Origin of the sequence: Burkholderia sp. 22PA0106, from assembly GCF_047497155.1 — a bacterium.
GTDB lineage: Bacteria > Pseudomonadota > Gammaproteobacteria > Burkholderiales > Burkholderiaceae > Burkholderia.
On record NZ_CP163163.1, the window covers coordinates 227,736 to 343,078 of the forward strand.

Consider the following 115,343-nt stretch of genomic DNA (forward strand, 5'->3'; position numbering starts at 1 on the left):
TCACCGTTGGTGGTGGTCGCGCCCAGGCGCGAGTGCAGGCTTTGGTCGATCAGGGAATGGCGAGCGCGGAACAGGACGGTTTCGAGCTGGATGGGGTTGCCGGTGTAGGCGAGCCAGCGGCACATGGGGGGAGCCTCCTGCAGCGATTGGGCGGGCGCGCGGGAACGTCACGCCGAAGCCGGACGGGATGCTGGCGAGGATAGCGGAAAACGTGGCGGTGGGGCGGGAAGGGGGCCGTGCTGCCCGGGGTGTGCAGCACGGACGCGCGCCGCAAATGCGGCGCGCGCAGGGTGCGATGCTTACTTCGGTGCGCGGCCGTAGGTGTCCTCGAAGCGGACGATGTCGTCCTCGCCGAGGTAAGAACCCGATTGCACTTCGATCAGTTCGAGCGGGATCTTGCCCGGGTTGCTGAGACGGTGCGTGGCGCCGAGCGGAATGTAGGTCGACTGGTTTTCCGTCAACATGATTTCCTTGTCGCCGTTGGTGACCAGCGCGGTGCCCTTCACGACGATCCAGTGTTCGGCGCGGTGGTGGTGCATCTGAAGGCTCAGTTGCGCGCCGGGTTTCACGACGATCCGCTTCACCTGGAATCGCTCGCCCTGGTCGATGCCTTCGTAGTCGCCCCACGGGCGAATCACGCGGCGATGCGTGATCGATTCGTGGCGGCCGGAGGCGTTGAGCCATTCGACGATTTTTTTGACGTCCTGGGTCTTGTCGCGGTGGGCGACGAGCACGGCATCGGCGGTTTCGACGATCACGAGGTTGTCGACGCCGATGGCGGCGACCATGCGGTGTTCGGCGCGGACGTAGGTGTTCGTCGTGTCGTGAGAAAACACGTCGCCGATTTGCGTATTGAGCGCGGCGTCGCGTTCGGCGATATCGGCCAGTGCGCTCCAGGAGCCGATGTCGTTCCAACCCAGGTCCGCTGCTTCCACGACGGCCGCACGGTCGGTTTTTTCCATGACGGCATAGTCGATGGAGATGTTCGGGCAGGCACCGAACACTTCGCTATCGAGGCGGACGAAATCCGCGTCCTTCTGAGCGGTTTCCAGCGAGCGCTGTGCATTCTGTGCGATTTCCGGCGCGTGACGTTCGAGCTCCTCGATATACGTCGAGGCTTTCAGCATGAACATCCCGCTGTTCCAGTAGTAGCGGCCATCCGCGAGGAAGCGAGCGGCGGTTTCCGAATCGGGTTTCTCGACGAACGCGTCGACGTGATAAACAGCCTTTCCATCAACCACCGGCGTGCCGCGGCGAATGTAGCCGTAACCGGTGTGGGCCTCGGTCGGGGCGATCCCGAAGGTCACGAGATGGTTGTCGGCCGCGACGGAGGCCGCTTCGAGCGTCGCTTGAATGAAGGCCTCCTCGTTCTGGATGATCTGATCCGAGGGCAGTACCAGCAGCATGGCGTCCGGCGACTCGCGCAATGCAAGCAGCGCGGCGATCGCGATTGCGGGCGCGGTGTTGCGGCCGACCGGTTCGAGCACGACGGTCGAGGGTGTCACGCCGACCTGGCGGAATTGCTCCGCAACAAGAAAGCGTTGTTCGTTGTTCGTGACCACGATGGGATTGGCGACATCGGGAATATGAACGGCGCGCAATGCGGTTTGCTGCACCAGTGTCTCGTCGCCCGTGAGTTTCAGATACTGTTTGGGGTACCCGCCGCGCGACATGGGCCAAAGACGAGTACCGCTGCCGCCACACAGAATTACTGGAAAAATCATTGGCTGCTCCACAATAGGAATGTACAGGCCGCTCGATTTTCAATCGAAACGGCTATTTTTAATGATTCGACGAAATCGGATTTTTTTAAATCGTCACGCGGCGCGCATTCTCCAGACAACATGCAGCAACGCATTACGTGCCCATCGCATCGCCTTGATCAGAAAGCGAAGCTGGCGGGATGCAATGGTCCGGAGCGGTCGTGCAGCCGGTGCCGCCAGCTTGTGCACGATGGCTTCGACCGACGTGTACCGACGCAGGCTCCAATCCCAATAGACCGGATATCGTATCAGCACTCCGGCCACCAACATGTCGATTGTCAATTCGCGCTTGCGCCACCGCTGCGGCAGCGCGTCGTGCGTCAATCCCCAGCCGGCATAAAACGGCAGGCCGTAGGTATGGACGGCCTTGCCGCGCAGCAACGCCTCGAACCCCGAAAGTGACGAGAGCGTGTGAACTTCGTCGGCGATCTCGATCAAGGAGATCAGATCCGATGTTCGATCGACGATGTCGGCCACAGATGCGGTGCCGATGTGGCCGAGGCGATTGCCAGATAAGACGTCCGGATGTGGCTTGTAGACAATGAACGCATTCGGATTCTGCGTGCGGACGGTGTCAATCAACGCCTCGGATGTCGCTATTCCTTGTGTGCCGAGACGAATGGAAGCGTCGTCCGCGACTTGCCCGGACACGAGAATCACGCGCTTGCCGCTTGGTGGCGCCCATTCTGGGCGGCGGCGTCCGAGGTTGTATTTGGTCAGGCCGTACTGCACGATCATCTTGCGCAATGCGGCAGCGCGTTGCAGTTCAGCCGCCTCGAAATTTGCATTGTTTAGGATTTCTGTCAATTCATTCGGACGGCTCGAATCGAAGTAGATGCCGAGTCGATCGATGACCTGACTGAATGGGGCAATCATGTCCGACCCGAGCCCGGTTGAATGAAGGAAGCCGTCCTCTATCCGGAAATGAGCCACGCCCGGTTGCAAGCCGGCTGCCGATCGCCCTCCCCAGATCGCGGCGCACTCGCGCGTCTGGACGTCGGGCGCACCACGAACCCATCGGAGCCTGCCACCGCCCGACAACAGGTAGGGCGTGGCAAATGGGCGTTTCCACCACTGAAAAGCCACGCCGGCGACCGACTGCAAATCCGCGTAACGACGCGCGACCGCATGTTGGATATCAACGAAGTCGAGCGCGGCAATCAGGCTGCCTGGCGTATTCGTGACGGGATCGCGGTAGATCGCGGTTTTGAGGAAGACTGCCTCGAACAGTGTTTCAAGAGACTGAATGCGCGAGGTGGACAGGTTCGAGTCGTGATCCTGCGTCAGTCCCCAGCCTGAATAGTAAGGGCTGCCGAAGATGTGAACCGGTACGCCCGCCAGCAAGGCGCCCATGCCTTCCGAAGCCGCGACGACAAATACGATAACGTTCGGCGTGCGTAGTATTTCGTGCAGAGAGTGTTCGGCCTGCAATCGGCGTACGTCGGTAGACAGGGGCGCCGAAGCGGAAAGCCATTTGCCGCGACCATCGTCGGCCGTTGGATATAGCCAGAAGTCGGCGTTCGCATACAGCGAGAACGCGGTGCGCAGCATTGCATCGAAGGCGGTGCTGCGCTGGCGTCGCGTGGCATGCGCGTCCTGATCCGAGGCGGTGCGCTCGTCGATAAGAACCACGCGGGCCCGGTCAGACGGCGCTTGCCAAGCATCCGGTAACGGAAGAATGGTACGTCGGACATGTAAAGCGTCCGACTCGAGGACCCGGCGCATCAGCGCCGGGATTCCGTTTGATCCTCCGGACCGTTCAAGGTCCTGCAGAGCGGATTGGATCACTGCTCGCAGGCTTGATCCACGCGGCCCACGACCCCGGGTCGCGAACCAGGACATCGCTGATTCCTGCGGACCGTGAGTTGCCAGGATCGGTCCGGCATGAAGTTGCTGCTGATCGACCGGCGCCAGATCGCGCAACACCGCTCTTCGGCGGCTTCGAATCGGTGTCATTGCGCCAGCGTCTCGATGAAGCGATCCACGCGGCCGAAATGTCCGGCCCATGTCGGCGCACGAAAGCGAGCGATTCTTTCGATCTGGTCGCTGCGATGCGTGTTGTCGGGATCGGCATAGGCCTGGATCAGCCGCATCCAGGCCGGACCGTCGAGCGAATCCAGATAGTCGGGAATGTCGGACGCGATCTCTCGGAACACCGCGAGATCGCTGGCAATGACGGGAATCTTCATGCCCAGTGCTTCGACCAGCGGCATTCCGTAGCCTTCGACAAATGAAGGAAACAAGAGCGCCCGACAGTGCTGAAGCCAGGCGTGGAGTTGCGCGTCGTCACAGTCGGGCACTTCAATCACGGCATCCTGGATTGCCGCGCAGCGCTCCAGCATATCGATGACGTTTTCGCACTCCCAACCTCGCCGTCCTATGATGACGAGCTTGGGGGCGGCGCTGCCGAGTTGTTCGACCAGGCGCCGCCAAACATGCAGCATGAACCAATGATTCTTCCGCGGTTCGATCGTGCCGAGCATCACGAAGTAGGGTCGATCCGTCGGGGGGCGCGTCACTTCCGAGGAGCGGTAGCCCGCGGCGAGCGGCGCTACGACACAAGGCGGGACCGGCAAGCCAGCTTGCCGGGCTTCTCGCTCGATCATCGCATGCGTATCTTCCGAGTTCGCGATGAGGCCGTCCGCATGCCGTAGCGCGGTATGGATACGCTTGCGATGGCTTTCGTCGACACCCGGACGACAGTACTCCGAATGAGTCAGCGGGATCAGGTCGTGAACCATGAAAACGCTGCGTATGTTGCGACGACGCATTGCCTCGTAGTAGCGGACATGCTCCATGCCATTGTGGCTGGTATGGAGCAGGACGGCTCGTCCGAAATTCGGATTGTGAGGAGTCAGATACGCCTGGAAAATCGAGCGTCGGATGGCGAGGCGGCTGGCATCGTTGCTGGCAATCAGATCAAAGGCCCGAGACGACGCCTGTTTGGTCAGAACGATCGAGTAGCCCCCGTGGCTGATCACTGCGCGCGCGTTTTCCCGGTAATGGTCGAGATAGGCGAGGCCGACCCGATCCACGCCGGTGGGCAGCAGTCCTGCCGAGCGGCGGGACAACAGTCGAGATACATCCAGACATATATTTAACACGTGTGCAATGTTCATCCGGCACGCAATCTGTTATCGATTGGCGCGGAAAGAAATGGTCGAGGGAATTTGCAACAACTATACGCAAATTTATTCTGCGTCGTGCGACAATCGCTGCCGGTTCCACCCCTGAATGACCGGATTGTATAAATGGCAAGTGTAAAACGCGGTATGCGGAGAATGGCAGCAGTCGTGGCGATGATCGGGGTGGGGGCTTGTTCGGCCATTCCTACGTCCGGGCCGAGCCGGTCGCAAGTCGATTCAGCCGGTGCGAGAGGCAATCCGCAGGGGATTCAGATTGTCGACGTGACGGACGCCGTCGCACGTCAGCTGTATTCCGAACGAACACGTTCCGATTTCGCGACGCAATTGGGGGACGATCCATCATTTCGCCAGCAATTGGGCGTCGGCGATTCTGTTGAAGTCTCCATTTGGGAGGCGCCTCCCGCGACGCTGTTTGGCAGCGGCGTGTCCGACAGCAGCGGGAGCAGCGCTCCGAGCGGTTCCCGCGTGACGACCTTGCCGGTGCAGGTTGTCGATGGCGACGGGAACATCAATGTCCCGTTCGTCGGTGCGGTCAAGGCGTCCGGTCAGACGCCCTCGCAACTCCAGCGCTACATCGCATCGCGTCTGAAGAATCTGGCGCACGATCCGCAGGTTCTGGTCCGTCTCGCGCGCAACGAAACGTCCTACATTACGGTTGTCGGGGACGTCGGGAGCAGCACCCGGATGCCCTTGAGCGCGCGTGGAGAGCGACTGCTCGATGCGCTGGCCACGGCCGGCGGAGTGCGCCAGTCCGTTGACAAGATCACCATCCAGATAACGCGCGGCAATGCTGTTGCGTCGTTGCCGCTGCAGTCCATCATTCGAGATCCGCGTCAAAACGTTCCGCTGCGTGCGGGCGACGTCGTGACGGCCTTGTATCAACCGTATAGTTTCCTGGCGCTGGGTGCGACCGGAAAGAACGAGGAAGTGAATTTCGAAGCGCAAGGCATCACGCTCGCGCAGGCGCTCGCCCGCTCGGGTGGTTTGCAGGATGCGCGATCGGACGCGCAAGGCGTGTTCATCTTCCGCCTCGAAGATGCCAAGGCGCTCAACTGGCCCGAGCAGCCGGTGCGAACGACGGCTGAAGGAAAGGTGCCCGTTATTTACCGCGTCAACCTTCATGATCCGAATGCCTTCTTCGCCGTCCAGAGCTTCATGATGGACAACAAGGATGTGCTGTACGTTTCCAATGCGCCGATTACCGAAATTCAGAAGGTGCTTAACCTTGTGTTTACCATTGCTTATCCAGTGGTGACCGGGGTTCAGTCGTTCAAGTAACAAAGTGTGTAAGGTGCGCCAAGACATTAAGCGGATGGATTTGAAAGTATCTTTTTGAGATACTTTCGATCTGTCCGTCTGGGTGTTCCTGAATGATTTTGGAGCGGGTAGGGATGGTGCCTAGACGTGCTCGTTCGTAACGTGAACACAAGTTGGCGAATTAACTACGTGATTTAAAGGAATATATGAAGACGGCTCTTATTACCGGCATCACTGGGCAAGATGGTGCATACCTGGCGGAATTTTTGCTGGAAAAAGGCTATCGCGTCTATGGTTCGTATCGTCGGAACAGTTCGGTCAATTTCTGGCGTATTGAAGAGCTTGGTATTCTGAATCATCCGAATCTCAGTTTGGTCGAATATGATCTGACTGATTTGGGATCCAGCATTCGTCTCCTGCAAACTACCGAAGCGACCGAAGTTTATAACCTCGCGGCGCTGAGTTTTGTTGGCGTTTCCTTCGATCAACCGTTCACGACCGCCAACATCACCGGGCTCGGCGCATTGAATCTGCTCGAAGCCATTCGGATCGTCAACCCGAAGATTCGCTTTTATCAAGCCAGCACTTCGGAGATGTTCGGCAAAGTGCAGTCGGTTCCGCAAACGGAAGCGACGCCATTTTATCCGCGTAGCCCGTACGGTGTCGCAAAGCTTTATGCGCACTGGATGACGATCAACTATCGCGAAAGCTACGATATTTTCGGTGCAAGCGGCATTCTCTTCAACCACGAATCGCCGCTGCGCGGACAGGAATTCGTAACTCGAAAGATCACCGATACGCTGGCCAAAATCAGCCTCGGGAAGGCGGAAGTGCTCGAGCTCGGTAATATGGATGCCCTTCGCGACTGGGGGTTCGCAAAAGAGTACGTCGACGGGATGTGGCGCATGCTCCAGGTCGACAAGGCAGACAGCTATGTGCTCGCGACCAACCGGACGACGGCGGTTCGTGATTTCGTCACGCTGGCTGCCAAGGCATGCGAATTCGATCTCGAATGGAGCGGCAAGAACGAGAACGAAGTGGCAGTGGATCGTAAGTCGGGCAAAACCATCGTTCGAGTCAATCCGAAGTTCTACCGCGCGGCCGAAGTCGACCTGTTGATCGGCGATCCGAAGAAAGCCAAGGATGAACTTGGCTGGGAGCCGAAGACCGCGCTCGAGGAGCTGTGCCAGATGATGGTGGAAGCCGATTTGCGTCGTAACAAGATCGGTTTTTCGTTTTGAATCGGTGGAATGCGCTCGCCCGTCAACAGGGCGAGCTCGCCACCGGTTGAAGCAGGATGCAGGGTTGCTTGGCGGCTGGGCACGAAGCACTCTGGCGGGCATGATTGAGCGGTTGACGCCGTTGTATTGCAAGCGGCGTTTTTATTATTCGGCTGGTGCGGCTAATGTGGGTAATGTGAAAAATGTCTCTCGTTGAAGAAAAAAAAATCGTTGCGGTCGTAGATTATTGGCCCACCATCGAAAATGCGGAAACCGAATGTATTCTACGAATCAAATCGGCTCTGCAGGAACTCGGCTACGAGACGCTCTCAATCAATCGGCATGGTTATCTGGTCGATGATGCTCTTACCCACGTTGACGAGCTGAAGGTCGAATTTGTTTTGGCGCTGCATTTCGATTCGGCAAAGGCGTGGAGCGCGTACACGTATTACGCATTATGGAATCCTCTGGATTTTTATTTTCAGTGGAGCTATCGCGAAAAATCGGAAAATGTGCTGTCCAACGACGCGTTCCTTTCTTGCGGTTCCGCAGTTGCCGACGATCATGCGCGGCGCTTGCTGAAGGGCGCGGGTCGGGCTGCGACAACGCCTTTCCTGACGCTCTATCACGCGATCCATGAGCCGGTAATTGCTCCGGCGCTCGGTCGCGGCAAGATGTTCTATTGCGGGATCAACTGGGAAGCGCTGAGCGGGAGCGGCGGCCGCCATCACGAGTTGATGAAACTGCTGGATCAGAAGAAGATGCTCGACATCTATGGTCCGGAAATTTTTCAGAATGTCCGCGTTTGGGAAGGCTACGACTCGTATCAGGGATCGATCCCGTTTGACGGCAAGACGCTGATCTCGCGTGTTTCTCAGTCGGGCATTGGCCTGGTACTGTCGTCCGAGGCGCATATCAAATCGGGGCTGATGTCGAGTCGACTGTTCGAGTGCCTGTCTGCCGGCGTGCCGATCATTTGCGATCAGAATCGATTCGCTCGCGACAACTTCGGCGATCTGCTCTTTTATATCGATACGACCGAGCCGGTAACGGCAGTGGCGAAAAAGGTCGAGGAGCACGTTAACTGGATCCGTGAAAATCCGGAACTGGCGCTCGAAAGGGCGGCTCGCGCCCAGGAGATCTACAAACAGCGCTTCAGCCTGGTCGAAAACTTCAAACGCATTCTCGCCGACGGTCCGCACAAGGGACAGGTCGCCGAAAGCTCGGTAGAGAATTCGCTCTGCACGTTGTTCCTTGCCGACGAATGCAATCCGTCCTTCACTTCGAAGGTCCGCGCATTTTCGCTGCGGATGAACGGCAAGGCGAACATCAAGGCTTATGCGCTGATTCCCGAAGCCAGCTCGGCTGCGCGCGAGGACGATATCCGGCAAGCTTGCCCTGGTATCGAAGTCGTGCGTTTCAAGCGCAGTGCTGCGGATTACATCGGCACTACGAACGAAATCGTGCAGAAAGCACTCGCCGTGATTCAGAGCCTGCCGATCAACGCCATCTTTCAGATTGTCCCGGCATGGGAGCGTCCGGTCTGGTCGACGGTCGAGGCAATGTGGGCCGAACTCGATGCTGCACCCGAAAAAGGATACATCGCGGGTGGTTTCACCGTCCTGGAGAACACGAGCAAACCTCATGAAGGTCGCGCCACGTTCAAGCGGTTCACCCTGCTGACCTCCATGATGGATGCAAACGCTTATTTCTCGTGCGCGTCAACGCTGTATCGCCGCACCGAGTCGATGAGCGAAGTATTCTCGACGTTCGCCTACACGCCGTATTTTTGGCAGCGTCTGTTTTCGATCGCCTACCAGCGATTCGAGAAAGGACTGTCTGCGGTACAGGTCGCTGCAGTCGTGGACCACGAATACTATGTTGTGCACCATCGCATCTCGGATCATGCTCAGCTGATGCGGGAGTACGAACTGATGACCGACGTGTTGGGTGTTGACTACGTGGACGATAAGCTTCGCGCAGCGCCTATCTTGCATGGCCAGTTCGTGGAGCCGATGGCGTTCGTGAAACAGGTGGACACGGCAGCTGCTCGCGCGCTGCTCGTGAAGCTCTACGACTCGGTGAAAATCCCTAAATTTATCTCCAAACCGATTCAGTGGTTGTGGAAGAAAAAGGCTATTTAGGAACATCTATGAGCAAGTATTTCGTAACGGGAGGCTACGGCCTCGTCGGTTCAGCGATTCGTCAGCAGCTCGAAGCATCGGGTGCAACCTACGTTGCGCCGCGTCGTGCCGAGTTGGATTTGCTCGATCGTGATGCCGTCGCAGAATTTATCGCGACTGAAACCCCCACTCATCTGATCCACCTGGCCTCGCAAGTCTTTGGCCTGCAGGGAAATTTGCGAAATCAACTTTCGTCGCTTTCCCTCAATACGCGCATCAATGAAAACCTTTTGGGCGGTCTGGCGGGAAGTTCTGTCACGAAGGTGTTTCTGGCCGGCACGGTGGCGTCGTACCCTTTCCCTTACATCAATATTCCGCTTCGTGAAGAAGATATGTTCAAGGGATTGCCGCATTTCGGTGAATACGGGTATGCAAATTCCAAAATTCACGCGTTCCATTATTTGGAACTGCTGAAGAAGTACAACGATATCGACTACGTCTACGGCGTTTTCACCAACATGTACGGTCCGAACGACAAGTTCGACGTCGAGAACGGGCACGTCATCCCGTCGCTGATTCGCAAGGCCGAATTGGCAGCCTCCAGCGGTTCCGCGCTGGAAGTGTGGGGACGCCCCGACACCACGCGCGATTTCATGTACGTCGATGATGCCGCTCGTGCAGCGATCCATCTGCTTGAACATGGATCCGGCGTGGTCAATATCGCCTCTGGCGTGGAAGTGCGGATGGAGGATCTGGCGCAGGCCGTGTGCCAGGCCGCGGGCATCTCGATGCCGATCAACTGGCTTTCGGACAAACCGGTGGGTATTCCCCGACGTTCGGTCGATGTCGAGAGATTGAAAGCGACCGGGTTCGAGCCCGGCGTCAACCTGCGCGATGGCATCCGCGAAACCTACGAATGGTTCCGGCAAAACATTTCATCGGCGCGCATGGGCTGAGGACGCGGCGATGAGCCCGCAATCGCCTCCTCGAGCGCATCGCGCCGTGCTCTCGGCGTGCGCGATGCGTTTTTTAATGCGCTGACTTCAGTCGGAAATGCTTCGTTTCATACACCAACAGGCTCTGCGTTGGCTGGACATCTGGTGGATACCGGGTGGGATCCGCCGGATGCGCGCGGCGACGCATCGTCCGGGCTCTGCGGAGGCGGTCCGGCAGTCGTCGCGCGAGCGGCATCTTCTGCTCGACGTATCAATCATCGCCGTCAGCGATGCAGGCACCGGGATTCAGCGAGTCGTCCGATCCATCACGCTTAATCTCCTGAAAACCCCCCCGGCAGGCATGACCGTCAAGCTGGTCCATGCCACGCGCAAGCGGCCCTATCGCTATGCCAATCATTACACGGCGAAGTTGATGGGGCGGGAGCCGACAGCAGACGATACGATCGTGGACGTCGAGCCCGGCGATATCTTCCTCGGTCTCGACCTGACCAACAGGCCGTTGCCGTTGCGACAACCTCAGTTGCGTCAATGGCGCCAGCGCGGTGTGCGATGCGCGTTCGTCGTGTACGACTTGCTGCCGATCATGTATCCGGCCTGGTTCACCCCGATTGCCGGCAAGGCATTTCACCGCTGGCTGGAGACGCTTGCGATCCACGCCGATGCGTTGTTCTGTATTTCGCAGTCCGTGGCGAACGACGTTGAACACTGGTTTGGCACGCACTATCAACTGTCCCCATCCGACGTGTCGATCGACTGGTTTCATCTCGGCGCCGATATTCCGTTGGCTGCCGATGTCGTCAGTGCCAGGAATCGTTCGATCGACGTCGTGATCGGCAGCCGCTCCGGGCCCGTGATCCTGATGGTGGGAACCGTCGAGCCGCGCAAGGGCCATGCCCGGATTCTCGATGCTTTCGAAAAAATCTGGTCCGACGGCGACGATGCGACGCTCGTCATTGCGGGGCGAGCCGGATGGCGTGTGGAGGCATTGCTGGCGCGCCTCGCGGCGCTCCACGACAAACAGGCCAATCTTGTCTGGCTGAACTCGGCAAGCGACGATGACCTATGCACGCTTTATGCTGGTGCCGACGGCGTAATCATGGCGTCGGAAGCGGAAGGTTTCGGGCTGCCGCTGGTCGAGGCGGCTCAATGGGGAATTCCAATCTTCGCCAACGATCTCGCGGTGTTTCGCGAGGTAGCGGGCGATCATGCCACTTACTTTCGAGCAGATTCCGGCGATGAACTGGCGACCCAACTGCAATCGTGGTTGGACCGATTGCGTGCCGGCGAAGCGACAAAAAGCGGTGCGATGCCGAGGCTGACATGGGAGCAAAGTGCCGCGAAGCTGAGCGTGATGCTTGAACGGCTGGCTCGGCATTCGGGCATTTGAGTTTTCAAACCGATTGGGAGAACTCACGAAGCCGGCGCGTAGCGTACAGCCAAAACGAGCTGCTGTAATATCGTTGCGGCACGCTTGCGCCATTGCCTGATTGTTGGCCGGTCTGTTGCAGATTCGTTTCAAGTAGGAAATGGCAGAAAGTAATTTTTTCCTGATATACAAGAAGATTGCCGAGCGGATACCGAAAAAATGGTGCTCGCGGCAAGTTTTTGAGTTTTCATTGTCGAGACTCCGCACGTTGCCGGATTCTCGATTTCGATGTGAGATTTGAGGAAAGTACATGTCAGATGCTAATTCCGCGCACGACGATGCGCTGTTGACGACATTGGCGCAGATCCTGGGTGTTCCGGAGGGGACGATTTCCGAGGAGACGACCTACCAGGATGTCGAGCGCTGGGACAGTCTGCGGCAGATCATCATCGCCAACTCGCTCGAACAGGTCTACCAGATTCAACTGACCAATCAGGAGATGGCACGAATCGTTTCGGTCAAATCGATTCGAGAGTTGCTCGCCGATAAATCTGCGTCTGCGGCGGCGTCCGGCGCGGTAGTCAAGGCTTCGGTGTCGCAAAACGCCCAGATCGCCGCCGACACCACGCTCGCTCACCTGCGTGTCCGGCTGAACCGTTCTCTGGCGTTGAACGACATCTACGAAGCGGCGGATGTGATTCGTCATTCGCCGGATCGAGACAATTGGACTGGGGCGACCGCAAAAATTGCAGTCGTTGGTTCATTGACGATCGATTTCGTCGTGTCTGCCATTGCGTGCGCGGTGTTCCAGGAAGGCGTCCTGCCGACGTTTTACGAGGCGCCGTTTGGTTCGATGGTGCAGGAAGCGCTGAATCCCGCATCGGGGCTCTATTCGGCCAAGCCCGACGTGGTGGTGCTGGCGCCCGATTGGCGCGACTGGGTCAGCGCGGTTCCCGCAAACGAGTCCAGCGAGGCGGTTGAGAAAAAGCTGCAGGATTGCGTTCGCCAATTCCGTGGTCTGTGGGATCAACTGGCCGCCAACCTGCGCTGCAAGCTCGTCCAGCACGTGATGGTGCCCCCGCTGGCAAATTTGCGTGGACAGGCAGAGCGTAACCTCGCGACGTCGGCCACGGCGCAAGTCAAGCGATTGAACGAATTGTTGTTTGAAGCCGCCGGCGCGAAGGTTAGCTGGGTCGAACTCGATCAGTTGGCCGATGCGAAAGGCCGCGTCGAATTCTCGGGCGCGCGCTACTATTTCACGTCGCGCATGCCGTTTGCGCCTCAATTCCTGCCCGATTATCTGGCCTATTTCCGAGCCGCTTGGCGTACCGCCAACGCCAAGGCAAAGAAGGTGTTGGCACTCGATCTCGACAATACCGTCTGGGGCGGCATCATCGGGGACGACGGTCAGGAAGGCATCAAGCTTGGCACGGGAAGCCCCGATGGTGAAGCGTTCGCCGATTGGGGCCACCATGTGAGAGAGTTGGCTGCGCGCGGCGTCATTCTCGCGATCTGCTCGAAGAATAATCCGGATCTGGCCGCCGACGGGCTCAATCACCCGCAGGCCGTTCTCAAGCGTGACGATTTTGCCGCTGCACAGATTTCATGGGACGACAAGGCAACCGGGCTGCGTCGTCTGGCGGCGGAACTCAATGTCGGCATCGATTCGTTCGTATTTGCCGATGACAATCCGTTCGAATGCGAGCTGATTCGCGAGCAGCTTCCGGAAGTGGGCGTCGTCGAGCTCGGGACCGATCCGAGCCAGTTCATTGCGCTGTTGGAGGCAGGGCGTTGGTTCGACCTGCCGGCATACAGCAAGGAAGATTTTTCGCGGGCCGAAGCCTATCAGGCCAGAGCGGCTGCCGAGGCGGACCGCCAAAGCGCCGGCGACATCGACAGCTACTTGCGTGGTCTCAACATGGTCGGGCGGTTGTACGCCGCTACCGATTCGGACCTGGTTCGTCTGGCGCAGATGGAGCAAAAGACGAATCAGTTCAACATGACGACGCGCCGCTACAGCGAAGACGATCTGCGCAGCTTCATGTCTCGCGGCGACATGCTTACGATGGCGTTTGAATTGCGCGATCGTCACGCCGATCACGGTCTCGTGTCCTCGCTGGTCGGGACGATCGAAGGCAACACCCTCCAGATCGATAGCTGGCTGATGAGCTGCCGGGTTTTCTCGCGCACGTCGGAAGAATTCATCTTCGGGCAGTTGCTCGAACAGATCGAGGGGCGCGGCGTCAAGAAGATTGTCGGGTTCTATACGCCGACGAAGAAAAACGGAGTTGTGGCCGAACTGTATGGGCGGCTGGGCTTCGAGAAAGTTGCATCTGATGGCAGCACTTGGGAATTCGATGTAGCTGCGGTTTCGGCCGAAACGCGTCCCAAGACCTTCATCGATACGTCGGGCAGCGAGCCGGCTGCAGCACCTGCGCCTGCCGTCAGGAAGGCTGCCGAAGCGGTAAGCGCTCGGCCTGCTGCGACCGCTCCAGTGCAAGTCGCTCCGTCTCCCGCGGCTGAAAAGGTCGAGCCGCCCAAGGCTCCAAGTTTCGACGGGCAGTCCACCAAGGATTTGTTGGCGCGTGCCGAAGCGGAATCACATGGACAAACACTCGCGCAGGCCGCCTTGCTGTGGCAAGAGGTGGTCCGGCGAGAGCCCGAAAACAACTACGCGCATGTCAGGCTGATCCAGGTCCTCCGGGATTTGGGACGGGTCGACGACGCGGATGCGCATGCACGCGAACTGCTCGGCGTGCACGATGCGGGTCTGCATTTTCAGTTCGCGACCAACTCCGTTGCGCGCCAGGACTGGCAGGAAGCGTATCGACGCTGGGCGGATGCCCTGGAACGGTTCCCCACCTTCGCCGAGCCTCGATACGGCATGGCCGAGGCGGCATGGAAGCAGGGCAGATTGGTGCATGCAGAGGATTTGCTTGCAGCCAATGACCGTCAGTTCCCGACGTACATTCCTTCGGGGCTGTTGCTTGCCGATATCAAGGGCCAGCGCGGCAATTGGCGTGATTCGGCCGAATTCTTGCGTGTTCTCGACGAGCGGATCGACGATCGTCCCGAGTTGGGCATTCGTCGCGCCATCGCGTTGGCCAACGCCGGCGACGTCGGTGCGGCCCGGAAGGTGATCAACAACAGCGCGAAGCGGTTCCCGAGCGCCGCGATCGTCAGCGAATATCAGAACTGGGTGGCAACGCTCAATAACGATTGGAAAGCCGCGTACGACGGCGCTGTCAAGTTGCTCAATACCGCGCGGGGCACGCCGCAGACGATTGCCATTGCACGACAAGCCGCATTCCATCTTGGCAAGAGCGCTCGGCAGTCCCTGGTGATATACGGCAACTGCCAGGCTGCGGTGCTCGATGGGTTGTTGACGCGCCTCGAAGTGCTTTATCCGGAATTCGATATCGTTACGATTCTTGGTCACGTTGCCGAAGATGCGGAGAAGCTGACGGATCCTCGAATTCGCAACGCTGCCGTGTATTGGGAGCAATACGACGAACGTGCCGATGTGCCCATGCGCGACCGCCTGCGTGCGCTCATCCCATCGACTGCGCTGAAGCTGGTGTTTCCGTCGATCAGCATGTTTTCGCTCTGGCCGTTCAATTGGCCCGATACGCGAAGCCATGCGGAGCCGCGCTTCCCGCATGGGCGATATCCATACGACGGGGATGTCGTCGGTCAGGACGTGGCGAAGGAAGGACTACGTGGCGAACGCGCCTATCAACGCTACATGGATCTCGCACGTGGGCGCCTCGGCAACCTGCAAGCCCAATTCGATCGCGATATGGGTACGCTCCGGAAGCGCGACGATGCATCCGATGTGAAAATGGCCGATTACGTTCTCGCCAATTACCGGAAACACCCGATGTTTTATACATGGGGGCACGTATCCGGCCAATCGATCATGGAAATCGGTTCTCAGTTGCTGCGTTTGAGCCACGATCGTCTTGGCTCGCCGCCGGCGGAGGGCGTTAATCAGCTGTTCTCTCTTCCGACCTCGATGTCCGATTTCTGGATGCCGATTCATCCGGACGTCGCGAAATGGCACAAGCTTGAATATTGCCAAGGCGACAAGGCGGTATTCAATATCTACGGCAACTGGTGGACCTTCAAGGAATTCATGGTCCGTTATATCGAGTACGACACCAGCTGGTGATCGTCGGTCCGGGGAGTTCGTGCGAAACGCGAGCTCTCTGGCAGAGGCATTGGCAGTAAAAAGCCGTTGTCAGCGAATGCTGGCAACGGCTTTTTATTGGTTACTGCATTTGCGTGTAATTGTAGTAGTCGTACGCTTCGTTAATGTCGTCGAAATGGTAAAGATGCGTGTTCTCGAGGACGCAAGCTCTGGTGCAGTAATCCTTGATCCGTCCGGCATCGTGCGACACGATGATCATCGCGCGATCGCGCCGCTTTTCGAAGAGCTCGACATTGCATTTTTCGTGGAATCGAGTATCGCCGACAGCAATCACTTCGTCGATCAGAAAACAGTCGAATTCGATCGCCATGGAAATGGCGAACGCGAGTCGAGCGCGCATGCCGCTCGAATATTTCTTGACCGGTTCGCGCAAGTAGGCGCCGAGCTCGGAGAATTCTTCGACGAATGGCAACGCATTGTCGTATGAAGTCTTGTAGATCCGGCAAACGAACCTCAGGTTGTCCAGGCCAGTCAGGCTACCCTGGAAGCCTCCGCTGAACGCGAGCGGCCAGGACACGCTCATCGTGCGCGAAACGCTCCCGGTAGTGGGCAATTCGGAGCCGCTGATCAGGCGGATCATGGTCGACTTGCCCGCGCCATTACGGCCGAGAATGCCGATTCGTTCGCCCGGCTCGATCGTCAGGTTGACCTCATCGAGTATGAGGCGCTTTCCCTGCCGCGTCTCATATTGCTTGCTAATGTTGCTTAACTTAATCATTCGGGCTCCACTCGACGTGCCGCAGCGGAAACAACCAGCAGCCCAAGCCATGACAGGACCAGATTGACAAGGACAACGTACGAAATGCTGTAGTACGTCTTCACCTCATTGCCAAAGTAGCCGTAACGAAACAGTTCGACGCAGTTGGCAACCGGGAAGAGCAGAACCAGCTTTCGCACGTATTCGGGCAACCACGCCGCCATCACCAGTGCGCCTGAAACCGGCAACTGGAAATACGCGATCGGATGCCACAGGCGTTCCGTCAGTTCGTTGAATTCGGTCAGCCCGCCGATCAGCAGGCCCATCGCAGCCGCATACCAGCACAGCAGTGCCCACGCGATCACCATGCTCATGATGTCGACCGGTACCGGGATGACGTTCACCGCCACAAACAGGCCGATAAGCACGATCATCGAGAGCGTTGTACCGATCAACTCCAATGCGATACGTGCCCAGAAGAAATCGATCACCCTGACATTGCGGTGATAAAGGAGCGACGCATTGGGTTCGACGGCCAATGTGCATCTGCCGATCGTGTTTCGCCAAACCAGGATCGTCGAGTATCCGGTCAAGGAATAGGCGATGGCACTGATATGGTGGGCCGAGCCGACGTCATGGAACAAATTCCAGAGCACGATGACGCCGAGCGAGAACAACATGGGCTCGGCAAACAACCACGCAAAACCAATGTTGTGGCGTCCGTAGCGGGTAATGATTTCCCGCATCAGCAGCGCATGGACGACACGCCCTTGAATCTCCATCGATCGGGAGAAACTGGACTGCCGTCCGGATTCAGACGGAGATTTAATCATGGTGTTCCTTGACGCTTGCGACCAGCAACTTCAACGTACCCCACACCACCAGCCCGATGATGAACGTTGCAATGATGTTGCGGAGCCGATGCGGCAGCAGTGCCTTGTCCGGCTCGTTCGGTTGGGAAATCCGCTCGAGATAGAGTTGCTGGCGCTGAGCGTCGTTTCGTGCTGTTTCCAGCGAGGCAAGTGATGCAGTCAGCTGACGGTCTGCAAACTGACGATCGAGTTCGAGCCGTTCATAAGCGGAGCTCTTGAACGCGAGCGAGCCCTGGCCGCCGGTGACCTCACTGCTGGCCTTGTCGACCGTGGCTTGCAGCGTTGCAATTTTTACATTCAAGGCCGGAATCTGCGGATTCGCCGGCGACACTGATTTAAGTTGCGCCAGTTGAATCTTGGCCGCGACCAATTCATTTTGAATTTTGATGACATTTTGCAATGCGAGCGCGGACTGGCGCTCCGGATCAAAAATCGCCTGCTTGTCGCGATAGCTCGACAGCGCTGCGGCAGACTTCTTCAGATTCGCCTCGGCGGATTCAACTTCATTCCGTGCGTAGACGATCAGATCCTGCTTTGCGCGATTGTTCATTTCATTCACGCGCTGCTCGCCCAGTTCAAGCAATTTCTCGTTGAACCTGCGCGCGTCCGCCGCCGAAAACGCATTGACTTCGAGGGTCGTGATGCCGGTGTCGGTATCGTATTGCGCGTCGACGTGGTGCTGGAAGTAGCGGAACATGTCTTCGAACGTTCGGAGGTAACCGAAGGAACCAAAACGACTGAACAGATCACCCTGGCCCTGGCCGTAAGCGTCGGAGTAAGCGTTATTCTTGTTCAGCGCCATCAACGCGTCGCGGGAAATCAGATAGTCATTGACCGCATAGGTGTCGTCCGATGCGCGCGAGATGCCGGTACTCTGCAGCAACGCTCCCACGAAACTGCCTGACTGATTGTTCTTGTTCGGGCTGCGCACGAGGAACGTCGACTGAGAAACATAAACGTCGGACGCGAAAATCGTGAAATAGATTGCGGACAGCAACGTGGGAATCGCGACGCAAATCAGGAGCAGCGGTTCCATGCGCCGGATTCGCGCAGGGATGTTTGAAAAGAACGAAGCAAAGCTGGACATTTTCGAGGCGCTCGATGAATTCGCATTGATGGAGGATTTCGGCGCGCTTCTCGTGCGCGACAGGCTTGCGCGCAGTTCCGCTTGGGCGTCGCCATGAACGTCCACATCGTCGTCGGTATATCCGGACCGATCCTGCAGGAATTCATAGAATTTCGCGTATTCAAACGCCCAGCGCTGGTAATCGGTTTTTTTCCCGAAAATGCTATAGAGCGTGTTCTTTTTCAGCCAGCCCAAGTTGAGGTGGTTGGTGATGCTGGGGTGAATCGGCGTGTCCGGCTGCAACAGATCGGTTTCATTGAGCAGGTCATTCGACACGCGAATCTGCTCTTCGTCGAAGTCGAGAAACTTGCGAATCCGATCGATCACGATCTTGATCGCGGGATTCGATGGAAGCTTATGCGAGTTGAAGAATTTTTGCGAAGTGAACTTGTTAACGAGATAATCCGAGAAAACGACGTCGCTTTCTTTTTCAAGCGCCTTCCATTGGCTGACGTCGTCCTGGAAAATCGCCTTCAGATCGACGAGCGTGCCGATATCGGTATTGCTATATTCGGTGGCGGCAATTTTCGCGCTGTTTTTCTGCTTGACGAGCTTCCGCAGCGTGTCGTCGCCCTGCGTTCCGGATGCGAACGAATTGAACTCGTGGATCTCGTGATCGTAACGATCGAAAGGCCACAGGCTCCGGCATTGCAGCATTGGAACCTTGAGCGCCTGAGTGGCGCCAATTTCCTGCATGGTCTCCAAAATGCGCCGATGCGGAACCGAACGATCGGGGTTGATTTGCAGGACTACCCGGCCAGGGCGTTTCAGAAGGTCGCTGACGATCTGCGGAGCGTAGTCGTCGTTGCTGTCGACGAATTCGAGCGCATAACGGTCCGATTGAGTTTCTTGAAAGACATCGAGCAGATGGCGGTAGATCGCCAAAATCTGCACTTCGCCGAACAATATGACGTTCTCTCGCTCTTCCTTGTTATCCCAGAGCCGCGCCACCGATTCGCCAAGCAGTTTTGCCAGATTGGCATATTCATCCCGTGCCGACGATCCGCCATCGCTTTTCGCACCGCCGGTACTTTGTTCGTGTTTGCTATCGGGAGAGATAATTCCGTCGACACCGGCCGTGTTTCCGACGAGAAGCGCATTGTATTTGGCGATTTCGCTCCGAATTGCATCCGAGTAAATCGATGCTGCCTGCAGCTCCAAGGCAACAACTTTCCATCCCTGCGTGTGGGCTTTGGTTACGTATTGGGTGAATTCTTCGTAAGTATCGGCGGCACTCTTTCCGTGGAGGAGTTCGTCGCTGCCGGCATTGATTACGACGACGCTCAAAGGGGCGTTGTAGTTTCTGAGAGGGGCAACGGACTTGTCGTAATCGCCGAGGCAATCGGCGAGGGTTCGCTCGAACCCTGCAACGGTGGCGAATTCAACCTGGAAAGACAAATCCTGAGCAAGATGCCCTGCAAATTTGCCGTCCTGAAAGGGGCCGGAATCGGTACCGACGTTGTTGCCGTCGAAGACTACAACGGCTGTTTTTCTCAACATGTTGAAAAATCCTTATCTAGTGCAGGATGGCAGCGAGAGCATTTCAAGTATCACGCTGGTCCGTATCGAAGCGATATCTGGTTCCGAAGCGAAGTGGTCGGCAGTTCGTGTGCAAGCAGCGCGACGATCGCGATCTCCGCGTCCAAGGCTCGCACCGGACTGCGAGAGGCGGCGCAGCGACGATGGGTCGAAACCATAGGCCTGTTGCATGACGGGCGATCGTTATCGCAACGAATGTCCGGTCGCCTACCACGCGAATTTTTGAGGGTCGTTGCTGCAATGCGGATGGCACGTTGCACGAAGTCGATTCGCGATCCGAGCGCGTCTTTTTGCGCTGCGGCGTCGAGCAACTGATGCGAACCTTCGACCTTCGGGCATGGGATTTTTCCTTGGCGGGCGGGGCTTGCCCCGATCATGAACCGACGGCGGGCAGAGCCTCGATCGCGCTGCGAGGCCCAGGATGCACGCAAATCGTCAGTATGCACGCTCGACGCCTCGCCGAACCGCCGCCGCGGCGCGGTCGCAGGTCGCGATGGCGCCATGCATGATGCCCATCCAGCATGGGCAGGCGACAATATGCCTTGTCTTGGGCTTTATCACAATCTCGTCGATTTCAATGGATCACATGAATGGGCCAGCCCGGCTCGGGTGGATTAACGGGCTATCGATGGCGATGCGCGGCTGAATGCCTGACATGCCCATTCGTTCTTTGACCGCAGCCCGGCGCGCTTCGAGCGCGCGATTTTATGCGTTGTGAGTAAGATTTGCCAACGGCATGTCAGAAATATTTTTATGGTTACATTTGTCACAATTTGATGCTAAATAGTCGGTCTGGTTGTATCTGATTTAAAGGTGATGCTATATTCCTCGGTCCGTCGTGCCGGGGTGCGGTGCGCGGAATTACCTGTCTGCAGTTGCTTCGGTCCCACCGAATTGCTGCGGTGCTTGTTCCGCGCCTGCCGGTGCATGCGGTCGATTTCACTCATTCGATGCCTCGCTCATTTCTAGTGCTGCAAGGCACGGCTTCACTGTTCTTCAGCCGTCTCGCTGACGCAATCGCGTCGCGCGGCCACGCGGTTTACCGAGTAAATTTTTGCGGTGGAGACTGGTTCTATGGCCGTACAAATCGGCCGTTGAACTACAACGGCAAATCCTCCGATCTTTCGGCGTGGTACGCCGACTTGATTGAACGCGAACGCATTACCGACATTCTCATGTTCGGCGACTGCCGCGAAATCCATCGCCCGATTCACGCAATCGCGCAGGCGCGCAGCCTGCGCGTCCACGTGTTCGAAGAAGGCTATATCCGTCCGCACTGGATCACGCTCGAGCACCATGGCGTCAACGGCCGCTCGCTGATGCCGTTGGACCCGCAAGCCTTTATCGCGGCACGCGAGGCGACGCCGCCCGCCAAGCCCGGCCAGCCCACCGGCTACAACCTCTACGAACGCGTTTTCCACGACATCAGCTACCGCGTCGCCAACGCGGTGTTCGCCTGGCGCTTCCCACGCTACCGCAGCCATCGCCCGCGCAACGGCATGGTGGAATACGGCGGCCTCGCGTTCCGCGCCTTGCTGCAAGGACGGCACCGCCGGCAAGCGGAGGCCGTCACGCGCGAGCTGATCGACGGCAATCGTCAGTACTACCTGTTTCCGCTGCAACTGAATTCGGATGCCCAGATCGTCGTGCATTCGCCGTTCGAGGGCGTGCGCGACGCCATCGATTACGTGATCCACTCGTTCGCGCGGCATGCGCCGTCCGACGCGGTGCTGCTGATCAAGAATCACCCGCTCGACACGGGCGCCATCGAGTATCGCCGCTTCGCGGAGTCGATCGCGCGTGCGGCCGGTATGGAAGGCCGGCTGCGCTTCATCAATTCGGGCCATCTGCCGACGCTGCTCGAACATGCGCGTGCCGTGGTGGTGGTGAACAGCACGGTAGGCCTGTCGGCGCTTCATCACGAGCGCCCCCTGATGGCGCTCGGGGCGGCAATTTATAATATGCGCGGCCTGACTTGGCAGGGCTCTCTCGACGACTTCTGGCTCAACGGTGACGTGCCCAACATGACCCTCTACCACGCGTTTCTCGACTACGTGATGCACCACACGCAGATCAACGGCGATTTCTACACCCGCACCGGCATCGCGATGGCGGTGGCGGGCGCGGTCGACCGTCTGGACCGCGCGGATGCCTGAGCCGTTGGTTCGTCACGTCGCGATCACCGGCGCGAGCGCGGGCCTGGGCCGCGCGCTCGCGCTCGATTACGCCGCGCCGGGCATGATGCTCGGCATCGTGGGCCGCAATCCCGCCGAACTCGAATCCACGGCCGCTGCCTGCCGCGCACGCGGCGCCACGGTCGAAACCGGCATCCTCGACGTGCGCGACGCAGCCGCCACCGCCGCCTGGCTGACCGCCTTCGACGAACAACACCCGATCGACCTGCTGATCGCCAACGCAGGCGTGGCCAGCACGATCGCGCACGCGAACGACTGGGAAGATCTGGCGCGCACCGCCCGCGTGATCGACACCAACCTCTACGGCGCCCTGCACACGGTGCTGCCCGTGATCGACCGCATGCGCGTGCGCAAGCGCGGCCGCATCGCAATGGTCAGCTCGATCGCGGCGCTGCGCGGCATGGCGATCTCGCCGGCCTACTGCGCGAGCAAGGCGGCGGTCAAGGCCTACGCCGATTCGGTGCGCCCGTTGCTCAAGCGCGACGGCGTGCGCGTCACGGTGATCCTGCCCGGCTTCGTGAAAACGGCGATGAGCGACGTGTTCCCCGGCGAGAAGCCGTTTCTCTGGAGCGCGGAGCGCGCGGCGGCCTACATCCGCCGCCGGCTCGACGCGGGCCGCAGCGAGATCGCGTTCCCGGCGCTGCTGACGCTCGGCATGCGCCTGCTGCCGCTGCTGCCGGTCGCGCTGGCCGATGCGATCCTCGATCGCCTGTCGTACCTGCCCGCCGAGGACGCTCCACGGTGAGCGGCCACCTGATCCCGACGCTGGCGGCGGCCGTGGCGCTGTCGTTTGCGCTCGACGCGATCGCCGTGCCGCGCGCGCCGCTGCGCCGGCCGCCGCTGTCTTTGGCGCTTCACATTCTTTCCGTACTCTTTCTCGCCGACCTGGCGCTCGCGCTGACCTCGCGGCCGATTTTCTCGGCGTTCGTGGCGCTGGCACTCGTCGGCCTGGTGGCGGCCGTCAGCAATGCGAAGCATGAATCGCTGCGCGAGCCGTTCGTCTTCACGGATCTCAGCCTGTTCAGCCAGTTGTTCTCGCACCCACGGCTGTATTTGCCGTTTCTCAGCGTCGGCAAGGTCATCGCGATCGGGGTGGGCATCGTGCTCGTGATCGCGGGCTTCATCGCCGAACCGCCGGCGGCGCACGGCTCGGCGGCGCTCGCCTGGCTCGCGGTGGCGCTGCCGTTCGCGCTGGCGCTGGGGATCGCCGCGCGCCTGCCGCTCACGCTCGACCCGAACGCCGACCAGCGTCGCCACGGCTTCTTCGCGGTGTTCGTCGCTTATTTGCTGAACGGCCTGCGGCCAGCCACGTTCCGGCGCTTCCGCGAGGTCATGGCGCGCGCGCCGTTCGCGGCCGGCGAGCCGGCGCGGCGCCCCGACGTGATCGTGATCCAGAGCGAATCGTTCTTCGACGCACGCCGCCTGGGCGACGAGATCGAACCGGGCCTGCTGCCGCATTTCGATGCGGCGCGCCGCGAAGCGGTCTGGCACGGCGAGATGGCGGTGCCGGCATGGGGCGCGAACACGATGCGCACGGAATTTGCGGTGCTCACCGGCACCGAATCGGCCTCGCTCGATTACGCGCGCTTCTATCCTTACGCTTTCGTCAGGCACAAGCTCGCCTCGCTGGCGGCCTGGTTCGGCCGTGGCGGCTACGACACGGTCGCGATCCATCCCTATTACGCGGATTTCTTCGGCCGCAACCGCGTGTTCCCGCTGCTGGGTTTCGAGCGGTTCCTCGACATCGGCCACTTCACCGCGGCGCGGCGCGCCGGCCCGTACGTGTCGGACGCCGCCGTGGCCGACGCGATCCTGGACGAACTGGCGCTGCCGCACGAGCGGGCGCGTTTCGTGTTCGCGATGACGATGGAGAATCACGGCCCGCTGCACCTGGAAACTGTTCTGCCTGGCGAAGCCGCTTCACGGCATACTCTCGGCGACGGTTCCGCATGGCGGGATTTGACCGCCTATTTGCGACATATTGAAAATGCAGATGCAATGATCGGCCGCCTGCTGGATCATCTGCGTTCGAGCGACAGAGAGACGGTCGTCTGTTTCTACGGCGATCACGTTCCGGCCCTTTCCAGGGTTTTCGACCGTCTGGGCGCGAGCCCGGAACACAGTGACTATTTCATCTGGCGAAATTTCGGGCCAGATATTCCCGAACGTCGGGACGTGCGGGCCGCCGAACTGGGCGGCTTGTTGCTGCAAGCGACACAGCTGGGGCGGAGTCGCGTGGACGAGTCGCGAGCATCAGAGAAAACGACATAACGATGAACGGAAAGATTGCAATTGTTGGGATCGCCTGCCGCTTCCCCGGTGGCGCCAATAATCCCGATGAACTCTGGAGCCTGCTGCGCGACGAGCGAGATGCCGTCACGCAGATTCCGGCCGAGCGCTTCGGGACGGAGTTCTATCAGCATCCGTCCAAGCGCGAGGCGGGCAAGAGCTACACGTTCTCGGCCGGTGTGCTCGAGAACATTGCCGGCTTCGATGCGGCATTTTTTGGCGTGTCGCCGCGCGAAGCGGCGCAGATGGATCCGCAGCAGCGCCTGCTGCTCGAACTCGCCTGGGAGGCCTTCGAGCACGCGGGCGTGCGCCCGCAGGACATGCGCGGCCGCAATTGCGGCGTGTTCGTCGGCGTGGCCAGCCCCGATTACGGCAACCGCAGCGTCGACGATCTGAACTCGGTCGATCCGTATTCGGCCACCGGCAACACGTTGAGCATCGCCTCGAACCGCGTGTCCTACCTGTTCGACCTGCGCGGGCCGAGCATGTCGATCGACACCGCGTGCTCGTCGTCGCTGGTGGCGCTGCACCAGGCGGTGCAGGCGCTGCGCTCGGGCGAAACCGAGCTGGCGCTGGCCGGCGGCGTGAACCTGCTGATGCACCCGTTCGGCTTCGTCACGTTCTCGAAAGCCTCGATGCTGTCGCCACGCGGCCGCTGCCGCGCGTTCGACGCAACCGGCGACGGCTACGTGCGCTCCGAAGGCGGCGCGTTCGTGCTGCTCAAGCCGCTCGAGCGCGCGCTCGCGGACGGCGACACGATCCACGCCGTGATCGCCGGCTCGGGCGTCAATTCCGATGGTTTCACGCAGGGCGGCATCAGCGTGCCGGGCTCGGCCACGCAGGCCGCGCTGCTGCGCAGCGTCTACGCGCGCGCCGGCGTCGATCCGCAATCGCTGTCGTATCTCGAAGCGCACGGCACCGGCACGGCGGTCGGCGATCCGATCGAGGCGCGCGCGCTGATCGACGTGCTGTCGTCGGGCCGTCCGGCCGACAAGCCGCTGCTGATCGGTTCGATCAAGACCAACATCGGCCACCTCGAAACGGCGTCCGGCATGGCCGGGCTGCTGAAGGCCGTGATGTGCCTGAAGCACCGCGCGGTGCCGCGCTCGCTGCACTTCGAAACCCCGAATCCGTCGATCGATTTCGCGGGCGGCCGCCTGCGCGTGGCCGACCGCTTCACGCCGCTCGGCGCCGAACACTGTGCAAGCGACGATCAACCGTTGACGGTCGGCGTCAACTCGTTCGGCTTCGGCGGCACCAATGCGCACGTCGTGCTGATGGAAGCGCCGGCCGTGGCGCAAGCGGTTGTCGCAGCCGTTGAAGCGCCGGCCGAACGCCTGTCGCCGCTGGTGCTGACGGCGCGCTCGTCGCAGGCGTTCGCCGCGCTGGCGGCGCGTTATCTGGCCGTGCTCGAACGCGGCGCGCACTGGCAGGCCGTCGCGGCCTCGGCCGCGCGTCGCCGCCAGTGGTTCACGCACCGGCTCGTGATCGCGCCGGCCACGGCCGACGAGGGCCGCGCGGCGCTCGCGGCGCTGGCCGAGGACGCAGCGGCGTCGCCGGCTTGCGTGACGCGTGGCGAAGCGCCGCCCGACACGGGCCGCGTGGCGTTCGTCTACTCGGGCAACGGCTGCCAGTGGGCCAACATGGGCCAGCAGCTCTATGACGAAGACGCGGTGTTCCGTGCGGCGCTCGACGAAGTCGATGCGCTCTGGTGCGCCGACGGCAGCGCCTCGCTGGTCGAGGTGATGCGCGCGGGTGCGGGCGAAAGCTGGCTTGCCGCCACCGAAAACGCGCAACCGCTGCTGTTCGCGATCCAGGTGGGCCTCACGCGCGTGCTGGAAGCGCGCGGCGTCGGTCACGAAGCCACGATCGGTCACAGCGTCGGCGAAGTGGCCGCCGCGTGGGCCGCCAAGATTCTCACGCTGACCGACGCGGTGCGCGTGATCAAGATCCGCAGCCGTGCCCAGGGCACGACGCGCGGCACCGGCCGGATGGCGGCGGTGGGCCTCAGCGAGGCCGCCGCGCACGAGGCGATCGCGCGTCTGGGCCTGACCGGCCTGGTCGAAGTGGCCGGCGTGAACAGCGCCGAAGCGGTCACGCTGGCCGGTTCGCTGCAGGGCCTGCAATCGATCGAGGCGGCACAGCGCGAAAGCGGCCGCTTCTTCCAGTTGCTCGATCTCGATTACGCGTTCCACAGCCGGCAGATGAACAGCATCGAGCCGATCGTGCTGGATCAGCTCGACGGGCTCGCGCCGCAGGCCGGCGACGGCAGCTTCGTGTCGACCGTGACGGGCACGCTGCTCGACGGCAAGACGCTCGACGCGCGCTACTGGTGGCGCAACATCCGCGAGCCGGTGCGCTTCGGCGACGGCATCGCGAGCCTGATCGCGGAAGGCGTGCGGATCTTCATCGAAGTGGCGCCGCACTCGATCCTGCGCAGCTACATGAAGCATTCGCTGGCGGCGGCGCAGGCGCAAGGCGCCGTGCTGCCGACGCTCAAGCGCGGGCAGGGCAGCGCCGCGACGCTCGACGCGTCGATCCTGTCGGCGATCGCGCATGGCGCGACGGTCGATCTCGATCGCTTCGCGCCGGCCGTGCCGGGCGCGGCCACGGTCGCGCTGCCGACCTATCCGTGGCAGCACGAGTCCTACTGGCTGGAGCCGACCGTCGAGGCCTACAACCTCGTCAATCGTCACCGCGATCACCCGCTGCTCGGCTACCGCCTGCACGAACACGCCTATGGCTGGGAAAACCAGCTCGACCCGGCCAAGCTGCCGCTGCTGGCCGACCACGTGGTGGACGGCGGCGTGGCGTTCCCTGGCGCGGGCTATGTGGAAATGGCGCTGGCCGCCGCGCGGGTCTACTTCGAAACCGGCACGGCCGCGCTCGAAAACCTCGAAATTCGCGCGCCGGTGGTGTTCCAGCCGCAGCAGGCCAAGCTGTTCCGCCTGCATATCGAGCCCGAAACGGCGATCTTCACGATCGAGACGCGCGACCGCATGAGCGACGCGCCGTGGACGCTGAACGTCACCGGCCGCCTGCTTGCGAGCGGCAACACGCTTGGCGCGAATTCGCTGGCCGATGCCGCCGCGCTCGACGCGCTGCGCGGCGCCGGCACGCTCGACGGTGCCGTGCTGTACGAGAACACCGCCGTGATCGGCCTCGATTACGGCCCGGCGTTCCGCTGGGTGCGCAACGTGCGCGTGGCCGGCGACACGGCGTTGGCCGAGCTCGCCGCGCCCGCCGCGTGCGGCGACGCCGCCGCGCTGGCCGCCTATCACCTGCATCCGGCGCTGATGGACAGCGGCTTCCATCCGCTGTTCGCGCTGCTCGGCGGCCTCGGCAAGCCAGGCGCCCAGGCCGACCGCGCGGCCTACGTGCCGGTGCAGATCGGCCGCGTCGATTACCTGCACGGCGACGCGATCGACCGCGTGCTGGTGCGCATCGAACGCCGCAGCCCGCATTCGGTGGTGGCCTCGTTCGATTTCATCGATGCGAACGGCATCGTCGCGGCCCGCCTCGGCAGTTGCCGGTTCCGCCGCGTCGATCTGCTCGGCCGCCGCCATCATGCGCCGTCGCGTTTCGTCTACACGCTCGAACATCGCCCGCTGCCGGCCGACGCCCGCGCCGACAGCCTGCCCGCGCCGGCCGATCTGCTGCGCGATGCGACGCAGCGGGTCGCGGCGAGCGAGGACACCGCGCGCCGCAGCCAGCATCTGACCGAGATGCTGCCGCTGCTCGACGTGCTCGCGAGCCTCTATGCGCTGCGCGCGCTCGACGCGATCGATGCGTTCGCCTCGCCGATCCTGCCTACCCATCCGCAAGCCGCGCTGGTCGCGCGCCTGGCCGAGATCCTCGTGGAAGACGGCCTGGTCACGCGCGAGGGCGGCCATCTGGTACGCGACGAGCAAGCCTGCGCGGCGCTGCCGCCGCTCGGCGAACTCTGGCGCGGCCTGCTGGCCGAATCGCCGCATCACAGCGCCGAACTGACGCTGCTCGCGCATTGCGGCAAGGCCTTGCCGCGCGTGCTGAAGGGCGAACTCGATGCGGCGCGCGTGCTGTCGTCGACGGGCAAGGCGCTGGTCGAGCAGTTCTTCGACGCGTCGCCGACCTGGGAACACCTGCACGCGATGATGGCCGCCTGCGCGGCGTCCGCCGTCGAAGGCTGGCAAGCGCCGCGCCGCCTGCGTCTGCTCGAAATCGAATCGACTCGCGGCGACATGCTGCGCCCGCTGGTGGTGCGCCTGCCTGCCGACCGTTGCGAACGCACCATTTGCGGCACGGCCGAGCAACTGGCCGCGTTCGACGCCGATGCGATGCCGGCGCTCTCGACGGTCGCGCAACTGCCGGGCGAGCGCTTCGCGCTGAAGGCCGATCCGGACGAACTGTACGACCTGGTGCTGGTCGATCGCGCGCTGGCCGGCCGGACCGATCCGGCCGACGTGCTCGCGTCGATCCGCGCGTGGCTCGCGCCGGGCGGCCTGGTGGTGCTGGCCGAATCGCGCCGCAACCGCTTCGCCGACATCGTGTTCGGCCTGCAGGCCGCCGACGGCCGTACCGCGTCGCTGACGCCGGCCGAGCTCGAACAGCTCTGCGAGCGCGTCGGGCTGGTGGAGGCCGCGCGTCACGCCGAGCAGGATCTCGAACTCGAAGGCACGCCGAGCCTCGTTGTCGCGCGCCGTCCGCTGGCCGACGACAGCGCGGCCGAGGAAGAGGACGACAGCCTCGACGCGCTGGAGCGCGCCGAGCAATGGGTGGTGGTCACGGCCGATGACGACGCCGAGCCGATCGGCACGGTGCTGGCCGATGCGCTGACGCGTGCCGGCCATGTGGTCGAAGCGGTCGAGATGCGGCAGGCGGCCGGTTTCCTCGCCACCATGCCGGCGGCCGACGCCACCCATCTGGTGTTCTGCGCGCCGTCGCCGCGCCTGAGCGACCGCTCCGACGCCGACGCGCTGATGCAGGCGCAGCAGTCGGGTGCGATCGCGCTGGCCGGCCTGGTGCGCGCGCTCAACGACGAGCACCGCGCGGCGGGCGTGCGCCTGTCGGTGGTGACGCGCGGCTGCGCGCCGTTCGAGGGCGCCGCGCCGAACACGCCGGCCCAGGCCGCGTTGTGGGGCCTCGGCCGTGTGCTCGCCAACGAACATCCCGAACTGGGCTGCCGCCTGATCGATGTCGATCCGGCCGACGGTTTCGACATCGCGCAACTGGCGCGCGAGCTGCTGGTGGACGTGGCCGAGGAAGAGGTGCTGCTGAGCGCCGCCGGCCGTCGCGTGCCGCGCATGCTGAGCGTCGAGCGCGCGGCCGCGCGCCAGCCGGCCGTGGCCGCCAACGTGCCGGCCGTGCTCGCGTTCGACGCGCCCGGCTCGCTGCGCAACCTCGAATGGTTCGCGCAGGTCGAGCGCCCGCTGGCCGCGCTCGACGTCGAAATCGAACCGGTGGCCACCGGCCTGAACTTCCGCGACGTGATGTACGCGATGGGCCTGCTGTCCGACGAAGCGGTCGAGAACGGCTTCGCCGGCGCGACCATCGGCATGGAGCTGGCCGGGCGCATCGTGCGCGTCGGCCGCGACGTGAGCGGCTTCGCGCCGGGCGATGCGGTGCTCGGCTTCGCGCCGGCCTGCTTCGCGACGCGCGTGGTGACGCGCGCCGACGCCATCGCGCTGAAGCCGGAACGCCTGAGCTTCGAGGAAGCCGCGACGATCCCCACCACCTTCTTCACGGCCTGGTACGCGCTGGTCGAGCTGGCGCGCCTGCGCCGCGGCGAGCGCGTGCTGGTGCACGGCGGCGCCGGCGGCGTGGGCATCGCGGCGATCCAGATCGCGCGCCACTTCGGCGCCGAGGTGTTCGCCACCGCCGGCAGCGACGAGAAACGCGAGTTCGTGCGCCTGCTCGGCGCCGATCACGTGCTCGATTCGCGCAGCCTCGCGTTTGCCGATCAGGTGCGCGTGCTGACGGGCGGGCAGGGCGTGGATATCGTGCTCAATTCGCTGGCGGGCGAGGCGATGGTGCGCAGCATCGACACGCTGCGTCCGTTCGGCCGCTTCCTCGAACTGGGCAAGCGCGATTTCTACGAGAACAGCCATATCGGGCTGCGTCCGTTCCGCAACAACATCAGCTATTTCGGCATCGACGCCGACCAGTTGATGGGCGTGCTGCCCGAGCTGACCGCGCGCCTGTTCGGCGAGGTCATGGCGCTGTTCGCCAACGGCGTGCTGCATCCGCTGCCGTATCGCGCGTTCCCGGCCGAGCGGGCCGAGGATGCGTTCCGCTACATGCAGCAGGCGCGTCAGATCGGCAAGGTGCTGGTCACCTATCCGTCGGGCACGCCCGCGCCGACGCGCGGCTTGGCGGCTGCACCGGTTTTGGCGCTCGATGCTCGCGCTGCTTATCTCGTTATCGGCGGCACGGGCGGGCTCGGCTTCGCCACGGCGCGCCGGCTGGTCGAGCGCGGTGCGCGTCATCTGACGCTGGCGAGCCGCGGCGGCCAGCTTGCCGAGGCGGCGCAGGCCGAAGCCGATCGCTGGCGCGACACGCTCGGCGTGAGCGTCGAGGCGGTGGCCTGCGACGTGACCGATGCGGCCGCGGTGCAGGCGATGGTGGCGCGGATCGCCGCGCGCGGCACGCCGCTCAAGGGCGTGCTGCACTCGGCGATGCAGATCGACGACGGCCTGGTGCGCAACCTCGACGACGCCCGCTTCGAAGCGGTGCTCGCGCCGAAGGTGGCGGGGGCCTGGAACCTGCATCGCGCGACGCTCGATGCGCCGCTCGACTGGTTCGTGCTCTATTCGTCGGCCACCACCTTCCTCGGCAATCCGGGGCAGGGCAGCTACGTGGCCGCCAACAGCTTCCTCGAAGCGCTGGTCGCGCATCGCCGCGCGGCGGGCCGCCCGGCGACCTTCATGGCCTGGGGGCCGCTGGAGGATGTGGGCTTCCTGGCGCGCAACGACACCACCCGCGAGGCGCTGCAATCGCGTATCGGCGGGGCGTCGATCACCTCCGACGAAGCGCTCGACGCGCTCGAACAGGCGCTGGCCGACGGCATTGCCGGCGAGGCCGTGGTGCGGATCGACTGGCAGGCGCTGTCGCGCGGCATGCCGGCCGCCAATGCGCGCCGGTATGCGCAGATGCAGACGCGCGGCGGCAGCGATGCTTCGCGCGACGGCGGCGACAAGCTGCGCGAGCAGGTTGCCGCGCTGCCGCACGACGAGGCGGTGGCGTTCGTGTCCGAAACGCTGCGCGCCCAGATCGCGCGAATCCTGCACATGACGGCCGACCGCATCGCGCTCGACCGCTCGGTGCTCGAAATGGGCATGGATTCGCTGATGGGCATGGAGCTCGGCCTCGCGGTCGAGGAAGTGTTCGAGGTGAAGCTGTCGGTGATGGCGATCGCCGACGGCGCGAGCGTGCTGTCGCTGGCCGCCCGCATCGTCGATTCGATCGCGGCGGCCGAAGCCAATGCGGGCGGCGATGCCGGCGCAGTCGATGCGGTGGCCGCGATGGCAGCCAAGCACGCGCTCGACGCCGAGGCGAAGGCGGTGCTGAAGGTGGCCGCCAACGATCCGGCTGTGGCCGCCGAGCAGGATCGCGCGGTGCGGCTCGGGGTGGTCAAGTGATGTCGACGGCGGCTGCAACGGCGTTGCCGGCCGGCTGGCAGGCCAGCCAGGGCACGCTCGCGCGCGAGCTGCGGCTCGACGGGCACGGCCTGCATACCGGCCGCCGCGTGTCGGTGCGGATTCTGCCGGCCGCGGGCGACACGCCGGCCACGCGCGGCATCCGCTTTCGCCGTCTCGACGGCGGGCGCGAGCTGGCCGTGCTGGCGGTCGATCCGGCGCTGCGCCGCGCGCAGCCGCTGTGCACCATGCTTCGGAATCCGGAAGGTGTCGGGGTACGCACCATCGAGCATCTGCTCGCCGCGCTGCTTACCTGCGAGATCGATCACGCGGTGGTCGAACTCGATGCCGAGGAGGTGCCGATTCTCGACGGCAGCGCCGCGCCGTGGATCGATGCGATCCGCGCCTGCGGCCGCACCGCGCTGAACGCGCCGAAGCGCTTCATCCGCGTGACGCGGCCGGTGACGGTGGCCGACGGCGAGGGCGGTTCGCGCCGCGAGATGCGGCTCGATCCTGCATCGCACTACGAAATGAGCGTGCGCAACGATCTGAAGGGCTTCGGCGAGATGCACTGGAGCGGCGCGCTGACGCCTGCGACGTTCGCCGCCGACATCGCGCCGTCGCGCTCCTATGGCCGTGTCAAATGGGCGGTGCCCGCGATCGTGGCCGGCTACCTGCGCGGCGTGCCGATCCTGCGCGGCGCGCGGCCGTCATGCACCGCGTCGATCGTCGGCAGCCGCGTGCTGGGCGGCATGCGCCTGCCCGACGAATTCGTGCGGCATCGCGTGCTCGATCTGGTCGGCGACCTGGCGATGGCCGGTGCGCCGCTGCTCGCGCGCGTGACGGCGTTGCGGCCGAGTCACGAAATGAACTTCCGCCTCGTCGATGCGTTGCTCTCGGCCCCCGATGCATGGGAATGGGCCGAGTTCGACGCATGACACGGCGGTCTTGATCCAGGTTTTACAGGCGAACGAATCGATGGGATTGGGAGATCATCTCCGGCAGCAACTCGCTGCGAAGGCGCTGAAGCGTCAACTGGACCGCGTGACCGAAGGCGGCTCGGCCGCGGCGCCCGCGCCCGCGTCGACCGCGCATGAAACGCCGCGCAGCCGCTTCGAGGCGATGACGCAGTACCAGCAACTGCGCATCATGCGCGAGATGGGCGAGAAGCTCGGCGTCGAATCGCCGTTCTTTCGCGTGCACGACGGGCTGGCCGGCGCGACCACGACGATCGACGGCCGCGAATACGTCAATTACGCGAACTACAACTACCTGGGTCTGGCGGGCGATGCCGACGTGTCGGCGCGCGCCAAGGCCGCGATCGACCGGTACGGCACCTCGGCGTCGGCCAGCCGCATGGTGGCCGGCGAACGGCCCGTGCAGCGCGAGCTGGAACACGCGCTCGCTTCGTTCTACGAAACGGACGATTGCGTGGTGTTCGTCAGCGGCCACGCCACCAACGTCACCGTGATCGGCTCGCTGTTCGGGCCGGGCGACCTGATCGTGCACGATTCGCTGGCGCACAACAGCATCGTGCAGGGAGCGCAATTGAGCGGCGCGAAGCGCCTGAGCTTTCCGCACAACGACTGGCAGGCGCTCGACGCGCTGCTCGCGCGTGCGCGCCACGAATATCGCAACGTGCTGATCGCGATCGAGGGGCTGTACAGCATGGACGGCGATCTGCCGGACCTGCCGAGGTTCGTCGAGATCCGCAATCGCCACGGCGCGTTCCTGCTGGTCGACGAGGCGCATTCGCTCGGCGTACTCGGCGCGACCGGGCGCGGCATCCGCGAGCATGCGGGCGTGAACCCCGACGACGTCGACTTGTGGATGGGTACGCTGTCCAAGACGCTGGCCGGTTGCGGCGGCTTCATCGCCGGCTGCCAGCCGCTGGTCGACATGCTGCGCCACCTGGCGCCCGGGTTCCTTTATAGCGTGGGCCTTGCGCCGGTGCTGGCCGCCGCGTCGCTGGCCGCGCTGGAGGCGCTTCAACGCGAGCCGCAACGCGTCGCGCAACTGCGCGAGCGCGGCAAGCAGTTCCTCGACGAAGCACGCGCGGCCGGGCTGAACACCGGCACCAGCGAGGGCTACGCGGTGGTGCCGGTGATCACCGGCAGCTCGCTGAAGGCGGCGCGCTGGGCCAATGCGCTGTTCGACGAGGGCATCAACGTGCAACCGATCTTCTATCCGGCCGTGGAAGAGAAGGCGGCGCGGCTGCGCTTTTTCATCTGCTCGACGCATCAGCCCGAGCAGATCACCCAGACCGTGGCCGCGCTGGCGCGGCTCGCGCGTTAAGCGCGTCAAACCCGCACCGGGCCGCCACCGCCATGACCACGCTTCCACCCGGCTGGACCTTCCGCGCCGCGCGGCCCGACGATGCGGCGGCCTGCGCGCCGCTGATTTTCGCGTCGGGCGTGCGTGAATTCGGGTTCTTTCTCGGTGCGTCCGACGAGGCGATCGTCGCATTTTTGCGTACGACGTTTCGGTCTGCGTACGGTCGCTTCTCGTGGCGTCGTCACCGCGTGGCCGTCGCGCCCGACGGCAGCGTGGCCGGTGTGCTGGCCGCGCATGACGGCCGCACGGTCGGCTTCGACGATCCGCATGTCGCCTGGATGCTGCTGCGCAGCTTCGGGCTGGGCCATACCGTCGGCAGCCTGCTGCGCGGGCTGGTGCTCGAAGGCGAGCTGCCGGCGCCGAAGCGCACGCAGACCCACATCGCCCACTGCGCGATCGACGCGCGCTGGCGCGGCACCGGCGTGTTCACCGCGCTGTTCGAGGATGCGCGCCAGGCCGGCGCGTTCGCCGAGGGCGCCGGCCGCGAGGTGGTGCTCGACGTGCTGCTCGACAATACGCGTGCGGCCGCGCTGTATCGCCGGCTCGGCTTCATCGACGTGCCGCGGCGCAAGCCGGTGTCGCCGAAGCTGCCGGCGAATATCGAATCGGTGCGGATGCGGCTGGACGGCTGACATCGATTCCCGGCGCGCCCATTCCGGCGCGCCGTTCTTCCTCAATACTTCGAAAACATCGCCTGCAGCCCGGCGCGATCGCGGCTGACCGTCAGCCCGAGCATCAGCAGGATGCGCGCCTTCTGCGGAATCTGGTCGTCCACGCTGAGCCAGCCATAGGCGTCGTCGGGTTGCGCGCCGTTGCGCGTGACCACGCCGTTGCCGGTGCGCGAGGCGCGCACGATCCATACGCCGCGCCGCGCGGCCGCGCGCAGTGTGTCGACCAGGTGGGCCGCCACGTTGCCGTTGCCGGTGCCCGCGAAGATCAGCCCATGCGACTGCGCGGTGGCGGTGTCGAGCCAGGCGGCGTCGAGTTCGCCGTAGGCCTGCACGATATCCACGCGCGGCAGCTCGGGCAGCGCGGCGGCGAACCACGGCGTGTTGATGGTGTGCGCGCGCGCCGGGCGGCGGTAATAGCGCGGCGTGCCATCCACCACGAGCCCGAGCGGACCGTACGGAGAACGAAACGCATCGAGCTTGAAGCTGTGCTGCTTGACCACGTCGCGCGCCGAATGGATCTCGTCATTGGTCACCACCAGCGTGCCGAGCCCGTGCGAGCGCGGATCGGCGGCCACCGCGATCGCCGCGTACAGGTTCAGCGCCACGTCCGAACTGAGCGCCGACGGCGGCCGCATCGCGCCCACCACCACCACAGGCTTGGTCTGCTTCAGCGTCAGGTGCAGGAAGTAGGCGGTCTCCTCGATCGTGTCGGTGCCCTGTGCGAGCACCACGCCATCGATATGCGGCTCTGCCAGCCAGTGCGCGACGCGCTCGGCGATCTCGCGCAGCGCGGCGTTGCCGAAATTCTCGGAGCCGGTCTGCATCAGTTGCTCGGTGTGCAGCTCGGCGAATTGCCCGGCTTGCGGCACGCCGTCGAGCACCGCGTCGATGCCGAGCACCGAGCAGGTGTAGGACGCGGTATCGGTGGCCGCGGCGCCCTGGCCCGCGATCGTGCCGCCGGTGCCGATCACGGCGAGATGGGGACGAGTTTGCATCGTTATCCGAAATGATAGGGAGCGGGAAGACGGCGGAAGGCGCCGCGCCGGAACGGCTCAGTGCGCGAAGCGCGCGCGCAGCGGGTGTTGGCCGTCGCCGGCGAGCCAGTCGGCCAGCAGCAGCGCCGAGCCGGTGGCGAGCGTGAAGCCGAGCGCGCCCTGGCCGACGTTGAGCCACAGGTTGCGGTAGCGGGTGGGGCCGATGATCGGCACGCCGGTGGGCGTGGCGGGGCGCAGGCCGGTCCAGCGTTGCGGCTCGACGGCACGCGCGATGTCGGGAAACAGCGCGGCCACTTCGGCTTCGAGCGTGGCGAGGCGCGCAGGATCGGGCGCGGCTGTCGCGTCGATGTCGGCGATGCCGGCCGCGCGCAGCCGGTTGCCGAGCCGCGCATAAACAAGCTTGCGCGCGAAATCGGTCAGGCTCGCGCGCGGCGCGTCGGCGCCGGGCGGCAGCGCGTAGGTGAGGCTGTAGCCCTTCAGCGGCCAGATCGGCACGCGCAGCCCGAGCGGCTTCAGCAGCGCGGCCGAGGCGGCGCCGGCCGCGATCACGATCTGGTCGGCCGGCATCGCCTCGCCGCCGCGCAGGGCGGTGACGCGCCCGTCGCGGCCGGCGTGCAGGCTGTCGATCGGCGTGCCGGTTTCGATCGTCACGCCGCGCTCGCGCAGCAGCGCCGCGAGCCCGAGGCAGAAGCGCCGGCAATCGGCGGTGTCTTCGCTCGGCGTGTGGATGCCGCCGGCGAACGTGTCGCGAAAGCGCGCGAGCGACGGTTCGAGCGCGATGCACCCCGCGATGTCGAGCGCAGCCTGCTCGCAGCCGAGCGCGCGCTGCAGTTCGAGCTGCCCCACCGCCTGCCGCATGGCAGCCGGATCGCGATGCAGCACGAGCTTGCCCGAGCGCACGAAATCGAAATCGAGCGATGGCTCGGCCGCGATCATCTCGTGCATCAGCGTGCGGCTCAGGAACGACAGCGACAGCAAGTGCCGCGTCGTCAGCGCGCTGCGCGAGCGCGTGCAGGCCGCCAGGAACGCGAAGCACCAGCGCCACTGGTCGGGGTTCAGCGACGGCTGGAAGCGCACCGGTGCATCGCGGCGCGTGAGCCAGCCCGGCAGCTTCGAGATCACACCGGGGCCGGCCAGCGGCGCGACGTAGCTGTAGGACAACTGAGCGCCGTTGGCGGCACTCGTTTCGCTGGCGACGTCGTCGCGACGGTCGATCACCGTGACGCTATGCCCGGCCCGTTGCAGGTAGTACGCGCTCGACAGGCCGATGACACCCGCGCCGACGATCAGGATATGCATGCCGTTCTCCAGGCTTCCCGCTTGATTCGCAATCGATGCGGAACACTGTAGGGCGCGCGGCGCGGCGCGCATTGCATGACGCTGCCGGAAAATAGAAGAATTGCGTCAGGCTGGTTCGGGCACGTCGGCCGGGGCGCGTTCACCGCCGCTGCCGGCCTTGCGCGCGCCGCGCAGCTTGCCCGGCGTCACGCCATAGGCCTCGCGAAACACGCGGATGAAATGCGCCGAATCGGAGAAGCCGCATTCATAGGCGATATCGGTGATGCGCCGCGTGGTGTTGACCAGCATCCAGCGTGCGTAGCGCAGCCGCATGCGCCGGTAGAACTCGTTCGGCGAGCAGCGCATCTCGGCCGCGAACGCGCGTTCGAGATGGCGCACGCTGCTGCCCGTCATGCGCGCGATCACGGCGATCGTCAGGGGGGCTTCGAGATTTTCTTCCATCAGCAGCACGGCATGGCGCACCGTCGCATCGTCCACCGACAGGTAACCGAGCGCCGCGCGCCGCTCCACGAACGATGCGCCGCTCTGGCGGCTGACCGTCATCTGATGGATCACCTTGGAGGCGCGATCCGGCCCGCAGTGCAGGCTGATCAGCCGCGTGGCCAGCTCGACGATCGAGATGCCACCCGCGCAGGTCACGCGGTCGCCGTCGATCAGATAATCGGCATGCGTGACCAGGCGCAGCGACGGGAACAGGCGGCGGTAGTCGTCCACATGGAAGCTGTGGATGCAGGCCACGCGATCGTCCATGAGGCCCGCGCGCGCCAGCACGAAGCTGCCCGTGCAGAGGCCGATCAGCGGCGTGCCGGCCTCGGCCGCGCGCAGCAGATAGTCGCGGTAGCGCGGGTCCGCCTGATCGAGATGCGGCAGCAGGCCGCCGATCACCACCACATAGTCGAAGCGCGACGGATCGGGGAACGGCGTCTGCACCGGCACCGGAATGCCGCAGCTCGATTCGATCGTCTCGCCCTCGACGCCGACGATGGTCCACAGGCAGCGCAACTGGCGGCTCTGGTCGCCGCGGTCGGCCGCGTGGCGCAGCGCGTCGCACAGCCCGGCGAGCGACAGCAGCGGGAATTTCGGCCACAGCACGATCGCCACGCTCAGTTCCGCGCCGGCCGAGCGGCTCGGCAGCGTGTCGTGGGTCGAGGCGCGCGCGTCGAGCGCATCGACGAGCAGGGCACTCGATGGGCTCGGCGCGGTTGGCACATCCGGTGAGGACGGAGGCGGTGAGGCGGGCGTTGAGACGGCGTCGGCGTGGGTCATGCGCGAACTCGGCGGCGTGGGGCGGGGCGGCCAGGGCCGCATGCGCCGATTGTAGCCGTGCGCGGGCCGGCGCCCCGCGCCTGGCGCATTTGTTCTATTTCCGGGCAGAACGATTCAATGCCGCCGCTTTGTGGCTGCCTACAGTCGATCCCGTCGACGCAGCACCGCGCACCGGTTCCGGTGTGCGGGATTTCCAGGTCAGACGAAAGCCGCCCGGCGCGCGAGGCCGGCCGTGTCTGCCCCGGCGACGGGCTTCCAGTGCCCGTGCCGGTCCATTGCCATCACATCAGGCGGGTGAAGCATGAACAAGAACAGCGTATCGGGACGCCGCGCGTGCGCGGTCGGCATGCTCGCGGCAGCAGCGGGCTTGACGGGCAGTTTTGCGGCCACGGCCGCCCATGCCGACGACATCGTCAAAATCGGCGAGGCGGCGCCCGTGACCGGGCCGGCCTCGTATCTCGGCAAGGACACCGAGAACGGCGCGCGGCTCGCGATCGAGGAGATCAACAAGGCCGGGCTCGTGATCGGCGGCCGCAAGGTCACGCTCGCGTTCGACGCGCAGGACGACGCCGGCGACCCGCGCCAGGCCACCCAGGTGGCGCAGAAACTGGTCGACGACAAGGTGGTGGCCGTGGTCGGCCACATGCAGTCCGGTTCGACGATACCGGCCTCGAAGATCTATCACGACGCCGGCATCGTGCAGGTCTCGCCGTCGGCCACCAACCCCGCCTACACGCAGCAGGGCTTCAACACCGCCTACCGCGTGGTGGCGACCGACGCGCAGCAGGGGCCGACGCTGGCCGACTACGCGGCGCACACGCTGCACGTGAAATCGGTGGCGATCGTCGACGATTCCACCGCCTACGGGCAGGGGCTGGCCGTCGAGTTCGAGAAGCGCGCGAAGGCCGACGGCATCGCCGTGCTGTCGCACGACGCGAGCACCGACAAGGCCGTCGATTTCCGCGCCATCCTCACCAAGATCAAGGGCGAGAAGCCCGACGCGATCATGTACGGCGGCCTCGACGGCACGGGCGGCCCGTTCGTCAAGCAGGCGCGCGCGCTCGGCATGCGCACCAAGGTGCTGGCCGGCGACGGCCTGTGCGCCGACGATCTCGCCAAGCTGGCCGGCGAGGCGGCCGACGACGTGGTGTGTTCGATCGCCGGCGCGCCGCTGCTGAAGATGGCCGGCGGCCCCGCGTTCGTCGAGCGCTACAAGGCGCGCTTCGGTTTTGCGCCCGTGCTGAACTCGCCGTTCGCCTATGACGCGGTGGGCATCATCGTCGACGCCATGAAGCGCGCGCAATCCACGGAGCCGGCCAGGATCCTGGCCGCGATGCCGGCCACGCATTACCAGGGCGTGCTCGGCGATACGCAGTTCGACGCGAACGGCGACCTCAAGCATGGCGTGATCTCGCTGTACCGCTACGTCGGCGGCAAGCAGACCTTGCTGGGCGTGGTGGAGAAGTAAACGTACGAAGCCCGGTCGAACGACCGGGCTTCGTTGTTTTCGGATGCGGCTTGCTTGGCTTACCGGCTTACTTGCGCGGCGCCGTCATGTCGAGCGCCACCGCCTGCGCCACCTCGATGCCGTCGATCGCGGCCGAGTAGATGCCGCCCGCGTAGCCCGCGCCTTCGCCGGCCGGGTAGAGGCCCTCGACGTTCATGTTTTGGTAGTCGTCCTTGCGGCGCACGCGGATCGGCGACGAGGTGCGCGTTTCCACGCCGGTGAGCACCGCATCGTGCATCGCGAAGCCCGAGATCTTCTTGTCGATTTGCGGCAGCGCCTCGCGGATCGCCTCGATCACGTAGTCGGGCAGGGCGGTGCTGAGGTCGGTGGGGTTCACGCCTGGCTTGTACGACGGCACCACCGAGCCGAGCGAGGTCGACGGCCGGCCGGCGATGAAATCCCCGACCAACTGGCCCGGCGCGCGGTAATCGCCGCCGCCCAGTTCGAACGCGCGCTCTTCCCATTTGCGCTGGAACGCGATGCCGGCCATCGGGCCGCCCGGGTAATCTTCCGGCGTGATGCCCACCACGATGCCCGCGTTCGCGTTGCGCTCGGCGCGCGAATACTGGCTCATGCCGTTCGTGACCACGCGGCCCGGCTCGGAGGTGGCCGCCACCACCGTGCCGCCCGGGCACATGCAGAAGCTGTACACCGCGCGCCCGTTGTTGGCGTGGTGCACCACCTTGTAGTCGGCCGCGCCGAGCAGCTTGTGCCCGGCGAACTTGCCGAAGCGGCTGCGATCGATTAGCCCCTGCGGATGCTCGATCCGGAAGCCCAGCGAGAACGGTTTCGCCTCGATATACACGCCGCGGTCGTGCAGCATCTGGAACGTGTCGCGCGCGCTGTGGCCCACGGCCAGTACCACGTGGTCGCAGCGCAGCGTTTCGCCGTTCGAGAGCGTGAGCGCGCGCACCTTGCCCTGATCGATCTCGATGTCGTCCACGCGGGTTTCGAAGCGCACTTCGCCGCCGAGCGCGTGGATCGTCGCGCGCATCTTCTCCACCATGCTGACCAGGCGGAACGTGCCGATGTGCGGGCGGCTCAGATAGAGAATGTCTTCCGGCGCGCCGGCCTTGACGAACTCCTCCAGCACCTTCCGCCCGTAGTGGTTCGGGTCCTTGATCTGGCTGTACAGCTTGCCGTCGGAGAACGTGCCGGCGCCGCCTTCGCCGAACTGCACGTTCGATTCGGGGTTCAGCACGCTCTTGCGCCACAGCCCGAAGGTGTCCTTGGTGCGTTCGCGCACGGCCTTGCCGCGTTCCAGGATGATCGGCCGGAAGCCCATCTGGGCGAGGATCAGCCCGGCGAACAGGCCGCACGGCCCCATGCCGATCACCACCGGGCGCAGCGCCGTGCCGTGTTCGGGCGCCTTCGCGACGAAGCGGTAGGCCATGTCGGGCGTCGGGCCGCAATGCGGCTTGCCGGCGATTGTCTCGAGCGCCGCGGCTTCGTTTTCGACCTCGATGTCGACGATGTACGTCAGCTTGATGTCGGCGCGCTTGCGGGCGTCGTGCGCGCGGCGGAACACGTTGTAGCGGAGCAGCGCATCGGCGCCCAGGCCGAGTTCCGCGAGGCGCGCGCGGATCGCGGCTTCGAGATCGCTCTCGGCATGGTCGAGGGGGAGTTTGACTTCGCTTAGCCGTAACATGGGGACTCGAATACTGTGGCCACGGCGTCGTGGTCGTGGCGGTGTTGAGACAGGCGGGGGCGTAGGCCCCGCGAGCATGCCGGATGCCGGCCCGTCATTGCCGGGACGTGGCGCAAGGCCGGTCGGGCAGACTCGGGGCGAGCGCCTGGCGAGTGCGTCGGTTCGAACGCCTCGCCGTGCGGGCCCAAGCCGGATGCGGTGTTCAAGTCGGGCAGCATAGCACTCCGGTTCGATGCCGCGTGCATGCCGAGCCGGGCTGGAACCTGGCGGGCCATCAAGCAAAAAGCCCGGTCTTTCGACCGGGCTTTCTGTTTGATGCTTTGGTAGGCCGTACGGGATTCGAACCTGTGACCAACGGATTAAAAGTCCGCTGCTCTACCAGCTGAGCTAACGACCCAAAGAGGCGAAATTATAGCCGCTAATTTTCGGGATCGTCAAGCACTCGACCCTTAACGACATGATCCTGCCATCTTCTACTTGATCGAATCGATCTTCGCCTGCGCCGCCTGCGCTGCGCTCGAACCCTGGAACTGCGACACCACCTGCTCGAACGTGCGTTTCGCGGCCGGTTTCTGGCCTTGCTCCAGCTGGTTCGTGCCGATCGCCACGAGGGCGTCACCGGCGCGCGGGTGCTGCGGGAAGGCCTTCACGAGCGCCTGCCAGGTTGCCGTCGAGCCCTTGTAGTCGCGCAGCGCGTACTGCGCGTTGCCGAGCCAGTACTGCGCGACCGGTTGATACGGGCTTTGCGGGTACTTGGCGATGAAGGCGCGGAACGAAGCGGCCGCGCCCTTGAAGTCGCCGGCGCGGAACTGCTGGGAGGCCGCGTTGAACGCGTCCGTTTCCCCGGGCTGGACCGTCCCTTCGACGCCATCCACCGTGGTCTGCTGCGGCTCGAACTTCTTGAGACGCGTGTCGAGATCGGAGTAGGCGTCGCGCTCCTGACGCTCCAGCGTCGTGAGGCGGTTGGTCAGATCCTCGTTCTGGCCGCGCAGCGTCGCAACCTGCTGGTTGAGCTGGTCGATACGGGCGGACTGATCGAGGATCGTGCGTTGCGCGGCCGACACCTGATTGGTCAGGTTGTCGGTGCGGCTACGCAGGTCGAGCACGGCGCGACGGGCTTCGTCGTCGTCGAACATGCCCGCGTGCGCGGGCGCCGCGCCGAGCGCGACACCCGCGACGCAGGCCGCGGCGGCTGCACGCAGCCAGGGGAAGCGGTGCGTCATACGGCGGTTCGTCCCTTACTTATTGTTGATAGACGATGTCCGCGCGGCGGTTTTGCGCCCACGAAGCTTCGTCATGACCGGTCGCTTGCGGCTTTTCCTTGCCCAGGCTCACCGATTCCATTTGCGAATCCGGCACGCCCAGCAGCGACAGGCCGCGGCGGACGGCTTCGGCACGCTTCTGGCCCAGCGCGAGGTTGTACTCGCTGGTGCCGCGCTCGTCGGTGTTGCCCTGGATCAGGATGTGGCGCGCCGGGCGGCTCTTCAGGTATTGAGCGTGCTGGCCCAGCAGACCTTGGTACTGATCCGACACCGAGTAGCTGTCGAAGTCGAAGTACACGCTGCGCTTGGCCAGCGGGCTGTTCGGATCGTTCAGCGGATCGACGTTCACTTGCGCGACGTCGTTCGGGTTCGGTTGCGTTTGCAGCGCGTTGCCTTGCTGGTTCGCCTTGTCGTCGAGCTTGACGCCCGACTTACAGGCGGCGAGTGCCGCGAACATCATGACGGCGAGTGCGAGGCGAGCTTTATTGGTCTTCATGGTGAATCTCCTGTTGGTCATTGCATGAACGGCCCCCACGACGGCTCGCGGAACGAGCCGCCCTGGACGGGCAGAATCTGCGGCGGCGAACTGCCGTCGGACGGCACGGCGGCCAGCACACTGCGGCCATTGGCTTGGGTCGCGTACAGCACGTATTGACCGTTTGCCGCGAAACTCGGCGATTCGTCGTGCGTCGTATTGGTGACCGCATTGGCGGCGCCGGTTTGCAGATCCTGGACATACAGCTTGAAGCCCCCGCCAGTACGCGAGATGTACGCGAGGAGCTTGCCGTCGGGGCTGATGCGCGGGCTGGTGTTGTAGTTGCCCGTAAACGTCACGCGTTGCGCGCTACCGGCGCTTTCGCCTTGGGCGGGCATCCGGTAGATTTGCGGCGCACCGCCGCGATCGCTGGTGAAGTAGATCCACCGGCCATCAGGAGAATAAAACGGTTCCGTATCGATCGAGCTGCTCTGGGTGAGCCGGCGCAGGCCCGAGCCCGTCGCGTTGACCGAGTAGATTTGCGTGTTGCCCGACAACGACAGCGCGACCGCCAGCGTCTGGCCGTCCGGCGCCCAGGCCGGCGCGCTGTTGTTGCCCTTCTGGTTGGAAATCACGTAGCGGCGGCCGGTGGGCAGGTCGTGGATATACACCACCGGCTTGCGCAGTTCGAACGACACGTAAGCAACCTTCGTTCCGCTCGGCGACCACGCCGGCGAGATGATCGGCTCGGAACTGGTCAGAGCCGGCACCGCGTTCTCGCCATCCGAATCGGAGATCAGCAGGCGGTATTTGCCGCCCGAACGCGTCACGTACGAGAGCCGCGTGTTGAACACGCCGCGCACGCCGAGCAGCTTCTGATAGATGAAATCGGCGATCTTGTGGCCCGTCTTGCGCATGCTTTCGGCATCGCCCGACGCCGTCAGCGACAGGCCGCCGAGGCTCTGCTGCTTGTTCGTGTCGAACAGCATGAAGTTGACCTTCACCTGGCCGCCTTCGCGATCCACGGTGCCGGCGACGAACGCGTTCGCGCCCTTGCCCTTCCACGCCGCGTAGTCCACCGGCGCCGTTTCCGGCACCGGGGTGCTGCCCGCGTCGATGTTCGAGAACTTGCCGGTGCGGGACAGATCCGAGCGCACCACGGCCGTCACCGATTGCGGCAGGCCCGCTTCGTTGACGAAATTCGCGGTGGCGATCGGAATCTGGGTCGATCCGACGCCCGTGATGAGAACGTTGACCTGCGCGTTCGCGGCACTGCCCGCCGCGATCAGACACGAGGCCACGAGTGCCCTGAAACCCAGCTTCGTCATCAAACTCATGCTTACCGATTCCCGTATGTAGCTGCGCATGCGCAGAAACTCGACAATAGTCGATTCGTTCCGAACAGCTTGCGCGCGAGTGTAATGCCTAATTCGCGTCGCCGGCCGCCCGGAAGGTAATTGCAATGTTGCCCGGGGTGCTTCCGTTAGTATCGGGCGGCAGCGGCGAGGCGTTACGCACCGCGCTCACGACCGTGTCATCCCAGGCCGAATTGCCGCTCGACCGCGTTACCGTCACGCCGAGCACATCGCCCGACGGCGAGCAGCGAACCTGCACGCGCGTTTCCAGACCTTCGCGTGAGCCGCCCCAGGTGATGAACGGCTTCACCCGGCGCTTGACCTTGTCGGCATAGCCCGGCGAGGCGGCGTTGCCGCCCGAGCCGCTGCCGGTGCCGCTTTTCGCGAGCCCGTCGGCGCCGCCCGAACCGCCTGCTGCGCCCTGCAACTGGGAGAGACGCGCCTGGCGCTCCTTGTCCAGCTTGGCCTTGGAGGCGGCATCGGCCTTGGCCTTGGCGGCAGCTTCGGCCTTCGCCTTGGCGGCGGCTTCCGACTTGGCCGCCGCCGCGGCCTTGTCGGCCTCGGCCTTCTTCTCGGCTTCGGCCTGCGCTTGCGCCTGCTTGCGTTGCTGGTCGAGCTTCTGCTGTTGTTCGAGTTTCTTCTGCTGGTCGGCGAGCTGTTGTTGACGCAGCTTGTCCGCCTGCTTTTGCTTCTCGGCCTGCCTGTCCGCCGCTTGCTGCTGGGCCAGTTGCTGTGCGGCCAGTTGAGCGGCGCGCTTGGCCTGCGCTTCCTGCTCGGCCTTCAGCGCCTGCTGGCGCTGCTCGGCGAGCTGGGCTTCGCGCGCGGCCGCTTCCTGTTGCTGGCGGCGTTTCTGCTGTAATGCGATATCGGCGTTGTCGTCTTTTACCGGCGGCGGCGCGGGCGCGACCTTGACGGGCGGGGCGGGCTGAACCGGTTGGGGCGCCGGCGAATCCGGCACTTCGGTCCACAGTTCGGCTTCCGCGCCGGCCGGCGTGCTGTTTTGCCACTGCATGCCGTGATAGAGCAGGGCGATCAGCAGCACGTGCATCAACGCGGCCAGCAGGAACGCGCGCCCCGTGCCGCGCTCTTGCGGCGGGCTCAACGGCGAGGCGGTGCGTTGTTTGCGCTGATTCATTTCGATTTGACGAGGAGGCCCACGCGCTTGACGCCGCGTGCTTTCAGGTCCGACATGACGGTCATGACCTTGTCGTACTGCACGGTCTTGTCGGCTGCGATCACAACCGGCTGGTCGGGATGATCGGCCTGGCGCGACGCGATGAAGTCGTCGAGTTCGGCCTTCGTCATCGCGTCTTCCTGCGACGCGCCTGCTTCGCTCTTGTAGCGAACGCTCATCTTGCCGTCGGCCTGGATGTTGACCACCACGGGCGGCGTTTGATCCTGCGGGGCGGCATTGCCGACCGTCGGCAGGTTCACGATCGACGGCGCGACGAGCGGTGCCGTGACCATGAAGATCACGAGCAGCACGAGCATCACGTCGATATACGGAACGACGTTGATGTCGGACATCGAGCGGCGCGAACGGCCGCCGCGCATGCTGGAACGAAAGGGAGTGCCGGCCATCGCGTGCTCCTTATTGCGCCTGGCGCTGCAGGATGTTCGAGAATTCTTCGACGAAGGTTTCGAAGCGGCTGGCCAGACGATCGATGTCGTGCGCGTAGCGGTTGTACGCCACCACGGCCGGAATCGCGGCGAACAGGCCGATCGCGGTGGCGACGAGCGCCTCGGCGATGCCCGGCGCGACGTTGGCGAGCGTGGCCTGCTGCACGTTGGCGAGGCCGCGGAACGAATTCATGATCCCCCAGACCGTGCCGAACAGGCCGATGTACGGGCTGACCGAGCCGACCGAGGCGAGGAACGCGAGGTTGTTTTCGAGCATGTCGAGCTCGCGCTGGAACGAGGCGCGCATCGCGCGGCGGGCGCCGTCGAGAATCAGCGACGGATCGGTCATGCGCTTTTCCTTGGCTTTCAGGAATTCGCGCATGCCCGATTCGAAGATCCGTTCGAGCGAGCCGATCGTATGGCGATTGTTGGCTGCGCTCTGATACAGCGCCTGCAGGTCGCCGCCCGACCAGAATTCGCGTTCGAAGCGCTCGGTCTGGATGCGGGCGCGGCGGATTGCGAACCACTTGCGGAAGATGATCGTCCAGGAGAACAGCGACAGCAGCAGCAGCAGCCCCATCACGGCCTGGGCGAGCAAGCTCGCATTGAGGACGAGAGAAACGATCGACAAGTCTTGAGCAGAATTCATAGGTGTGTGGTTGTCATGCCTTCTTGGCCGTCGCGCCGAGTTGTCGCACGGCTGGCGCTGCGGGTCCGGCTTCCGGACGGTTATGGCAGGTCGTCTGCCGACGCCCTGTGTTGCTGCGTTTCCGTTCGCTGCTCTTATCGATCCCGGATCGGGGCCGCAAGTTTCATCGGTTTTAGATAAACGGTGTTGATGCGTCGGCCGTTGACAGATTCGAGGCCGGACCCCGTTCCAGTGCACCGCGAACGGCAGCCGGGATGCCCACCGGCCGCAGCGAAGCGCGATCGACCCAGCCGATCCCGGTGCGCCCGGATACCAGCAGCGCGTCGCCGCGCCAGGCCTCCTGAACGAAGATCAGCGATGCTCGCCCGAAGCGCTCGATCCGGCTGATGATGGTCAGCAGATCGTCGAGCCGGGCCGGCGCGCGGTAATCGACCGCCGTGTCACGCACCACGAACATCGCGCCGGTTTCCGCGGCGAGATGATGCTGATCGAGCCCGCAGGCGCGCAGCCATTCGGTGCGGGCGCGCTCGAAATACTTCAGATAATTGGCGTAGAAGACGATCCCGCCGGCGTCGGTATCTTCGTAATACACACGCACTGGCCAATGGAACGCAAACGCGGCTTCGGGCTTACGATCGGCGTCGGTCATGGCAGCGCATTCTACCGGAACGTTTCGCCGCTTTCGGCCGGGTTTGGTAACCGAATGTTGCGCGCGCGGCGGCCTGCCCGGCCCCGCCGAGGGGCATGGGAGCAGGCCGGGAGCGTATTTAGCCGCGATGCACTGCGAGGCCGGCCGGCGCTTGCGCGACCGGCATCATTTCGACCGTATTGATGTTGACGTGGGCGGGGCGCGTCGCGATCCAGTAGATCGTGTCGGCGATGTCTTCCGCCGTGAGCGGCTGGACGTTCGCGTAGACATTGGAAGCCTTTTCATCGTCGCCGCGAAAGCGCACGTTCGAGAATTCGGTGCCGCCGCACAGGCCCGGCTCGATGTCGGTCACGCGCAACGGCGTGCCGAGCAGATCGGTGCGCAGGTTCAGGCTGAATTGTCGGACGAATGCCTTGGTCGCGCCGTACACGTTGCTGCCTGCGTACGGATAGGTGCCGGCCACCGAGCCGAGATTGAACACATGGCCGCGACCGCGCGCGATCATGCCGGGCAGCAAGGTGTGCGTGACGGTGACGAGGCCCGAGCAATTGGTGTCGATCATCGTCTGCCATTCGTCGAGGCTGGCGCGCTGCGCCGGCTCGGTGCCGAGCGCGAGGCCGGCGTTGTTGACGAGCACGTCGACATCGGCGAACTCCGTGGGCAAGCCGTTCAGCGTCGCCTCGACGGCGGCGCGGTCGCGCACGTCGAGCTCGACGGGCAGCAGGGCTGCGCCCAGTTCGGCGGCGAGTGCGTCGAGGCGGTCCTTGCGGCGGGCGCTGGCGACCACGCGGTGGCCGCCCTTGACGAACGCTCGGGCGATGGCGGCGCCGAATCCTGCGGATGCGCCGGTGACGAACACGATCATTGCTGCTCCTGGTCGATAGGGTGAAACGATAGGGGGGATCGTTAGCCTACTGAGAATGCCGCGTTGCGGCAAGGCGACATGCTCCGGCCGCGGAGCCGGCCAAGCGTGTGCCGACCGCTCGGAAAGCCGCGTCCGGCTTGGGAGTCGGATTGATTTTGTTCGTGCCCCTATTGCTTCGGCGGGGTGGCCGGCCGGTTGCCTATTCATCGGGCATCCAATAAACTACGGCGCTCATCAGCCCCTGCGTGACTGGCGATAGAACCCTCGGGTTCAAGGTGGAGCATCCCACCGTGAAGCGCAGGGCTTCGTTTTTGCCGTTCGCCTGGGCAGCCGTTGTGCGCCGTTGCGTACATTGCCGGTGGCTGTCCGCCTTGCGTCAACCGGATTTTTCCGTCGCGCCGGGCTGGCCATGCCGCCAGCATTGCGCAATGTACTCGGCCGCCCCGGTCAACCTGTACACACTTGACGGAAACCGTATGTTTGACAGAGCCCAAAGCACCATCGCGAACGTCGATCCCGACCTCTGGCAGGCGATCCAGAACGAAAACCAGCGCCAGGAAGATCACATCGAGCTGATCGCTTCCGAGAACTACACCAGCCCGGCAGTCATGGCTGCGCAAGGTTCGCAACTGACCAACAAGTACGCGGAAGGCTACCCCGGCAAGCGTTATTACGGCGGTTGCGAGTACGTGGACGTGGTCGAGCAACTGGCGATCGATCGCGTGAAGGCGCTGTTCGGCGCGGAAGCGGCGAACGTGCAGCCGAACTCGGGCTCGCAGGCGAACCAGGGCGTGTTCTTCGCGGTGCTGAAGCCGGGCGACACGATCATGGGCCTGAGCCTGGCCGAAGGCGGCCACCTGACGCACGGCATGGCGCTGAACATGTCGGGCAAGTGGTTCAACGTGGTCAGCTACGGCCTGGACGCGAACGAAGACATCGATTACGAAGCACTGGAAAAGCGCGCGCACGAAACCAAGCCGAAGCTGATCATCGCGGGCGCCTCGGCGTTCTCGCTGAAGATCGATTTCGAGCGGATCTCGCGCGTGGCGAAGGACATCGGCGCGTATTTCATGGTCGACATGGCGCACTACGCCGGCCTGATCGCAGCGGGCCTGTATCCGAACCCGGTGCCGCACGCCGATTTCGTGACCACGACGACGCACAAGAGCCTGCGCGGCCCGCGCGGTGGCGTGATCCTGATGAAGGCGGAGTTCGAGAAGCAGATCAACTCGGCGATCTTCCCGGGGATTCAGGGCGGCCCGCTGATGCACGTGATCGCGGCGAAGGCGGTGGCGTTCAAGGAAGCCGGTTCGGCGGAATTCAAGACGTATCAGCAGCAAGTGGTGGACAACGCGCGCGTGCTGGCGGAAACGCTGGTCAAGCGTGGCCTGCGGATCGTGTCGGGCCGCACGGAAAGCCACGTGATGCTGGTGGATCTGCAAGCGAAGAAGATCACGGGCAAGGCGGCGGAAGCGGCGCTGGGCCTGGCGCACATCACGGTGAACAAGAACGCGATTCCGAACGATCCGGAAAAGCCGTTCGTGACCTCGGGCGTTCGCCTGGGCTCGCCGGCGATGACGACGCGCGGCTTCGGCACGAAGGAAGCCGAGATCGTCGGTAACCTGATCGCCGACGTGCTGGACAACCCGGAAGATGCGGCTACGCTCGAACGCGTGCGCGGCCAGGTCAGCGAGCTGACCAAGCGTTTCCCGGTCTATCGCTGATCGCCGATGCGCTGCCCGTTCTGCCGGCATGAGGACACGCAGGTTGTCGATTCCCGCGTGTCCGAAGATGGCGCCGCGATCCGGCGCCGCCGCCGCTGCTCCGCCTGCGACAAGCGTTTCACGACGTACGAGCGCGTGGAGCTGGCGTTGCCGGCGGTCGTCAAGAAGGACGGCAGCCGCACGGAATTCGACCGCCGCAAGATCGTCGCGAGCATGCAACTGGCGCTGCGCAAGCGGCCCGTTGCGGCGGATGCGATCGACGCGTCGGTCGCCCGCATCGAGTATCAACTGCTCGCTACCGGCGAGCGCGAGGTGCGCAGCGAGAAGCTCGGCGAACTCGTCATGAACGAGTTGCGCGAGCTCGACACCATCGCTTACGTGCGCTTCGCATCGGTCTATCGGCGTTTCGAGGATGTCTCCGAATTCGCCGACGTGATCGAGGAATTCCGCCGCGCGGCGCCGGCCAAGCCGGGCCCGGCCCGCAAGCGCTGATTTCCTTTCCTTCCGCTTCATTCCCGCTCTCCTGAACCGATCTCGTCGCAACGATTGTTGCCGGCGATGACGGTTTGCGCCATTAGGCCGTTCGGCCAATGGTGCGCCTGCGTTCGTCCCGCTACAGTCCTCGCATCGTTCTGGCGAAGCGGGGTTGGGCATGCGGATCACGAAACGGATGGCGGGCGTCACGCTCGTGGAATCGATGCTGGCGATCGCCCTGCTTGCGATCGTTGCGGCCTACGCGTCGCCATCGTTCGTTGCCTGGCGGCAGCGCGACCGAGTGGAAGCCGGTGCGATGTCGATGCTGGCGGCGCTGGCCACCGCACGCGTCGAGGCCGTGTCGCGAGGCGTGCGTGTAGCGGTTTGCCGCGGCGATCAGAACCCCGTATGCGCAACGAGCGGGGGAACTTGCAAGATCGAAGGCGAGTGGTCGTGCGGATGGAGCATCGTGTTGCCCGATTCGCACCGGCATGAGCCGGCAGTGCTCCGGCGAGTGCCGGCCATGTCGGGTGTGCGAGTCGACGGCGCGGCCGGTGGCGTGGTGTTTACGCCGCCTGCGGGGCAGGTGATCGGCGGCTTTCGGCGCTTCGAATTTTTACCGCAGGAGCTGCGCGGCGTGGTGGACGGCGCACGGGCAATACGCGTTGCGCGTTGCCTCAGGATTGCCGCGGGCGGCCGCGCGCGCGTCACGGCTGGACGCTGCGGGGCAGCGCAATGAAGCGCGCGCGAAGGATGGCCGGCAGCGCCCTGCTCGAAGTGGCGATCGCGATGCTGTTGCTTGCGGGCGCAACGATCGCCGTGCTCGGCGCGCAACTCGCGATGCAGCGGGCGGCATCCGAAGCCGCCACGCGCATGCGGGCGTTGCGGATGGCCGATTCATGGGCGGAGCTTGCGCGCAGCGGAAGTACCTCGACGATCGACCTCGTGCGCGCCTCGGCAGGTTTGCACGACATGCAAATCGACAGCACGATGCGCGCTGCATTCGCACAGGTCGAAGTGCGATGGCGGCGCGATGTACCGGCATCGAACGATAGGGTTTGCAGCCAGGGTTGCGTGGCGTTGGCGTTCTCGGCGGGAGGGGAGCGATGAGGCGACGTCACACCGAACAGGCGCATACGCTCATCGAAGCATTGATCGCGCTGGCGTTGGCTGCCTTCGTCGTGGCCGCCGCCGTGTCGCTCTACCGAGCGCAACGCAGCACGCATGGGGCATCGCTCGACGGCATGCGGGCGCGCGATGCGGCATCCACGGCGCTGGCCTTGATCGCGCAATCGGTGCGCATGGCCGGTTTCGTGCCGCTCGATACGCCGGTTGGCGCAGCGAGCGCGCCACTGTTCGGATGCGCGTCGGCACGGCCATCCGGAGATCCGGCGCGACCCGGCTGCTCCGGCGCGACGACCGATTCCGACGGCCTGCAGGTGCGCTACATCGGCGACGCGGTATCGACCTGGCCGACCGCGAGCGGGCAGGTGACCGACTGTCTCGGGCAAGGCGTCGGTGCGGAGGTCGAGCGTCCATCGATCGTCAATCGCTACTTCGTTCGCAACGGCAGCCGCAGCGGCGAACCGGAACTCTATTGCGAAGGCGGCGGGCGCCCCGGTGTGGCCCAGCCGCTTGTGGAGGGCGTCGAACGGTTGCGCATGCGTTACCGCTTGCACGACGAGGCGGCATGGCGAGACGCCGGAACGATTACGGGGGCGGCATGGGCGAACGTGGTGGCTGTCGAAGTCTGCGTCGAGGTGCGTGGCACGACAGGGTCGCGGGCAAACCGCTATGTCGACTGCGATGGTCGGGAGCGTGTGGCCCGGGATGGTCGGGCGCGCTGGATCGCACGGCAATGGCTGTCGTTGCGTAACGGCATTGCCGCCGAAGGCGCCACGCGATGAACCGAGCCCGTTTCATCGCGCTATCGCACGGCCGCCGCCGGCACGAGCGCATGACGGGTGCGGCCTTGCCGGGCGTGCTCGCCATCTTGTCCGCGATGCTCGTCGTCAGTGCGGGAGGTTTCGAGATGTCGATGTCCGATGCGCGCGCGGTGGGCGCTTACGCATCGCGCAGCATCGCCTTCCACGCCGCCGAGGCCGCGCTGGACGCATGCGAGCGAAGCCTGGCCGAGCGCGTCGCCCTCATCGCGCGGCCGATGCGGACATCGAGCGTGCGGAGCGCGGTTGGCGAGCCGAGTGGATGGCGGCAACCTGGCGCCCTCGATGGCCCGGCCGCGCTGCATCCATTCCCGAGCTGGCCCGGCGCCGCGATGCCGCCTGCGTGCCTGATCGAACGCTGGCCGCTCGCTTCGCATCCACGATGGCAGGCCTATCTGCTGACTGCGGCCGGAACCGGCACGACGCGCACCACGCGCATCTGGCTGCAGGCGCAGGTCGCGTTCGAGGGCGATGTGATGGTCGCGCGGCGTTGGCGTCATGTCGTGGCGGCGCCGTTCGAGGGTAATGCACCGTGAACCGACTGCGCACATACAGGTGCCGCTCGAACCGCATGTCGGCCTTCACGCTGATCGAACTGACGATCGTTTTGGCGGTCGCCGCCGTGATCGCGGCATTCGCGGTGCCGTCGTACAGGCGGCAGATCGAGCGCGGTCATCGTCTCGCCGCCGTCACGGCGCTCTATCGCGCCGCGCATGATCTGGCTGCGCATGGAGGCGGCGAGCCGGGCAAGCAACCCGTCGAGCTGGGTACGATCCCGGAGCAGGGCACACCGGTATATCGACTGACGGTCCAGTCCCCGGGTTCGGAAGGCTATGTGTTGAGCGCGACGCCGGAGCGGCAAGGGCCGATGGCCGAGGATCGCTGCGGCAGCTATCTGCTGCGTTCGGACGGTTCGCGAGCCAATCGGATGCCGGGCGCGGAAGCCGGCCCGGAAGAACCGCGGCCGGCGTGCTGGATGATGCGATGAAGGGCGCCGGCACGATATGCCGGCACCCGCAGGCTCAGGGCCTGTCGCTGTCTTTCGTCGCGACGCGATGCGCACCAGTGGTGGCGCCGCCAACCTTGATGGCTTCCGCCGTGGCCTTGTCGCGTTGGGCGCCGCGCCAGATCTGGTAGGCCTCCCACACGGCGAAGCCGACCGATCCCCATTTCAGTGCGGGGACGGCGCTTTTGGCAACCAGCGAGCGCACCGGCTTGGCGAGCACCGCCGACGCGAGCGAGCTGACGAGCGGGTATTGGCTGACGATCGAACCGAGGCTTGCGTTGATGCCTTTCGCCGAGCGGCTGAACGAGCCGCCCGAAAAGCCGGGCATCAGCAGCTTCAGCCAGCGGAAGTGCGTCACGGCCTGGCGCAGTTCAGCGCCGGCTTCGGCCAGTTCGAGGCGTTCGACGTCCGAGCGCAGGATCAACAATTCCTTGCGCAACGCACGGTACTGCGTGGGACTGAGCCGCCGCCGCGAACGCGGCTGGCGGAACGGGTCGTCCGAGGCGGATGAGTTCATGGCGCGTGGGCGTGAAGTGGGTCAGGGCTTGCCGCGAAACAGTTCGCGGTCCTTTTCGAGCTCGTGCAGCGTGGCCTCGAAGACGCTCGGCGCTTCGCGGAGGCCGCTGCGGGCCTTAAGCCCGCAGATCAGCGCGCCGATCGCATAGATTGCCGTAATGCCGGCCAGCGCTTGCCAGCGGTAGGTGTCCCAGAATGCGATCGCGACCAGCACGGTCATACTGATCAGGGCCATCGTGGCGAGCATCATCGCGCCGAGGCCGAGGAACAACACGCCGATCAGGCGCTCTTTTTCCTCGGCGAGCTCGATCCCGACCAGCTCCAGCCGGGTTTGCAGGAGCGCGAACACGGACCCGAGCAGGCGGCGCAACGGGCCGTGTGCTGAATGGAGCGGTGGCGTATCTGTCGTCATGGATGGGGCGCTTGCGCGTGCAGGAGGCGGCGAGCCGAAGCCGGCCGGCGCGAAGGACGCCGGCCGGCCCGGCAGCGGGACACGGCGCCGCTCGCGGGCGCCGCAGTGGAACTTACTTGCGGTTGATCAGCAGGCCGATCAGCACGCCCACGCCTGCAGCAATGCCGATCGAGGTCCACGGATGTTCGTGAACGTAGTCGTCGGTGGCGCGCGCGGCCTTCTTGCCCTTCTCGACCACCACGACCTGGACGTCGGCGGCCTTTTCCTTCGCCTGCTTGAGGCGCGACAGCGCCTTTTCGCGAAGTTCCGACGCGCGATCACCCGTGCTGGCTGCCGCTTGTTTCAGCAGGTCTTCCGCATCCGCGAGAACGGTTTTGATATCCGACATCAGTTTCTCCTTGTTGATTTCCGACATTGCAACTCCCTTTGTGCAGAGGTACCACATAGCACACATCCTAGCGAAACCCGTGCCCGCTGGCGAGCAAGGGGTGCCGGATCGCGGCAGAGGCCCGCCAGAGGGCATGACGGGCCATGGTAAACGACTGGCGATAAAAGGAGGGAGTGAATCGCTTGCGAAAAAGTTTCCCCAAACTTTCAATGTGCCGGGAAAAAATGACAAAACCTCATGTCGATCTGACGGAATAATCGTTGCCCGAACAGCCTGTTGACGTAAGCTTGAGCTTTGGCCGCGGCGGGCCGCGCCTGGCCGCCAACCACCGGTTCATCCATCCTGGAGGAGCAACATGAGTCTACGTCTTGGCGATATCGCACCCGACTTCGAGCAGGATTCGAGCCTCGGCCACATCAAGTTTCACGAGTGGCTCGGCAGCAGCTGGGGCGTTCTGTTCTCGCATCCGGCCGACTACACCCCGGTGTGCACGACCGAACTGGGCCTGACCGCGAAGCTCAAGGGCGAGTTCGAGAAGCGCAACGTGAAGGCGATCGCGCTGTCGGTCGACAGCGCCGAGTCGCACAAGGGCTGGATCGGCGACATCAACGAAACGCAATCGACGGTCGTCAATTTCCCGATCCTCGCCGATGCCGACCGCAAGGTCTCGCAGCTGTACGACATGATCCACCCGAACGCGAACGAAACGCTGACCGTGCGTTCGCTGTTCGTCATCGATCCGAACAAGAAGGTGCGCCTGACCATCACCTATCCGGCCAGCACCGGCCGCAATTTCGACGAAGTGCTGCGCGTCATCGATTCGCTGCAACTGACCGACAACTACAAGGTCGCCACGCCGGGCAACTGGAAGGATGGCGACGATGTCGTGATCGTGCCGTCGCTGAAGGACGAGGAAGAGCTGAAGCAGCGCTTCCCGAAGGGCTACAAGGCCGTGCGTCCGTACCTGCGCCTCACGCCGCAGCCGAACAAGTGATCGCCGTGGCCGCCGCGCGCGGCCACGCGACACGGCATTGAAAACGGGCATCGCAAGCCACGCTGCGATGCCCGTTTTTTCATCGGTGCGAGGATCGGCCGGTGCGCTCCCGCTCGGAAGATCAGATCAGAAGAACGCCTGAATGCCGGTTTGCGCGCGGCCGAGGATCAGCGCATGAATGTCGTGCGTGCCCTCGTAGGTATTGACCACCTCTAGATTGACGAGATGGCGCGCCACCCCGAATTCGTCCGAGATGCCGTTGCCGCCGAGCATGTCGCGCGCGAGCCGCGCGATGTCGAGCGCCTTGCCGCACGAATTGCGCTTCATGATCGAGGTGATCTCGACGGCCGCGGTGCCTTCGTCCTTCATGCGGCCGAGCCGCAGCACGCCCTGCAGAGCGAGCGTGATTTCGGTCTGCATGTCGGCCAGCTTCTTCTGAATCAACTGGTTGGCGGCCAGCGGGCGGCCGAACTGATGACGATCGAGCACGTACTGGCGCGCCGTGTGCCAGCACGATTCGGCTGCGCCGAGCGCGCCCCAGGCGATGCCGTAGCGCGCCGAATTCAGGCAGGTGAAGGGCCCGCGCAGGCCGCTCACGTTCGGCAGCAGGTTTTCCTCGGGCACGAACACCTCGTCGAGCACGATCTCGCCGGTGATCGACGCGCGCAGGCCCACCTTGCCGTGGATCGCCGGGGCGGACAGCCCCTTCCAGCCCTTTTCGAGGATGAAGCCGCGGATCGTGTCGCGGCCGTCCTCGTCGAGCTGCGCCCACACCACGAACACGTCGGCGATCGGCGAATTCGTGATCCACATCTTCGCGCCCGACAGCGTGTAGCCGCCCGACACCTTCTTCGCGCGCGTGATCATGCTGCCCGGGTCCGAGCCGTGATTCGGCTCGGTCAGGCCGAAGCAGCCGATCCATTCGCCGCTCACGAGCTTCGGCAGATATTTCTGCTTCTGCGCCTCCGAACCGAATTCGAAGATCGGCACCATCACGAGCGACGACTGCACCGACATCATCGAGCGATAGCCGGAATCGACGCGCTCCACCTCGCGCGCGATCAGCCCGTAGCTGACGGCGTTCAGGCCGGGGCCGCCGTATTCCTCGGGGATCGTCGGGCCGAGCAGGCCGATTTCGCCCATCTCGCGGAAGATCGCCGCATCGGTTTTTTCGTGACGGAACGCGTCGGTCACGCGCGGCATGAGCTTGCCCTGCGCATAAGCGTGGGCGGCGTCGCGGATCATCCGTTCGTCGTCGGCGAGCTGCTGGTCGAGCAGCAAAGGGTCGTCCCAATGGAAAGTGGCGGCAGCCATGTTTCATCTCCTTGCTTGACTGGAGTTCCGCTGTGCGGAACAATGTTCTGCAAATCGATATCCAGTGTAGCACCGTATGAATTCATCCCGTCTTGATCCAGCGCTCGACGAACGCAAGTTCGTCACGGCGCTTGCGCGCGGTCTCGATCTGCTGCGTGCGTTCCGTCCCGGCGAAACCATGCTCGGCAATCGCGATTTCGTGGAGCGCACCGGTTTGCCGAAAGCGACTGTGAACCGGCTCGCCTACACGTTGAGCGTGCTCGGCTATCTGCGCTTCGACGAGGCGCTCGGCAAGTACGCGCTCGACGCCGGCGTGCTGTCGCTCGGCTATGCGTTGCTGTCCGGCGCCAGCGCGCTCGACGTGGCGCGTCCGCACATGCAGGCGCTCGCGCGCGAGATCGGCGCGGCCGTCTCGCTCGGCTGCCGTGACGGCCTCGACATGATCTACCTCGAAACGATCCGCAGCGAGACGGCGCTCACGTTGGGGCTGGCAGCCGGTTCGCGGCTGTCGATGCTGACGAGTTCGATGGGGCGGGCCTATCTGGCCGTGCAGCCGGCCGACGCGTGCGCGGCGCTGCTGGCAGAGTTGAAGCGCGGCGTGGTGCCGGCGCGCGCGGGCGCGTCACGGGTGGCGGCGGCCGAGCGCGCGCTGGCCGATTTCGCGAGCGACGGTTGCTGCTATTCGTTTCGCGACTGGCACGATGACGTGAATGCGGCAGCCGTGCCGTATCGCGAGCCGCGCGAAGGGCGCTGGCTGATCCTCAGTTGCAGCGGGCCGGCGTCGTCGATGGGCGAGGAGGTGTTTCGCAAGCGCATCGGCCCGAAGCTGCGCGCGCTGGCGCAGCGGCTCGGCGAGCCGGGCTGAGCGCGAAACAACGGAAAGCGCCGGGCCGCCACGGCCACGGCGCGCAAGCGGTGCTCAGCAGCGCTCAGACGTGCGCGGGCTGCGCGAACACCGGCCCCTGCATGAGCCGCACGTCGTACTGGCGCAGCAGCGAGAACTGCGTTTCATCGGACACCTGATCGAAGATGATCGGCACCTTCATGCGCTGCGCATAGCCGACCAGCGCCTTCACCATGCCGTCGCGCAACGCGACCGTGGCATCCATCTTGATGTAGTCCGGGCGGGCCAGCTCCGATTCGACCGCGAGAATGCGTCCCGGGTCGGGCAGCTTGTCGGCCACCTTGAAGCCGTGATGCTGATAGCTCTTGGTCAGATAGCCGACGAACGTCTTGTGCGCGACGGCGGCAGCCGGCAGCTCGATCACGACGCGTTCGGGATTGATGCCGAACTGGCGCAACACGGCGCCGAAATGCTTGCCGTGATCGTATTTGACGCTCTTGAGCAGCCGCTCGTGCACGCGCAGGAACAGCAAGCCGTGACGCTGCGCGCCGAAGAAGTTGATCGCGTGGAGCGCGCGCGAGAGCCGGTCGAACTCGACCAGCAGCGTGTCTTCGCCGATCGCCTCGAACGGATCGAGCGGCATTTCGCTTTCCGAACTGAGCACCGCCTGGAACCCGAGCTCGTCGCCGTAGCGCTCGATCGCATCGGCGAACGACGAGGATTGCGGCGCGCCGGGCATCGTCACGTCGTAGATCGGTTGATAGGTGCTGCCAAGCGTGACGCCGGACAGCGTGGCGATGGCCGCGTTGCCGCCCGGGGCCAGCGCGAGATGCTCGCGCAGATAAGGCCGGGCGCCGGCGCGTTCGACCAGTTCGGGGATGGTGAGCGGGATCATGGTGGGATTGGGTAGGCAAACGGAGCGAAGCGGCCCGAGTACCTCAAGGATAGTAGCAGTGCCGGCAAGGTGCAGTTCGGCGTTTTGGTCATATGGATATCGACGGGGCACGGCGGGCGAGGGCACGATCAGGGTATACAGCGGTTACGTTATAGGAAATTGGTTTTACCATTCGTAACGTTGCGCGCGGGCGGTGGCCGCCTGTGCCGTATCGCATGCCCTGCATGCCTCGCATGTCCGAGAGATGACACCACCGGAGACGCCCGATGCCCCGATTTCAACCAGTCGCCCTGCCCAGCCGTGGCCTGCCTCGTACGATTGCCGTCGCCGAATCGATATCGGCATCGCTGCACGTCCTGGCCGGAGCCGCGCGATGAGCGCCGCGCGCACGCTTGAAGTCGATCGCGTGATCGAAGACACGCGGCGGCCCGGCTTCCACGCGCTGCTGCTGGTGCTGTGCGGCGCCTGCCTTGTCATCGACGGTTTCGACGCGCAGGCGATGGGCTATGTCGCGCCAAGCGTGATCGCCGAATGGGGAGTGGCGAAATCCGCGCTGGGCCCGGTGTTCAGCGCGAGTTTGTTCGGCATGCTGATCGGTGCGCTGGGGCTGTCGGTGCTGGCCGACCGGATCGGCCGCCGGCCGGTGCTGATTGGCTCGACGCTGTTTTTCGCGCTGACCATGCTCGCCACGCCGTTCGTCTCCACCATCCCGACGCTGATCGCGCTGCGCTTCGTCACGGGGCTCGGCCTCGGCTGCATCATGCCGAACGCGATGGCGCTGGTCGGCGAGTTCAGCCCCGCCGCGCACCGGGTCAAGCGGATGATGATCGTGTCGTGCGGCTTTACGCTCGGCGCGGCGCTGGGCGGCTTCGTCAGCGCCGCGCTGATCCCGGCGTTCGGCTGGCGCGCGGTGTTTTTCACGGGCGGCGCGGTGCCGCTCGTGCTGGCGCTGGCCATGCTCGCGTGGCTGCCCGAATCGCTGCAGTTCCTGGTGCTGAAGGGCCGTGTCGAGCGCGCCCGTGCGTGGCTGGCCGGCTTCGCGCCGAGCCTGGCGGTCGACGCGCAGACCCGCCTGGTGGTGCGCGAGCCGGCCACCGACGGCGCGCCCGTCGCCGAGCTGTTCCGTGCCGGCCGCCTGCCCGTCACGCTGCTGCTGTGGGCGATCAGCTTCATGAACCTGATCGATCTGTACTTCCTGTCGAACTGGCTGCCGACCGTGATGCGCGACGCCGGTTATGCGTCGTCGACCGCCGTGATCGTCGGCACGGCGTTGCAGACGGGCGGTGTGGTCGGCACCTTGCTGCTCGGCAGCCTGATCGAGCGCTTCGGCTTCGTGCGCGTGCTGTTCATCTGCTTTCTCGGCGCGGCCGTGTCGGTGGGCGCGATCGGTGCGGTGGCGGGTGCGTTGCCGTGGCTGCTTGCCGTGGTGTTCGCGGGAGGATTCTGCGTGGTCGGCGGCCAGCCGGCCGTCAATGCGCTGGCCGGGCAGTTTTATCCGACCGCGCTGCGTTCGACCGGCATCGGCTGGAGCCTCGGGATCGGCCGGATCGGCTCGGTGCTCGGGCCGCTGGTCGGCGGGCAACTGATCGCGCTGAACTGGAGCAATGCGTCGCTGTTCCATGCCGCGGCGCTGCCGGTGCTCGCCTCGGCGCTGTTCGTGCTGGGGCTCGGCGTTGCCACGCGTGGGCGTGGGCCGCAGGCGCGGCAGGTGGCTTGAGGCGGTTGGAGATGGCTTGAAGCGAAGCGCTCCGGGTGCCGTTTGTGCCGGGGCTGGCCGCAGGCAATTCGTGCTGTCGGAGCTTGCTTGAGACGAAGCGCTCGGCGCTGTTCGAGCTACGGCTCGGCATGCGGTTTGACGCCGTTGAACGTTGTTCAAGGCGAAGCACTCGCTTTTACCCGAAGCAGGGCAATCGGCCAGCCGTCCTGGCCGATGAGCTTCGCCGAGGCGCTCGCCCGCGACGCATGACAACGGCGTCCGGCTCAAGCGCCGCCGTCCTCAGACGCCGCGCCGTCGCTCCCACAACGCGGCCATCACGAACGCGAGCGCCGCGGCCACCATCACGCCGACCAGTGCATCGCTGCCCCAGGCGTTCATCAGCGAACCGGCCACGATCGGGCCGCCGAAGCTCGCCGCGCTCCACGACGCCGACACCAGCGAACTGGCCGTGACGAGCGCCGCGCCGCGAAAGCGCTCGCCGCACGCGACGATCGACAGCGTATAGGTGCTGCCCGCCGCCGCGCCGATCACGAACAGCAGCGGCCAGCACAGCCACGGGTTCGTGATGACCAGCGGCAACAGCGGCAACAACAGCGTCACGACGATGCCCGCGCCGAGATGCACGCGCGCGCGTCCGAGCTTGTCGGCCAGCCAGCCGATCGGGAACTGCATGGTGGTATCGCCGAGCAGTGTGATGGACGCCAGCAGCACGGCCACGCCGCTCGCCACGCCGCGCTCGATCCCGTAGATCGGCAGCAGCGACAGCGCCAGCGTGTCGAACAGCGCGAAGAACGCGGTGCCGACGATCAGCGCCGGCATCAGCGGCAGCACGCGCCGCCAGTGATCGTGCTCGGCCTCGCCGTGATGCGGCTCGCTTGCGCCGGGCGGGCGGCGGATCGCGGCCAGGGCCGGCAGCGCCAGCAGGAACAGCGCGCCGCACAGCGCGAAGCGCGTGCTGTCGAGATCGGCGATCCGGCTGACCAGCACCGGGCCGGCCATCTGAAACAGCGTGAAGTTGGTGGCGTAGATGGCGACCACGCGGCCGCGCGTGGCGTCGTTGGCCAGTTCGTTGACCCAGGCCTCGCCGATCGTGAACAACAGCATCAAGGCCGCGCCGCACAGTGCGCGCAGCACGGCCCAGATGACGAGATCGGCGGTGGCCTGCATCGCGGCGGTGGCCGCGGCCACTGTCAGCACCGACACGACGATCGATTCGCGCGCGCCGAAGCGGCGCGTGAGCCAGGTGACGAACGGCACGATCGCCAGGCCGCCCCCCGCTTGCGCGGCGGTCAGCATGCCGACCACGCCGGTGCCGTGGCCCGCTTCGGTCAGCGCGAGCGCGGTCAGCGGCAAGGTCGCGCCGGTGCCGAGGCCGACCACCGCGACGCTGAGGATCAGTGCCAGGAAATCGCGGGTAAGGATGGTTTTCATTGGCCGAGATGCTACACCGGGCGCGGCTTTCCGGCCATGATGCGGGTCGTGCCGGCGGCGTTGCCGGGCGGGATGTCGGCGCCATCCTTACCGTCGGCCGGTGCGTTGCGAGCTTGAGGCCGGTGAAGCCGGTGTGGCCGGTGTATCCGGAGCGGCAGGTGAGGCAGGTGAGGCAGGTGCGGCGGATGCCGCCGCCGGCGCGCCGCTCAGGCCAGCGTCGACGGCCCCGCGAACGGCCGGCGTTCGAGCGAGGCCGACCACAGCGTCAGCGCCAGCGCGCCGAGCGCCATCATCACGCCCACCCAGGGCAGTTGCGTGAGCGGCATGCCCGCGCCGATCGCCATGCCGCCGAGCCAGGCGCCGGTGGCGTTGCCGAGGTTGAAGGCGCCCTGGTTCAGCGTCGAGGCGAGGTTCGGCGCCTCGCTGGCGCGATCGACGATCAGGATCTGCGCGATCGGCACGATGGCGAACGCGAGCACGCCCCACAGGAAAATCGTCACGAGCGCGGGGATCGGCAGGTGCATGGTGCTGCCGAACACCACCTGCACGAGCCCGATCAGCGCGAGCGTGACGATCAGCGACGGCATCCGGCGCCAGTCGGCCAGCTTGCCGCCGATCGTGCCGCCCACCGTCAGGCCGAGCCCGAACAGCAGCAGCACCAGCGTGACTTCGTGCGGCGAGAAGTGCGTGACGTCCTCGAGGATCGGCGTGATGTAGGTGAACACCGAGAACAGGCTGGCCGAGGCGAGCACGCTGATGCCGAGCACCATCAGCACCTGCGGATTGCGCATCACGCGGAATTCGCGCGCGATGCTGGTGGAGGGCATCTCGAGCCGGCGCGGCAGGCACAGCGCGAGCGCGCCGGCCGCGACCACGCCGATCGCCGTCACGGCCCAGAACGTCGAGCGCCAGCCGAACGCCTGGCCCAGCGCGGTGCCGAGCGGCACGCCGAGCACGTTGGCCAGCGTGAGGCCGGTGAACATCAGCGCGATCGCCTGCGCGCGGCGGTTCGGTGCGACCAGGCTGCTGGCCACCACGGAGCCGATGCCGAAGAACGCGCCGTGGCAGAACGCCGTCACCACGCGCGCGGCCATCAGCAGGCCGTAGTTGGGGGCGATCGCGCACAGCAGGTTGCCGGCGATGAACACGCCGATCAGGCCGAGCAGCGCCTGGCGGCGCGGCATCTTCGCGGTGACGACGGCGAGGATCGGCGCGCCGATCGTGACGCCGAGCGCATAGCCCGACACCAGCATGCCGGCGGCCGGGATCGACACGCCGAGATCGAGCGCGACGTTGGGCAGCAAGCCCATGATGACGAATTCGGTGGTACCGATTCCAAACGCGGCGATGGCGAGAGCGAGGAGCGGTAACGGCATGGAGAGGTCCGGGGCAGACGGGCCGGATTCTGGCGTCGCGGGATGCGGCGCGCGGGCGATCGGGCAGGGATAGCCGCGATTCTAGCCTGGTAAAAACCCTGATAAATGGGGCTGGAAACGCTGTGGCGTCTGCGCGACGCAAAGGCGGCCGATCCTGCCCCCTGTTCGGCCTGTCAGGCGGGCGGTGCGCTGCCCCAGCCGTTTTCGAACACGCAATCCTCCACGGGCACGCGCTCGGCCCATTGCGCTTCCTCGAGCATCGGCCGCGTGTAGAACGCATCGACATGGCCGAGACACAGCACGGCGATCGGCTTGGCGCCGTCGGGCATGCCGAGCAATTCGCGCAGCGCATCGACGTCGAACAGCGACACCCAGCCCATGCCGAGCCCTTCGGCGCGCGCCGCGAGCCACATGTTCTGGATCGCGCAGGCGGCCGAGGCGAGATCCATCTCGGGCAGCGTGCGGCGACCGAACACGTGGCGCTCGCGGTCGTCGCCGAGCGCGACCACCAGGATCTCGCCGCATTCGCGGATGCCCTCGACCTTCAGCCGCATGAATTCGTCCTGACGCTCGCCGAGCGCGTCGGCGGTGGCGCGTCGTTCGGCGTCGACCAGCGCGTGGATGCGCTCGCGCAGCGGCCGGCTGGTGATGCGGATGAAGCGCCACGGCTGCATGAAGCCGACGCTCGGCGCGTGATGCGCGGCGCGGATCAGCCGCGCGAGCACGGCCGGGTCGACGGGTTCGGATGTGAAATGGCGCATGTCGCGCCGCTCGAAAATCGCGCGGTAGACGGCGGCGATCGAGGAATCGTCGAAACGCATGGGGAGGCTGTCAGGGCTGCTGGGCCGCCGGGGGCGGCGGCCGGAGCCGGCACGATAACAGATACCGCGCCAATGCAGCGCCGCAAGGGGCGCGGCGGGAATGCGACGTACGGGGGAGGGGGCGGAAGGCTGCGCCACCGGCCGGCCGAGCGGGGCCGGCGGCGGCGCGGGGCTTACTGCAGGCCGGTGACGACGTCGCCGCGTTCGTCCACCGCATCGTGGACGTAGCCGTAGCGGCCGTTCGAGCGCGGGCCGAAGTGGTAGAGCGCGTGCTCGACGAAGCTGCGCGTGCGGGCCGGCACGAACTGGCGGTTCGGATAGACCACGGCCAGTTGCGCATCGGTGTCGTCGATCCGGTAATCGGCCAGCAGCCGCACCAGCTCGCCGCGCGAGATCGCGTCGGCCACGAAGCTCTCGGGCAGCATCGCGATGCCCGAGCCGGCCAGCGCGGCGGCGCGCACCAGCCAGGCGTCGTTGATCGTGTAGGCCGGCTGCAGCGTGACCAGGTGCGCGAAGCGGCCGGCGTCGAGGAAGCGCCAGGTGAAGCCGTGCGCCGCCAGCGGCAGCGCGACGGCCGCATGGCGGGCCAGTTCATCGGGGCGGTGCGGCTCGCCGTGCTGTTCGAGGTAGGCGGGCGAGGCCACCGCGATGAACGGATCGGGCGCCAAGGCGTGGCTGATCAGCGCCTCGCCGTCGTCCACCTTGCGACCCGCGACGATCGCGGCGTCGAACGACGTGTCGAGCCCGTCGATCGGGCTTTCGGCGATGGTCAGTTGCACGCGCACCTTCGGATACTGGCGGCGGAACCCGTCGATCAGCGGCGTGAGCCGTTGGGGCGACAACGAACCGGACACGGCGATCCGCAAGGTGCCGACCGGCTCGCGGATGGTGTGCGCCACCGATGCCTCGAGATGATCGAATTCCTCGAGCAGCGCGCGGCAGCCGTCGAGATAGCGCGTGCCGGCCTCGGTCAGCGAGAGGTTGCGCGTGGTGCGGTGGATCAGCCGGGTGTCGAGGTGCGTCTCGAGCATCGCGATCGAACGCGTAACGAGCGCATTGGACACGCCCAGCTTGCGCGCCGCTTGCCGAAAGCTTTGTAGCTCGGCGACGCAGACGAACACCCTCATGGTTTGGATCTGGTTCATAGCTTTGTCGGCCCGTTCGATGATTGTGCTTGTGTGTGCCGTGTCGTGGTGCCCGTCGAACGCTGTCGGATCAGCCCGGGTGAATTATCTAATACGCACGGCTCGGTAAATTGTTCAATAAAGTTGTTAAGTCAGTCAACCGATTAATTCGACAAATTTGCCGGTATTTTTAACAGGTTGGTGACGATAAAGCGTCACCTATGCAATCGAATAAATTGGTTAAGTTTATGAATTTAATGAGTTTTATTTTTTTTATTTGGCCGATTTTGGCGGCCTGAAAAATTTTCTTTTTTGTCTGTATTTTGGAATTCACGGAATCGAAAATTCCGAATGTCACGGAACAAAAAATGCCTGATCCATCTGCCGCCTCGGTAGCGCGGCAGGTAAGCAAATAAATCGGCTTCGATCCATTCGGTTAATCCCGCAACGACGCGCGGCGCCGGCTGTGTCGTATGGCCGAATGGCCAGGGGGCTTGCGTGCGGGGCCGGTTCGCGGAATGATCGACGGTTCCGGTGCGCCCGCACCCTGTCTCAACGCTCCCGCTCCTGCCCGCCCATGCCCCATAACGACCATTCGCCGATCCCCTGTCCCGTCGTGGTTCCGCTCGACGCGATCCTTCCCGAGGAACCGCTGTTGATGATGGGGGCCGGCCCCGTGCCGATCCCGGCCGCGGTCGCCAAGGCGAATGCGATCGTGATCAACCACCTCGGCGCGACGATGGCGAAGATCATCGAGCAGGTGAAGGAGATGGCGCGTTATGTGTTTCAGACCCGCACGAAATGGGTGCTCGGCGTGGCCGGCCCCGGCTCGGCGGCCATGGAAATGGCGATCTCGAACCTGGCCTGGCGCGGCACGCGCGTGCTGTCGATCCGCAACGGTTTCTTCAGCGCGCGGATGGCCGAGATGGCGATCCGGATCGGTGCCGACGTGCGTTATCTCGACGTGCCCGATCGCGAGGCCGCCAGCCTGGAAGCCGTGGCCGAGGCGATCGCGCGCGAGCAGCCCGAGATCGTCACGATCGTGCACGGCGAAACCTCGAACACGGTCTGGAACCGGCACCTGAAGGAGATCGCGGCGCTGGCCAAGGCGGCCGGCGCGCTGGTGGTGGTCGATGCCGTGTGCACGCTGTCCACCATGCCGCTCGACATGGATGCCTGGGGTATCGATGCGGTCATCACGGGCGGGCAGAAGGGCTTGTCGTCGATTCCGGGCGTGTCGCTGATCGCGTTCTCGGACGCCGCCTGGACGCGCATGAAGCAGCGCCCCGAGCCGAACGCGCACTGGTGCCTCGACATGTCGCTGGCCGAGAATTTCTGGCACAACGCCGGTTATCACTACACGGCGCCGGTGTCGGGCGTGCTGGCGTTGCACGAGGCGCTCCGGCTGGTGTGCCAGGAAACGCTGGCAAGCCGCTACGCGCGCCATCAGCGCTGCGCCGTGGCGCTGCAGGCCGGCGTCGCCGCAATGGGGCTCGAACTCTATACGCCGGAAGAATGCCGGCTCAATTCGGTGGTCGGCATCCGCGTGCCGGAAGGGCTGACGCCCGGCCTCATCTGCGGGCACATCTCCCAGCATCACCAGGTCGAGATCTCGGGTTCGTTCGGGCTGCCGATCGTGCGGATCGGCCAGATGGGCGAGCAATGCCGGGAACACAATTTGTTCCGCACGCTGCACGCGTTCGGTCGCACGATGGTGGATCTGAAGGTGCCGGTCGATCTGTCGGGCGGGGTGGCCGCGCTGGAGCAGGCGCTGTCGAACCGGTTGTAGGAAGGAGGGGCGGCCGCGTCTGCCGCCCAGGTCATTCAGCCGCTTGCGGCGCGGGCGAACGCCCGCGCGCGAAGTTGAACCTCAGGCCGCCGCGCCGGTTTGCGCGCCGGCGCGGTTCTGGCGCTGATAGAGCATCAGCGAGATCACCACGCCCGCCGCAGCCGCCACGGCCGCGAACAGGAACACCTGCGGATAGCCGAACTCCCCGGCCACGTAGCCGGCCAGCGGGCCGGTGATGCCGAGCGACAGATCCAGGAAGACCGAATAGGCTGACAGCGCCGCGCCGCGGCTGGCCGGCGGCACCAGCGCGACCGCCTCCACGCCGAGTGCCGGGAAGATCAGCGCGAAGCCGAAGCCGGTCAGCGCGGCGCCGGCCAGCGCGACGTGCGGCACCGGCGCGAGCCACAGCAGCAGCAGGCCCAGGCACTCCACCACGAACGAGACGATCGCGACGCGGAACCCGCCGTAATTCTTGATGGTGTTCGCGAACAGCAGCCGCGAGCCGATGAACAACACCCCGAACACCGTCAGCGACAGCGCCGCGTTCGGCCAGTGGCGCGCGGCGTAATAGAGCGCGATGAACGTCGAAATCGAGCCGAACCCGGCCGAGCCGAGCGCGAGGCCGATGCCGTGGGGCAGCACGCGCGTGAACACGCTGGCGTACGACATCCGTTCACCGTGCACGAGCGGCACCGGTGCGAGGCGCAGCGCGAACCAGTAGCCGATCGCCGCCAGCGCCACCATCAGCACGCCGAGCAGCGCCGCATTGACCGAGTGCGCGATCGCCACGCCGAGCGGGGCGCCGATCGCCAGCGCGCCGTAGGTGGCGATGCCGTTCCACGAAATCACGCGTGCATTGTTGGTCACGCCGACCCGGCCGATCCCCCAGAGAATCGCACCCGTGCCGCACAGGCTTTCGCCCACGCCGAGCACCAGCCGGCTGGCCAGCAGCAGCACCAGGCTGACGGCCGGCCAGCGCACGAACAGCAGCGCCACCAGCAGCAGCACGCCGCTCGCGCCGCAGCCGAGCAAGCCGCGCAGCACGGTGCGCTTCGGGCCGAGCGTGTCGGCGCAACGCCCGGCCAGCGGCCGCGAGGCCAGCGTCGCCAGGTATTGCACGCTGATCGCCGCGCCGGCCACCACGGCCGACAGCCCCAATTCCTCATGCACGAAACCCGGCAGCACCGCGAGCGGAAGGCCAATCGTCAGATAACAGACAAAGGTGAACGAGACGACGGACAGGATTTGCAGGGTCGTCGAGAACCCGCTGCGCGGGGTCGAAGCAGAATCGGAGGACATGGGCGAAATCGGCGGGGACGGAACAGCGCGTCAGTAGAAACCCGAATTGTTGCATGGAACGCCGTTCCGTGCAGGTACCGTTTAGTTCATCCGATGAATGCTGTGGCGTGTCTGCTGCGTCCCGATATTGGCGAGGCAGTATGAGCCGCATGCGATTCGGGCTATGGGTTGCGATTTTCGGCGGTGTTAGCTTGCGAATCATTCACCCGGCCCGAGCGCCGGCCGGCCGTATGCTGTGGCCAGGCCCGCGCCGCCGGGTTCCCCGCGAATTCAACCAGCGACACCCGATGAGCCAGCCGATCCGTTTCCATCACCGTCAGGCGATCCGCGAAGTCAGCGGCGCCGACGTGACCCGTACCGTTCTCCAGTATCTGCGCGAGGACGCGCACTGCACCGGCACCAAGGAGGGCTGCGCCGAAGGCGATTGCGGCGCCTGCACCGTGGTGCTCGGCGAGCTGACGCCGTCCGGCGGCGTCGAGTTCAAGGCCGTCAACGCGTGCATCCAGTTCCTGCCGACGCTCGACGGCCGCGCGCTGTTCACCGTGGAGGACCTGCGCCAGCCCGGCGGCGCGCTGCATCCGGTGCAGCAGGCGATGGTCGATTGCCACGGTTCGCAGTGCGGGTTCTGCACGCCGGGTTTCGTGATGTCGATGTGGGCGTTGTACGAGAAGGCCGGCTTCGAGACGGCGGCGCGCAACATGATTCCGATCGTGCCGGACAGCAGCACGTCGGGCCCGTGCACGCCGCCCGCCGTGCCGTCGCGCGAGGCGATCGCCGACGCGCTGACCGGCAACCTGTGCCGCTGCACCGGCTACCGGCCGATCGTCGATGCGGCCGAGCAGATGTTCGGCATGCCGCCGCCGGCCGCGCCGCTCGATCGCGCCGCGCTGGCCCGCACGCTCGCCGCACTGCATCGCGACGACACGTTCCACTACGCACACGCCGGCCGCAGCTTCGATGCGCCGCGCAGCATCGAGGCGCTGGCCGCGCTGCGCGCCGCGAAGCCGCAGGCACGCCTGCTGGCCGGCAGCACCGACGTCGGCCTGTGGGTCACCAAGCAGTTGCGCGACCTCGGCGACGTGATCTATCTGGGCCAGGTCGCCGCGCTGCGCGAGATCGCCGAGGCCGACGGCTGGCTGGAGATCGGCGCGGGCGTGACGGTCGAGCGTGCCTACGCGGCGCTGGCCGTGCATTACCCCGAACTGACCGAGATGTGGCGGCGCTTCGCCTCGCTGCCGATCCGCAACGCGGGCACGCTCGGCGGCAACGTCGCGAACGGTTCGCCGATCGGCGATTCGATGCCGGGGCTGATCGCGCTCGGCGCGCATGTCGTGCTGCGCGGCCCCGACGCCACGCGCGAGCTGCCGCTCGAAGCGCTCTACCTCGCCTATCAGAAGAAGGACATGGCGCCCGACGAATTCGTCGCTGCGCTGCGCGTGCCGCTGCGCACCGGCGCGCGCGCGAACCTGCAATTCCGCACCTACAAACTTTCGAAGCGCTTCGATTCGGATATCTCGGCGGTTTGCGCGGCGTTCTCGTTCATCGCCGACGGCGACACGATCCGCGAACCGCGCATCGCGTTCGGCGGCATGGCCGCCACGCCCAAGCGCGGCGCGCACACCGAGGCCGCGCTCGACGGCGCGCGCTGGCACGAAGCCACCGCGCAGGCCGCGATGCAGGCGCTCGAACGCGATTACGCGCCGCTGTCCGACATGCGCGCGACCGGCGCCTACCGGCTCGATGCCGCGCGCAACCTGCTCTACCGGTTCTGGCTCGAAACGCGCACCGATGCGCCGCTCGCGAGCACCGCGCTGAACGTGCGCTGCGTGGCGGCGGCGTCGCCTTCGCCTTCGTCCGAACCTTCGCCGGCATCGGCCGGCCGCTGACCCTGGAATCCGGAGCCCTCACCATGAATCAGCAAGCCGAACCGTTCCTCCAGGATCTCGAGTTCCGTCAGGTCCATGTCTCGCTGCCGCACGAATCCGCGCATCTGCATGTGAGCGGCCGCGCCACCTATACCGACGACATCCCGGTCATGGCCGGCACGCTGCACGCCGCGCTGGGCCTGAGCACGCAGGCGCACGCGCGCATCGTCGCCACCGATTTCGAGGCCGTGCGTGCCATGCCCGGCGTGGTCGCGGTGTTCACCGCCGAGGACATTCCCGGCGTCAACGATTGCGGCCCGATCGTCCACGACGATCCGATCCTGGCCGACGGCCTCGTGCAGTTCGTCGGCCAGCCGGTGTTCATCGTCGTGGCGACCTCGCACGACACGGCGCGGCGCGCCGCGCGCCTCGCGAAGATCGACTACGCGCCGCTGCCCGCGATCCTGACCGCCCAGGCCGCGCGCGCGGCCGAATCGTACGTGCTGCCGCCAATGCGGCTCTCGCGCGGCGATGCGGCGGGCAAGGCCGCCGCCGCCGCGTTCCGCGACGCGGGCGAGATGACGCTCGGCGGCCAGGAGCAGTTCTATCTCGAAGGGCAGATCGCCTACGCGGTGCCGAAGGACGACGACGGCATGCACGTCTACTGCTCGACGCAGCACCCGAGCGAGATGCAGCACCTGGTGGCGCATGCGCTCGGCGTGGCCTCGCACAACGTGCTGATCGAGTGCCGGCGCATGGGCGGCGGCTTCGGCGGCAAGGAATCGCAGTCGGGCATCTTCGCGTGTTGCGCGGCTGTCGCGGCGTGGAAGCTGCTGTGTCCGGTCAAGCTGCGCCCCGATCGCGACGACGACATGATGATCACCGGCAAGCGCCACGATTTCCATTACCGCTACGAGGTCGGCTACGACGCGAGCGGCCGGATCGACGGCGTGTCGGTCGACATGACCTCGCGCTGCGGCTTCTCGGCCGACTTGTCCGGCCCGGTGATGACGCGTGCCGTCTGCCATTTCGACAACGCGTACTGGCTGCCCGACGTATCGATCGCGGGCCATTGCGGCAAGACCCACACGCAATCGAACACCGCGTTTCGCGGCTTCGGCGGGCCGCAGGGCGCGTTCGCGATCGAGTACATCGTCGACAACGTGGCGCGCTCGCTCGGGCTCGACCCGCTCGACGTGCGCTACCGCAACCTCTACGGCAAGGATGAAAACAACGTCACGCCCTACGGCCAGACCATCGAGGACAACGTGCTGCATGCGCTGCTCGGCGAGCTGGAGGCGACCAGCGGCTACCGCGCGCGCCGCCGCGCCGTGCGCGAATTCAACGCGGCCAACCCGGTGCTGAAGAAGGGCATCGCGATCACGCCGGTCAAGTTCGGCATTGCGTTCAACGTCGCGCACTTCAACCAGGCCGGCGCGCTCGTGCACATCTACACCGACGGCTCGATCCTCGTGAACCACGGCGGAACCGAGATGGGGCAGGGGCTCAACACCAAGGTGGCGCAGGTGGTGGCGCACGAGCTGGGCGTCGCGTTCGGCCGCGTGCGCGTGACGGCCACCGATACGAGCAAGGTGGCCAATACCTCGGCCACCGCCGCGTCCACCGGCTCCGACCTGAACGGCAAGGCCGCGCAGGATGCGGCGCGGCAATTGCGCGAGCGGCTCGCGGCGTTCGCGGCCGAGAAGCTCGGCGACGGCAGCGTGAGCGCCGCCGAGGTGCGCTTCGCCGACGATCGCGTGTGGGTCGGCGCTCAGGCGCTGCCGTTCGGCGAGGTGGTCGCGAAGGCGTACCTGGCGCGCGTGCAGCTGTGGTCGGACGGTTTTTACGCCACGCCGAAGCTGTACTGGGATCAGGCCAAGCTGCAGGGCCGGCCGTTTTTCTACTACGCGTACGGCGCGGCCGTCAGCGAGGTGGTGATCGATACGCTGACGGGCGAGATGCGCGTGCTGCGCGTCGATGCGTTGCACGACGTGGGTGCGTCGCTGAACCCCGCGCTCGACAAGGGGCAGGTGGAGGGCGCGTTCATCCAGGGGATGGGCTGGCTCACGACCGAGGAGCTGTGGTGGAACGACGGCGGCAAGCTGATGACGCACGCGCCGTCCACCTACAAGATCCCGACCGTCAACGACACGCCGCCCGAATTCCACGTGAACCTGTTCCGCAACCGCAACGTGGAAGACAGCATTCACCGCTCGAAGGCGGTCGGCGAGCCGCCGCTGCTGCTGCCGTTCTCGGTGTTCTTCGCGGTGCGCGACGCGGTGGCCGCCGTGGGCGACTACCGTGTGCAGCCGCCGCTCGAGGCGCCGGCCACCGGAGAATCGATCCTTCGGGCGGTGCAGGCCGTGCGGGCCGCCGCTTCGGCGCAAGCCGCTGAAGCCACGCAAGCCACGCAAGCCACGCAAGCCACGCAAGCGGCTCAACCTCCGGAGGCATGACGCGATGCGGCCGATTCCGTCGTCGATTCAGGTCGGGCGCCGGCGCGAGCCGGCCATTGCGTCACGCCCGGCGCCGATGCATGTCGTGCTGTTCGGCGCGGGGCATGTCGGCCATGCGCTCGTCGCGTTGCTCGCGCATCTGCCCTGCGTGGTGCAGTGGGTCGATACGCGCGACGAATGCTTCCCCGACGAGGTGCCGCCGAACGTGCAGCCCGAGCCGACCGACACGCCCGACGTGCTGGTGGACGCCGCGCCGCCCGGTGCGTATTTCCTCGTCATGACGCACAACCACGCGCTCGACTTCGCGCTGGCCGAGCGAATCCTGCGGCGCGAGGATTTCGCGTATTTCGGCATGATCGGCTCGCGCACCAAGCGCGTGCGGTTCGAGCGGCGGCTCGTCGCGCGCGGCGTCGCGGCCGCGCACCTGGCCGACATGGTGTGCCCGATCGGCGTGGGCGGCATCGTCGACAAGGCGCCGGCCGCGATCGCGGTGGCGGTGTGTGCCGAGTTGCTGCAGGCCCGCACCGGCGCGCCGTGCGCGTGGCGCAAACAGGCGGCGGCCGAGGCTGCGCTCGCGCCGTGAACGGCCCCGTGGAATGACATGGCGCGCGCCGCTGCGCAATTCGATCTTTTCAAACGCGGCGCTTTTCGCGAAGATAGCCGGCACTGTTTCCCAACGAGACGGCCCTCGCGGGCCGGCACCGACAACAATGCCGAGACATTTTCCTTCATCGCGCCGCGCTTCCGCCCGCGTCATCCTGCTGGCCGCCGCCCTTGCGGCCGGCGCATTCACCACCGGCGCCCGCGCCGTCGAGCTGCATGTCATGAATTCGGGCGGCTTCACGGCCGCCTATCAGCGCCTTGCGCCGAAATTCACCGCCGCCTCGGGCGACACGCTCGACATCATCTACGGCCCGTCGATGGGCGAGACGCCGCAGGCGATCCCGAACCGCCTCGCGCGCGGCGAGCCGGCCGACGTCGTGATCATGGTGGGCTACGCGCTCGACAAGCTGATCGCCGAAGGCAAGGTGCGCGCCGATTCGCGCGTCGAGCTGGCCGATTCGCGGATCGGCGCGGTGGTGCGTGCCGGCGTGCCGGTGCCCGACGTCAGCACGCCCGAGGCGCTGAAGGCCGCGCTGCTGGCCGCGCCGTCGGTGGCCTATTCGGACAGCGCGAGCGGTGTGTATATCGAGCGCGAGCTGTTCGACAAGCTCGGCATCGGCGCGCAACTGAAGCCGAAGGCGACCAAGGTGCCGCGTGTGCCGGTGGCGTCGAAGGTGGCCGACGGCAGCTATGCGCTCGGCTTCCAGCAGGTGGCCGAACTGTTGCCGGTGAAGGGCGTTGCGTTTGCCGGGCGGATTCCCGAATCGCTGCAATCGATCACGCGCTATGCGGCCGGCATTCCGGTGAACGCGCCGCATCCCGAAGCGGCGCGCAAGCTGCTCGACTATCTGGCCTCGCCGGCGGCGCGCGCCGATGTGGAAGCGACCGGGCTCGACCCGATCGCGGCGCATTGAGGCGCCGAGGCCAGCCACGTTGATTCGAGGCGCCGCTTGGTGCCGCTTAGTGCCGCTTGGCGCCGTTTCATTGACTCACGATTGCGGCCGCCTCGCGCGGCCGTTCGTTTTCATTCCGGATTCCCGATGACCGATTCGACCTCCACCACCACCGGCACCGCCGACGTGCAAGCCTACTTCGACACGATCGTCTCGACCTGCGCCGCGATCGAGGCCTGGCTCGCCGGCACCGCCACCGACGCAGCCTCGCTCGATGCGTTGCTCGCGCAGTTCGCGCCGTGCTTCACGATGGTCGGCACCGACGGCGCGCAGTTCGATCACGCCGGCCTGCGCACGTTGTTCGCGCGGCTGGGCGGCGGCAAGCCGGGGCTGCGCATCACGTTTTCCGCGATGCGCGCGATCGTGTGCTACCCGGGCGGCGCGGCGATCGGCTACGACGAGCATCAGCACGACGCGACGGGCGCGCTGCGCTCGCGCCGCTCGACGGCCGTGCTCGAACGCGAGGCGGCGAGCGGCGCGATCCGCTGGGTCCATTTGCAGGAAACGTGGATCGGCGCGTAAGCGCGCCCTTGCCTCGGATGCCTTAGCGTTTTTTGCGCGCGTGCGTGCCGGTCAGCGCGTCGGACACCGATTTCACGAGCGCGCCGAGCCAGGCGATGTCGGTCGGCCGGTCGGGCTGCGGATGGGCAAGCTGGTAGCAGAGGATGCGCGGGAACGGCACGGGCGGCTCGGCAATCACGAGCGGCAGCAGTTGCGCGTAGTGCATCGCGAAGCGGCGCGTGGTGGTGAAGATCAGGTCCGATTGCAGCAGCACCTGCGGCACCACGCCGAAATACGGCAGCGTGGCGACCACCCGGCGTTCGAGTCTGGCGCGCGCCAGGCCGATTTCGATGGCGTTGCGTGCCGCGCCGGTATACGGCGTGGGCGCCAGATGCGCAGCGGCCGCGTAGGCCTCGCGCGTGAGCGGCGCGTGCGCGAGCGGATGCGTGTCGCGCATCAGGCACACCACCGCATCGCGGAACAGCTCGCTGCGCGTGAAGCGCGGCTCCGGCTTCGGCCAGTTCGCGATCACCAGGTCGAGCTGGCCCGAATCGAGCGCGCCGGCGTGATCGAGCGCCGGGTTCAGCGAATCGAGCTCCAGATGCGCGAGCGGCGCGGTCTCGCGAAAGCGCGCGATCAGCGTCGGCATGAAGAAATCGTTGAGGTAATCGGGCGCGGCGATCCGGAACGTGCGGCGCGAGCGGGCCGGATCGAAATCGCCGTGCGGCGTGGCGATGAAGTCGACGTCGCGCAGCGCGCGTTGCGCGGCATCGAGCAGCGACGCGCCGTATTCGGTCGGCACCATGCCCGACTTGCCACGCACCAGGATCGGATCGTTGAGAATTTCGCGCAGCCGCCGCAGCGCAGTGCTGATGGCCGGCTGCGTCTGGTTCAGGCGCAGCGCGGCTTGCGTGACGCTGCGCTCCAGCAGCAGCGTGCGCAGCACCCGCACCAGCCAGATATCGAGCGAGGCGGTGCGGGCGTCGGTGGCGTCGAGGTGGGTGGGATCGGGGAGCATCGGCGGTCGGGAGCCGGTCGGACACATATCGCGCCTACGATACCGGAGCGCGTCGCGCAGGCGGCGCGGCGCGCGCTATCCGGGGTATCAGCGGCGGCCGGGCGGCAGCGCGCTGATTCGCTTCACTTCCTTCGATTCGAGCCAGTTCGGCGTGCGCGCGCAATACAGCACCATCGACAGCGCATCCTCGCCCCAGAACAACTGACGGTTCATCCAGAACGTCGGCACGCCGAACACGCCGAGCGCGATCGCGTCCTGCGTGTTGCGGTCGAACTGCTCGCGGGTGGCGTCGGCGTCGATGCGCGGATCGTCGGCGGCGATGCCGACGCGCTCGCACAGCGCCGCGAAGCCCTCCTCGGTGGTCGGGTCGCGGCCCTCGCGCCAGATGAAGCGGAAGATCTCGCGCACCGTCGCGAAATCGGCCGACACGGCCACCGCGAGCCGCATGATCCGCGACGAATCGAACGGGTGCGCGGGCGGCATGCGGAACGGGATGCCGAGCTGATCGGCGCGGAACAGCGCGTGGCGGTACGTGAAGACGCGCTTGGCCGGCACGTCGTACATCGGGCGCTGGCCCCAGTGATGCTGAAGCACCGGCAGCGAAACCGGCACCGGCTCGAACGGCATGCTCGGCCACTTGTCTTGCTGCTCGAGCAGCAGGTACGTGAACGGCGACAGGAAATCGTAATACCAGCGCGGCTGGCTGGTGTCGTGGCCCACGGTCATCTGGGAATCTCCTGTGGAATGGCGCGGGGCGGCGCGGCCCGCGAGCCGTCATGGTACGCAATGGCGGAGCCGCGTGCAGCAATCGCGGCGAATCGGCCGTTCACGCGTCGCCGGGGTGCGGGCCGGGCGGCGCGGGCGGCAGCGCCGTGTCGAGCGCAGCGGCCGCGGCCAGCGCCGTCGCGCCGGTGGCGAGCGGGTGGGCGGCGGCAGGCGCGCCGGAATCGGCCGCGTCACGCGGGGCCGGATTCGGGGAAGGCGGGGCGCCCGCCGCCCCGTCGCGCGCGCCGCGCGTGGCGTCGTCCTGCGTCAGCAAACGCTCGCGCACGAAGCCGATGTGCTCGCGCAACACGTAGAACTGCCCCGCATAGGCAAGCGGCATCTTCATGCGGTTGACGGCGTCTTCCACGTCGTCGAGCTTGTCGAGCAACGCGGCGCGCTCGCGCGGCGACAGCTCGCCGAGCGCACTGCGCTCGAGCGTGATCAGCGCGCCGTACCAGCGGTAGATTCGCGAGCGCACGCGCCAGCCGTACAGCAGCGGCACGAAGCGCAGCCCGGGGATCAGCACCACCACCAGCGGCACCACGATCACCAGCAGCCGGTCGACCAGGCTCGCCACCCAGAACGGCAACTGGCGGTAGAGGAAGGTCTTGCCCGACTTGTAGTAGCGCGCCGCATCGTCGGACAGCGCGATGCTGCTGTGCGTGACCGGCGACGGGAATTCGCCTGCGCGCTGCAGGATCGTGGCGCGGCCCTGCACCTCGCGCGCGGCCTCGATCAGCAGGTCCGACAGCGCCGGATGCAGCGAATCGCGCGCGATCAGCTCGACGGTGGGCGACAGCGTGTGGATGTCTTCGGCCGGCAGATTGGTGCCGGGGTCGTAGACGCCCATCGGCAGCGTGATGTCGGTCAGGTAGGGCAGGCGGCGCGCGTAGGCGTCGGCTTGCGGGAACGAGTAGAAGCGCACGCCCGGCGCGCGGAACAGCTTGGCCATCACCGGAATCTGGGTCGAATCGCCCGACAGGAACGCCGCGTCGATCTTGCCGTCGATCAGCGCGCGGGCGGCGTCCTCGCCGGCCAGCGGCAGAAGTTGGGTGGCGCCGCCCGGCAGGATGCCGTTCAGCTTCAGCAGCGCCAGGCCGAGTTCGTGCGAGCCGCTGCCGTCCGGGCCGAGCGCGAGGCGCTTGCCGCGAAACTGCGAGAGCCGCTGCACCGGCGCGCCGCGATACAGGATCGCGATCGGCACGTAGCCCACGCTGCCGAGCGAAACCAGTTGATCCGGCGGGGTTTTCTGTTCGAGCCCGCTCTGCACGAACGCGACGTCCACCTCCGCATGCGGATCGAGCAGGCGCTGCAGGTTCTGCGCCGAGCCCTCGGACGGCAGCACGTCGAGCGTGATGCCGTTCTTGGCGAGGATTCGCTTGTACTTCTGCGCGGCCGACCAGTTGGTGCTGCCCGGCGGCCCGGCCGACAGCGTCAGGTGGGTGGGCGGCGCGGGCTGGATCAGCCGGATCGCGAGCCAGATCGCCGCGCCGCCGAGCAGCAGCGCCGGGCCGAACGACATCGCCAGGTCGCGCCACGACACCGTCACGAAGCGGGTGAGGATCGGGTGCGGGCGACGGGAGCGGGGCGGTTCGGTCATCGGAGCGGGAGGGGCGGGGCAGGCCGGTTCGGCGCAGGATGTTCAGGCATCCTGAATCGCGACGATGGTAACCGAGTTCGACGGCGGCGAGGCAGGCCGGGCGGGGGATTCGGGAAGGTCCGGATGGCCGCGCGCCACACTTGCGATCCGTAACGCAAAGGCTTTGCGCTTCGCGTGCCGCTGGATTACATTGTGCGACGCAGCCGCGCCTTGTCCGTCGCGGCGCGACCCGGCGCTTCACTTCCAGATCGGGCGCGAGACGGACGAGGCCCGGCAGTCCGGCCAGCCCAGCGCTGGCCGGGCGGACGCAGCGCCTCTCGATTGCTTCGTGGAAATGTCGGCCGGCGGCTCATGCCGCCGGCCGTTTTCTGGGGGTTCACCGGCCACGGTTCGTCAATGAACGAACCTCGCCGGCAATACAAGGACAAGGAGCAAACATGAAGTCGATCGTGTGGAAGGCACTGGGCAGCGCGGTAGTGGCGGCGCTCGTATGCGGCAATGTGTATGCGCAGGCGAGCGATGCGGCCAGCACCGACGCGCCGGCGGCCACCAAGAGCACGTCGAAGGCTGGCGCCAAGACGGTTCGCAAGCAGAACCGCCAGCTCGGCTACGCGGTGCGCAAGGCCATCACGAAGGCCGGCGGCATCGATGTGTCGAACATCACCGTGCGCTCGAAGGGCGGCGCGATCTCGCTGCAGGGCTCGGTGCCCGACGCATCGCAGATCGACAAGGCCGGCGATGCCGCCAAGGGCGTGAAGGGCGTCACGTCGGTCGACAACAAGCTGACCGTCCAGCAGCAGTAAGGCGCTGGCAGCGCGCGGCGCGGCGGTTTCGCCGCGTTGCGCGCGTTTCCCTCCGGTTTTTCCCTCGTTTTTTCTTTCCCCGCGAATTTCCCGCCGCCCGCCCGTCCTCAGACGGTGACGAGCTTCAGCCCCACCGCCACCAGCGTGGCCGCCAGCACGTTGCGCAGCAGGCGCTCCGGCGCGCGCGTCGACAGATGGCTGCCGACCACGATGCCCGGCAGCGAGCCGAGCAGCAGCGACACCAGCATCGACCAATCCACCGAGCCGAGCAGCCAGTGGCCCATGCCGGCCACCAGCGTGAGCGGCACCGCGTGCGCGATGTCCGAGCCGACGATGCGCGTGGTCGAGAGCGTGGGATACAGCAACAGCAGCACCGTGACGCCGATCGCACCCGCGCCGACCGAGGTCAGCGACACCAGCACGCCGAGCACGACGCCGGTCAGCACGGTCAGCGCGACGGTGCGCACCGGGTTCGGCGCGAACGCGTGGCGCGAGGCGAACGCGGCCAGTTGCGGGCGGAACACCAGCGCGACCGAGGTCAGCAGCAGCGCCGCGCCGAGCACGATCTGGATCAGCCGGTTGGTGGACGCCGAGCCGAAGCCGTGCGCGTGCAGCAGCCAGAGCGTGAGCGCCGCGGCCGGCACGCTGCCCGCCGCGAGGCGGCCCGTGATGCGCCAGTCGATCGAGCCTTTCGAGCCGTGCACCAGCGTGCCGGTGGCCTTGGTGGCTGCCGCGTAGAGCAGGTCGGTGCCGACCGCCGTGGCCGGGTGGACGTTGAACAGCAGCACCAGGATCGGCGTCATCAGCGAACCGCCGCCGACGCCGGTCAGGCCTACGAGGAAGCCGACGAACAGGCCGGAAGCGGTGTACAGCAGATCGATATGAGGAAACGACATCGGCTAGGCTCGAAGGGGTGGGCGCGGGACCAAACCCGGCATTGTCGCAAAACTGGCGTCCGGGCGTGGGAATCTCCGTCGGAACGTCGCAGAGAGGGCCGGCAAGGGCATTCGTCAGACCATGAAAAATGATTGCCGCGCGAGCACGGGCAATCGGAATGAATCGGGGATTGCCGCGCAAAGAAAATCGCGCGAGCGATTGAAACGCTCGTATCGGAAATGTTTAAAAAATAATTCGATGCGATTTCGATCGATTCGGCGGGAGGCTTGTCCGGTGTGCGATCGCACGGCATCGTTGCGCAATGCTTCGGTGCCGGATTGGTGAAAAGCCGACCTGTCATTTCCAATAGGGTGATTGGCATTCGATATTCGCGCCGTTACGGCGATCGTGCGTAACGTTCCATTCGACTGTTACGTTACGCCGGTGAATCGCGACGAATTCCTGGCTGGCCCGCACGATCGCGTGTTGCGGCGCCGTCGTGCACGAACCCCGCCATTCCCGGGGGTTTGTCGGATGTTTGTTCGACGAACCGCGCCGTTGACAATTGGCTTGCCGCACTGGCACGGACCCTGCAATGGACTCAGCCGTCATACCCGACGGCAAGACCAACTGACATGGGGTCAACAATGAAACAACACTTCAAGTTGTCGAGCATCGCGCTTTCGGCGCTGACGGCATTCGGTATCGCAGCGGCGCAGCCCGCGATGGCCGACGCCGGCACGGTCGTCAGCGATCTGGGGGCCAATCTGAATCTGGGCAGTTCGCTGAACGCGAGCGGGGCGACGCTCGGCGGCACCGGCAGCCTGGCCGGCTCGTCGCTCGGCGTGAGCGCGGCGATCAACGCGATCGACGGCGTCGCGCTGACGGTGACGGCGAACGGCGCGAAGGTGATCGATCTGGCGCTCGGCAATGTCGTCGGGCCGCTCAAGACTTCGCTCGGCGGGCTCGCCAGCACGGTCGGCGCGCTGGCGCAGAACACGCCGCTATCGGGTGTCGTCTCGGGTTTGCAGACGGCGTTGCAGAACCCGACCGGTGCGTTGTCCGGCATCGTCGGCACCGCGAGCGGGGCGCTGTCGAGCGGCGCCGCGGCGCTGGCCAACGGCGCGGGCGCGTTGGCGACCGGCATCCACTCGGCGGCGGGCACGGCGGCCGGCGCGCTGTCGAACGGGCTGGGCGCGGCGTCGGGGGCGTTGTCGTCGGGTGCGGGCGCGCTGGCGGGTGGTGTGTCGAGCGGGTTGGGCAAGGCGTCGGGGGCGCTGGCTTCGGGCGCCGGTGCGCTGGCCGGTGGACTCGGCTCGGCGGCGGGCGGCTTGCAGGCGGTGGGCGGCACGGTCGTGACGGGGCTGTCGACGGGGCTTGGCTCCGCGACGGGCGGGCTGAAGTCGGTGGCCGGGACGGTTGCGGGCGGGTTGTCGAACGGGGCGGGTGCGTTGGCGGGTGGCCTTGGTGCGGCGACTGGCGGGTTGAATACGGTGGCCGGTACGGTCGCGGGTGGGTTGTCGAACGGCGCGGGCGTGCTGGCCGGCGGCCTTGGTGCGGCGACGGGCGCGTTGTCGTCGGGTGCGGGTGCGCTGGCAGGTGGGCTTGGTGCAGCGGCTGGCGGGTTGCAGTCGGTGGCCGGGACGGTTGCGGGCGGGTTGTCGAACGGGGCGGGCGCGCTGGCCGGCGGCCTTGGTGCGGCGACGGGCGCGTTGTCGTCGGGTGCGGGTGCGCTGGCAGGTGGGCTTGGTGCAGCGGCTGGCGGGTTGCAGTCAGCGGCCGGGACGGTTGCGGGCGGCTTGTCGAACGGGGCAGGCGCGTTGGCCGGCGGCCTTGGTGCGGCGACGGGTGGTTTGAATACGGTGGCCGGGACGGTTGCGGGTGGTCTGTCGAACGGCGCGGGCGCACTGGCCGGTGGCCTCGGTGCGGCGGCGGGCGGGTTGAATACGGTAGCCGGGACGGTCGCGGGCGGCCTGTCGAGCGGCGCAGGCGCACTGGCGGGCGGCGTATCGAGCGGCCTCGGCACGGCGTCGGGTGCATTGGCCTCGGGCGCGGGTGCGCTGGCTGGTGGCCTCGGTACGGTGTCGGGTGCGTTGTCGTCGGGGGCCGGTGCATTGGCAGGCGGCCTCGGCGCGGCGGCGGGTGGGCTGAACACGGTGGGCGGCACGATCGCGAGCGGCCTGGCGAATGGCCTCGGCACGGCGTCGGGCGCATTGGCCTCGGGTGCAGGTGCACTGGCAGGCGGCCTCGGTGCGGCGGCCGGCGGCCTGAATGGCGCGGCGGGCACGGTCGCGAGCGGTGTGCAAAACGGCCTCGGTGCGGCCACGGGCGCACTGTCGAGCGGCGCGGGTGCACTGGCCGGCGGCCTGGGCTCGGTGGCTGGTGGTCTCGGCTCGGCGGCGAGCGGCCTGAACGGTGCAGCCAGCACGGTCGCGAGCGGCCTGCAAAACGGCCTCGGCGCAGCCACGGGCGCACTGTCGAGCGGTGCGGGTGCACTGGCCGGCGGCCTGGGCTCGGTGGCCGGTGGTCTCGGCTCGGCGGCGAGCGGCCTGAACGGTGCAGCCAGCACGGTTGCAAGCGGCTTGCAGAACGGCCTCGGTGCGGCCTCGGGCGCGTTGTCGAGCGGTGCGGGTGCGCTGGCTGGTGGTCTTGGTTCGGCCGCGGGTGGTTTGAACACGGTGGCAGGCACGGTCGCAAGCGGTCTCCAGACCGGCCTCGGCACAGCCACGGGCGCACTGTCGAACGGCGCGGGCGCGCTGGCCGGCGGCTTGAACTCGGCCGCAGGCGGTCTGTCGACGGTGGCCGGCACGGCATCCGGCGCACTGTCGAGCGGAGCCGGCGCGTTGGCCGGCGGCCTCGGTACCGGCGCAACGGCCCTGTCGGGCGCGCTCGGCTCGGGCGCGAATGCCCTGTCTGGCGGCGCGCAGGCCGTGGCGAGCGGACTCGGCACCGGTGCGACCGCCGTCACGGGCCTGGTCGGCAGCATCAATCCGGCCACGGCGGTCACCGGCGTCCTGAACGCCGCGACCTCGGGCCTCGGCAACGCGGCCGGCACGCTGACGGGCGCGCTCTCGTCGGTGCCGACGGCCGCCGTGACCGGCGTGGTCAACGCCGCGTCGTCGGGCCTGTCGTCGACGGTCAACGGCGTCGGGACGGTGGCGAGTTCGATCGCCAGCACCGGCCCGGCCGCCGTGACGGGCGTCGTCAACGCGGTCACCGGCGTGGTTGCCGGCAACCCGATCGCGCCGATCACGTCGCTGGTCGGCAACCTGTCGGGCGCGCTGCCGGTGTCCACGGTGACGGGCGCGGCCACCACGGTCGCGAACACGCTCACGGGCGGCCTGTCGACCGCTGCCCAGACGGGCCTGGCCGCCACCACGGCGCTGGGCGCGGCCGGCTCGACGCTCGCGTCGACCACCGGCGCCACGCTCGGCACCCTGGCGACCTCGGGCGCGACGGCGCTCGGCACGGTGGCGTCGACCGGCGTCACGACGGTCGGTGCGGTGGGCAACGTGGTGACGCAGACGGTCGGCGCAGTCGGCGCGGCGCTGCCGGGTGTGGCGATCACGCCGTCGTCGGGCGCGTCGGGCACATCCGGCTCGTCGGCGAGCGCGGGCACGCTGCTCTCGCCGGTGACCTCGCTCGTCACGACGCTGGCCGGCGCGGCGCTGCCGCGCAAGTAAGCCGACGCGCTGCGGCGCGCGGCATCGGCGGGTCAGGCTGTCCGGCAACGGCGCGCCTGGCCGCGCCCCCGGCCCACCGGGCCGGATCGCAGGCGGTACGACCTTCGTGTCGTACCGCCTTTTTTTGTGGCACGGCCGCCTTCGCCGGCCCGCTTGCCCCGAATCGAATCCTCACGGGAACTCGCCCGCGACGCGCGGTCGAACCGGCTTGCAGCATCCCGTACACGACGGGGACGTCGGCAGCCGAGGCAATCACCCAGGCCAGGTCTTATAGTGAAGCCCACCCGCGCCCCGCCATGCCGGCGACGCGTGGCGCCGGACCACCGGCCGCCGATTCCGGAGACGAGCGGGAGCCCCGCTCCCAGACAGAGGACCTGCCGAATGAAAAAACTGATCAACGATGTCGAACGCGTGGTGCCCGACCTGCTGAACGGGCTGGTCGCGCTGAATCCCCATCTGGCCTTGCTGGCCGGCCGGACCATCGTGGTGCGCGCCGATGCGGCCGAGGCCGCGTCGCGCGGCGAGGTCGCGCTGGTGTCGGGCGGCGGCGCGGGGCACGAGCCCGCGCACGCGGGCTACGTGGGCGCCGGCATGCTCAGTGCGGCGGTGGCCGGCGAGGTGTTCACGTCGCCGTCGGTGGACGCGGTGCTCGACGCGATTCGCGCCGTGGGCGGCCCGGCGGGCGTGCTGTTGATCGTCAAGCACTACACGGGCGACCGGCTCAACTTCGGGCTGGCCGCCGAGATCGCGCGCGCCGAGGGCATCGAGGTCGAGATGGTGATCGTCGCCGACGACGTGGCGCTGGCCGCGCGCGGCGAACACGCCGGACGGCGCGGCCTGGCCGGCACGGTGCTGGTTCACCGCGTGGCCGGCGCGGCGGCCGCCGCCGGGCTGCCGCTTGCCGAGGTCGCGCGGCACGCCCGCGAGACGGCCGAGGCGCTCGGCACGATGGGCGTGGCCTTGTCGGCGTGCACGGTGCCGGCGGCCGGCACGCCCGGCTTCACGCTCGGCGAGCGCGAGATCGAATGGGGGCTCGGCATCCACGGCGAGGCCGGCGTCGAGCGCGCCGAACTCGAATCGGCCGATGCGGTGGCGTCGCGCCTGATCGCCCGCATCGCCGACGATCTCGCGCTCGACGCCGGCGCGCGCGTCGCGCTGCTCGTCAACAACCTCGGCGGCACGCCGCCGGGCGAACTCGACATCGTCGCCGACGCGGCGCTGCGCGCGCTGGCCGCACGCGGCCTGGTGGCCGAGCGCGCCTGGGCCGGCACGTTCCTCAGCGCGCTCGACATGGCCGGCATTTCGCTGACGCTGCTGCGCGTCGACGATGCGCGCCTCGCCTGGCTGGACACCCCGACCGAGGCGCCCGCCTGGCCCGCCCGCGCGGGCCGCGTCGCGCCGCAGGAAAGCCGCCCGGTGCCGGCCGCGCCCGGCGCGGGCCGCAACCTCGGCGGCGACGGCCCGCGGCTCGCCGCCGACGCCACGCTGCGGCGCGTGATCGACGCCGTTTGCGCCAGGCTGCACGCATCGGAAGCGACGCTGACCGAGATGGATCAGCGCGTCGGCGATGGCGATCTCGGCATCAGCCTGTCGCGCGCCGCGCAGGCGATCGAAGCCGAGGCGGGCGGCTGGCCCGACGCGTCGCGGCCGGCCGCGGTGCTGCGCGCGATGTCGGCCACCATCCGGCGTGCCGTGGGCGGCACCTCCGGCCCGCTCTACGCGGCGATGCTGATGCGCGCGGCGGCGGCGCTCGACGGCGCGGCGAAGCCCGATGCGTCGGCCTGGGCCGAGGCGTTCGCGGCCGGTGTCGACGGGGTGTGCGAGATCGGCGGCGCGCGGCCTGGCGAGCGCACCATGATCGATGCGCTCGATCCGGCCGTGCGTGCGTTGCGCACCGCGCTCGACGCGACCGGCGGCGATCTGCGCCAGGCGCTCGATGCATCGGCCGCCGCGGCCGCCGAAGGCGCGGCCGGTACCGCCACGCTGATGCCGCGGCGCGGCCGGTCGAGCTATCTCGGCGAGCGCGCGCTCGGCCATCCCGATCCGGGCGCGCATGCGGTCGCGCTGTGGCTGGCCGCGATCCGCGACGCGCTGCGCGACTGAGCCGGCCGCCGTCAATCGACCGGCTGGCCGCATCGGCGCCCCGCCCGAAGCCGGGCGGGGCCGCGAGCGCCGCTCGACATCGAGCGCATCGCTGCGATGGACGATCACCTTGCCGTCGCCCGGGCCGCCCCCGGCCCGCGTGCGATAATCCGCGCCTGTCTGTCCCGCCTGTGCCTCGCGCACCCGCCTGCCGTGAATCCCTTTCTTGTTCCGCTGTCCCGCGTCGACGAATTCGACGAGATCATCGACGTGCGTACGCCGCTCGAATACGCGGAAGACCACATCCCCGGTGCGTTGAACGCGCCCGTACTCAGCAACGATCAGCGCGTGGTGATCGGCACGATGTACAAGCAGGTGTCGCCGCACGAGGCGACGCGCCTCGGCGCGGCCTGGGTCGCGCGCAACATCGCGGAGCACCTCGAAACCACCTTCGCCGACCGGCCGCTCAACTGGCGTCCGCTGATCTATTGCTGGCGTGGCGGCAAGCGCTCCGGCTCGATGACGTCGTGGTTCAACCTGATCGGCTGGCGCGCCCGGCAACTCGACGGCGGCTACAAGACCTATCGCCGCTGGGTTGTCGACGAGCTCGACGCGCTGCCCGCGCGATTCCGCTACATCGTGTTGACGGGCCGTACCGGCAGCGGCAAGACCCAATTGCTCGGCGCGCTCGGCCGGGCCGGCGCGCAAACCGTCGACCTTGAGCGGCTGGCGGTGCATCGCGGCTCGCTGCTCGGCGCGCTGCCGGGGGCGGCGCAGCCCACGCAGAAGGGTTTCGATACGGCGCTGGTGCTGGCGCTGCGCGCGCTCGATCCCGCGCGGCCGGTGTTCGTCGAGGCGGAGAGCCGCAAGATCGGGCAGATTACGCTGCCCGACACGATGCTGGCCGGCATGCACGCGGCGCGTTGCGTGGCCGTCAAAACGGCGCGCGACGAGCGCGTGGCGCTGCTGTTGCGCGATTACGGCCATCTGTTCGACGACCCCGCCGCGTTCATGCAGCAGCTCGCGCGGCTGACCGAGCTGCACGGCCACGCGCGCATTCGCGACTGGCAGGCGCTGGCCGAGGCCGGCGCGCGCGACGTGCTGTTCGAATCGCTGATCGACCTGCATTACGACCCCGCCTATGCACGCAGCAGCCGCGCTTCGTTCCGGCAACTGGCCACCGCCCCCGCGTTCGCGTTCCGGCCGATGGCGGACGAGGCCGATCAGGCGGCCCAGGCGCAGGCCCTGTTGGCGCAGGTGGGGGCGGCCTGAGCCGTGACCCGTTGCGCGCCGTTGCCGGGAACTCCCGGCGCTCGCCCGGACTCCATGCTGGCGTCGCGGTCGCGTTGCGGTTCACGCCGCTGTCGCGCGCGCGGCCTATCGTCTGCGGGCAGCACGTCGCGCCGGGCGCGATCCGGGCAGACGAATCGCCGGTCGCGGGCTGGATCGCAGCCGGCTGCCAGGGTGCCAACGCGTGCCAAAAGCGCGGGCGCACGGTGCGGCAGATTGTTTTTTATGCACCCGTTTTCTGGGGAAATTCGATCAAGCGATTGAATTAAAAGGAAAAGATCGAATCGAGGGTAGGCGGAAGCCGGTAAAAAACCTTTCCCTTCCGTCCTTGAATTTGTCAAACCTCGTCCATATAATTAGCACTCGCTGCACGAGAGTGCTAACAACTTCGCCGCCGGGCGACAGCCCGACGGCATCCCTCAGTGTTACTTCAGTTTCTCAAAGAGGAGTGAAAATGAACCTTCGTCCTTTGCACGATCGCGTGATCGTCAAACGCCTGGATCAAGAAACCAAGACGGCCTCGGGCATCGTGATCCCCGAAGCAGCGGCTGAAAAGCCGGATCAAGGCGAAGTGCTGGCGATCGGCCCGGGCAAGCGCGACGACAAGGGCGCTCCGATCGCGCTCGACGTGAAGGTCGGCGATCGCGTCCTGTTCGGCAAGTACGCGGGCCAAGCCGTCAAGGTCGACGGCAAGGAAGTGCTCGTGATGCGCGAAGAAGACATCATGGCCGTGGTCAACGCAGCGTAAGCCTGCGAATACGCTACTCAGCGATCCCATTCCAGAGAATTCAAGGAGTAAAAGATGGCAGCTAAAGACGTCGTATTCGGCGATTCCGCCCGTTCCAAAATGGTTGAAGGCGTGAACATCCTGGCCAACGCGGTCAAGGTCACGCTGGGCCCGAAGGGCCGCAACGTGGTGCTCGAGCGTTCGTTCGGCGGCCCGACGGTCACGAAGGACGGCGTGTCGGTCGCCAAGGAAATCGAGCTGAAGGACAAGCTCCAGAACATGGGCGCGCAAATGGTCAAGGAAGTCGCTTCCAAGACCAGCGACAACGCCGGCGACGGCACGACGACGGCAACCGTCCTCGCGCAATCGATCGTTCGCGAAGGCATGAAGTACGTCGCATCGGGCATGAACCCGATGGACCTGAAGCGCGGCATCGACAAGGCCGTCGCGGCAGCCGTGGAAGAGCTGAAGAAGATCAGCAAGCCCTGCACGACGAACAAGGAAATCGCACAGGTCGGCTCGATCTCGGCGAACAGCGATTCGTCGATCGGCGATCGCATCGCTGAAGCGATGGACAAGGTCGGCAAGGAAGGCGTCATCACCGTCGAAGACGGCAAGTCGCTGGCCGACGAACTGGACGTCGTCGAAGGCATGCAGTTCGACCGCGGCTACCTGTCGCCGTACTTCATCAACAACCCGGACAAGCAAGTCGCCGTCCTCGACAACCCGTTCGTGCTGCTGCACGACAAGAAGGTGTCGAACATCCGTGACCTGCTGCCGGTCCTGGAACAAGTCGCGAAGGCTGGCCGTCCGCTGCTGATCATCGCTGAAGACGTCGAAGGCGAAGCACTCGCCACGCTGGTGGTCAACAACATCCGCGGCATCCTGAAGACCGTCGCCGTCAAGGCTCCGGGCTTCGGCGACCGTCGCAAGGCCATGCTGGAAGACATCGCGATCCTGACCGGCGGTCAAGTGGTTGCGGAAGAAACCGGCCTGACGCTCGAGAAGGCAACGCTGGCCGAACTGGGCCAAGCCAAGCGTATCGAAGTGGGCAAGGAAAACACGACGATCATCGACGGCGCAGGCGAAGCCGTGAACATCGAAGCACGCGTGAAGCAAGTGCGCGCGCAAATCGAAGAAGCGACGTCGGACTACGACCGTGAAAAGCTGCAAGAGCGCGTGGCCAAGCTGGCAGGCGGCGTGGCAGTGATCAAGGTCGGCGCTGCGACCGAAGTCGAAATGAAGGAAAAGAAGGCACGTGTCGAAGACGCACTGCACGCAACGCGCGCAGCTGTGGAAGAAGGCATCGTGGCCGGTGGCGGCGTCGCGCTGATCCGCGCTCGCACCGCGATCACGGCACTGACCGGCCTGAACGCCGATCAAAACGCCGGTATCAAGATCGTGCTGCGCGCGATGGAAGAGCCGCTGCGTCAGATCGTCACGAACGGTGGTGAAGAAGCCAGCGTCGTGGTGGCAGCCGTTGCAGCCGGTACGGGCAACTACGGCTACAACGCCGCAACGGGCGAGTACGTCGACATGGTCGAAGCCGGTGTGGTCGACCCGACCAAGGTCACGCGTACGGCGCTGCAAAACGCAGCATCGGTCGCAGGCCTGCTGCTGACGACGGACGCTGCCGTTGCCGAACTGCCGAAGGAAGATGCCCCGATGGCTGGCGGCATGCCGGGCGGCATGGGCGGCATGGGCATGGACATGTAATCGACTTCGGTCGATTGCACGACGGGCGCGCAGCGATGCGCGTCCCGCCCCGCAAAACGAAAAACCCGCAGCGATGCGGGTTTTTTGTCGTTTACAGCGCGGAAAAGCCGGGGCGGCCTGCGCCCCGCCGGCGTGCGTTCAATGCATTCAGTGACGCGATGCGCCGAACGGCGGCGTGGCCGGGGCCGCCGGCGCGGCCGGCGTGTCGTCCTCGTTGCTGCGCGCCCAGAAGAAACGGTCGGGCACCCAGGCGCCCATGCCGGGCCGGAACGCGTCGCGCGCGGCCTGGTACAGGTATTCCTGCGCCTCGCGCACGGCTTCGGGCGGCTCCTGGCCATTGGCCAGCAGCGCCGCGATGGCCGAGGCGAGCGTGTCGGTCACGCCCATCAGCCGGTTCGGCGTGCGTTCCCAGAGATCCTGCCGGATCTGGCCTTCCTCGCCGTACAACGTGTTGACGAGCCGGTGCGTGCCGGTTTCGGTGGCGAGGATGTACTCGCAGCCCTGCGACAGCAGATGCGCGATCGCCGTGTCGAGGTTCGGTGCTTCCGCGTCGCCGTCGGGCTGCGCGAGCGCGATCAGCGTGGCGTGATCGGCCACCAGCAGCGTGGTTTGCGGGGCGAGCAGATCGGCGATCGATTCGCGCAGGTCGTCGGCGGCGAGCACGTGCTCGTCGTCGAGCGTGAAGTCGGGCGCCAGCACGAGCGGCACGCCGTCGTAGTCGGCCACGACCTCGGCGATCGCGCTGACCACTTCGGCGCGGGCCGTGGCGCCGATCTTGAACGCGGCGACGGGCATGTCCTCGAGCAGCATCCGGGCCTGCGCGACGACGGTGTCCGGATCGAGGCCGGTCACCTCGTCACAGGAAGCCGAATCGCGGACCGTGTAGCCGGTCAGCACCGACGTGCCGTGACAGCCCATGCTCGCCAGCGTCAGCAAATCCGCCTGCAGGCCGGAGCCGCCGGTGGGATCGAACAAGCCGAAGGTGAGGACGATCGGAGGGGCGTTGCTGGACATGAAAAATCGGGGAAAGAGAGAACGATCGGGCGGCGCACCACACGGGTGCGCCTTGCCGGTCATTATGCGTTGGAAACTTGCGCAGGACGTGGTTTTTTTAACCGAATGCAATATCTGGCGGGCGTTTGCGGCGGGTTGCCGCGCATCGGTTCGGGTCGCGGCGGGTGGCGCGCGCACGGGTGCCGCGCGATATCGTCGGCTGTGGCGAACCGCGCTTGCCTGCACGATTTTGCCCCGATGAGCGTGCCGGGATCGAGGCGACGCGGGTTGGGCGCGGGTCGTCTGGAAACCACGATGCTAGGCAGGGCGGCCGTCGGCACGTTACCATCACGTCTCCCCAAAATTGGTTTTTTCCCTGCGCGGCAAACGATGGAATACAAAAGCTGGATGTGCCTGATCTGCGGTTGGATCTACGACGAAGAAGCGGGCTTGCCCGACGAGGGCATTGCCCCGGGTACGCGTTGGGAGGACGTGCCGATCAACTGGACGTGCCCGGAATGCGGCGCGCGCAAGGAAGATTTCGAGATGGTCCAGATCTGACCGATCTCGCGAAGCAGGTGTCTCGGCCCGACTGCCGGCGCGTCTGACGCGGCGCCGGCAGCGCGGGCCGGCCGCGCGGCAGGCCCGCGTGGCGCTTCAGCCCAAGCGTCGACGGTTGCGTGCCCATGAGCCTACTGTCTCCGACCGTAATACCGATGCCCGATGCGCTGCCGAACCCCCGCGGCGGCGCGGTGCTGCTTGCCGAGGCCACGCTGGCGGAAGCCAGCACGGCCTCGGGCGAGGCGCTGCTGCGTGCACTGCGCACCGTGGCGGCCGCCTTGCGCGATGCCGGCTGGCTGGCGGCGGCGCGCTATGCCGATGCGCTGGTCGCGGCTGCGCCCGTTGCGACGCCGCCCGCTGGCGGGCTGCCGAACGACGGGTTCCGGTCCGCCTTGCGCGATTTCCGCTGGGCCATCGCCCGCCGTAACCTGCGCGAGCTGGCCTGTTCGCCGGCGCTCCACGAGCATCACGATGCCTTGCGGCGGCTGGCCGCCGTCGAAGGCGCGGCGCCGGTTGCGGCCGCGCCGGTCGACTGGCTCGCGCTGGCCGGCCGGCCGGTGCCGCCCGCGCGGCTGGCGGCGATCCCGGCCGACCGTCTCGCGCATCTGCGCGCCGGCTACGAAGCCGCCTTGCTGGTGGTGTTGCGCGAACCCGACGCACCGCCGGCCGCGGCGCTCGATACGCTCGATAGCTGTTTCGCGGCGCTGTCCAGCGCCGATCCCTACGACTATTGGCGGCTCGCCGGTGCCTGCCTGCGCGCCTTGCGCGGTGCGCCGGGGCCGGTGCTGCGGCGCTGGCTGGCGCGTGGCAACCTGCTGCTGCGCGAGCAGATGAACGGCGCGGAGGTCGCCGGCCCGGCGCAGGTGCGCGAAACGCTGGCGCTCGTCTGGCGCGATTTCGCGCTGTACGGTGCGGCGGCCGAGGATGTCGCCGAGGTCGAGTTGCTCAACGATTACGGGCTGACGGTCGACTGGCATGTCGCCGGCTCACAGGCATCGGAGATGCTCTGGGAAGTCGATGCGGCGCGCGCCGAGGCCGACGCCCTGCGCGATGCGGCGGCGGTTCGCCAACTCGGCCTGGTCACGGTCAACGGGCACGCCTACGAGGATTTCCTGCAGACGGCCGACGCGTCGATGGCCGATCTGACCGTCACGCCGGCCACGGCCGACGCCTCGCAGGCCTGGCGGGCAGCAGCCGCCGCCTTTCGCGTCGGCGCGGCCGCCGCGGCGCTCGGCCTGGGCCAGACGGCGCTGATGGCCGATGCGCTCGCGCTCGGCTGGCGCCGCATCATGCACGGGCACGCGCCGGCCGATGGCGGCGCGGCCTTGTCGGCCGGCTCGGACGGTTTGCGCGCCGCGCTCTACAAGATCGCCGCCGGGGTTGCGCCGCCCGACCTGTTCGCGGCGCGCGAGGCGCTGGCCGCCGCGCTCGAATCGGCCTGAGCGTGCGTGCCGGGCAGGGCGGTTTCGATCGTTCCCCATCTACTGTCCCGATTGCGCACGCGCCCAAAACGCAGCGGCAACGCCGGCCCCATTGCCCGATTTGCCGCACAGCGCCGCGCGCCGGCACGCCGCCGCCGCCGTTTGTTGGCTCATCGCGAACGATCGCCCCGATGCGCCTGCATCGCGCCACGCCACGCCCGCCGGTCCGCCTCGCGCGCGTGATAGAGTGCGACGTGATCCGTCATATCGACTCTTGCGGCGCCCGTTGCGCGGCAAGGTCTTTGCTAAAATTCAAACCATGCCAAAGAGTTCCGATCGCATCAATCTCACCAACCAGTTCCTGATCGCGATGCCGAGCATGTCCGATCCGACGTTCTCTGGCACGGTGGTCTATCTTTGCGATCACAGCGAGCGCGGCGCGCTCGGCCTGGTCATCAATCGTCCGACCGACATCGATCTCGAGGCGCTGTTCAAACGCATCGACCTCAAGCTGGAAATCGAACCGCTGTTGCATATCCCCGTCTATTTCGGTGGCCCGGTGCAGACCGAGCGCGGCTTCGTGCTGCACGAGCCGGTGGAAGGCAGCAGCTACAGCTCGTCCATGTCGGTCGAGGGCGGGCTGGAAATGACCACCTCGAAGGACGTGCTCGAAGCCGTGGCCTCGGGCCAGGGCCCGAAGCGTTTCCTGCTCACGCTCGGCCATGCCGGCTGGGGCGCGGGCCAGCTCGAGGACGAAATCTCGAAGAACGGCTGGCTGACCGTGGACGCCGATCCGCGCATCGTGTTCGATACGCCGGCCGAGGAGCGCTTCGAGGCCGCGCTCGGCCTGCTCGGCGTGTCGTCGACGATGCTCTCGGGCGAGGCGGGCCACGCATGAGCGGTGCGTCCGCGCGCGAAGCCACGCTGCTCGCGTTCGATTACGGCGAAAAGCGCATCGGCGTGGCCGTCGGCAATACGCTGACGCGCACGGCGCGTGCGCTTGTCATCGTTCCCAACCTGAATCGCGAGTATCGTTTCCAGGCCGTCGGCGAGCTGCTCGCCGAATGGCGGCCGGACGCGCTCGTGGTCGGCCTGCCGCTGCACCCCGACGGCACGCCCCACGAGATGACGCAGCAGGCGAAGCGCTTCGGCAATCAGTTGAACGGCCGCTTCAACCTGCCCGTGAGCTGGATCGACGAGCGTTATTCGTCGGTCGAGGCCCGTGCGAGCCTGCGCGCGCGCGGCGCGAAGGCCGACGCCATCGACGCCGAAGCCGCGCGCGTGATCCTTCAACACTACCTCGACCAGTTGCCCGATCATCATGAGTTCCATTGACGCCGAAGCGCTCTATCTCACGCTGCTCGACCAGATCCGCAGTGCCTACGGCGAGGCCGCGTTCGCGGCGGCCGACGGCCCCGTGCTCGCCGGCATCCACAGCGGCGGCGCGTGGCTGGCCGAACGTCTCGCGCGCGACCTGAAGGCGCCGGGCTTCGGCGTGATCAATGTCGCGCTGCACCGCGACGATTACGCGAAAAAGGGCCTGCACAGCCAGGCCAGCCCGACCTCGCTGCCGTTCGACGTGGACGGCCGCCGGATCCTGCTGGTCGACGACGTGCTGTCCACGGGCCGCACCGTGCGCGCCGCGCTGAACGAGCTGTACGATTACGGCCGCCCGGCCGCCGTCGAGCTGGCCGTGCTGGCCGACCGCGGCGGCCGCGAGCTGCCGGTGGCGGCGCGCTTCCTGGGCGGCACGCTGGACGTGGCGCCCGACGCCACGCTGGTGCTCGCGCACGACGACGCCCTGCAGTTCACCTTCGATCTCGAGGCGCGCACGCACTGAGCGAGCCTCACCCGGCGCCCGCGCCCCAGAGCGCGCGGGCGCTGCCCAGCAACACGTTGGAATCACGCACATCATGACGAGCGACACTTCCGGCCGCACCGGCGCACCCGCCGCGGCCGCACCTGCCGAACGCTTTCGCCACGGCTTCCTGAAGGGCAACCCGCAGCTCACGAAAAACGGCGAGCTCAAGCATCTGCTGTCGATCGAGGGTTTGCCCACCTCGATCGTCACGCACATCCTCGACACGGCCGAGCGGTTCGTCAGCGTGACCGATCGCGAAGTGAAGAAGGTGCCGCTGCTGCGCGGCAAATCGGTGTTCAACCTGTTCTTCGAGAACTCGACGCGCACCCGCACCACCTTCGAGATCGCCGCGACGCGCCTGTCGGCCGACGTGCTGAACCTGAACATCAACGCCTCGTCCACCAGCAAGGGCGAATCGCTGCTCGACACGATCAACAACCTGTCGGCGATGCATGCCGATCTGTTCGTCGTGCGTCATGCATCGAGCGGCGCGCCGTACCTGATCGCCGAGCACTGCGCGCCGCACGTGCACGTGATCAATGCCGGCGACGGCCGCCATGCGCATCCGACGCAGGGCCTGCTGGACATGTACACGATCCGCCACTACAAGCGCGATTTCACGAACCTGCGCGTGGCGATCGTCGGCGACATCCTGCACTCGCGCGTGGCGCGCTCCGACATCCATGCGCTGACCACGCTCGGGGTGCCCGAGATCCGCGCGATCGGCCCGCGCACGCTGTTGCCGGGCGGCCTCGAGCAGATGGGCGTGAAGGTCTATCACAACCTCGACGAAGGCCTGAAGGGGGTGGACGTGATCATCATGCTGCGCCTGCAGAACGAGCGCATGAGCGGCGCGCTGCTGCCGTCCGCGCAGGAATATTTCAAGAGCTGGGGGCTCACGCCCGAGCGTCTCGCGCTGGCCGCGCCCGACGCCATCGTGATGCACCCGGGGCCGATGAACCGCGGCGTCGAGATCGACTCGCAGGTGGCCGACGGCCCCCAATCGGTGATTCTCAATCAGGTGACGTTCGGCATCGCGGTCCGGATGGCCGTGATGGGCATCGTCGCGGGCAACAGCGACTGACGCGGCCCGGCCGGCAGCGCCGCGCCATCGCGGCGCCGCGACGGCCGGCCTTCGCACTCAACGCATCCAACGCATTCACAGGCAGCGCATGAAGATTCATATCAAGGGCGGCACGCTGATCGATCCGGTCGCCGGCACCGAACAACAGGCCGACGTGTACGTCGCGGCCGGCAAGGTGGTCGCGATCGGCGCGGCGCCGGCCGATTTCCACGCGGCGAAAACCATCGATGCGAGCGGCAAGCTGGTCGCGCCGGGCTTCGTCGATTTGTCCGCGCGACTGCGCGAACCGGGCTACGAACACAAGGCCACGCTCGAATCGGAGATGGCCGCGGCCGTCGCCGGCGGCGTGACGAGCCTGGTCTGCCCGCCCGACACCGATCCGGTGCTCGACGAGCCGGGCCTCGTCGAGATGCTGAAGTTCCGCGCGAGCAAGCTGCATCAGGCGCATGTCTATCCGCTGGGCGCGCTGACCGTCGGCCTGAAGGGCGAGGTCATCACCGAGATGGTCGAGTTGACCGAATCGGGCTGCATCGGCTTCACGCAGGCCGATTCGCCGATTCGCGACACGCAGGTGCTGCTGCGTGCGCTGCAGTATGCGAAAACCTACGATTTCACGGTGTGGCTGCGCCCGGTCGATGCGTTCCTCGCCAAGGGCGGGGTGGCCGCCAGCGGGCCGGTCGCGTCGCGGCTCGGGCTGTCGGGCGTGCCGGTGTCGGCCGAGACGATCGCGCTGCACACGCTGTTCGAGCTGGTGCGCGTGACCGGCGCGCGCGTGCACGTCGCGCGCCTGTCGTCGGCGGCCGGCATCGAGCTGATGCGCGGGGCCAAGGCCGAAGGGTTGCCGATCACCTGCGACGTCAGCGCCAATCACCTGCATCTGATCGACATCGACATCGGCTATTTCGACGCGCAGTTCCGGCTCGATCCGCCGTTGCGCGCCGAGCGCGATCGCGCGGCGATCCGCGCCGGCGTGGCCGACGGCACGATCGACGCGATCTGCTCCGATCACACCCCGGTGGACGACGACGAAAAGCTGCTGCCGTTCGCGGAAGCCACGCCCGGTTCGACCGGCCTGGAGCTGTTGCTGTCGCTCACCGTGAAGTGGGCCAACGAGGCGAAACTGCCGCTCGCGCTCGCGCTGAACCGCATTACGGCCGGCGCGGCCGACGTGCTGCAATTGCCGGCCGGCCGCATCGCGGTGGGCGGCGTGGCCGACATCGTGGTGTTCGATCCGGCCGCGCACTGGCAGGTCGAGCCGCGCGTGCTCAAGAGCCAGGGCCACAACACGCCGTTCCTCGGCTACGAACTGCCGGCCCGCGTGCTGGCCACGATCGTGGCCGGCCAGGTGGCGTTCGAGCGTCGCTGACCGGAGCCTGCCCATGAAAGCGTTGCGCAAAGCGCGCCTGATCCTGCATCTGCTGCGCGGCATGGCGACCATCGCCTTGCTGTTCGGGCGCGTGAGCCCGGCCCGCAAGCAGGCGCTCACGCGCGACTGGACCGTGAAGATGCTGGGCTTGTGCGGCTTGCGGCTGGTGGTGCATCACGACGAGGCGCGGCTCGATTCGCGCGCGCTCGTGATCGGCAACCACGTGTCGTGGCTCGACATCTACGTGATCAACGCGTGGCGGCCGACGCCGTTCGTCTCGAAGGCCGAGGTGCGGCAATGGCCGGTGGTGGGCTGGCTCGCCGAGAAGCTCGGCACCGTGTTTCTCAAGCGCGAGAAGCGCAGCGAGGCGTTGCGGATCATGCAGGAACTGGCGCAGCGGCTGAATGGCGGCGAACTGATGTGCGTGTTTCCCGAAGGCACCACCTCGAACGGGCTCGACCTGCTGCCGTTCCACGCGAACCTGCTTCAGGCCGCGGTCGAGGCCGGGTGCCCGGTGCAGCCGGTATGCATCATGTACGAGGACGGGCAGGGGCGGCAGTCGCTGGCGCCGGCCTATACCGGCAAGATGTCGCTCGGGCGCTCGCTCGACCGGGTTCTGAGCGATCGGCCGCTGGTGGCGCATCTGTACGTGGGCAAGCCGATCGAGGCCGGCCCCGACCGGCGCGAGCTGTCGGCGCTCGCTCGGGCGTCCGTGATGGCGGCGCTGACCGAAATGCAGGCCGCTTCCGGCAAGCCGACAGCCGAGGCGCTGGCCTTGCTGGCGCAGGACGAGCTGCCGCCGGAAGGCAGCGAGGGCGCCGATACCGCGGCTGACGCGCAGGCCGCAACCGTGGTGGCCGCCGCGCCCGACGCCGAGACGGCTGCGCGACGCGACGCCTGATCGTCGCTTCGATCGGATCGATCACGGACAGCAGGCCGCGCCGGATACCGGCGCGGCCTGTGTCGTTTCAACGGGGCGCAATCTTGCACCCGTTTCTATGCCGTTCAGCGCTTGCCGACTTGGCAATGCGCGCAACCGACCTGCGTGACGCGCCGCGCGGCCGGATCGTCGGCCAGCTCGACGGCCGATAGCTGATTGCCCCACACGCAGCCCGAGTCGAGCGCGACCAGCCGCTCGCGCAGCATCAGCCCGTTCGCGGCCCAGTGACCGAACACGACGGTCGTGTCGGCGGTGCGCCGGCCCGGCACGTCGAACCACGGCAGATAACCGTCCGGCGCCGATTCCGGGCCGCCGTTGCCGCGAAACTCCATCGCGCCGTCGGGCGTGCAGAAGCGGATTCGCGTGAACGCGTTGAACGCCACGCGCAGCCGCTCCGTCTTGGTCAGCCCGTCCTTCCAGCGATTCGGCTCGTTGCCGTAGAACGTGCGCAGCGTGTCCTGCCAGTCCGGCGCACGCAGCGCGCGCTGCAATTCGTCGGCCAGTTCAAGTGCCAGCGTCACATCCCATTGCGGCAAAACGCCCGCATGCACCATCAGCTTGCCGCTGTCGTAATGCGCGAACGGCAGGTGGCGAACCCAATCGAGCAGTTCGCCGGCATCGGGCGCATCGAGGATCTCGGCGAGCGTGTCGCCCGACTTGAGCTGACGGATGCCGGCCGCGGCGGCCAACAGGTGCAGATCGTGATTGCCGAGCACGGCCACCCGCCGTTCGCCGAGCGCGATCACGGCGCGCAGCGTGGCGAGCGAGGCCGGACCGCGGTTGACGAGATCGCCGGCGAACCAGAGCGGGGTATCGGCGGCGGGCGACAGGCGGGACAGCAATTCGAGAAAGGGGGCGTGGCAGCCCTGGAGGTCGCCGAACGCGATGGGTGCGGCTGGACCGGACACGTAGGTCATTGCTTGGAAACGAGGTGACGGTTTGACGATTCTTGACTGACTTGCGACAGACGGTATCACAAGTCGGTCGGCCCCTCGACAGGTCGGAGCCGTGAGCGGAATTTGCGCAGATTCGACTTATTTTGAGATGATTCTACGAGAAAAATGCGCCCGTTTCGACGTTTGTCAAGCTGTTGCAAGTTGTTAGTGGCGTGTTTTTTGGAATGGCACAGGCCTTATAATTGCTGCCCTATGCGGTATGTGGCCTACAGCACGGCCATGAGCCAGAGAACAACAGATACTCGCGATTCACGGCGCGCATTCTGAGGGGTCGAATGCGGACTTTCCGCATTTTCGGCCAATCCAGACTCCGTTTTCGACAAGGGATTCCCATGATATTGGTGACGGGCGGTGCCGGTTTTATCGGCGCCAATTTCGTGCTCGACTGGTTCGCGCAATCGGGCGAGCCGGTGGTGAATGTCGACAAACTGACCTACGCCGGCAACCTCGGCACCCTGAAGTCGCTGCAGGACAATCCGAACCATATCTTCGCCCGCGTCGACATTTGCGACCGCGAGGCGATCGATGCGCTGCTGGCCGAGCATCGCCCGCGCGCGGTGCTGCATTTCGCGGCCGAAAGCCACGTCGACCGCTCGATCCACGGCCCGGCCGATTTCGTGCAGACCAACGTGGTCGGCACCTTCACGATGCTCGAGGCGACGCGCCAGTACTGGAACACGCTCGATGCCGAGGCGAAGGCCGCGTTCCGCTTCCTGCACGTCTCGACGGACGAGGTGTTCGGTTCGCTGTCGGCCACCGATCCGCAGTTTTCCGAAACCACGCCGTACACGCCGAACAGCCCGTACTCGGCCACCAAGGCCGGCTCCGATCACTTGGTGCGCGCCTATTTCCACACGTACGGGCTGCCGGTGCTGACCACCAACTGCTCGAACAACTACGGCCCGTATCAATTCCCCGAAAAGCTGATCCCGCTGATCATCGCCAACGCGCTGGCCGGCAAGCCGCTGCCGGTGTACGGCGACGGCCAGAACGTGCGTGACTGGCTGTACGTCGGCGATCACTGCTCGGCGATCCGCGAGGTGCTCGCGCGCGGCCTGCCCGGCGAGACGTACAACGTCGGCGGCTGGAACGAGAAGAAGAACCTCGATGTCGTGCATGTGCTGTGCGATCTGCTCGACGAGCAGAAGCCGAAGGCGAGCGGTTCTTACCGCGAGCAGATCACGTTCGTGACCGATCGCCCCGGCCACGATCGCCGCTACGCGATCGATGCGCGCAAGCTCGAACGCGAGCTCGGCTGGAAGCCGGCCGAAACCTTCGAAACCGGCATGGCGCAAACCGTGCGCTGGTATCTCGACAATCAGGCGTGGGCCGCCGAAGTGGCTTCGGGCGAGTACCGCAAGTGGGTCGAGATGAACTACGCGCAACGCGCTTGACGAGGAGCGAAGCGATGGCACGCAAGGGCATCATTCTGGCCGGCGGTTCCGGCACGCGGCTGTATCCGATCACGCACGCGGTGTCGAAGCAACTGCTGCCCGTGTACGACAAGCCGATGATCTATTACCCGCTGTCGACGCTGATGATCGCCGGCATCCGCGAGGTGCTGATCATCTCCACGCCGCAGGACACGCCGCGTTTCGAGGCGATGCTCGGCGACGGCTCGCAGTGGGGCATGAACCTGCAATACGCGGTGCAGCCGTCGCCCGATGGTCTCGCGCAGGCGTTCGTCATCGGCAAGGAATTCGTCGGCAACGATCCGTCGGCGTTGATCCTCGGCGACAACATTTTCTACGGGCACGATCTGGCGAAGCAGCTTCAGCGCGCCGATGCGCGCGACGCCGGCGCGACGGTGTTCGCCTATCACGTGCACGATCCGGAGCGTTACGGCGTGGTCGAATTCGACAAGTCGTTCCACGCGCTGTCGATCGAGGAAAAGCCGGCCAAGCCGCGCTCGAACTACGCCGTCACCGGCCTCTATTTCTACGACAACCAGGTGTGCGACATCGCCGCCGACATCAAGCCGTCGGCGCGCGGCGAGCTCGAGATCACCGACGTGAATTCGCGCTACCTGAAGGCGGGCCAGCTCGACGTCGAGATCATGGGCCGCGGCTATGCATGGCTCGACACCGGCACGCACGATTCGCTGATCGAGGCCGCCACGTTCATCGCGACGCTGCAGAAGCGTCAGGGGCTGGTGGTCGCGTGCCCGGAAGAGATCGCCTACCGGCACCGCTGGATCGACGGCGAGCAGGTGCTCAAGCTCGCGCAGCCGCTGGCGAAGAACGCGTACGGCCAATATCTGAAGAACCTTTTGACGGAACAGGTCGCATGGCAATCCAAGTAACGGCAACGGCATTGCCGGAAGTGAAGATCGTCGAACCGAAGGTGTTCGGCGACGCGCGGGGCTTTTTCTACGAGAGCTTCAACGGCCGCGAATTCGCCGACAAAGTGGATGCGGGCGCGGTGTTCGTGCAGGACAACCACTCGCGTTCGGCGCGCGGCGTGCTGCGCGGGCTGCATTATCAGATCGAGCATGCGCAGGGCAAGCTGGTGCGCGTGATCGAGGGCGAGGTGTTCGACGTGGCCGTCGATATCCGGAAGTCGTCGCCGAACTTCGGCAAGTGGGTCGGTGTATTGCTGTCGGCCGAGAACGCCCGTCAGCTGTGGGTGCCGCCGGGCTTCGCGCACGGCTTCGTCACGCTCAGCGAATCGGCGCAGTTCCTCTATAAAACGACCGATTACTGGTACCCGGAATTCGAACGCAGCATCCTGTGGAACGACCCGTCGCTCGCGATCGAGTGGCCGATCGATTTCGAGCCGCAGTTGGCGGCCAAGGATGCGGCGGGTGTGCGGCTCGAAGCGGCGGAGGTATACGCGTGAAGATCCTGCTGACGGGCCGTAACGGGCAGGTTGGATGGGAGCTGCGTCGCGCGCTTGCGCCGCTGGGCGGAGTGGTCGCCTGCGATCGCGAGGCCGCAGATCTGTCGCGGCCCGAGACGCTCGCCGCGCTGGTGGCGTCGGTGCGCCCCGACGTGATCGTCAATGCGGCGGCCTATACCGCAGTCGATCTCGCGGAAGAGCAGGAAGCGCTGGCGCTGCGGGTGAATGGCGAGGCGGCCGGCGTGCTGGCGCAAGCCGCCCGCGACGTGGGCGCGTTGTTCGTGCATTACTCGACCGATTACGTCTTCGACGGCACTGCAACCGCCCCGTACACGGAAACCGCGGCCACCCACGCCGTCAACGCATACGGCCGCACCAAGCTCGCCGGGGAACAGGCGATTGCCGACGCCGGCGGCGATTGGCTGACGTTCCGCACCACCTGGGTCTATGGCGCGCGCGGTCGCAACTTCCTGCTCACCATGCTGCGGCTTGCCGGCGAGCGTGAAACGATGCGCGTCGTCGCCGATCAGATCGGCACGCCGACCTCCGCGCGCATGATTGCGGATCTGACGGCGCATGCCGTTTCGCATGCCATGCGCGAGCGCGCGGCCGACCGTTTCGAGTCGGGCCTGTTCCACATGACGGCGGACGGGCAGACCACCTGGCACGGGTTCGCGTCGGCCATCGTCGAGGCGGCGCGAGCGGCGCGTGGCGATGCGATTCGCGTGCACACGATCGAGCCGATTCCGTCGGACGCTTATCCGACGCCGGCGCGCCGGCCTGCGTGGTCGGTGCTCGACAATACGCGTTTTGATCAGCGCTTCGGATTGCAGCGGCTGGGCTGGCAGCAGGCGCTGGCGCTGGTGATGGATGACCTCAAGGATTGCTGAAACGCGGTTTCGCGATGGGACTCGTTTTATGGAAATGCGAAACCGGCTGCTGGATGCCGCTCGTCCGCTGGTGCGGCGCGTGGGCCGCACGCTGTATCGAACCATGCCGCTCAGCCCGCGGAACAAGGCGCGGCTGACCAGTGCGGTGTTCCGGCTTGCCGGCCCCCTGTTCAAGGGCATGGTCGCTTACGAATCGTGGAAGCGACAAAGCGTGCCGATCGTGCAGGTGCTCGGCCGTGCGCCGCTCACGCAATCCGCCGATATCGATGCCGTATTGGCCGAGCTGCGCTTCGAGTCGGTCAGCGAACCGCTTGTCTCGGTGGTGATTCCTGCTTACGGGAACCTGCCGCATACCCTGGCCTGCCTGCGATCGATCGCCGAGTATTGGCCGGCGGCGCCGATCGAGGTGATCGTCGCCGAAGATGCTTCCGGCTGCGAGCAGATCGTCCGCTTGCGCGACGTGCCGGGCTTGCGCTTCATCGAACATCCGCAGAATCTGGGTTTCATCCGGTCCTGCAATCGCGCCGCCACATTCGCTCGCGGCCGGTATCTGCATTTCCTGAACAACGATACGGAAGTCACGCCGGGCTGGCTCGATTCGATGCTCGCGCTGTTCGAGCGCGATCCCCAGTGCGGCGTGGTCGGCTCCAAGCTGGTCTATCCGGACGGCCGGCTGCAGGAAGCCGGCGGCATTCTGTGGCGGGACGGGTCTGCCTGGAATTTCGGCCGCCTCGACGATCCGCACAAGAGTGCCTACAACTACGTGAAGGAAGTCGATTACGTGTCGGGGGCATCGTTGCTGGTGCCCAAGGCGCTGTTCGATTCGCTGGGCGGCTTCGACGAACGTTATGTGCCCGCCTATTGCGAAGATTCCGATCTGGCATTTCGGGTCAGGGCGGCCGGACGCAAGGTCTATTACCAACCCGAATCGACGATCGTGCATTACGAGGGCGTCTCGAACGGCACCGATACGGGTAGCGGCATCAAGGCCTATCAAGTCGCGAACCAGAAGACGTTCCGCACCGTATGGCGCGAAGAACTGGAACGCCGGCATTTCGACAACGGCTCGCGGGTCAGCGCGGCGCATGATCGCTCGGCCGAGCGTCGCACGGTGCTGATCGTCGATCGCTATGTGCCGCAGCCCGATCGCGATGCGGGCTCGCGCTCGGTGCTCTGTTGCATTCAGATCTTTCTGCAGATGGGGCTGAACGTGAAGTTCTGGCCCGACAGCGTCTGGACCGAAAGCGCCTATGTCAAACCGCTGCAACAGCTTGGCGTCGAAGTGCTGTGCGGCCCCGAATACGCCGACGGTTTCGATGTCTGGCTGCGTCATACCGATCAGGCGATCGACTACGCGTTCCTGAATCGGCCGCATGTCTCGAGCGAGTACATCGCGCCGCTGCGTCGCTCGCGGCCCGAGGCCAAGCTGCTGTTCTACGGCCACGATCTGCATTTCGCCCGGGCACAGAAAGAGTTCGAGATATCGGGCAGCGCGCAGGTGCGCAAGGAAATCGACGAGATGCGCACGCTCGAATTGCGCGTGTGGCACCAGGCCGACGTGGTCTACTACCCGTCCGGCGAGGAAACGCAGGTCGTCAATACGCTGGCGCCGGACGTGCTCGCGCGCACCTTGCCGGCCTATTTCTTCCGTACCGAAGACACATCGGTTGTGCCGGTCGGCGCGCGTGAGCGTGACTTGATCATTTTTGTCGCCGGCTTCGGCCATCCCCCGAACATCGATGCGGCCAAGTGGCTGGTGGCGGACATCCTGCCGCGCATCACGCAGGCGGTGCCGGGTGTTCGTCTGATGCTGATCGGCTCGAATCCGACAGATGAAGTGAAGGCCCTGGCCGCGGGCAACGTGACCGTGACCGGCTACGTGAGCGACGAGGAGCTGGCGCGGCTGTATGGCGAGGCGCGGGTGGCCGTGGTGCCGTTGCGCTTTGGCGCCGGCGTCAAGAACAAGGTGGTCGAGGCGCTGAATTTCGGCGTGCCGCTGGTGACGACGCCGGTTGGCCTGCAAGGCCTGGCCGGCCTCGACGGCCGCGTGCCGGCGAGCGACGACGCCGCCGTATTTGCCGCCGATGTGATCGACGTGTTGCGTGACGACGCACGGTGGCAGGGGTTGTCGGACGGCGGCCGAGACTATATCGCCCGCAACTTCTCAAGCCAGGCGATGCGCGACGTGTTCCAGTGCGATATCGACGCCAGCGTGTCGTAAGCGGTCAGCCGTCGAATGGGCGCGTCGCGCCCCATGTGCGCGTCAATGCGTCGCCGTTGATTCGACCGTCAGCGCAATCCGCTGCATGGGCAGACCGACCAGGCCGGTCGACGAGGTGGCCGCTTCCGATTTGAACACGAACGCATCGTGCCGATGGCCGAGGGTGGTTTCCGCCGTCGTGGAGGCATCGGCGACGATCACGTCGATCGCATAGTCGCCCGGCGTCAGGATCGGCATCGCAAATTCGAACTCCGCCGCGAACCGTGCGTCGTCGGCCAGCGCCAATGGTGAGTCGAGCGAACTCCAGTAGGTGTGATCGCCGAACAGCATGCGGCCGAGCTTGTCCTTGACGACGAATCCCAGTACGGCATCGGCGACCCGCCGGTGCACCGACGCCGCGATGCGCAGCGTCGCGATTTCGCCACCGCTGGTCCAGAGCAGGCGCGTGCCGTCGGCACGGGTCAGTTCGACGGTATCGACGGTCGCGCCGTGATTCGAGGCCTCGCCGGCCGGATCGAAGACGAAACCGGGCGATGCGGGGGTGTCGCGAGGGAATTGCGTGCGTTGATCGTGGCGTGTGGCGTCCGCTTCGTCGCTGTGCCTGGGAACCGGCGCGGCGACGCTCGCAATGCTGCTCTTGCCTTGCTGCGCCTCGTAAAACACCTCGAGATAGCGATTGCTGACCGCTTTCGGCTCGCCTTCCTCGATCACGCTGCCGCGGTCGATCCAGACGGCTCGTGTGCAAAGGCTGCGAATCGCCGCCGCATCGTGGCTGACGAACAGCACCGTGCCGGTTTGCATGAAGCGGCGCAGGAATCGCATGCACTTCTGGGTAAAAAAGGCATCGCCGACCGCGAGCGCTTCGTCGATCACGAGAATGTCGGCGTCCACATGCGCGATGACGGCGAACGCCAGCCGCACGAACATGCCGCTCGAGTAGGTTTTGACGGGCTCGTCGATGAAGGTGCCGATATCGGCGAACGCTTCGATCGCGGCGAACCGTTCGTCGATCTGCGCTTGCGTGAGCCCGTGCAATTGGCCGTTCATGTAGACGTTCTGACGCCCCGTGTACTCGGGATCGAAGCCCGAGCCGAGTTCCAGCAGCGCGGCGATGCGTCCGGTGGTGCGGATCGTGCCTTCGGTGGGCGCAAGCGTGCCGCAGATCATTTGCAGCAAGGTGCTCTTGCCCGAGCCGTTGCGGCCGATGATGCCGACCGTCTCGCCTCGCCCGACGCTCAAGTTGATGCCGCGCAAGGCCCAGAACGTGCGGCCGGCCGCTTCGGCGCGGCGCTGCAACCACGCCTTCAGGCGAGTACCGGGTGTGACGCGCGCCGCGAAGTGCCAGGCGAACTGGAGCAGGCGATGCGATGGCAGGGCATAAGCCTTGAAGCCCTTGCCGAGCGAGACAGCCTCGATGACCGTATCAGAGGACATCCGCGAATCCCTTGCGCGTTTTTTGAAACCACGCGAATCCGAGCCAGGCCACGACCAGGCTGATCCCGAGGTAGCCGAACCAGGTCGCCCAATCGATCGGCTTGCCCCAGATCAGCACATTGCGGCTCTGCTCGATCGGAAACGTCAACGGATTCCAGTAGACCAGGGCACGGAAGCTCGGCGGAAGCGCCGACAGCGGAAAAAATATCGGAGACAGGAACATGAGCGCCGTCACGCCGATGCCGATGGTCTGGCCGATATCGCGCAGGTACACGCCGGTCGCCGACAGCATCCAGGCGAGGCCGAGTATCAACACGCACAGCGGCACCATCACGACCGGCAGCAGCACCGCGGTGAGCGGCACGCTGCCCTGGATCAGAAACTCGGCGATCAGCAGGATCACGATGCTGATGAACGCATGGAACAGGGCCGACAACAGGCTCACGCACGGCAGGATCTCGAGCGGAAACACGATCTTCTTGACGAAGTTGGTGTTGCCGAGCACGAGCCCGGGAGCGCGATTGATGCACTCCGAGAACATGTTGAACATGATCATGCCGGCGAACAGCACGACCGCGAATTCGCCGTGCGAGCCGGAGGAGGGGCCATTTCCCCAGCGGGATTTGAATACGCCGCTGAACACGAAGGTATAGACGCTCAACATCAGCAGCGGTGTGAGCATCGACCACAGAATGCCGAGTGCGGAGCCCTTGTAACGGCCTACCGCGTCGCGTCGTGCGAGATCGCACAAGAGTCGGCGGTTCTTGACTAGCGATGCCAGTAGATACGTCGGCGAGGCGCTGAAGCTTTGCATGGATGATCGGATCGGAGCGGCTTACTGAACGAACGAAATGACGGTGACGGGGCGCTCGTTGGCGCGTCGGCCATTATCGCATGGCGGTCCCGGCGCGGCGGCCGGGACCGGCGCATATCGGAGCGGGCGGCGTGGGGAGGATGTAACGAAATGTGCCGGGCCGCACCGGTTGCGCACCGGCCGGCGGGGGGGATGTCCGCTGTCGGCGCACTTTGTCTGCCGGCTCCCGACATCGGAGCCGGGTATCGCCGCACGGCGATCGTTACGTCCGGTAACACCCGGCAACGCGGTCCATTACCGATTCAATATACTGCCCGTCGAAATGCGTGCGGTTTGATAAAATCCCTCGCTACGCTCGGACGAACCGGGTTTTTGTGGTCGCTCGCCGAGCGCGTTTTCGAGGAAGTGACGCAATGTCAAAACAGGCCGTCATTCGCGCATCAGGCGTGGCGAAGGGCTTTCGATCGTTCGACTTGCCGGCCAACCGGCTCAAGCAGGCCGCTTTCGGTGCCGCCAGCCGCGTGTTGCCGGATGGTGCGCTGCAAAATTACGCCGCGGATCGCGCCAGCGCCTATGGTCGCGTGTTCTGGGCCCTCGAGGATGTCAGCTTCGACGTTGCCCGCGGCGAAACGATCGGCATCATCGGCCGGAACGGGTCGGGCAAGAGCACGCTGCTGCAGATGGTCTGCGCCACGCTCAATCCGAGCCGCGGCTCGATCGAAACGGTCGGGCGCGTTGCCGCGTTGCTGGAACTGGGGTCCGGTTTCGATCCGGAATATTCCGGACGCGAGAACGTCTATCTGAATGCCCAGTTGCACGGCCTGAGCCGCCGTCAGATCGATGAACGTCTCGAGCAGATCATCGCGTTCGCCGATATCGGCGACTTTATCGATCAACCGGTCAAGACCTACTCGAGCGGCATGTTCGTTCGGTTGGCGTTCGCGGTGATCGCGCATGTGGACGCCGATATTCTGGTGGTGGACGAGGCGCTGGCGGTCGGCGATACCTTCTTTACGCAAAAGTGCCTGCGGTTCATGGATCAATTCCGCCAGAAGGGCACGATCCTGTTTGTCAGCCACGACACGTCGACCGTCAAGAAGCTTTGCACTCGCGTCATCTGGATCGACGGCGGCAAGGTGCGCAGCGAAGGCGATCCCGAGACGGTCTGCAATGCCTACCTCGATGCCTACTTCAATGCCGCGCCGGACGACGCCGGCACGCCGGCCGCCGTTCCGGCGCAGCGTTCCCCTGCGATCGTCGCGCCGGCTCCGGCCGGAGCCGGCGATGTGCGCCTCGGCACGATCAACCGCACGTCGAGCCGGAACGATATCGAGGTGCGTCGCTTCGATCCGCAAGCGGCATCGTTCGGCAGTGGGGCGGCGCGCCTCGTCGACGTCTGCTTCGTCGACGATCGACAACGCACGCTCTCCTGGATCGTGGGCGGCGAAGCGGTGACGATTCGCGTGAGCGCCGCGATCTTCGAGGCGGTGCGCTCGCCGATCATCGGATTCTTCTTCAACGATGCGCTGGGCCAATCACTGTTCGGCGACAACACGTTTTTGACCTATCGACATGCGCCGCAGAGTTGCGCGGCCGGCGAAACGCTCGTCGCGGATTTCTCGTTTTCCATGCCAAGACTGCCCGTCGGCGATTATTCGATCAACGTCGCGATCGCCGACGGCACACAACAAGATCACGTTCAGCTTCACTGGATCCACGACGCATTGCCGTTGCGCGTACATGCATCGAGCGTCGCGAGCTGCCTGCTCGCGGTGCCGATGCGGCGTGTCGGCATTGCAGCGGCCGAGTGAACAAGACCGACCCACACTACATGTCAAACGAACAACTGAAACCGCAGGGGCACGGGATGTCGGCCGCCGGCGAGGATACAACCATCATGTCCGAACAGAGCGACGATCTTACCTGGGACGGCGAGCGTTATATCCCCGGCATGTCGGCCCATATCGAGGTCGAGCACATGCATCGCTATCTCGTGGCGGGCAAGCTCTGCCACGGCGCGCGCGTGCTCGACATCGCATGCGGCGAGGGCTACGGGTCGTTTGCCTTGTCCCGCACGGCGGCGTCGGTGATCGGTGTCGATATCAGCGACGAGGCGGTTCAGCATGCCCGAGCGGCCTATAGCGGCCGGGCGAGCAACCTGCAGTTCATCGCCGGCTCGGCCGCCGCCATTCCGCTGGGCGACGCCAGCGTCGACATGGTGGTGAGCTTCGAGACGATCGAGCACCACGACCAACACGAGGCGATGATTCGCGAGATCAAGCGCGTGTTGCGTCCCGGCGGGATCGTGGTGATCTCCAGTCCCAACAAGCATGAATATTCCGATGTCACGGGCTATTCGAATCCGTGGCACGTCAAGGAACTGTATCTCGACGAATTCGAGGCCTTGCTGCGCAGCCGGTTCGCAAAGGTCGACCTGTACGGCCAGCGTGTCGTGACCGGTTCGATGCTGGCGGCCCTCGAACCGCGCGCCGCCGCGCTGCGGAGCTGGCGGCAGGGCGACGAGGATGGCAGCGAAGGGCAGGTCGGCGTGGCGCGGCCGCTCTACTTCGTCGCGCTTGCTTCGGATGGCGAGCTGCCGGTGCTCGACGCAACCGTCTATGAAATTGACGAAACTCAAATTGGTGCGTCGGCCAAGCAAGGGGACCGGATTGAATGCAAGGCATACTGGGAAGTTGACGCTGGAAGCGGCTGGTCGGAGCAACACGCCATGGGTTGCTATGTCGCCGCCGGCGCCGAACCGCGTACCGCTCGTCTCGAGCTGCGCGAACCTGCCGCCGCGCTGAAAATCACCAAGCTGCGCTTCGATCCGAGCGATCGCCCTGGCGTCGTGGAGCTTCATGCGATCGATGTGTGCGATGCCGAGGGGCGCGTTGTCTGGTCGCTGCACACGCAGGCCGATGCCGCCATCGAAGTGTTCGGCGCCTACCGGCTCGGCAAGGGCTGGCCGATCGAACTGATCGTCGCCGGCAACGATCCCTGGTTCGAGCTGCCTGTGCCGGATACCGTACTGAGTCAGGTGCAGAACGGCTGGATGCTTTCTGTCCGCCTGTCGGTCCGGGCGGAGATCGATTCGATCGCCGCGATCGCGATCGAGTCCAGGCAGCAGCTCACGGATCTATCGACCCGCCTCATCGAGGCTGCCGGCTTGGCAGATCGTCAGGTGCGTCTTGCCGATTCTCCGGTTTCACGCCGCGCTGGTCAAAATGAGGCGCAATCGTCGGCGGCACGCCACAAGGAGAACTTTGATGAAGCGATACGCTTATCGCTTGCACGCTTCGAAGCAGCGCTGCAGGAAAAAGGCGACAGCTTGGCTAGAGCACATCGTCAACTCAACGACAAGACGGATCGTCTTTTCACCCTCGAGCGCGAGCGGGAGCGCGTCACGAGCGAGCACAATCGCGTCGTGGCCGAACTGGATCGCCGCAATGAACTGGAGCACCAGGGCGAGCGGATTCACGCGCTCGATGCCGAGATTCGCGAGATCCGATCGAGCACTTCGTGGCGTGTCACGAGCGGGTTGCGCTTTATGAAACGAGTCGCTCAAGGTGGTGAGGCGCGTGCCACGTCGCTGCGCGCGGCCGTGAAGATCATTTACCGCAAGATGCCGCTGCCGGCGTCGCTCAAGCGCAAGATCAAGGGCGGCTTGTTCCGGCTGTTTCCGCGCGTGTTCGCCAATACGCGTGCCTATCAGGATTGGGCGGCATTGCGCCGCCGCACCGCGCATGCGAATTCCGTGAGGGCCGGCACCGTCGTTGCCACGGCGGCGCCATTCACGGTGACCGCGGTGGTGCCGTCGTCCGACTATCAGGCACTGCCGCCGAGCGCGCCGCATCACGTGCCGGTGCGGGCGATTGCGTTCTATCTGCCGCAGTTTCACCCGTTTGCCGAAAACGACGAATGGTGGGGGCGAGGCTTTACCGAGTGGACCAACGTCACTCGCGCGGTGCCGCAGTTCGTCGGCCACTATCAGCCGCATCTGCCCGGTGAGCTGGGTTTCTACGATTTGCGTATTCCCGCCGTGCAGCAGCGGCAGGTCGAGCTGGCGAAGCTGGCCGGACTCGGAGGCTTCTGTTTCTATTTCTACTGGTTCGGCGGCAAGCGCTTGATGGAAGCGCCGATTCAGCAGTATCTCGAACATCGCGAGTTCGATCTGCCGTTCTGCCTGTGCTGGGCGAACGAGAACTGGAGCCGCCGTTGGGATGGTCTCGATCAGGAATTGCTGATTTCGCAGCATCACTCCCCCGAAGACGATCTCGCGTTCATCGAGCACGTGTCGCAATATCTGCGCGATGAACGCTATATCCGTATCGACGGCCGCCCGGTGTTGCTCGTCTATCGTCCGAACCTGTTGCCCAATGCGCGCGAAACCGTCACGCGCTGGCGTGAATGGGCGCGTGCGAACGGCCTGGGCGAACTGTATCTGGCCTACACGCAGTCGTTCGAGCGCGCCGACCCGCGCGATTACGGCTTCGATGCGGCGATCGAGTTTCCGCCCAACAACAGCCAGCCGCCCTCCAAGATCGACAGCGTGTCGCTGATCAACCCGGAGCATGCGGGCTATGTGCTCGACTGGACGCACTTCGTCGAGCGCAGCCGTGACTATCAGGATTCGCCGTATCGCTTGTTCCGTGGCGTGACGCCGTCGTGGGACAACGAGGCCCGCAAGCCGGGGCGCGGCACGGTGTTCGTCGGTTCGACCCCGAAGCTCTACGAAGAGTGGCTGGTCAACGCCGCGACCGATACGGTCGAACGTATCGAAAATCCGGACGAGCGGCTCGTATTCATCAATGCCTGGAACGAATGGGCCGAGGGCGCCCACCTCGAGCCCGATCGCCGCTACGGCTATGCCTGGCTGCACGCCACCCGCAATGCGCTGGTGCAGGCGGCGCATGGTGGCGTGGTGCGTCGCGTGCTGGTGGTGTCGCACGATGCCTATGCGCACGGTGCGCAGTTTCTCGCGCTGAACCTCGTTCGCGCGCTGGCGACCCAGTTCAATATCGAAGTGGCAACCGTGCTGCTCGGCGAAGGGCCGCTGAAGGCCGAATTCGAGCGTTGGAGCGTGGTGCACGATCTGACGGGTGTCGATCCGGCCGGCCACGACGCGAGCGAATTCGTGAAGACGCTGGCGCAGCAGGGGTTCAAGTCGGCGATCTGCAATACCACGGTATCGGGGCGCTTCGTCGGCACGTTGTCGCGCCAGGGTATCGAATGCATCTCGCTGATTCACGAACTGGACGGCATGCTCAAGAAGTACAAGCTCGAGCAGCATGCCGCCGAGATCGCCGAGCATGCCAAGGCCGTCGTGTTTCCGGCGAAGATGGTCAAGGAATCGTTCGTGCGTTTCAGCGGCCTTGACGAGCGGAAGGCGCGGCTGCGCCCCCAAGGTCTCTACAAGCGCAATCGCATGGGCGGCGATATCGATCGGGCGCGTACGATGTTGCGCGAGCAACTGAAGCTGCCCGCTCACGCAAAGGTTGTGCTGGGCGTCGGATACGGCGATCTGCGCAAGGGCACCGACCTGTTCGCGCGGGCGGCCGCGCCGTTTGTCGAGCGCGACGATGTGCATTTCGTCTGGTTGGGGCATTGGGACAACGAGGCCAAGGAGAAGGTCGACGCCATCGTCGAGAAGCAGGGCATGACGAGCCGTTTCCACTTCCCCGGCCTGCTGTTCGATACCGATCAGTTTTATGCGGGTGCCGATGTGCTGGCGTTGACGTCGCGCGAGGATCCGTTCCCGTCCGTGGTGCTCGAGTCGCTCGAAGTCGGCGTGCCTGTGGTGGCGTTCGAAGGGGCGAGCGGTTCGGCCGAATTGCTGAAGCTGGGCTGCGGCATCGTGGTGCCGTTCGAGGATGTCGGTGCATTCGCCAAGGCGGTCGGCGAGTTGCTGGACGATCCGCAGCGCGCCGGCGAGCTCGGTGTCGAAGGCATGCGTCTCGTCACCGAGGATTACTCCTTCCGCTCCTACGTGTTCGATCTGCTCGATCTGCTTGGCTGCGGCTTCAAGCGCGTTTCGGTGGTCGTGCCGAACTACAACTACGAGCGCTATATCGGTGAGCGGCTCGACTCGATCCTGAAGCAGGACTACCCGATTTACGAACTGATCGTCCTGGACGACAACTCATCGGATGGCAGCGAGCGCGTGATTCGCCAACAACTGGCCGACCAGCACATCGACAATCGCGTCGTCGTGAACCACGTCAATTCCGGGTCGGTGTTTGCCCAGTGGAAGCGTGGTGTCGAACTGGCGCGCGGCGATTACGTGTGGATCGCCGAAGCCGACGACCTGTCGGACCCGGAGTTCCTGTCGACGGTGATCGAAGGGTTCGACGACGCGCGCACGGTCATGAGCTACTCCGAATCGAAGCAAATGTCGGAGACGGGCGAGATCGTATGCGATCACTATCGCGATTACGTCGCCGACATTTCCGAAGACAAGTGGACGCGTGCTTATGTGGGCGCCGGTTCGGATGAAATTGCGCGTGCGCTGGCCGTCAAGAACACGATTCCGAATGTCAGCGCGGTCGTGTTCAAGCGGCAGGTCTTGAACGATGTGCTTTCCCGACATTTCGACGAGGTCCGCGCGTTCCGCGTGGCAGGCGACTGGATGGTGTATCTGCGCGTGCTCGATCGAGGCCTGATCGCGTTCGTTCCGGATGCGTTGAACCTGCATCGCCGGCATGGCGGCAGCGTGACGATCGGTGGCAAGGCCGAGGCGCTGGTCAAGGAGATTCGCCACATCCAGATGTGGGTGCGTGCCAACCACACGATCGATGCGTCGGTCGTGGAGGCGGCAGACCGCTACGCTCGTGAGCTGTGTGCGCAGTTCGGCCTCGACGAGCGCTTGCTCGATCAACCGATGCAGTAAGGGAAGGAGACGATGGCGGCGCGTTGCGCCGCCATCGTCTTTTTGACAGGAAGTGTCAGGCGGAGCGGTTGGCTGCCCGTTGCTGCCGAAGCCGGCGAATCAGCGATTTGCCGAGTTGGTTGCCGGGGGTCTCGACGAACCGGTAGGTGACGGACGAGATCATGGTGACGATACCGAGGCCGAGCGCCACCGACAGGCCATAGGCCAGCGTCACATAGTGAACGTGAGCGTAGATCACGGCGAACACTTTCCCGAGCACGGCCAGCGTTGCCGCGTGGCTCAGATAAACCGAGTAGCTGATCTTGCCGTAGAAGCGCGTGAACGGATTGACTAGCAGCCGAGGCGGGCGGATCGACAGGCCGATCAGCAATGCGCCGTAGATGACGGCCTCCACGGTCAGTCCATCGAATTGCCCGATTTGCACGAAGCCGTAGGCCACGCCGATCAGCAGCGCGATTGCGCTGGCTGTCAGCAGTTCACCCACGCCGGTTCGCCGCGCACGTTCGATGTCGATCAGACGATAGATGCGATACGCCACCATGCCGAGCGTGAAGGTCGGCAGGTGATGCAGCAGGCTCAGGTTGTAGTAGCCCGCCGCCACGGCCGGATCGGCCACCAGTTTCGTCAGGGCAAGTTGCCACAGGCTGCGAAGCAGCAGGGCAGCGACGAAGCAGGCGATCGCACGGCCGAGGTTGTTCGCGTACTTGAAGATCGCAGGGAAGAACACATAGAACAGCATTTCGACGCCGAGCGTCCAACTGGCCCAGACAAATCCCTGCTCGTGGCCGGGGCTCAGGTTGAGCACGAAAAACAGGCTGCGCAGGATCTCGGCGGGCGAGTGGATGGCATCGAAGATCAGCTTGTCGCGGATACAGTAGAGCACCATCCACACGTAAAATAGCGGCGCGATCCGAAAGAAGCGGCGCAGATAGTAGTTGAGCAGCGGAGTCGATTCGTCCTGCTTGCGCATGTCCATCGACAGGCACAGCGTGAATGCGCTGACCACGAAGAACAGCGTGACGCCCGAGCCGCCGAGCTCCGTGAACGGCGCGAGCCATTGTGGCGGCACGGCATGCGGCGTGGTGATCGGTGTCAGGTGGTAAAGC

At 65.9% G+C, this 115,343-nt stretch carries 89 protein-coding genes, 1 tRNA gene and 1 riboswitch (2 of these 91 cut by a window edge); of the genes, 51 read left to right on the forward strand and 39 right to left on the reverse strand.

Annotated elements, in window-relative coordinates; translation table 11 throughout:
• From AB4850_RS15965 to AB4850_RS15980, 4 genes are all read right to left on the reverse strand, one after another.
• Positions 1–125: the 5' end (the start) of a class II glutamine amidotransferase gene (locus AB4850_RS15965; RefSeq protein WP_414444008.1), read on the reverse strand. Its footprint begins 727 nt before the window's first position; the window shows 125 of its 852 coding nt (coding positions 1–125); it begins with the start codon at positions 123–125; the stop codon falls past the left edge of the window.
• A gap of 174 nt (positions 126–299) precedes the next feature.
• Positions 300–1,724 carry a mannose-1-phosphate guanylyltransferase/mannose-6-phosphate isomerase gene (locus AB4850_RS15970; protein ID WP_414444009.1) on the reverse strand — a complete coding sequence of 475 codons (1,425 nt, stop codon included), beginning with the start codon at positions 1,722–1,724 and terminating at the stop codon, positions 300–302.
• 93 nt (positions 1,725–1,817) lie between these two features.
• Positions 1,818–3,395 carry a capsular biosynthesis protein gene (locus AB4850_RS15975; RefSeq protein WP_414444010.1) on the reverse strand — a complete coding sequence of 526 codons (1,578 nt, stop codon included), beginning with the start codon at positions 3,393–3,395 and terminating at the stop codon, positions 1,818–1,820.
• 320 nt (positions 3,396–3,715) lie between these two features.
• Positions 3,716–4,882 (reverse strand): glycosyltransferase family 4 protein, encoded by a 1,167-nt coding sequence (locus tag AB4850_RS15980; protein WP_414444011.1) that lies wholly within the window; start codon positions 4,880–4,882, stop codon positions 3,716–3,718.
• Between the two features lie 153 nt (positions 4,883–5,035).
• On the opposite strand from AB4850_RS15980, the gene AB4850_RS15985 reads away from it, so the two are divergent.
• From AB4850_RS15985 to AB4850_RS16010, 6 genes are all read left to right on the forward strand, one after another.
• Complete coding sequence (locus AB4850_RS15985) at positions 5,036–6,187, forward strand: polysaccharide biosynthesis/export family protein (protein WP_414445528.1); 1,152 nt, start codon at positions 5,036–5,038, stop codon at positions 6,185–6,187.
• A gap of 185 nt (positions 6,188–6,372) precedes the next feature.
• Positions 6,373–7,407, forward strand: coding sequence for a GDP-mannose 4,6-dehydratase (gene gmd, locus AB4850_RS15990; protein ID WP_414444012.1), 1,035 nt, complete (start codon positions 6,373–6,375; stop codon positions 7,405–7,407).
• Between the two features lie 182 nt (positions 7,408–7,589).
• A complete protein-coding gene (locus AB4850_RS15995; RefSeq protein WP_414444013.1) occupies positions 7,590–9,530 on the forward strand; it encodes a hypothetical protein in 1,941 nt (646 codons plus the stop codon).
• An 8-nt stretch (positions 9,531–9,538) separates the two neighbouring features.
• Entirely contained in the window at positions 9,539–10,465 is a 927-nt protein-coding gene (locus AB4850_RS16000; RefSeq protein WP_414444014.1) for an NAD-dependent epimerase/dehydratase family protein, read from the forward strand.
• A 97-nt stretch (positions 10,466–10,562) separates the two neighbouring features.
• The gene (locus AB4850_RS16005; protein ID WP_414444015.1) at positions 10,563–11,852 is read left to right on the forward strand and encodes a glycosyltransferase family 4 protein; all 1,290 of its coding nucleotides are present in this window, start codon (positions 10,563–10,565) and stop codon (positions 11,850–11,852) included.
• Positions 11,853–12,141: 289 nt separating this feature from the next.
• Positions 12,142–16,002, forward strand: a complete 3,861-nt coding sequence (locus AB4850_RS16010) for a WcbI family polysaccharide biosynthesis putative acetyltransferase (protein WP_414444016.1) — start codon at positions 12,142–12,144, stop codon at positions 16,000–16,002.
• A gap of 100 nt (positions 16,003–16,102) precedes the next feature.
• Here AB4850_RS16010 and AB4850_RS16015 read toward each other — a convergent pair whose 3' ends face one another.
• Genes AB4850_RS16015 through AB4850_RS16025 form a run of 3 tightly spaced genes read right to left on the reverse strand, consistent with a single transcriptional unit; the run spans position 16,103 to position 20,236 of the window.
• Positions 16,103–16,759, reverse strand: a complete 657-nt coding sequence (locus tag AB4850_RS16015) for an ABC transporter ATP-binding protein (protein WP_414444017.1) — start codon at positions 16,757–16,759, stop codon at positions 16,103–16,105.
• Positions 16,756–17,571 carry an ABC transporter permease gene (locus tag AB4850_RS16020; protein WP_414444018.1) on the reverse strand — a complete coding sequence of 272 codons (816 nt, stop codon included), beginning with the start codon at positions 17,569–17,571 and terminating at the stop codon, positions 16,756–16,758. The genes AB4850_RS16015 and AB4850_RS16020 overlap by 4 nt, the downstream gene beginning before the upstream one ends.
• The gene (locus AB4850_RS16025) at positions 17,564–20,236 is read right to left on the reverse strand and encodes a hypothetical protein (RefSeq protein ID WP_414444019.1); all 2,673 of its coding nucleotides are present in this window, start codon (positions 20,234–20,236) and stop codon (positions 17,564–17,566) included. The genes AB4850_RS16020 and AB4850_RS16025 overlap by 8 nt, the downstream gene beginning before the upstream one ends.
• 989 nt (positions 20,237–21,225) lie before the next feature.
• Here AB4850_RS16025 and AB4850_RS16030 point away from each other — a divergent pair.
• The 7 genes from AB4850_RS16030 to AB4850_RS16060 are packed head-to-tail and all read left to right on the forward strand — an operon-like array spanning position 21,226 to position 35,338.
• Positions 21,226–22,431 carry a capsule biosynthesis protein gene (locus AB4850_RS16030; protein WP_414444020.1) on the forward strand — a complete coding sequence of 402 codons (1,206 nt, stop codon included), beginning with the start codon at positions 21,226–21,228 and terminating at the stop codon, positions 22,429–22,431.
• Positions 22,424–23,215, forward strand: a complete 792-nt coding sequence (locus AB4850_RS16035) for an SDR family NAD(P)-dependent oxidoreductase (RefSeq protein ID WP_414444021.1) — start codon at positions 22,424–22,426, stop codon at positions 23,213–23,215. The genes AB4850_RS16030 and AB4850_RS16035 overlap by 8 nt, the downstream gene beginning before the upstream one ends.
• The gene (locus tag AB4850_RS16040; RefSeq protein WP_414444022.1) at positions 23,212–24,741 is read left to right on the forward strand and encodes an LTA synthase family protein; all 1,530 of its coding nucleotides are present in this window, start codon (positions 23,212–23,214) and stop codon (positions 24,739–24,741) included. Before AB4850_RS16035 ends, AB4850_RS16040 begins: the two co-directional genes overlap by 4 nt.
• Before the next feature lie 2 nt (positions 24,742–24,743).
• Positions 24,744–32,375 carry an SDR family NAD(P)-dependent oxidoreductase gene (locus AB4850_RS16045; protein WP_414444023.1) on the forward strand — a complete coding sequence of 2,544 codons (7,632 nt, stop codon included), beginning with the start codon at positions 24,744–24,746 and terminating at the stop codon, positions 32,373–32,375.
• Complete coding sequence (locus AB4850_RS16050) at positions 32,375–33,310, forward strand: UDP-3-O-acyl N-acetylglycosamine deacetylase (protein WP_414444024.1); 936 nt, start codon at positions 32,375–32,377, stop codon at positions 33,308–33,310. The genes AB4850_RS16045 and AB4850_RS16050 overlap by 1 nt, the downstream gene beginning before the upstream one ends.
• 40 nt (positions 33,311–33,350) lie before the next feature.
• Entirely contained in the window at positions 33,351–34,667 is a 1,317-nt protein-coding gene (locus tag AB4850_RS16055; RefSeq protein WP_414444025.1) for an aminotransferase class I/II-fold pyridoxal phosphate-dependent enzyme, read from the forward strand.
• A 32-nt stretch (positions 34,668–34,699) separates the two neighbouring features.
• Entirely contained in the window at positions 34,700–35,338 is a 639-nt protein-coding gene (locus AB4850_RS16060) for a GNAT family N-acetyltransferase (protein WP_414444026.1), read from the forward strand.
• A gap of 41 nt (positions 35,339–35,379) precedes the next feature.
• On the opposite strand, the gene AB4850_RS16065 is transcribed toward AB4850_RS16060, so the two are convergent.
• The 3 genes from AB4850_RS16065 to AB4850_RS16075 form a co-directional block, all read right to left on the reverse strand.
• The gene (locus AB4850_RS16065) at positions 35,380–36,372 is read right to left on the reverse strand and encodes an asparaginase (RefSeq protein WP_414444027.1); all 993 of its coding nucleotides are present in this window, start codon (positions 36,370–36,372) and stop codon (positions 35,380–35,382) included.
• Between the two features lie 57 nt (positions 36,373–36,429).
• Entirely contained in the window at positions 36,430–37,671 is a 1,242-nt protein-coding gene (locus AB4850_RS16070) for a D-amino acid dehydrogenase (RefSeq protein WP_414444028.1), read from the reverse strand.
• A gap of 105 nt (positions 37,672–37,776) precedes the next feature.
• Positions 37,777–38,937, reverse strand: coding sequence for a GlxA family transcriptional regulator (locus AB4850_RS16075; RefSeq protein ID WP_414444029.1), 1,161 nt, complete (start codon positions 38,935–38,937; stop codon positions 37,777–37,779).
• A 301-nt stretch (positions 38,938–39,238) separates the two neighbouring features.
• Here AB4850_RS16075 and AB4850_RS16080 point away from each other — a divergent pair, with 301 nt between their 5' ends.
• Positions 39,239–40,405 (forward strand): branched-chain amino acid ABC transporter substrate-binding protein, encoded by a 1,167-nt coding sequence (locus tag AB4850_RS16080; protein WP_414444030.1) that lies wholly within the window; start codon positions 39,239–39,241, stop codon positions 40,403–40,405.
• Between the two features lie 67 nt (positions 40,406–40,472).
• On the opposite strand, the gene AB4850_RS16085 is transcribed toward AB4850_RS16080, so the two are convergent.
• The 10 genes from AB4850_RS16085 to AB4850_RS16130 all read right to left on the reverse strand — a co-directional run bounded on the left by AB4850_RS16085 (position 40,473) and on the right by AB4850_RS16130 (position 48,967).
• Positions 40,473–42,092: an NAD(P)/FAD-dependent oxidoreductase gene (locus AB4850_RS16085; RefSeq protein ID WP_414444031.1), complete on the reverse strand. Its 1,620-nt coding sequence runs from the start codon at positions 42,090–42,092 to the stop codon at positions 40,473–40,475.
• Between the two features lie 321 nt (positions 42,093–42,413).
• Positions 42,414–42,489: transfer RNA gene (locus tag AB4850_RS16090), tRNA-Lys, on the reverse strand.
• A gap of 76 nt (positions 42,490–42,565) precedes the next feature.
• The gene (ybgF, locus tag AB4850_RS16095) at positions 42,566–43,315 is read right to left on the reverse strand and encodes a tol-pal system protein YbgF (protein WP_414444032.1); all 750 of its coding nucleotides are present in this window, start codon (positions 43,313–43,315) and stop codon (positions 42,566–42,568) included.
• A gap of 19 nt (positions 43,316–43,334) precedes the next feature.
• Positions 43,335–43,850, reverse strand: coding sequence for a peptidoglycan-associated lipoprotein Pal (gene pal / locus AB4850_RS16100; protein ID WP_414444033.1), 516 nt, complete (start codon positions 43,848–43,850; stop codon positions 43,335–43,337).
• 17 nt (positions 43,851–43,867) lie between these two features.
• Complete coding sequence (tolB, locus tag AB4850_RS16105; RefSeq protein ID WP_414444034.1) at positions 43,868–45,166, reverse strand: Tol-Pal system beta propeller repeat protein TolB; 1,299 nt, start codon at positions 45,164–45,166, stop codon at positions 43,868–43,870.
• A gap of 88 nt (positions 45,167–45,254) precedes the next feature.
• A complete protein-coding gene (tolA, locus tag AB4850_RS16110; RefSeq protein WP_414444035.1) occupies positions 45,255–46,319 on the reverse strand; it encodes a cell envelope integrity protein TolA in 1,065 nt (354 codons plus the stop codon).
• Positions 46,316–46,765: a protein TolR gene (gene tolR / locus AB4850_RS16115; protein ID WP_414444036.1), complete on the reverse strand. Its 450-nt coding sequence runs from the start codon at positions 46,763–46,765 to the stop codon at positions 46,316–46,318. The genes tolA and tolR overlap by 4 nt, the downstream gene beginning before the upstream one ends.
• Positions 46,766–46,775: 10 nt before the next feature.
• Positions 46,776–47,453 (reverse strand): protein TolQ, encoded by a 678-nt coding sequence (gene tolQ / locus AB4850_RS16120; protein ID WP_414444037.1) that lies wholly within the window; start codon positions 47,451–47,453, stop codon positions 46,776–46,778.
• A 172-nt stretch (positions 47,454–47,625) separates the two neighbouring features.
• On the reverse strand, positions 47,626–48,102 hold the full coding sequence (gene ybgC / locus AB4850_RS16125; protein WP_414444038.1) for a tol-pal system-associated acyl-CoA thioesterase: 477 nt from the start codon (positions 48,100–48,102) through the stop codon (positions 47,626–47,628).
• Positions 48,103–48,220: 118 nt separating this feature from the next.
• Positions 48,221–48,967 carry an SDR family oxidoreductase gene (locus tag AB4850_RS16130; RefSeq protein WP_414444039.1) on the reverse strand — a complete coding sequence of 249 codons (747 nt, stop codon included), beginning with the start codon at positions 48,965–48,967 and terminating at the stop codon, positions 48,221–48,223.
• A gap of 235 nt (positions 48,968–49,202) precedes the next feature.
• Positions 49,203–49,302: riboswitch (ZMP/ZTP riboswitch) on the forward strand.
• A 141-nt stretch (positions 49,303–49,443) separates the two neighbouring features.
• On the opposite strand from AB4850_RS16130, the gene glyA reads away from it, so the two are divergent.
• The 7 genes from glyA (at position 49,444) to AB4850_RS16165 (ending at position 54,096) form a co-directional block, all read left to right on the forward strand.
• Complete coding sequence (glyA, locus tag AB4850_RS16135) at positions 49,444–50,691, forward strand: serine hydroxymethyltransferase (protein ID WP_414444040.1); 1,248 nt, start codon at positions 49,444–49,446, stop codon at positions 50,689–50,691.
• A 6-nt stretch (positions 50,692–50,697) separates the two neighbouring features.
• Entirely contained in the window at positions 50,698–51,183 is a 486-nt protein-coding gene (gene nrdR / locus AB4850_RS16140) for a transcriptional regulator NrdR (protein WP_414444041.1), read from the forward strand.
• 160 nt (positions 51,184–51,343) lie between these two features.
• Positions 51,344–51,904 carry a GspH/FimT family pseudopilin gene (locus tag AB4850_RS16145; RefSeq protein WP_414444042.1) on the forward strand — a complete coding sequence of 187 codons (561 nt, stop codon included), beginning with the start codon at positions 51,344–51,346 and terminating at the stop codon, positions 51,902–51,904.
• A complete protein-coding gene (locus AB4850_RS16150) occupies positions 51,901–52,275 on the forward strand; it encodes a type IV pilus modification PilV family protein (protein ID WP_414444043.1) in 375 nt (124 codons plus the stop codon). The genes AB4850_RS16145 and AB4850_RS16150 overlap by 4 nt, the downstream gene beginning before the upstream one ends.
• The gene (locus AB4850_RS16155; protein WP_414444044.1) at positions 52,272–53,072 is read left to right on the forward strand and encodes a PilW family protein; all 801 of its coding nucleotides are present in this window, start codon (positions 52,272–52,274) and stop codon (positions 53,070–53,072) included. The genes AB4850_RS16150 and AB4850_RS16155 overlap by 4 nt, the downstream gene beginning before the upstream one ends.
• A 50-nt stretch (positions 53,073–53,122) precedes the next feature.
• On the forward strand, positions 53,123–53,644 hold the full coding sequence (locus AB4850_RS16160) for a hypothetical protein (RefSeq protein WP_414444045.1): 522 nt from the start codon (positions 53,123–53,125) through the stop codon (positions 53,642–53,644).
• A 35-nt stretch (positions 53,645–53,679) separates the two neighbouring features.
• On the forward strand, positions 53,680–54,096 hold the full coding sequence (locus AB4850_RS16165) for a type IV pilin protein (protein WP_414444046.1): 417 nt from the start codon (positions 53,680–53,682) through the stop codon (positions 54,094–54,096).
• A gap of 34 nt (positions 54,097–54,130) precedes the next feature.
• Here the strand turns inward: AB4850_RS16165 and AB4850_RS16170 are convergent, their stop codons facing one another.
• From AB4850_RS16170 to AB4850_RS16180, 3 genes are all read right to left on the reverse strand, one after another.
• A complete protein-coding gene (locus AB4850_RS16170) occupies positions 54,131–54,631 on the reverse strand; it encodes a DUF3318 domain-containing protein (RefSeq protein WP_414444047.1) in 501 nt (166 codons plus the stop codon).
• A 21-nt stretch (positions 54,632–54,652) separates the two neighbouring features.
• Positions 54,653–55,042, reverse strand: a complete 390-nt coding sequence (locus AB4850_RS16175) for a phage holin family protein (protein ID WP_414444048.1) — start codon at positions 55,040–55,042, stop codon at positions 54,653–54,655.
• 112 nt (positions 55,043–55,154) lie between these two features.
• The gene (locus AB4850_RS16180) at positions 55,155–55,457 is read right to left on the reverse strand and encodes a DUF883 family protein (protein ID WP_414445529.1); all 303 of its coding nucleotides are present in this window, start codon (positions 55,455–55,457) and stop codon (positions 55,155–55,157) included.
• A 328-nt stretch (positions 55,458–55,785) separates the two neighbouring features.
• On the opposite strand from AB4850_RS16180, the gene AB4850_RS16185 reads away from it, so the two are divergent.
• Positions 55,786–56,424, forward strand: a complete 639-nt coding sequence (locus AB4850_RS16185; protein WP_414444049.1) for a peroxiredoxin — start codon at positions 55,786–55,788, stop codon at positions 56,422–56,424.
• A gap of 126 nt (positions 56,425–56,550) precedes the next feature.
• On the opposite strand, the gene AB4850_RS16190 is transcribed toward AB4850_RS16185, so the two are convergent.
• Complete coding sequence (locus AB4850_RS16190; RefSeq protein WP_414444050.1) at positions 56,551–57,738, reverse strand: acyl-CoA dehydrogenase; 1,188 nt, start codon at positions 57,736–57,738, stop codon at positions 56,551–56,553.
• A gap of 76 nt (positions 57,739–57,814) precedes the next feature.
• Here AB4850_RS16190 and AB4850_RS16195 point away from each other — a divergent pair, with 76 nt between their 5' ends.
• Positions 57,815–58,603, forward strand: a complete 789-nt coding sequence (locus AB4850_RS16195; RefSeq protein WP_414444051.1) for an IclR family transcriptional regulator — start codon at positions 57,815–57,817, stop codon at positions 58,601–58,603.
• A 64-nt stretch (positions 58,604–58,667) separates the two neighbouring features.
• Here AB4850_RS16195 and AB4850_RS16200 read toward each other — a convergent pair whose 3' ends face one another.
• Positions 58,668–59,477, reverse strand: coding sequence for an EAL domain-containing protein (locus AB4850_RS16200; RefSeq protein WP_414444052.1), 810 nt, complete (start codon positions 59,475–59,477; stop codon positions 58,668–58,670).
• Positions 59,478–59,850: 373 nt separating this feature from the next.
• On the opposite strand from AB4850_RS16200, the gene AB4850_RS16205 reads away from it, so the two are divergent.
• Positions 59,851–61,194 carry an MFS transporter gene (locus AB4850_RS16205; protein ID WP_414444053.1) on the forward strand — a complete coding sequence of 448 codons (1,344 nt, stop codon included), beginning with the start codon at positions 59,851–59,853 and terminating at the stop codon, positions 61,192–61,194.
• 279 nt (positions 61,195–61,473) lie between these two features.
• Here AB4850_RS16205 and AB4850_RS16210 read toward each other — a convergent pair whose 3' ends face one another.
• The 4 genes from AB4850_RS16210 to AB4850_RS16225 all read right to left on the reverse strand — a co-directional run bounded on the left by AB4850_RS16210 (position 61,474) and on the right by AB4850_RS16225 (position 65,967).
• Positions 61,474–62,625: an MFS transporter gene (locus tag AB4850_RS16210; RefSeq protein ID WP_414444054.1), complete on the reverse strand. Its 1,152-nt coding sequence runs from the start codon at positions 62,623–62,625 to the stop codon at positions 61,474–61,476.
• A gap of 206 nt (positions 62,626–62,831) precedes the next feature.
• Positions 62,832–64,001 (reverse strand): MFS transporter, encoded by a 1,170-nt coding sequence (locus tag AB4850_RS16215; protein ID WP_414444055.1) that lies wholly within the window; start codon positions 63,999–64,001, stop codon positions 62,832–62,834.
• A gap of 173 nt (positions 64,002–64,174) precedes the next feature.
• Entirely contained in the window at positions 64,175–64,822 is a 648-nt protein-coding gene (bluB, locus tag AB4850_RS16220; RefSeq protein WP_414444056.1) for a 5,6-dimethylbenzimidazole synthase, read from the reverse strand.
• A 173-nt stretch (positions 64,823–64,995) separates the two neighbouring features.
• Positions 64,996–65,967 carry a LysR family transcriptional regulator gene (locus AB4850_RS16225; RefSeq protein WP_414444057.1) on the reverse strand — a complete coding sequence of 324 codons (972 nt, stop codon included), beginning with the start codon at positions 65,965–65,967 and terminating at the stop codon, positions 64,996–64,998.
• A 556-nt stretch (positions 65,968–66,523) separates the two neighbouring features.
• On the opposite strand from AB4850_RS16225, the gene AB4850_RS16230 reads away from it, so the two are divergent.
• Entirely contained in the window at positions 66,524–67,735 is a 1,212-nt protein-coding gene (locus tag AB4850_RS16230) for a pyridoxal-phosphate-dependent aminotransferase family protein (RefSeq protein WP_414444058.1), read from the forward strand.
• 81 nt (positions 67,736–67,816) lie between these two features.
• On the opposite strand, the gene AB4850_RS16235 is transcribed toward AB4850_RS16230, so the two are convergent.
• Positions 67,817–69,034 (reverse strand): MFS transporter, encoded by a 1,218-nt coding sequence (locus AB4850_RS16235; protein WP_414444059.1) that lies wholly within the window; start codon positions 69,032–69,034, stop codon positions 67,817–67,819.
• A 287-nt stretch (positions 69,035–69,321) separates the two neighbouring features.
• On the opposite strand from AB4850_RS16235, the gene xdhA reads away from it, so the two are divergent.
• The 5 genes from xdhA (at position 69,322) to AB4850_RS16260 (ending at position 75,433) form a co-directional block, all read left to right on the forward strand.
• Entirely contained in the window at positions 69,322–70,920 is a 1,599-nt protein-coding gene (xdhA, locus tag AB4850_RS16240) for a xanthine dehydrogenase small subunit (RefSeq protein WP_414444060.1), read from the forward strand.
• A 23-nt stretch (positions 70,921–70,943) separates the two neighbouring features.
• Positions 70,944–73,355 carry a xanthine dehydrogenase molybdopterin binding subunit gene (gene xdhB / locus AB4850_RS16245; protein WP_414444061.1) on the forward strand — a complete coding sequence of 804 codons (2,412 nt, stop codon included), beginning with the start codon at positions 70,944–70,946 and terminating at the stop codon, positions 73,353–73,355.
• Positions 73,356–73,359: 4 nt separating this feature from the next.
• The gene (xdhC, locus tag AB4850_RS16250) at positions 73,360–73,938 is read left to right on the forward strand and encodes a xanthine dehydrogenase accessory protein XdhC (RefSeq protein WP_414444062.1); all 579 of its coding nucleotides are present in this window, start codon (positions 73,360–73,362) and stop codon (positions 73,936–73,938) included.
• Between the two features lie 127 nt (positions 73,939–74,065).
• Positions 74,066–74,872 (forward strand): substrate-binding domain-containing protein, encoded by an 807-nt coding sequence (locus tag AB4850_RS16255; protein ID WP_414444063.1) that lies wholly within the window; start codon positions 74,066–74,068, stop codon positions 74,870–74,872.
• A gap of 126 nt (positions 74,873–74,998) precedes the next feature.
• A complete protein-coding gene (locus AB4850_RS16260; RefSeq protein WP_414444064.1) occupies positions 74,999–75,433 on the forward strand; it encodes a polyketide cyclase in 435 nt (144 codons plus the stop codon).
• A gap of 22 nt (positions 75,434–75,455) precedes the next feature.
• On the opposite strand, the gene AB4850_RS16265 is transcribed toward AB4850_RS16260, so the two are convergent.
• The 3 genes from AB4850_RS16265 to AB4850_RS16275 all read right to left on the reverse strand — a co-directional run bounded on the left by AB4850_RS16265 (position 75,456) and on the right by AB4850_RS16275 (position 78,795).
• Positions 75,456–76,430 carry a LysR family transcriptional regulator gene (locus AB4850_RS16265; protein ID WP_414444065.1) on the reverse strand — a complete coding sequence of 325 codons (975 nt, stop codon included), beginning with the start codon at positions 76,428–76,430 and terminating at the stop codon, positions 75,456–75,458.
• A gap of 87 nt (positions 76,431–76,517) precedes the next feature.
• Positions 76,518–77,156, reverse strand: a complete 639-nt coding sequence (locus AB4850_RS16270) for a 2-hydroxychromene-2-carboxylate isomerase (RefSeq protein WP_414444066.1) — start codon at positions 77,154–77,156, stop codon at positions 76,518–76,520.
• Between the two features lie 100 nt (positions 77,157–77,256).
• Positions 77,257–78,795: a TAXI family TRAP transporter solute-binding subunit gene (locus tag AB4850_RS16275; protein ID WP_414444067.1), complete on the reverse strand. Its 1,539-nt coding sequence runs from the start codon at positions 78,793–78,795 to the stop codon at positions 77,257–77,259.
• Between the two features lie 437 nt (positions 78,796–79,232).
• On the opposite strand from AB4850_RS16275, the gene AB4850_RS16280 reads away from it, so the two are divergent.
• Positions 79,233–79,598, forward strand: coding sequence for a BON domain-containing protein (locus tag AB4850_RS16280; protein WP_414444068.1), 366 nt, complete (start codon positions 79,233–79,235; stop codon positions 79,596–79,598).
• Between the two features lie 107 nt (positions 79,599–79,705).
• Here AB4850_RS16280 and AB4850_RS16285 read toward each other — a convergent pair whose 3' ends face one another.
• The gene (locus AB4850_RS16285) at positions 79,706–80,494 is read right to left on the reverse strand and encodes a sulfite exporter TauE/SafE family protein (RefSeq protein WP_414444069.1); all 789 of its coding nucleotides are present in this window, start codon (positions 80,492–80,494) and stop codon (positions 79,706–79,708) included.
• Positions 80,495–81,121: 627 nt separating this feature from the next.
• On the opposite strand from AB4850_RS16285, the gene AB4850_RS16290 reads away from it, so the two are divergent.
• The 5 genes from AB4850_RS16290 to groL all read left to right on the forward strand — a co-directional run bounded on the left by AB4850_RS16290 (position 81,122) and on the right by groL (position 89,972).
• Positions 81,122–84,157, forward strand: coding sequence for a beta strand repeat-containing protein (locus AB4850_RS16290; RefSeq protein WP_414444070.1), 3,036 nt, complete (start codon positions 81,122–81,124; stop codon positions 84,155–84,157).
• 381 nt (positions 84,158–84,538) lie between these two features.
• A complete protein-coding gene (dhaL, locus tag AB4850_RS16295) occupies positions 84,539–86,260 on the forward strand; it encodes a dihydroxyacetone kinase subunit DhaL (RefSeq protein ID WP_414444071.1) in 1,722 nt (573 codons plus the stop codon).
• Positions 86,261–86,452: 192 nt separating this feature from the next.
• The gene (mnmH, locus tag AB4850_RS16300) at positions 86,453–87,511 is read left to right on the forward strand and encodes a tRNA 2-selenouridine(34) synthase MnmH (protein ID WP_414444072.1); all 1,059 of its coding nucleotides are present in this window, start codon (positions 86,453–86,455) and stop codon (positions 87,509–87,511) included.
• Between the two features lie 472 nt (positions 87,512–87,983).
• Positions 87,984–88,277: a co-chaperone GroES gene (locus tag AB4850_RS16305; RefSeq protein WP_414444073.1), complete on the forward strand. Its 294-nt coding sequence runs from the start codon at positions 87,984–87,986 to the stop codon at positions 88,275–88,277.
• A 54-nt stretch (positions 88,278–88,331) separates the two neighbouring features.
• Entirely contained in the window at positions 88,332–89,972 is a 1,641-nt protein-coding gene (gene groL, locus AB4850_RS16310; RefSeq protein ID WP_414444074.1) for a chaperonin GroEL, read from the forward strand.
• Between the two features lie 147 nt (positions 89,973–90,119).
• Here the strand turns inward: groL and thiD are convergent, their stop codons facing one another.
• A complete protein-coding gene (thiD, locus tag AB4850_RS16315; protein WP_414444075.1) occupies positions 90,120–90,986 on the reverse strand; it encodes a bifunctional hydroxymethylpyrimidine kinase/phosphomethylpyrimidine kinase in 867 nt (288 codons plus the stop codon).
• 369 nt (positions 90,987–91,355) lie between these two features.
• Between thiD and AB4850_RS16320 the strand changes: the two genes are divergently transcribed.
• The 8 genes from AB4850_RS16320 to AB4850_RS16355 all read left to right on the forward strand — a co-directional run bounded on the left by AB4850_RS16320 (position 91,356) and on the right by AB4850_RS16355 (position 98,159).
• A complete protein-coding gene (locus tag AB4850_RS16320) occupies positions 91,356–91,526 on the forward strand; it encodes a rubredoxin (RefSeq protein ID WP_006400971.1) in 171 nt (56 codons plus the stop codon).
• Between the two features lie 125 nt (positions 91,527–91,651).
• Positions 91,652–92,968: a hypothetical protein gene (locus AB4850_RS16325; protein WP_414444076.1), complete on the forward strand. Its 1,317-nt coding sequence runs from the start codon at positions 91,652–91,654 to the stop codon at positions 92,966–92,968.
• A gap of 298 nt (positions 92,969–93,266) precedes the next feature.
• Positions 93,267–93,845, forward strand: coding sequence for a YqgE/AlgH family protein (locus AB4850_RS16330; RefSeq protein ID WP_414444077.1), 579 nt, complete (start codon positions 93,267–93,269; stop codon positions 93,843–93,845).
• Positions 93,842–94,282 carry a Holliday junction resolvase RuvX gene (ruvX, locus tag AB4850_RS16335; protein WP_414444078.1) on the forward strand — a complete coding sequence of 147 codons (441 nt, stop codon included), beginning with the start codon at positions 93,842–93,844 and terminating at the stop codon, positions 94,280–94,282. Before AB4850_RS16330 ends, ruvX begins: the two co-directional genes overlap by 4 nt.
• Entirely contained in the window at positions 94,269–94,787 is a 519-nt protein-coding gene (gene pyrR, locus AB4850_RS16340; RefSeq protein WP_414444079.1) for a bifunctional pyr operon transcriptional regulator/uracil phosphoribosyltransferase PyrR, read from the forward strand. Before ruvX ends, pyrR begins: the two co-directional genes overlap by 14 nt.
• Before the next feature lie 73 nt (positions 94,788–94,860).
• Complete coding sequence (locus AB4850_RS16345; RefSeq protein WP_414444080.1) at positions 94,861–95,892, forward strand: aspartate carbamoyltransferase catalytic subunit; 1,032 nt, start codon at positions 94,861–94,863, stop codon at positions 95,890–95,892.
• A gap of 88 nt (positions 95,893–95,980) precedes the next feature.
• Entirely contained in the window at positions 95,981–97,258 is a 1,278-nt protein-coding gene (locus AB4850_RS16350; RefSeq protein WP_414444081.1) for a dihydroorotase, read from the forward strand.
• 13 nt (positions 97,259–97,271) lie between these two features.
• On the forward strand, positions 97,272–98,159 hold the full coding sequence (locus tag AB4850_RS16355; protein WP_414444082.1) for a lysophospholipid acyltransferase family protein: 888 nt from the start codon (positions 97,272–97,274) through the stop codon (positions 98,157–98,159).
• A 104-nt stretch (positions 98,160–98,263) separates the two neighbouring features.
• Here AB4850_RS16355 and AB4850_RS16360 read toward each other — a convergent pair whose 3' ends face one another.
• On the reverse strand, positions 98,264–99,115 hold the full coding sequence (locus tag AB4850_RS16360) for a symmetrical bis(5'-nucleosyl)-tetraphosphatase (RefSeq protein ID WP_414444083.1): 852 nt from the start codon (positions 99,113–99,115) through the stop codon (positions 98,264–98,266).
• 371 nt (positions 99,116–99,486) lie between these two features.
• Between AB4850_RS16360 and rfbB the strand changes: the two genes are divergently transcribed.
• The 5 genes from rfbB to AB4850_RS16385 are packed head-to-tail and all read left to right on the forward strand — an operon-like array spanning position 99,487 to position 105,103.
• Positions 99,487–100,548, forward strand: a complete 1,062-nt coding sequence (rfbB, locus tag AB4850_RS16365) for a dTDP-glucose 4,6-dehydratase (protein ID WP_414444084.1) — start codon at positions 99,487–99,489, stop codon at positions 100,546–100,548.
• Positions 100,549–100,562: 14 nt separating this feature from the next.
• The gene (gene rfbA / locus AB4850_RS16370) at positions 100,563–101,456 is read left to right on the forward strand and encodes a glucose-1-phosphate thymidylyltransferase RfbA (protein ID WP_414444085.1); all 894 of its coding nucleotides are present in this window, start codon (positions 100,563–100,565) and stop codon (positions 101,454–101,456) included.
• Positions 101,441–101,992 (forward strand): dTDP-4-dehydrorhamnose 3,5-epimerase, encoded by a 552-nt coding sequence (gene rfbC / locus AB4850_RS16375; protein ID WP_414444086.1) that lies wholly within the window; start codon positions 101,441–101,443, stop codon positions 101,990–101,992. Before rfbA ends, rfbC begins: the two co-directional genes overlap by 16 nt.
• Positions 101,989–102,882 carry a dTDP-4-dehydrorhamnose reductase gene (gene rfbD, locus AB4850_RS16380; RefSeq protein ID WP_414444087.1) on the forward strand — a complete coding sequence of 298 codons (894 nt, stop codon included), beginning with the start codon at positions 101,989–101,991 and terminating at the stop codon, positions 102,880–102,882. Before rfbC ends, rfbD begins: the two co-directional genes overlap by 4 nt.
• 28 nt (positions 102,883–102,910) lie before the next feature.
• On the forward strand, positions 102,911–105,103 hold the full coding sequence (locus AB4850_RS16385; RefSeq protein WP_414444088.1) for a glycosyltransferase: 2,193 nt from the start codon (positions 102,911–102,913) through the stop codon (positions 105,101–105,103).
• Between the two features lie 42 nt (positions 105,104–105,145).
• Here the strand turns inward: AB4850_RS16385 and AB4850_RS16390 are convergent, their stop codons facing one another.
• Both AB4850_RS16390 and AB4850_RS16395 read right to left on the reverse strand, forming a co-directional pair.
• Entirely contained in the window at positions 105,146–106,537 is a 1,392-nt protein-coding gene (locus AB4850_RS16390) for an ABC transporter ATP-binding protein (protein ID WP_414444089.1), read from the reverse strand.
• Entirely contained in the window at positions 106,527–107,351 is an 825-nt protein-coding gene (locus AB4850_RS16395; RefSeq protein WP_414444090.1) for an ABC transporter permease, read from the reverse strand. Before AB4850_RS16395 ends, AB4850_RS16390 begins: the two co-directional genes overlap by 11 nt.
• Before the next feature lie 413 nt (positions 107,352–107,764).
• On the opposite strand from AB4850_RS16395, the gene AB4850_RS16400 reads away from it, so the two are divergent.
• Entirely contained in the window at positions 107,765–109,162 is a 1,398-nt protein-coding gene (locus tag AB4850_RS16400) for an ABC transporter ATP-binding protein (RefSeq protein WP_414445530.1), read from the forward strand.
• A 140-nt stretch (positions 109,163–109,302) separates the two neighbouring features.
• Complete coding sequence (locus AB4850_RS16405; RefSeq protein ID WP_414445531.1) at positions 109,303–114,237, forward strand: glycoside hydrolase family 99-like domain-containing protein; 4,935 nt, start codon at positions 109,303–109,305, stop codon at positions 114,235–114,237.
• A gap of 55 nt (positions 114,238–114,292) precedes the next feature.
• On the opposite strand, the gene AB4850_RS16410 is transcribed toward AB4850_RS16405, so the two are convergent.
• Positions 114,293–115,343, reverse strand: the 3' portion of a protein-coding gene (locus tag AB4850_RS16410; RefSeq protein ID WP_414444091.1) for an acyltransferase family protein. It continues 62 nt past the right edge of the window; the window shows 1,051 of its 1,113 coding nt (coding positions 63–1,113); its start codon lies beyond the right edge, outside the window; the stop codon is at positions 114,293–114,295.

What these genes read in the sequence shown, in the direction of transcription:
- AB4850_RS15970 (WP_414444009.1), bottom strand. Translation starts at nt 1,724, where the DNA reads ATGATTTTTCCAGTAATTCTGTGTGGCGGCAGCGGTACTCGTCTTTGG.
- AB4850_RS15980 (WP_414444011.1), bottom strand. Translation starts at nt 4,882, where the DNA reads ATGAACATTGCACACGTGTTAAATATATGTCTGGATGTATCTCGACTG.
- AB4850_RS15985 (WP_414445528.1), top strand. Translation starts at nt 5,036, where the DNA reads ATGCGGAGAATGGCAGCAGTCGTGGCGATGATCGGGGTGGGGGCTTGT.
- gmd (WP_414444012.1), top strand. Translation starts at nt 6,373, where the DNA reads ATGAAGACGGCTCTTATTACCGGCATCACTGGGCAAGATGGTGCATAC.
- AB4850_RS15995 (WP_414444013.1), top strand. Translation starts at nt 7,590, where the DNA reads ATGTCTCTCGTTGAAGAAAAAAAAATCGTTGCGGTCGTAGATTATTGG.
- AB4850_RS16000 (WP_414444014.1), top strand. Translation starts at nt 9,539, where the DNA reads ATGAGCAAGTATTTCGTAACGGGAGGCTACGGCCTCGTCGGTTCAGCG.
- AB4850_RS16005 (WP_414444015.1), top strand. Translation starts at nt 10,563, where the DNA reads ATGCTTCGTTTCATACACCAACAGGCTCTGCGTTGGCTGGACATCTGG.
- AB4850_RS16010 (WP_414444016.1), top strand. Translation starts at nt 12,142, where the DNA reads ATGTCAGATGCTAATTCCGCGCACGACGATGCGCTGTTGACGACATTG.
- AB4850_RS16015 (WP_414444017.1), bottom strand. Translation starts at nt 16,759, where the DNA reads ATGATTAAGTTAAGCAACATTAGCAAGCAATATGAGACGCGGCAGGGA.
- AB4850_RS16020 (WP_414444018.1), bottom strand. Translation starts at nt 17,571, where the DNA reads ATGATTAAATCTCCGTCTGAATCCGGACGGCAGTCCAGTTTCTCCCGA.
- AB4850_RS16025 (WP_414444019.1), bottom strand. Translation starts at nt 20,236, where the DNA reads ATGTTGAGAAAAACAGCCGTTGTAGTCTTCGACGGCAACAACGTCGGT.
- AB4850_RS16030 (WP_414444020.1), top strand. Translation starts at nt 21,226, where the DNA reads ATGCCTCGCTCATTTCTAGTGCTGCAAGGCACGGCTTCACTGTTCTTC.
- AB4850_RS16035 (WP_414444021.1), top strand. Translation starts at nt 22,424, where the DNA reads ATGCCTGAGCCGTTGGTTCGTCACGTCGCGATCACCGGCGCGAGCGCG.
- AB4850_RS16045 (WP_414444023.1), top strand. Translation starts at nt 24,744, where the DNA reads ATGAACGGAAAGATTGCAATTGTTGGGATCGCCTGCCGCTTCCCCGGT.
- AB4850_RS16050 (WP_414444024.1), top strand. Translation starts at nt 32,375, where the DNA reads ATGTCGACGGCGGCTGCAACGGCGTTGCCGGCCGGCTGGCAGGCCAGC.
- AB4850_RS16055 (WP_414444025.1), top strand. Translation starts at nt 33,351, where the DNA reads ATGGGATTGGGAGATCATCTCCGGCAGCAACTCGCTGCGAAGGCGCTG.
- AB4850_RS16060 (WP_414444026.1), top strand. Translation starts at nt 34,700, where the DNA reads ATGACCACGCTTCCACCCGGCTGGACCTTCCGCGCCGCGCGGCCCGAC.
- AB4850_RS16065 (WP_414444027.1), bottom strand. Translation starts at nt 36,372, where the DNA reads ATGCAAACTCGTCCCCATCTCGCCGTGATCGGCACCGGCGGCACGATC.
- AB4850_RS16070 (WP_414444028.1), bottom strand. Translation starts at nt 37,671, where the DNA reads ATGCATATCCTGATCGTCGGCGCGGGTGTCATCGGCCTGTCGAGCGCG.
- AB4850_RS16075 (WP_414444029.1), bottom strand. Translation starts at nt 38,937, where the DNA reads ATGACCCACGCCGACGCCGTCTCAACGCCCGCCTCACCGCCTCCGTCC.
- AB4850_RS16080 (WP_414444030.1), top strand. Translation starts at nt 39,239, where the DNA reads ATGAACAAGAACAGCGTATCGGGACGCCGCGCGTGCGCGGTCGGCATG.
- AB4850_RS16085 (WP_414444031.1), bottom strand. Translation starts at nt 42,092, where the DNA reads ATGTTACGGCTAAGCGAAGTCAAACTCCCCCTCGACCATGCCGAGAGC.
- ybgF (WP_414444032.1), bottom strand. Translation starts at nt 43,315, where the DNA reads ATGACGCACCGCTTCCCCTGGCTGCGTGCAGCCGCCGCGGCCTGCGTC.
- pal (WP_414444033.1), bottom strand. Translation starts at nt 43,850, where the DNA reads ATGAAGACCAATAAAGCTCGCCTCGCACTCGCCGTCATGATGTTCGCG.
- tolB (WP_414444034.1), bottom strand. Translation starts at nt 45,166, where the DNA reads ATGAGTTTGATGACGAAGCTGGGTTTCAGGGCACTCGTGGCCTCGTGT.
- tolA (WP_414444035.1), bottom strand. Translation starts at nt 46,319, where the DNA reads ATGAATCAGCGCAAACAACGCACCGCCTCGCCGTTGAGCCCGCCGCAA.
- tolR (WP_414444036.1), bottom strand. Translation starts at nt 46,765, where the DNA reads ATGGCCGGCACTCCCTTTCGTTCCAGCATGCGCGGCGGCCGTTCGCGC.
- tolQ (WP_414444037.1), bottom strand. Translation starts at nt 47,453, where the DNA reads ATGAATTCTGCTCAAGACTTGTCGATCGTTTCTCTCGTCCTCAATGCG.
- ybgC (WP_414444038.1), bottom strand. Translation starts at nt 48,102, where the DNA reads ATGACCGACGCCGATCGTAAGCCCGAAGCCGCGTTTGCGTTCCATTGG.
- AB4850_RS16130 (WP_414444039.1), bottom strand. Translation starts at nt 48,967, where the DNA reads ATGATCGTGTTCGTCACCGGCGCATCCGCAGGATTCGGCGCCGCCATC.
- glyA (WP_414444040.1), top strand. Translation starts at nt 49,444, where the DNA reads ATGTTTGACAGAGCCCAAAGCACCATCGCGAACGTCGATCCCGACCTC.
- nrdR (WP_414444041.1), top strand. Translation starts at nt 50,698, where the DNA reads ATGCGCTGCCCGTTCTGCCGGCATGAGGACACGCAGGTTGTCGATTCC.
- AB4850_RS16145 (WP_414444042.1), top strand. Translation starts at nt 51,344, where the DNA reads ATGCGGATCACGAAACGGATGGCGGGCGTCACGCTCGTGGAATCGATG.
- AB4850_RS16150 (WP_414444043.1), top strand. Translation starts at nt 51,901, where the DNA reads ATGAAGCGCGCGCGAAGGATGGCCGGCAGCGCCCTGCTCGAAGTGGCG.
- AB4850_RS16155 (WP_414444044.1), top strand. Translation starts at nt 52,272, where the DNA reads ATGAGGCGACGTCACACCGAACAGGCGCATACGCTCATCGAAGCATTG.
- AB4850_RS16160 (WP_414444045.1), top strand. Translation starts at nt 53,123, where the DNA reads ATGACGGGTGCGGCCTTGCCGGGCGTGCTCGCCATCTTGTCCGCGATG.
- AB4850_RS16165 (WP_414444046.1), top strand. Translation starts at nt 53,680, where the DNA reads ATGTCGGCCTTCACGCTGATCGAACTGACGATCGTTTTGGCGGTCGCC.
- AB4850_RS16170 (WP_414444047.1), bottom strand. Translation starts at nt 54,631, where the DNA reads ATGAACTCATCCGCCTCGGACGACCCGTTCCGCCAGCCGCGTTCGCGG.
- AB4850_RS16175 (WP_414444048.1), bottom strand. Translation starts at nt 55,042, where the DNA reads ATGACGACAGATACGCCACCGCTCCATTCAGCACACGGCCCGTTGCGC.
- AB4850_RS16180 (WP_414445529.1), bottom strand. Translation starts at nt 55,457, where the DNA reads ATGTCGGAAATCAACAAGGAGAAACTGATGTCGGATATCAAAACCGTT.
- AB4850_RS16185 (WP_414444049.1), top strand. Translation starts at nt 55,786, where the DNA reads ATGAGTCTACGTCTTGGCGATATCGCACCCGACTTCGAGCAGGATTCG.
- AB4850_RS16190 (WP_414444050.1), bottom strand. Translation starts at nt 57,738, where the DNA reads ATGGCTGCCGCCACTTTCCATTGGGACGACCCTTTGCTGCTCGACCAG.
- AB4850_RS16195 (WP_414444051.1), top strand. Translation starts at nt 57,815, where the DNA reads ATGAATTCATCCCGTCTTGATCCAGCGCTCGACGAACGCAAGTTCGTC.
- AB4850_RS16200 (WP_414444052.1), bottom strand. Translation starts at nt 59,477, where the DNA reads ATGATCCCGCTCACCATCCCCGAACTGGTCGAACGCGCCGGCGCCCGG.
- AB4850_RS16205 (WP_414444053.1), top strand. Translation starts at nt 59,851, where the DNA reads ATGAGCGCCGCGCGCACGCTTGAAGTCGATCGCGTGATCGAAGACACG.
- AB4850_RS16210 (WP_414444054.1), bottom strand. Translation starts at nt 62,625, where the DNA reads ATGAAAACCATCCTTACCCGCGATTTCCTGGCACTGATCCTCAGCGTC.
- AB4850_RS16215 (WP_414444055.1), bottom strand. Translation starts at nt 64,001, where the DNA reads ATGCCGTTACCGCTCCTCGCTCTCGCCATCGCCGCGTTTGGAATCGGT.
- bluB (WP_414444056.1), bottom strand. Translation starts at nt 64,822, where the DNA reads ATGCGTTTCGACGATTCCTCGATCGCCGCCGTCTACCGCGCGATTTTC.
- AB4850_RS16225 (WP_414444057.1), bottom strand. Translation starts at nt 65,967, where the DNA reads ATGAACCAGATCCAAACCATGAGGGTGTTCGTCTGCGTCGCCGAGCTA.
- AB4850_RS16230 (WP_414444058.1), top strand. Translation starts at nt 66,524, where the DNA reads ATGCCCCATAACGACCATTCGCCGATCCCCTGTCCCGTCGTGGTTCCG.
- AB4850_RS16235 (WP_414444059.1), bottom strand. Translation starts at nt 69,034, where the DNA reads ATGTCCTCCGATTCTGCTTCGACCCCGCGCAGCGGGTTCTCGACGACC.
- xdhA (WP_414444060.1), top strand. Translation starts at nt 69,322, where the DNA reads ATGAGCCAGCCGATCCGTTTCCATCACCGTCAGGCGATCCGCGAAGTC.
- xdhB (WP_414444061.1), top strand. Translation starts at nt 70,944, where the DNA reads ATGAATCAGCAAGCCGAACCGTTCCTCCAGGATCTCGAGTTCCGTCAG.
- xdhC (WP_414444062.1), top strand. Translation starts at nt 73,360, where the DNA reads ATGCGGCCGATTCCGTCGTCGATTCAGGTCGGGCGCCGGCGCGAGCCG.
- AB4850_RS16255 (WP_414444063.1), top strand. Translation starts at nt 74,066, where the DNA reads ATGCCGAGACATTTTCCTTCATCGCGCCGCGCTTCCGCCCGCGTCATC.
- AB4850_RS16260 (WP_414444064.1), top strand. Translation starts at nt 74,999, where the DNA reads ATGACCGATTCGACCTCCACCACCACCGGCACCGCCGACGTGCAAGCC.
- AB4850_RS16265 (WP_414444065.1), bottom strand. Translation starts at nt 76,430, where the DNA reads ATGCTCCCCGATCCCACCCACCTCGACGCCACCGACGCCCGCACCGCC.
- AB4850_RS16270 (WP_414444066.1), bottom strand. Translation starts at nt 77,156, where the DNA reads ATGACCGTGGGCCACGACACCAGCCAGCCGCGCTGGTATTACGATTTC.
- AB4850_RS16275 (WP_414444067.1), bottom strand. Translation starts at nt 78,795, where the DNA reads ATGACCGAACCGCCCCGCTCCCGTCGCCCGCACCCGATCCTCACCCGC.
- AB4850_RS16280 (WP_414444068.1), top strand. Translation starts at nt 79,233, where the DNA reads ATGAAGTCGATCGTGTGGAAGGCACTGGGCAGCGCGGTAGTGGCGGCG.
- AB4850_RS16285 (WP_414444069.1), bottom strand. Translation starts at nt 80,494, where the DNA reads ATGTCGTTTCCTCATATCGATCTGCTGTACACCGCTTCCGGCCTGTTC.
- AB4850_RS16290 (WP_414444070.1), top strand. Translation starts at nt 81,122, where the DNA reads ATGAAACAACACTTCAAGTTGTCGAGCATCGCGCTTTCGGCGCTGACG.
- dhaL (WP_414444071.1), top strand. Translation starts at nt 84,539, where the DNA reads ATGAAAAAACTGATCAACGATGTCGAACGCGTGGTGCCCGACCTGCTG.
- AB4850_RS16305 (WP_414444073.1), top strand. Translation starts at nt 87,984, where the DNA reads ATGAACCTTCGTCCTTTGCACGATCGCGTGATCGTCAAACGCCTGGAT.
- groL (WP_414444074.1), top strand. Translation starts at nt 88,332, where the DNA reads ATGGCAGCTAAAGACGTCGTATTCGGCGATTCCGCCCGTTCCAAAATG.
- thiD (WP_414444075.1), bottom strand. Translation starts at nt 90,986, where the DNA reads ATGTCCAGCAACGCCCCTCCGATCGTCCTCACCTTCGGCTTGTTCGAT.
- AB4850_RS16320 (WP_006400971.1), top strand. Translation starts at nt 91,356, where the DNA reads ATGGAATACAAAAGCTGGATGTGCCTGATCTGCGGTTGGATCTACGAC.
- AB4850_RS16325 (WP_414444076.1), top strand. Translation starts at nt 91,652, where the DNA reads ATGAGCCTACTGTCTCCGACCGTAATACCGATGCCCGATGCGCTGCCG.
- AB4850_RS16330 (WP_414444077.1), top strand. Translation starts at nt 93,267, where the DNA reads ATGCCAAAGAGTTCCGATCGCATCAATCTCACCAACCAGTTCCTGATC.
- ruvX (WP_414444078.1), top strand. Translation starts at nt 93,842, where the DNA reads ATGAGCGGTGCGTCCGCGCGCGAAGCCACGCTGCTCGCGTTCGATTAC.
- pyrR (WP_414444079.1), top strand. Translation starts at nt 94,269, where the DNA reads ATGAGTTCCATTGACGCCGAAGCGCTCTATCTCACGCTGCTCGACCAG.
- AB4850_RS16345 (WP_414444080.1), top strand. Translation starts at nt 94,861, where the DNA reads ATGACGAGCGACACTTCCGGCCGCACCGGCGCACCCGCCGCGGCCGCA.
- AB4850_RS16350 (WP_414444081.1), top strand. Translation starts at nt 95,981, where the DNA reads ATGAAGATTCATATCAAGGGCGGCACGCTGATCGATCCGGTCGCCGGC.
- AB4850_RS16355 (WP_414444082.1), top strand. Translation starts at nt 97,272, where the DNA reads ATGAAAGCGTTGCGCAAAGCGCGCCTGATCCTGCATCTGCTGCGCGGC.
- AB4850_RS16360 (WP_414444083.1), bottom strand. Translation starts at nt 99,115, where the DNA reads ATGACCTACGTGTCCGGTCCAGCCGCACCCATCGCGTTCGGCGACCTC.
- rfbB (WP_414444084.1), top strand. Translation starts at nt 99,487, where the DNA reads ATGATATTGGTGACGGGCGGTGCCGGTTTTATCGGCGCCAATTTCGTG.
- rfbA (WP_414444085.1), top strand. Translation starts at nt 100,563, where the DNA reads ATGGCACGCAAGGGCATCATTCTGGCCGGCGGTTCCGGCACGCGGCTG.
- rfbC (WP_414444086.1), top strand. Translation starts at nt 101,441, where the DNA reads ATGGCAATCCAAGTAACGGCAACGGCATTGCCGGAAGTGAAGATCGTC.
- AB4850_RS16385 (WP_414444088.1), top strand. Translation starts at nt 102,911, where the DNA reads ATGGAAATGCGAAACCGGCTGCTGGATGCCGCTCGTCCGCTGGTGCGG.
- AB4850_RS16390 (WP_414444089.1), bottom strand. Translation starts at nt 106,537, where the DNA reads ATGTCCTCTGATACGGTCATCGAGGCTGTCTCGCTCGGCAAGGGCTTC.
- AB4850_RS16395 (WP_414444090.1), bottom strand. Translation starts at nt 107,351, where the DNA reads ATGCAAAGCTTCAGCGCCTCGCCGACGTATCTACTGGCATCGCTAGTC.
- AB4850_RS16400 (WP_414445530.1), top strand. Translation starts at nt 107,765, where the DNA reads ATGTCAAAACAGGCCGTCATTCGCGCATCAGGCGTGGCGAAGGGCTTT.
- AB4850_RS16405 (WP_414445531.1), top strand. Translation starts at nt 109,303, where the DNA reads ATGTCGGCCCATATCGAGGTCGAGCACATGCATCGCTATCTCGTGGCG.